85 protein-coding genes and 2 tRNA genes (2 of these 87 cut by a window edge) are annotated in these 115,343 nt (G+C 34.1%); 35 read left to right on the top strand and 52 right to left on the bottom strand.

Features of this window, described 5'->3' with window-relative positions:
• Nucleotides 1-657, bottom strand: partial view of an AAA family ATPase gene (locus ABZP37_RS07930; protein WP_366187098.1) — the 5' portion only. Its footprint begins 111 nt before the window's first position; 657 of the gene's 768 nt are visible here — the first part of the coding sequence; the start codon lies at nt 655-657; the stop codon falls past the left edge of the window.
• Nucleotides 658-955: 298 nt separating this feature from the next.
• Here ABZP37_RS07930 and ABZP37_RS07935 point away from each other — a divergent pair, with 298 nt between their 5' ends.
• The 4 genes from ABZP37_RS07935 to ABZP37_RS07950 all read left to right on the top strand — a co-directional run bounded on the left by ABZP37_RS07935 (nt 956) and on the right by ABZP37_RS07950 (nt 5,039).
• Nucleotides 956-1,717, top strand: coding sequence for a LuxR C-terminal-related transcriptional regulator (locus ABZP37_RS07935; protein ID WP_366187100.1), 762 nt, complete (start codon nt 956-958; stop codon nt 1,715-1,717).
• Nucleotides 1,718-1,816: 99 nt separating this feature from the next.
• A tRNA-Pro gene (locus ABZP37_RS07940) sits at nt 1,817-1,891 on the top strand.
• A 203-nt stretch (nt 1,892-2,094) separates the two neighbouring features.
• Nucleotides 2,095-3,336 (top strand): hypothetical protein, encoded by a 1,242-nt coding sequence (locus ABZP37_RS07945; RefSeq protein WP_366187101.1) that lies wholly within the window; start codon nt 2,095-2,097, stop codon nt 3,334-3,336.
• Nucleotides 3,337-3,554: 218 nt separating this feature from the next.
• On the top strand, nt 3,555-5,039 hold the full coding sequence (locus ABZP37_RS07950; protein WP_366187103.1) for a leucine-rich repeat domain-containing protein: 1,485 nt from the start codon (nt 3,555-3,557) through the stop codon (nt 5,037-5,039).
• Nucleotides 5,040-5,225: 186 nt separating this feature from the next.
• Here ABZP37_RS07950 and ABZP37_RS07955 read toward each other — a convergent pair whose 3' ends face one another.
• The 8 genes from ABZP37_RS07955 to ABZP37_RS07990 form a co-directional block, all read right to left on the bottom strand.
• Nucleotides 5,226-6,377, bottom strand: a complete 1,152-nt coding sequence (locus ABZP37_RS07955) for a T9SS type A sorting domain-containing protein (protein WP_366187104.1) — start codon at nt 6,375-6,377, stop codon at nt 5,226-5,228.
• Between the two features lie 265 nt (nt 6,378-6,642).
• Nucleotides 6,643-6,930 carry a hypothetical protein gene (locus tag ABZP37_RS07960; protein ID WP_366187105.1) on the bottom strand — a complete coding sequence of 96 codons (288 nt, stop codon included), beginning with the start codon at nt 6,928-6,930 and terminating at the stop codon, nt 6,643-6,645.
• Nucleotides 6,931-7,192: 262 nt separating this feature from the next.
• On the bottom strand, nt 7,193-8,725 hold the full coding sequence (locus ABZP37_RS07965) for a leucine-rich repeat domain-containing protein (RefSeq protein ID WP_366187106.1): 1,533 nt from the start codon (nt 8,723-8,725) through the stop codon (nt 7,193-7,195).
• Nucleotides 8,726-8,741: 16 nt separating this feature from the next.
• Nucleotides 8,742-10,037, bottom strand: coding sequence for a hypothetical protein (locus tag ABZP37_RS07970; RefSeq protein WP_366187108.1), 1,296 nt, complete (start codon nt 10,035-10,037; stop codon nt 8,742-8,744).
• A 108-nt stretch (nt 10,038-10,145) separates the two neighbouring features.
• The gene (locus ABZP37_RS07975; RefSeq protein ID WP_366187110.1) at nt 10,146-10,919 is read right to left on the bottom strand and encodes a LuxR C-terminal-related transcriptional regulator; all 774 of its coding nucleotides are present in this window, start codon (nt 10,917-10,919) and stop codon (nt 10,146-10,148) included.
• A 445-nt stretch (nt 10,920-11,364) separates the two neighbouring features.
• Nucleotides 11,365-12,987 (bottom strand): 7TM diverse intracellular signaling domain-containing protein, encoded by a 1,623-nt coding sequence (locus tag ABZP37_RS07980; RefSeq protein ID WP_366187111.1) that lies wholly within the window; start codon nt 12,985-12,987, stop codon nt 11,365-11,367.
• A 301-nt stretch (nt 12,988-13,288) separates the two neighbouring features.
• Nucleotides 13,289-13,855, bottom strand: coding sequence for an AraC family transcriptional regulator (locus ABZP37_RS07985; protein ID WP_366187113.1), 567 nt, complete (start codon nt 13,853-13,855; stop codon nt 13,289-13,291).
• A 75-nt stretch (nt 13,856-13,930) separates the two neighbouring features.
• Nucleotides 13,931-14,149, bottom strand: coding sequence for a hypothetical protein (locus ABZP37_RS07990; protein ID WP_366187114.1), 219 nt, complete (start codon nt 14,147-14,149; stop codon nt 13,931-13,933).
• A gap of 233 nt (nt 14,150-14,382) precedes the next feature.
• Here ABZP37_RS07990 and ABZP37_RS07995 point away from each other — a divergent pair, with 233 nt between their 5' ends.
• From ABZP37_RS07995 to trxB, 3 genes are all read left to right on the top strand, one after another.
• Entirely contained in the window at nt 14,383-14,973 is a 591-nt protein-coding gene (locus ABZP37_RS07995) for a hypothetical protein (RefSeq protein ID WP_366187116.1), read from the top strand.
• A gap of 64 nt (nt 14,974-15,037) precedes the next feature.
• The gene (locus ABZP37_RS08000; protein ID WP_366187118.1) at nt 15,038-15,346 is read left to right on the top strand and encodes a hypothetical protein; all 309 of its coding nucleotides are present in this window, start codon (nt 15,038-15,040) and stop codon (nt 15,344-15,346) included.
• Nucleotides 15,347-15,515: 169 nt separating this feature from the next.
• On the top strand, nt 15,516-16,463 hold the full coding sequence (gene trxB / locus ABZP37_RS08005; protein ID WP_366187120.1) for a thioredoxin-disulfide reductase: 948 nt from the start codon (nt 15,516-15,518) through the stop codon (nt 16,461-16,463).
• A gap of 85 nt (nt 16,464-16,548) precedes the next feature.
• Here trxB and ABZP37_RS08010 read toward each other — a convergent pair whose 3' ends face one another.
• The 4 genes from ABZP37_RS08010 to ABZP37_RS08025 all read right to left on the bottom strand — a co-directional run bounded on the left by ABZP37_RS08010 (nt 16,549) and on the right by ABZP37_RS08025 (nt 20,588).
• The gene (locus ABZP37_RS08010) at nt 16,549-17,382 is read right to left on the bottom strand and encodes a DUF2807 domain-containing protein (RefSeq protein ID WP_366187122.1); all 834 of its coding nucleotides are present in this window, start codon (nt 17,380-17,382) and stop codon (nt 16,549-16,551) included.
• Nucleotides 17,383-17,749: 367 nt separating this feature from the next.
• A complete protein-coding gene (locus ABZP37_RS08015; protein ID WP_366187124.1) occupies nt 17,750-19,468 on the bottom strand; it encodes a PspC domain-containing protein in 1,719 nt (572 codons plus the stop codon).
• On the bottom strand, nt 19,465-19,803 hold the full coding sequence (locus ABZP37_RS08020; protein WP_366187125.1) for a PadR family transcriptional regulator: 339 nt from the start codon (nt 19,801-19,803) through the stop codon (nt 19,465-19,467). The genes ABZP37_RS08015 and ABZP37_RS08020 overlap by 4 nt, the downstream gene beginning before the upstream one ends.
• Nucleotides 19,804-20,132: 329 nt before the next feature.
• A complete protein-coding gene (locus tag ABZP37_RS08025; RefSeq protein WP_366187127.1) occupies nt 20,133-20,588 on the bottom strand; it encodes a DUF4870 domain-containing protein in 456 nt (151 codons plus the stop codon).
• A gap of 174 nt (nt 20,589-20,762) precedes the next feature.
• Between ABZP37_RS08025 and ABZP37_RS08030 the strand changes: the two genes are divergently transcribed.
• Nucleotides 20,763-21,221 (top strand): DUF4442 domain-containing protein, encoded by a 459-nt coding sequence (locus ABZP37_RS08030; protein WP_366187129.1) that lies wholly within the window; start codon nt 20,763-20,765, stop codon nt 21,219-21,221.
• Nucleotides 21,222-21,506: 285 nt separating this feature from the next.
• On the opposite strand, the gene ABZP37_RS08035 is transcribed toward ABZP37_RS08030, so the two are convergent.
• The 3 genes from ABZP37_RS08035 to ABZP37_RS08045 form a co-directional block, all read right to left on the bottom strand.
• Nucleotides 21,507-36,401 carry an HYR domain-containing protein gene (locus tag ABZP37_RS08035; RefSeq protein ID WP_366187130.1) on the bottom strand — a complete coding sequence of 4,965 codons (14,895 nt, stop codon included), beginning with the start codon at nt 36,399-36,401 and terminating at the stop codon, nt 21,507-21,509.
• A 783-nt stretch (nt 36,402-37,184) separates the two neighbouring features.
• Nucleotides 37,185-48,764 carry an HYR domain-containing protein gene (locus ABZP37_RS08040; protein ID WP_366187132.1) on the bottom strand — a complete coding sequence of 3,860 codons (11,580 nt, stop codon included), beginning with the start codon at nt 48,762-48,764 and terminating at the stop codon, nt 37,185-37,187.
• 445 nt (nt 48,765-49,209) lie between these two features.
• Nucleotides 49,210-50,208, bottom strand: a complete 999-nt coding sequence (locus tag ABZP37_RS08045) for a GntR family transcriptional regulator (protein ID WP_366187134.1) — start codon at nt 50,206-50,208, stop codon at nt 49,210-49,212.
• Nucleotides 50,209-50,308: 100 nt separating this feature from the next.
• On the opposite strand from ABZP37_RS08045, the gene ABZP37_RS08050 reads away from it, so the two are divergent.
• From ABZP37_RS08050 to xylE, 9 genes are all read left to right on the top strand, one after another.
• Entirely contained in the window at nt 50,309-51,361 is a 1,053-nt protein-coding gene (locus tag ABZP37_RS08050) for an aldose epimerase family protein (RefSeq protein WP_366187136.1), read from the top strand.
• Nucleotides 51,362-51,419: 58 nt separating this feature from the next.
• Entirely contained in the window at nt 51,420-52,583 is a 1,164-nt protein-coding gene (galK, locus tag ABZP37_RS08055; RefSeq protein WP_366187137.1) for a galactokinase, read from the top strand.
• Nucleotides 52,584-52,590: 7 nt separating this feature from the next.
• A complete protein-coding gene (locus ABZP37_RS08060; RefSeq protein WP_366187139.1) occupies nt 52,591-53,640 on the top strand; it encodes a UDP-glucose--hexose-1-phosphate uridylyltransferase in 1,050 nt (349 codons plus the stop codon).
• A gap of 89 nt (nt 53,641-53,729) precedes the next feature.
• Nucleotides 53,730-54,749 carry a UDP-glucose 4-epimerase GalE gene (gene galE, locus ABZP37_RS08065; RefSeq protein ID WP_366187141.1) on the top strand — a complete coding sequence of 340 codons (1,020 nt, stop codon included), beginning with the start codon at nt 53,730-53,732 and terminating at the stop codon, nt 54,747-54,749.
• Between the two features lie 260 nt (nt 54,750-55,009).
• Nucleotides 55,010-56,662 carry a sodium/sugar symporter gene (locus ABZP37_RS08070; RefSeq protein ID WP_366187143.1) on the top strand — a complete coding sequence of 551 codons (1,653 nt, stop codon included), beginning with the start codon at nt 55,010-55,012 and terminating at the stop codon, nt 56,660-56,662.
• 187 nt (nt 56,663-56,849) lie between these two features.
• On the top strand, nt 56,850-57,842 hold the full coding sequence (locus ABZP37_RS08075) for a GntR family transcriptional regulator (RefSeq protein ID WP_366187145.1): 993 nt from the start codon (nt 56,850-56,852) through the stop codon (nt 57,840-57,842).
• 2 nt (nt 57,843-57,844) lie between these two features.
• The gene (locus ABZP37_RS08080; RefSeq protein WP_366187146.1) at nt 57,845-59,332 is read left to right on the top strand and encodes an FGGY family carbohydrate kinase; all 1,488 of its coding nucleotides are present in this window, start codon (nt 57,845-57,847) and stop codon (nt 59,330-59,332) included.
• Between the two features lie 106 nt (nt 59,333-59,438).
• Entirely contained in the window at nt 59,439-60,764 is a 1,326-nt protein-coding gene (gene xylA / locus ABZP37_RS08085) for a xylose isomerase (protein ID WP_366187148.1), read from the top strand.
• A gap of 168 nt (nt 60,765-60,932) precedes the next feature.
• Complete coding sequence (gene xylE, locus ABZP37_RS08090) at nt 60,933-62,363, top strand: D-xylose transporter XylE (RefSeq protein WP_366187149.1); 1,431 nt, start codon at nt 60,933-60,935, stop codon at nt 62,361-62,363.
• 161 nt (nt 62,364-62,524) lie between these two features.
• On the opposite strand, the gene ABZP37_RS08095 is transcribed toward xylE, so the two are convergent.
• The 6 genes from ABZP37_RS08095 to ABZP37_RS08120 form a co-directional block, all read right to left on the bottom strand.
• Complete coding sequence (locus ABZP37_RS08095; protein WP_366187150.1) at nt 62,525-63,682, bottom strand: glycoside hydrolase family 88 protein; 1,158 nt, start codon at nt 63,680-63,682, stop codon at nt 62,525-62,527.
• A gap of 203 nt (nt 63,683-63,885) precedes the next feature.
• Nucleotides 63,886-65,331, bottom strand: coding sequence for an MFS transporter (locus ABZP37_RS08100; protein WP_366187152.1), 1,446 nt, complete (start codon nt 65,329-65,331; stop codon nt 63,886-63,888).
• A 49-nt stretch (nt 65,332-65,380) separates the two neighbouring features.
• Nucleotides 65,381-66,784 carry a glucuronate isomerase gene (gene uxaC / locus ABZP37_RS08105; protein ID WP_366187154.1) on the bottom strand — a complete coding sequence of 468 codons (1,404 nt, stop codon included), beginning with the start codon at nt 66,782-66,784 and terminating at the stop codon, nt 65,381-65,383.
• An 8-nt stretch (nt 66,785-66,792) separates the two neighbouring features.
• Nucleotides 66,793-67,950 carry a mannonate dehydratase gene (gene uxuA, locus ABZP37_RS08110; RefSeq protein WP_366187156.1) on the bottom strand — a complete coding sequence of 386 codons (1,158 nt, stop codon included), beginning with the start codon at nt 67,948-67,950 and terminating at the stop codon, nt 66,793-66,795.
• Nucleotides 67,951-68,032: 82 nt separating this feature from the next.
• Entirely contained in the window at nt 68,033-68,845 is an 813-nt protein-coding gene (locus ABZP37_RS08115) for an SDR family oxidoreductase (protein WP_366187158.1), read from the bottom strand.
• 7 nt (nt 68,846-68,852) lie between these two features.
• The gene (locus ABZP37_RS08120) at nt 68,853-69,302 is read right to left on the bottom strand and encodes a YhcH/YjgK/YiaL family protein (RefSeq protein ID WP_366187159.1); all 450 of its coding nucleotides are present in this window, start codon (nt 69,300-69,302) and stop codon (nt 68,853-68,855) included.
• A gap of 221 nt (nt 69,303-69,523) precedes the next feature.
• Between ABZP37_RS08120 and ABZP37_RS08125 the strand changes: the two genes are divergently transcribed.
• On the top strand, nt 69,524-70,522 hold the full coding sequence (locus ABZP37_RS08125) for a substrate-binding domain-containing protein (protein WP_366187494.1): 999 nt from the start codon (nt 69,524-69,526) through the stop codon (nt 70,520-70,522).
• A gap of 64 nt (nt 70,523-70,586) precedes the next feature.
• Here ABZP37_RS08125 and ABZP37_RS08130 read toward each other — a convergent pair.
• A tRNA-Met gene (locus ABZP37_RS08130) sits at nt 70,587-70,660 on the bottom strand.
• 151 nt (nt 70,661-70,811) lie between these two features.
• On the opposite strand from ABZP37_RS08130, the gene ABZP37_RS08135 reads away from it, so the two are divergent.
• Nucleotides 70,812-71,204 (top strand): START-like domain-containing protein, encoded by a 393-nt coding sequence (locus ABZP37_RS08135; RefSeq protein ID WP_366187161.1) that lies wholly within the window; start codon nt 70,812-70,814, stop codon nt 71,202-71,204.
• 55 nt (nt 71,205-71,259) lie between these two features.
• On the top strand, nt 71,260-72,096 hold the full coding sequence (locus tag ABZP37_RS08140) for an aminotransferase class IV (RefSeq protein ID WP_366187163.1): 837 nt from the start codon (nt 71,260-71,262) through the stop codon (nt 72,094-72,096).
• A gap of 98 nt (nt 72,097-72,194) precedes the next feature.
• On the opposite strand, the gene ABZP37_RS08145 is transcribed toward ABZP37_RS08140, so the two are convergent.
• The 5 genes from ABZP37_RS08145 to ABZP37_RS08165 all read right to left on the bottom strand — a co-directional run bounded on the left by ABZP37_RS08145 (nt 72,195) and on the right by ABZP37_RS08165 (nt 76,746).
• A complete protein-coding gene (locus ABZP37_RS08145; protein WP_366187164.1) occupies nt 72,195-72,755 on the bottom strand; it encodes a YqgE/AlgH family protein in 561 nt (186 codons plus the stop codon).
• Nucleotides 72,756-72,879: 124 nt separating this feature from the next.
• A complete protein-coding gene (locus ABZP37_RS08150) occupies nt 72,880-73,152 on the bottom strand; it encodes an HU family DNA-binding protein (protein WP_366187166.1) in 273 nt (90 codons plus the stop codon).
• A 175-nt stretch (nt 73,153-73,327) separates the two neighbouring features.
• A complete protein-coding gene (fmt, locus tag ABZP37_RS08155; RefSeq protein WP_366187168.1) occupies nt 73,328-74,275 on the bottom strand; it encodes a methionyl-tRNA formyltransferase in 948 nt (315 codons plus the stop codon).
• On the bottom strand, nt 74,275-76,170 hold the full coding sequence (locus ABZP37_RS08160) for an ATP-dependent DNA helicase RecQ (RefSeq protein WP_366187170.1): 1,896 nt from the start codon (nt 76,168-76,170) through the stop codon (nt 74,275-74,277). The genes fmt and ABZP37_RS08160 overlap by 1 nt, the downstream gene beginning before the upstream one ends.
• Nucleotides 76,171-76,200: 30 nt before the next feature.
• Nucleotides 76,201-76,746 carry an ATP-binding protein gene (locus ABZP37_RS08165; protein WP_366187496.1) on the bottom strand — a complete coding sequence of 182 codons (546 nt, stop codon included), beginning with the start codon at nt 76,744-76,746 and terminating at the stop codon, nt 76,201-76,203.
• 139 nt (nt 76,747-76,885) lie between these two features.
• Between ABZP37_RS08165 and ABZP37_RS08170 the strand changes: the two genes are divergently transcribed.
• The 4 genes from ABZP37_RS08170 (at nt 76,886) to ABZP37_RS08185 (ending at nt 80,308) form a co-directional block, all read left to right on the top strand.
• Nucleotides 76,886-77,170: a DUF493 family protein gene (locus ABZP37_RS08170; RefSeq protein ID WP_366187172.1), complete on the top strand. Its 285-nt coding sequence runs from the start codon at nt 76,886-76,888 to the stop codon at nt 77,168-77,170.
• A gap of 84 nt (nt 77,171-77,254) precedes the next feature.
• Nucleotides 77,255-77,968, top strand: a complete 714-nt coding sequence (locus ABZP37_RS08175) for a DUF4290 domain-containing protein (protein ID WP_366187173.1) — start codon at nt 77,255-77,257, stop codon at nt 77,966-77,968.
• A gap of 77 nt (nt 77,969-78,045) precedes the next feature.
• A complete protein-coding gene (murA, locus tag ABZP37_RS08180; protein ID WP_366187175.1) occupies nt 78,046-79,359 on the top strand; it encodes a UDP-N-acetylglucosamine 1-carboxyvinyltransferase in 1,314 nt (437 codons plus the stop codon).
• A gap of 82 nt (nt 79,360-79,441) precedes the next feature.
• Nucleotides 79,442-80,308 (top strand): cation diffusion facilitator family transporter, encoded by an 867-nt coding sequence (locus tag ABZP37_RS08185; protein ID WP_366187176.1) that lies wholly within the window; start codon nt 79,442-79,444, stop codon nt 80,306-80,308.
• Between the two features lie 343 nt (nt 80,309-80,651).
• Here ABZP37_RS08185 and ABZP37_RS08190 read toward each other — a convergent pair whose 3' ends face one another.
• From ABZP37_RS08190 to ABZP37_RS08200, 3 genes are all read right to left on the bottom strand, one after another.
• Nucleotides 80,652-82,226 (bottom strand): S41 family peptidase, encoded by a 1,575-nt coding sequence (locus tag ABZP37_RS08190; RefSeq protein WP_366187178.1) that lies wholly within the window; start codon nt 82,224-82,226, stop codon nt 80,652-80,654.
• A 488-nt stretch (nt 82,227-82,714) separates the two neighbouring features.
• Nucleotides 82,715-83,128, bottom strand: coding sequence for a type II 3-dehydroquinate dehydratase (locus tag ABZP37_RS08195; RefSeq protein ID WP_366187180.1), 414 nt, complete (start codon nt 83,126-83,128; stop codon nt 82,715-82,717).
• Between the two features lie 74 nt (nt 83,129-83,202).
• On the bottom strand, nt 83,203-83,769 hold the full coding sequence (locus ABZP37_RS08200; RefSeq protein WP_366187182.1) for a porin family protein: 567 nt from the start codon (nt 83,767-83,769) through the stop codon (nt 83,203-83,205).
• A gap of 451 nt (nt 83,770-84,220) precedes the next feature.
• Between ABZP37_RS08200 and ABZP37_RS08205 the strand changes: the two genes are divergently transcribed.
• The 3 genes from ABZP37_RS08205 to xerD all read left to right on the top strand — a co-directional run bounded on the left by ABZP37_RS08205 (nt 84,221) and on the right by xerD (nt 86,354).
• A complete protein-coding gene (locus ABZP37_RS08205; RefSeq protein WP_366187184.1) occupies nt 84,221-84,718 on the top strand; it encodes a hypothetical protein in 498 nt (165 codons plus the stop codon).
• A gap of 129 nt (nt 84,719-84,847) precedes the next feature.
• Complete coding sequence (locus tag ABZP37_RS08210) at nt 84,848-85,441, top strand: porin family protein (protein ID WP_366187185.1); 594 nt, start codon at nt 84,848-84,850, stop codon at nt 85,439-85,441.
• A gap of 16 nt (nt 85,442-85,457) precedes the next feature.
• On the top strand, nt 85,458-86,354 hold the full coding sequence (gene xerD / locus ABZP37_RS08215) for a site-specific tyrosine recombinase XerD (RefSeq protein ID WP_366187187.1): 897 nt from the start codon (nt 85,458-85,460) through the stop codon (nt 86,352-86,354).
• Nucleotides 86,355-86,574: 220 nt separating this feature from the next.
• Here xerD and rny read toward each other — a convergent pair whose 3' ends face one another.
• The 3 genes from rny to ABZP37_RS08230 form a co-directional block, all read right to left on the bottom strand.
• Nucleotides 86,575-88,137 (bottom strand): ribonuclease Y, encoded by a 1,563-nt coding sequence (gene rny / locus ABZP37_RS08220; protein WP_366187188.1) that lies wholly within the window; start codon nt 88,135-88,137, stop codon nt 86,575-86,577.
• A 211-nt stretch (nt 88,138-88,348) separates the two neighbouring features.
• Nucleotides 88,349-88,642 carry a cell division protein ZapA gene (locus tag ABZP37_RS08225; protein WP_366187190.1) on the bottom strand — a complete coding sequence of 98 codons (294 nt, stop codon included), beginning with the start codon at nt 88,640-88,642 and terminating at the stop codon, nt 88,349-88,351.
• A gap of 8 nt (nt 88,643-88,650) precedes the next feature.
• The gene (locus ABZP37_RS08230) at nt 88,651-88,941 is read right to left on the bottom strand and encodes a hypothetical protein (RefSeq protein ID WP_366187191.1); all 291 of its coding nucleotides are present in this window, start codon (nt 88,939-88,941) and stop codon (nt 88,651-88,653) included.
• 178 nt (nt 88,942-89,119) lie between these two features.
• On the opposite strand from ABZP37_RS08230, the gene ABZP37_RS08235 reads away from it, so the two are divergent.
• From ABZP37_RS08235 to ABZP37_RS08245, 3 genes are all read left to right on the top strand, one after another.
• Nucleotides 89,120-90,817 (top strand): M23 family metallopeptidase, encoded by a 1,698-nt coding sequence (locus ABZP37_RS08235; protein ID WP_366187193.1) that lies wholly within the window; start codon nt 89,120-89,122, stop codon nt 90,815-90,817.
• 12 nt (nt 90,818-90,829) lie between these two features.
• The gene (locus ABZP37_RS08240) at nt 90,830-93,298 is read left to right on the top strand and encodes a carboxypeptidase-like regulatory domain-containing protein (RefSeq protein ID WP_366187195.1); all 2,469 of its coding nucleotides are present in this window, start codon (nt 90,830-90,832) and stop codon (nt 93,296-93,298) included.
• A 99-nt stretch (nt 93,299-93,397) separates the two neighbouring features.
• Complete coding sequence (locus ABZP37_RS08245) at nt 93,398-94,120, top strand: hypothetical protein (protein WP_366187196.1); 723 nt, start codon at nt 93,398-93,400, stop codon at nt 94,118-94,120.
• Here ABZP37_RS08245 and ABZP37_RS08250 read toward each other — a convergent pair.
• The 5 genes from ABZP37_RS08250 to ABZP37_RS08270 all read right to left on the bottom strand — a co-directional run bounded on the left by ABZP37_RS08250 (nt 94,117) and on the right by ABZP37_RS08270 (nt 100,255).
• Nucleotides 94,117-94,818 (bottom strand): hypothetical protein, encoded by a 702-nt coding sequence (locus ABZP37_RS08250; RefSeq protein WP_366187198.1) that lies wholly within the window; start codon nt 94,816-94,818, stop codon nt 94,117-94,119. The genes ABZP37_RS08245 and ABZP37_RS08250 overlap by 4 nt on opposite strands.
• Before the next feature lie 136 nt (nt 94,819-94,954).
• Complete coding sequence (locus tag ABZP37_RS08255; RefSeq protein ID WP_366187200.1) at nt 94,955-96,784, bottom strand: ABC transporter ATP-binding protein; 1,830 nt, start codon at nt 96,782-96,784, stop codon at nt 94,955-94,957.
• Between the two features lie 127 nt (nt 96,785-96,911).
• Entirely contained in the window at nt 96,912-98,639 is a 1,728-nt protein-coding gene (locus tag ABZP37_RS08260; RefSeq protein WP_366187202.1) for a phospho-sugar mutase, read from the bottom strand.
• Between the two features lie 123 nt (nt 98,640-98,762).
• A complete protein-coding gene (locus ABZP37_RS08265; protein WP_366187203.1) occupies nt 98,763-99,719 on the bottom strand; it encodes a glycosyltransferase family 2 protein in 957 nt (318 codons plus the stop codon).
• On the bottom strand, nt 99,719-100,255 hold the full coding sequence (locus ABZP37_RS08270; RefSeq protein WP_366187204.1) for a DUF4199 domain-containing protein: 537 nt from the start codon (nt 100,253-100,255) through the stop codon (nt 99,719-99,721). The genes ABZP37_RS08265 and ABZP37_RS08270 overlap by 1 nt, the downstream gene beginning before the upstream one ends.
• 242 nt (nt 100,256-100,497) lie before the next feature.
• Here ABZP37_RS08270 and ABZP37_RS08275 point away from each other — a divergent pair, with 242 nt between their 5' ends.
• From ABZP37_RS08275 to ABZP37_RS08290, 4 genes are all read left to right on the top strand, one after another.
• Entirely contained in the window at nt 100,498-100,749 is a 252-nt protein-coding gene (locus ABZP37_RS08275) for a type B 50S ribosomal protein L31 (protein WP_366187206.1), read from the top strand.
• A 256-nt stretch (nt 100,750-101,005) separates the two neighbouring features.
• Entirely contained in the window at nt 101,006-102,181 is a 1,176-nt protein-coding gene (locus ABZP37_RS08280; protein ID WP_366187207.1) for a GlmU family protein, read from the top strand.
• A 240-nt stretch (nt 102,182-102,421) separates the two neighbouring features.
• On the top strand, nt 102,422-103,876 hold the full coding sequence (locus ABZP37_RS08285) for an alanine/glycine:cation symporter family protein (RefSeq protein WP_366187209.1): 1,455 nt from the start codon (nt 102,422-102,424) through the stop codon (nt 103,874-103,876).
• Nucleotides 103,877-104,073: 197 nt separating this feature from the next.
• Complete coding sequence (locus ABZP37_RS08290) at nt 104,074-105,708, top strand: ABC-F family ATP-binding cassette domain-containing protein (RefSeq protein WP_366187211.1); 1,635 nt, start codon at nt 104,074-104,076, stop codon at nt 105,706-105,708.
• 292 nt (nt 105,709-106,000) lie between these two features.
• On the opposite strand, the gene ABZP37_RS08295 is transcribed toward ABZP37_RS08290, so the two are convergent.
• Entirely contained in the window at nt 106,001-106,303 is a 303-nt protein-coding gene (locus tag ABZP37_RS08295) for an N-acetyltransferase (protein ID WP_366187213.1), read from the bottom strand.
• Nucleotides 106,304-106,721: 418 nt separating this feature from the next.
• Between ABZP37_RS08295 and ABZP37_RS08300 the strand changes: the two genes are divergently transcribed.
• Complete coding sequence (locus tag ABZP37_RS08300) at nt 106,722-107,381, top strand: alpha/beta hydrolase (protein WP_366187215.1); 660 nt, start codon at nt 106,722-106,724, stop codon at nt 107,379-107,381.
• 21 nt (nt 107,382-107,402) lie between these two features.
• Here ABZP37_RS08300 and ABZP37_RS08305 read toward each other — a convergent pair whose 3' ends face one another.
• The 12 genes from ABZP37_RS08305 to ABZP37_RS08360 form a co-directional block, all read right to left on the bottom strand.
• The gene (locus ABZP37_RS08305) at nt 107,403-108,131 is read right to left on the bottom strand and encodes a hypothetical protein (RefSeq protein WP_366187217.1); all 729 of its coding nucleotides are present in this window, start codon (nt 108,129-108,131) and stop codon (nt 107,403-107,405) included.
• 32 nt (nt 108,132-108,163) lie between these two features.
• Entirely contained in the window at nt 108,164-108,625 is a 462-nt protein-coding gene (locus ABZP37_RS08310; RefSeq protein ID WP_366187219.1) for a hypothetical protein, read from the bottom strand.
• Nucleotides 108,626-108,686: 61 nt separating this feature from the next.
• A complete protein-coding gene (locus ABZP37_RS08315; RefSeq protein WP_366187221.1) occupies nt 108,687-109,262 on the bottom strand; it encodes a hypothetical protein in 576 nt (191 codons plus the stop codon).
• 107 nt (nt 109,263-109,369) lie between these two features.
• Nucleotides 109,370-110,515, bottom strand: coding sequence for a PD-(D/E)XK nuclease family protein (locus ABZP37_RS08320; protein ID WP_366187223.1), 1,146 nt, complete (start codon nt 110,513-110,515; stop codon nt 109,370-109,372).
• Nucleotides 110,516-110,926: 411 nt separating this feature from the next.
• Nucleotides 110,927-111,136, bottom strand: coding sequence for a hypothetical protein (locus ABZP37_RS08325; protein ID WP_366187224.1), 210 nt, complete (start codon nt 111,134-111,136; stop codon nt 110,927-110,929).
• A 1-nt stretch (nt 111,137) separates the two neighbouring features.
• Nucleotides 111,138-111,725, bottom strand: a complete 588-nt coding sequence (locus ABZP37_RS08330) for a hypothetical protein (protein WP_366187226.1) — start codon at nt 111,723-111,725, stop codon at nt 111,138-111,140.
• Nucleotides 111,726-111,800: 75 nt separating this feature from the next.
• Nucleotides 111,801-112,076, bottom strand: a complete 276-nt coding sequence (locus ABZP37_RS08335; RefSeq protein ID WP_366187227.1) for a hypothetical protein — start codon at nt 112,074-112,076, stop codon at nt 111,801-111,803.
• A 111-nt stretch (nt 112,077-112,187) separates the two neighbouring features.
• Complete coding sequence (locus tag ABZP37_RS08340; RefSeq protein WP_366187228.1) at nt 112,188-113,480, bottom strand: PD-(D/E)XK nuclease family protein; 1,293 nt, start codon at nt 113,478-113,480, stop codon at nt 112,188-112,190.
• A 45-nt stretch (nt 113,481-113,525) separates the two neighbouring features.
• Nucleotides 113,526-113,828: a hypothetical protein gene (locus tag ABZP37_RS08345; protein ID WP_366187229.1), complete on the bottom strand. Its 303-nt coding sequence runs from the start codon at nt 113,826-113,828 to the stop codon at nt 113,526-113,528.
• 32 nt (nt 113,829-113,860) lie between these two features.
• The gene (locus ABZP37_RS08350) at nt 113,861-114,259 is read right to left on the bottom strand and encodes a hypothetical protein (protein WP_366187230.1); all 399 of its coding nucleotides are present in this window, start codon (nt 114,257-114,259) and stop codon (nt 113,861-113,863) included.
• Nucleotides 114,260-114,305: 46 nt separating this feature from the next.
• The gene (locus ABZP37_RS08355) at nt 114,306-115,205 is read right to left on the bottom strand and encodes a WYL domain-containing protein (RefSeq protein WP_366187231.1); all 900 of its coding nucleotides are present in this window, start codon (nt 115,203-115,205) and stop codon (nt 114,306-114,308) included.
• A 78-nt stretch (nt 115,206-115,283) separates the two neighbouring features.
• On the bottom strand, nt 115,284-115,343 hold the final stretch of the coding sequence (locus tag ABZP37_RS08360; RefSeq protein WP_366187232.1) for a thioredoxin family protein. The gene runs 498 nt beyond the window's last position; only the last 60 of its 558 coding nucleotides appear in the window; the start codon falls outside the window, past its right edge — the gene reads right to left on this strand; the stop codon is at nt 115,284-115,286.

A 115,343-nucleotide genomic window follows, 5' to 3' on the forward strand; every position in this document is an offset into this window, starting at 1 on the left:
CAACTTTACGTTTCTTTGTATAATGGTATTGAAAACCATATCGTTGAAGTGTTTTTGAACCTCTTCAACCACTTGGTTAGACAAGCGTAATCTTGAGTCGTACATAGTCAATAATAAACCTTCGATGTCTAAATCTGGATTGTGGATTTTTTGAATGCTCTTTATAGTATTTAAAAGTTTTCCTAAACCTTCCAAGGCAAAATATTCACATTGAATAGGAATAATTACCGAGTCAGCCGCAGTAAGAGCGTTCAACGTAAGTAATCCCAAAGAAGGTGCACAGTCAATAATGATATAGTCATAATTGTCTTTCACACTTTCTAATGCTTTTTTAAGCATGTATTCCCTATTTTCCTTATCTACCAATTCGATTTCGATGGCAACAAGGTCAATATGTGCAGGAATTACATCCACGTTAGGGGCTGTACATTTTATAATAGCTTCTGATGGTGTATTACTATGTTCTAAAATTTGGTAAGTTCCAATTTCTACATTTTCCACATCTATGCCAACTCCTGAGCTCGCATTGGCTTGAGGGTCAGCGTCAATAAGTAAAACTTTTTTCTCTAAAACACCTAAGGAAGCTGCCAGATTGATTGACGTTGTTGTTTTTCCAACTCCTCCTTTTTGATTAGCAATCGCAATGATTTTGCCCATTTATTTTGTCTAAATTTTGAACGGTAAAAATACAATTTATTATGGTTTCTAAAAATCTAATTTGTTAACATTTGTTAATGGTTGATTTGTGGTTGTTTGGGGAATGTGAATTCCAAGATAATTATTCGTTTTTTGAGTGAAATAAATAAATTTAAGTTGCATCAAAATATTAATTTTACGATGATGTTTATGTGTTTTTTTTTGGGTGTATAAAAGTTAAAGGCTAGCTTTTTAATCTGAAATTTACTATATTGGTTTATTGATTTTTTTGATTTTGGATTAAGTAAATTTTTTTATCATGGAAAACGAGGATAATAAACTTAAAAAAGTTTGGAAAGAAGGTAATAAGACAGCACGTCAACTTACATCTATACCTGAAATTAATTTTAATGAGCTGATTAGTTCATTGGTAAGTCTAGGTCCATTTTATTTCTATGTAATTGACTTTTTTGATATGTCAATATCACATGTAAGCCCTTCAATAAAAGACATTCATGGTTTTGACCCTGAAACAGTAACTTTTGACGATATTATACAAACTATTCATCCAGAGGATATGGATTTTGTAGCCAATGCTGAAAATGCCAATTTAAAATTTCTTTATAATATTGTTGGAGTTGATAATATTGTCAATTATAAAGCTAGTTATTCTTTTAGAAGTAGACTAAAGAATGGAGAATATGGTATGCTAAATCATCAAGCTATTGTTTTGACTACTGATGAGAATGGTGGGTTTGGTAAAGCATTAAATATTCATACAAATATAGATCATCTGACAAAGAAAAATAGCTATACATTCTCATTAATCGGTTTAAAAGATAATCCTTCCTATACGGATATTAATGTTTCTTTTGAATCTAATGAATTCACTTGTTTTTCCAAACGCGAAATGGAAATTATCAAATTAATTTCAGAAGGACTTACCACTATTCAGATTTCTGAAATCTTTAATATTAGTGAACACACCGTAAAAACACACCGTAAAAACATCAACAAAAAATCGGATTGTAAAAACGCTTCTGAATTGATTAATAAGTGTATTTCTCTGGGGTTGATTTAGGTTTTATGGATTATATTTAAAATAGTTGTTTACCTTATTTTTTTTCTTTTTAAATTTCTTGTATAAGCAAAAAATAATTGTATCTTTGCACCCGCGTTACGGGGTGTAGCGTAGCTCGGTTATCGCGCCTGCTTTGGGAGCAGGAGGCCGCAGGTTCGAATCCTGCCACCCCGACTAAAACCTTCTTGTGAACCAAGGAGGTTTTTTTATTTCTACAAATGAACAAGCGATTGTTTTTTTAATACTTAGATTCATTAATAAAAGTATTTATTGTGTAAGAGACTTTCTATTTTGAGCTGTGTTGTACTTAAAACTACTACATTAGCAAATAAGACCATCAGTTATTAGAATAGTAGTAAAAAGAATTCTTTTAAAAAATGATAAATTTCTCAAAAAAAACAATCTGTCTGATTTTTGTATCTGTGGTAATAATGCTTGCCTCTTGTGAAAATGATAATGAAACTAGGGAACCCTTACATGAAATATTTGAAGTAGGGAACCCATCAGCAAATGCTAAAAAAGTGTTGATGCATTATTTAGCTTGGTTTGGTGAAGGTAAAGAGGGAAGACATTGGAGCTATGGTACGCCTAGAAAACCATTGATTGGTTATTATAGCTCGCAATCTTGGGCGACGCATTTATACCATGTCTTACTTTCTTCTGCTGTTGGAATTGATGGGGCAATAATTAATGTAAGAACAGATTATGATCAGAAATCCTTTGATATGTTTGTTGAATCTATCAAGCGAATTGACGAAATTTATCCAGATTTTGAATACAGTATAAGTATTAGCTATGATGATCAAGATGCAACAGAATCGGCTGCTTTAAGTAACTTCAGTCATTTAAAAAATGATATAATTCCAAATACTAGACACTATTTGACTAAAAATGGAAAACCTGTGATTTATATTTGGAATTACGATGGTTTTTTAACTTCACAAGAATATAGGGACATTGCAAATACCATTTTTACAAGTAATGCACCAATCCTGCTTAAGAATGATTTAGATTTAGATGCAGTGCCAGGAAAGTATGTTATGAACTCCATTTATCCTTGGGTTCAAGGTTGGACAAATGAAGGCTCTAACTGGGGAGAAGGATATATCAATTGGTTTTATAATACTCAAATTGATTTTAAATTGAATAATAAAGTAGAATTTGTAACGGGTGCAGTTTGGCCTGGATTTGATGATAGAAATGTTAGTTGGGGGCAAAACCGTTGGATTGATCGTAAAAATGGGGAAACCTATGGTAAGTTGTGGAACCTCATCAATAAAACATATGAAAATAAAGTAGATTGGGTAGTGCTTGAAACTTGGAATGATTTTAACGAAGGTTCTGAAATAGAAACTGCTGAAGGTGAAGTTGATTATCAATATCTGGATTTGACCGCTGGTCACATTGGTACTTACAAAGGAAAACCAAGTTTGATTGATTCTGAAAAATGGATGTTACGAGCAGCGGTGAAAATTTACCAAGCAGCAAAATTGATTGAAGATGGTAATAGAAACTATGCTATTTACTATCCTAAATTGCAAAAATCAATTGAACAATATCTAAAAACAAATGGACAGAAGTCATTTGAATTAGCTGATGAAATCATAACTAGACTTTAATTGTATTTTAAAAAATCATAAACCTTCAATTTTATTAAAATAAAGGGGATAATTGCAAATTACTAGATTGTTTATTTTGTAAGAATAAATGTCATAAATATTTATTTACTAGTGTTTAGTCTTGATTAATCGTTTTTAATCGGTATTTAATTTATATTTGTACAGTGTTTCCTAGTCGAAATAAGATGTATTCGACTCACAATAAAAAACGTACAATTATGAAAAAAAAATATTTTTTATGTGCATTATGCACAATGGCTTTTGGCCTAATGCAAGCACAAACTTATTTTGCCGATGGAGGTATTACATATGAAGTAATAAGTAGTGTCGGTTTAACTGCAAAAGTAGCGGTTAATCAATCATTAACTGGAAGTGTGACAATTCCGTCCCCAGTTTCAGACGGAACTTCTAGCTATACTGTGACTTCGGTAAAAGCATATGCGTTTTCTGGTTCTTCTATTACTAGTATTGTCCTTCCAAGCTCTGTTACTTCAATTGAGAGCGATGCCTTTGCAAATTGTATGTCATTAACTTCGGCTGCTTTAGGGGCTGGTGTTACAAGTATTGGAAATGCAGCATTTTTTAAAACTGGTTTAACGAGTATCTTGATTCCAAATTCGGTAACTAGTATTGGTAGTCAGGCATTCTTTGAGAATGAAAACCTAACAACTGTTACCATGGGAAATTCAGTTATATCTATTGGTACTAATGCATTTGCTCAGGCAGAAGGGGCGACTTCTTCTATTTCGAGTATAATTCTTCCAAATACTTTACTTGTAATTCCGAACGACGCCTTTGCAAATAATACACTTTTAAACTCAGTTACAATAGGAAGTGCAGTAACAAGTATTGGAAGTTCTGCATTTTTTAAGACAGGTTTAACGAGTGTGTCGATTCCAAATTCAGTAACGAGTATTGGTAGTCAAGCATTTTTTGAAAATTTAAATTTAACTTCAGTAACCCTAGGGAATTCTGTATCTTCGATTGGGATAAAAGCGTTTGCTCAACCTATTGATGCAACTTCATCTATTTCTAGTATCAGTTTTCCAAACAGTTTGCTTACAATTGCAGATGATGCTTTTGCAAGTAATTCTTTGTTAGCTACAATTAGTTTTGGAAACTCTATTACAACTATTGGAAATTCGGCATTTTACAAAACCAATTTAGCAAATATTACACTTCCAAATTCAGTAACTAGCATTGGTAACCTGACATTCTTTGCAAATGTAAACCTAACAACTGTTACCATGGGGAATTCAGTTTCGTCAATTGGTAGTCAGGCTTTTGCTTATTGCAATCCTTTGAATAGTTTTTCCATTACTACTACAACTCCGCCAAGTGTAACTGCAAATACTTTTGAAGGTTTAACTTTATCAAATATTACCCTATCAGCGCCTAGTGGAACTGGGTATTCAACAACAGCAGTATGGAAGGATTTTCATATATCTGGTACTTTGAATGTTATTGACAGAGAATTAAATAATGTGGTTAGAGTTTATCCAAACCCTGTAAGTGACTATTTGAATATAGTTTTACCAAGTCAATATCAATTAAATTCAGCTAGTATTTTTAATATAAAAGGGGAGCATGTGATTGATACTATAAATGATACTATAAATATTGAAAGTTTATCTTCTGGGATTTATTATATTTTAATATCAACAAATAAAGGTGAGATATCTAAAAAATTTGTAAAGAAATAAATGTTTTTAAATGCTTTCATAAACAGTAAAATATATGATTTCATTAATGTCCGATAAAAAATAGAATCCTACGGTTTTATTTTTTATCGGACATTAATGATTGTTTTTTTGTTTTTAAATTAGGAGTCAATTTAAGTGAAAATTATTGAGAAGTAATCATTTCGTTATCGTTAAATATTCAGTTTATTAATTTTTGATTATTTTTTGAATAAACTGATTGTCAATTTTGAGTATATATATTCCAGTACTTAGACTGTTAATGTCTATTGTATTGTTAGTTGGAGATATAGATTTTGATACTATTTTCTGTCCAGAAATAGTATAAATTTCAATATTATGATTTTGATTATTTAAGCCATTAATATATAATTCATTCTTTTTATTGTAAACGAATACATTTGAAAGTTGATTATTAAAATCATTTGTGGATAAAGTCATGTCAATAGCCTGTACAACTCTACCTTGGTTCTGTAAGGTTGCATATATTTTATTGCCAACCAAAATAACATCTCTAAAATTCGCAAAGAATAAGCTCCCATTATTAGTGTCTTGATATGTACTATTTACTGCAATATCAGTTGAACCTACTGTAGGGTTTGTTAAATCAATTTTAGTTATTAAACTACCATTAGACATATATAAGTCATTACCAGACTTAAATAGACCTCTAGAAAACCTAGAACTTACTAATGTGTTTACTGAGGGATTGTTTTGAGATACATCAATTGTTAAAATTTTCTGATCATCTATTGATGATAAATAAATAATATTGTTGTCAATAATATTACCTTTCACAACACTAGTATTAGTTACGTTATTAACTATTACTTGCGCTGTTGGATTAGGAATGCTGGCATCAATTTTATCTAAATGCGTTATAAATGGTTCAAAGCTTGGTGGATTTAATAATGTTTCTGCTGTTATGTAAATAGTAGAGCCATTATTTGTAATAGAACTTATATACTCCCCAGTTGTATAGATGTCTTGCGCTGGGCTAGATAAGTTATTTAAATCTAGTGATATTATTTTCCCTCCAAGAAAAGTATCTGTAGATTGGATATAGTTTTCAAGTGCTATATAAAATAAATTGCCGTTGAGTGTGAAATTAACCAAATAAAAGTCGTTTGGAACTGTATAAATAGTCGTTGGTGTAGGGTTATTTATTGTTGTATCAATTCTATAAATATTTTCAGAACCTAATACATACATATCGGTTCCATTCATTGTCAAAAAAGTTGCACCCAAAACTCCAGAGACATAATCTGTAGTGTTTGTTTGGGATTGAGCAGCATTTGAAATTAATAAAAAAAGCAAGAATGTAAGTAATTTTGTTTTCATAATTTGTAATTTTAAATTAATTGTAATTAGATTGATGAATATTTGTTTTTATTATTTCCTAAGCGGAAAAGCTTGTAATTTTACCCGATATTAATTGGGTACTATTTATTTCAAATTCAGAGTCTTAAAAATAATATGATCATTATTTAGAAGTTTTATTTTACAAAGGTAATTATTCGTAAAAGTTTAAAAAATACTCAATTTGAGTATATTCTAGTAGAGTTGATGTGTTTTATTATTGGGGAGAAATTTTCCGAAATATTTTTCATTTTACTCTATTTATGTGTTTAACAGTATTATTTGTAACTCCCAGCCAAACAGTGCTATTTATAACAGCAAACATCTTAGATTGATTCAGATTAGAATCAATAATTCGATTTGCTTTTTTTATTTGTTTAGAATACCATTTTTTCTCTTTTAAATAATGCTGTTCAGATTCGTAATCATCTATTGTTCCTAATTCTTCTAAATTAATGTAGGTTTCGTTTAGTGCATATTGCCATTCTATAATTTCAAATTTAGGTTGTAGTTTTTCATAATTACAACTCTTCAAAGCTTTTTGAATCTCGGGCTTGTAAAATGGTTTTTAAAAAAATCTAGCAGAAGATTAGTGTTTTACCATTCCTCAATTGCTTTCCAAATGGCTTTATAACCTCTTAATTTTTTATAGCGCGATGCTTTATTTTTTAAGTGAATTATAGCAGTTCCTTTGTCGTTACTCCTTATTTATATCTCGATTAAGTAATAGGACTGTGATTTTTATTTTGATAATGTGGCTAGCTTTGTTAGTTCCAAAAACTAAGGGTTTTATTCTACTATTCTAAGATTTGTAACGTAATGTTTGAGTTGGTCTTTTTTAGATTAGATAGTGCTTTGTTTAATTTTTTCTGATCTTTAGATGTTTGTATATTTATGGGATTAGTTAAACGAACCATACTCATAGGTAAATCCGTTAAGTTCTCATTGTGAGAAAGATCTAAGTGAGTGCTAAGATTGTTAAGATTTCCTAAACTTGCAGGTAGACTTGTTAACTGATTGTAGTCAAGATCTAATCTAGTAAGGCTCGTAAGTTTGCAAATTTCTAGAGGTAGACTTGTTAATTTATTTTTGTGAAGACAAAGTATTTTAAGATTCTGGAGGTTTCCAATGCTCTCAGGTAAGCTTGTTAATTGATTTATATCGAGCCATAATTTGGTAAGGTTCTTAAGACTACCAATATTAATAGGTAAGTTTGTTAATTGATTCCTGCCTAAAGCTATTTCGTTAAGGCTTTGAAGTTTTTCAAAGCTTTTAGGTAGGCTAGTTAGTTGGTTTTGATAAAGATATAAAGAATTAAGATTTTGAAGTTTTCCAAAGCTTTCCGGTAAGCTAGTTAGTTGATTTTTTCCAATGATTAATCTATTAAGGTTATTAAGGTTTCCAATACTTTCTACTAAGCTAGTTAATTGATTATCATCAAGCCTTAAATCAATAAGCCTTGTAAGATTTCCAATACTTTCAGGTAGGCTAGTTAATTGGTTTTTATGCAGATATAATGTTTCAAGATTTTTAAGTTTTCCAATACTTTCTGGTAGGCTAATTAATTTATTGTCCTCAAGCGTTAATGACTTAAGGTTTTTGAGGTTTCCAATGCTTTCAGGAAGGCTAACTAATTGGTCATTTGAAAAATCTATTTCGGTAATTTTAGTGAGTTTGTCAATGTCTTTTGGTATATGGAATATTGCTTTAGTAGTAAAAGTAGCAGCTAGACGTGTGACGTTGAAATAATATTTCAAACTAGCAAAATCCTTTACACATAAGTAACTCATCACTTTATTATGATATCCATCAGGTAGTAATAGAAGTTTTGTGACCGTTTTATGAGAATTGTATTTTTCGGCTTCCCCTCTATAAATTTTGTTTTTTGAATTAAGTAGGTAGGTTTCAAAAGCCTCAGAAGTCATGGTTGCCATGGCAAGTTCCCAATTTTTATGATCTTGTTGTTCTTCAATTTGTTTTTCCTTTTCTTCCTTGGCTTTGTTGTTGGTCACTGTAAGTAATGAAATCATTTTCATGTAATCGCTATGGTCTTCGGAAGCAATTTTAAAATAAGTGGTCATGTGCTCTTTGGTTTTTGTATAATTTTTTTTGTTATAATAGACATAGGTATACAATGCCTCAATCTTAGAGTTGGTTTTTCCTAAGGAACTAACACAAGTATTCAAATTAGTTATTGCAGTGGCGTTATCTCCGTTTCCATAAGCATTTTGTGCTTTTATAAAGTGATATTTAGCTAACGCTTCAGAACTTTGAGCAAATGAGTTAAAGTAAAAGCCTAGAATTAATAGTAGTGCTATTTTTATTTTCATAATGTGATGGTTTAAGTTATTCCCAGATACTAGACTTGGTTGTTTCTGTTTTTTTTGTGGTGTTTGTTTTTTTTGTAGTTTTTTCTCCCCAAAAATCGGTGCTTTCAGAAGTAGTTGTGGAGGGGGTATTTGTGGCTTCCTTACCCCCAAAATCTTGATTTAAGGATGCTGCTTTGTTGAATTGATCCTCATAAGAGTATTTTATTAAACTATAGCTTGTATAGTTGTTTTTTGCATTTTTTTGAAAAGAGGAAATAGCTTTCTTTTGTTCGTCAAAAGTGTAATACGGACCTTGGACAAAAATGCTATTTCGTCCTGTTATTTTTTTGTAATCACTAACAATATCAATTTTATAAGGCAAGATGTTATCCGTATTAGCGATTAATGAAAAGGGTGAAATTTCAATTTTATCCTCATTGTTCATTTTTGTGATTATAATAAAAAAAACTTCTTTTTTATTTACAACTACAGGCATATCCATGTCTTGAATACCATTCATAAAATTAGACCGAGCATTTTCTATTCTTTCTTTTTGAGCGCGTTCATCTCTTAATTTTTGAAGCCTTAGTTGTTCAAGTCTTTCTTCCTCTTTTCTTTCTTCCATTTCTCTTTCATACCTTGCTTGTTCTAATTCACGATTTTTATCTGCTTGTTGCTGTCGAGCATTAAAAAAGTTGTTTAATGTATTTTGTGCATTTGCTCTAGCTTTGTCAAAACGATTGATATTTTGCTGGGTTTGTTGAATGACATCCGTGTAGTTTTTCTGTAGTTTTGGTGAAGTAGTTTTTTGAGTATAGTTGGTTTCTTGCTGTGATTTAGATCTTGAAGAATTGTTATTAGACCCAATAGTTATTGTTTTTTTTCGTTTTTGGCTTTCTAGATACTCTAAGTCAGTTTTTACACTAGAAACGTGGAAAGTACTATTTCGGATTTTATCTAACTGTTGTGCAACAGACATTATCGAATTTAGAATACTTATTTGTTCATTAATTCTTTCTTCTGGTAAGTTTCTTGATTTTGTAAGCGCTATTTGATACTCATCATTTAATTTATTGTATAGATCATTAGCATCTTTTCGTACTTTGTCATCTGCTTGTATTTTGGTTAATCTACTTTTTTCTATAGCTCTCCCATTTTCACAACGACATTCAGCACTTGCAGAAGGTTTACCTACTTTTTTTAAATTTTCGGCATATAAACACCATCCCTCAGATGGCATCGCCGTAGCTTTTCCGTATCTTGCATCGCATGGGTTTTGTTGAGAAAAAGAGACTGTAGAGATTAGTATAAAAGGAAGTAATAGTTTTTTCATATTTCGTTTTTTAGGATAGTCGTTATTTATACATTTCCAAATCCCGATTAATAATTTGCTAAATTAATTCTTATTAAAAATCTCTGAAATACTCAAATTGAGTATATTTTAGTAGAGTTGATGTGTTTTTACGTAACCTGTTAATTCCCCAGTAGAATTGATGTTTAATTTCTTTAAAATATTTCTACGGTGTGTATCTACGGTATGCGAACTTATGCCTAGGATACCAGCGATTTCTTTACTGCTTTTCTTTAAGGCCAGGTATCTAATGATGTCATTTTCGCGATTAGTAAGACCATCAGTAAGTAATTTTTGAGAATAATTCTTATTCAATAGGGTTTCGTATTCGTTGTTTTCGTTTAAAAATTTTACGGTTGCTTTTAGCGGCATTGGTTCGCCTTCGCCTATCATTGTCAAATGTCCGATACCAATAACTGGTTTGTAGTTTTCGTCTACTAAAACAGGAACTTGGTGCTCAAACAGATTTACGTAATTCCCATCGGCTTTTTTAATCCTAAAATTCCACGTGTAGGATAATCTAAGTCGTTTTTTGGGTGCAACTTCGGTCATTGTATAGATCATTAAATCTTGTAGTATATGGACCCATAACTCTAATTCTTCTGGGTGAAAATGACTCATCCAATAGGGGACTCCCATCGTTTTCATTAATTCAGAATCCAAACCTAAATTATATTCAAAATTTTTACTCACAAACGGAAAACTGTTTTGAGCCGTATTTGTAACTATAAAAAAAGATAAACTAGGTGGTAGAAATTCGTCTAATTCTTTAATCTTGCTAATGTGTTTTTCTACAATAGTGTTCGAAAAATCAGTGTTACTGGTAAAAACTTCATCGTATATGTTAAGGATTTTAGTATTCATTTTTTTAAGTGTGTGAAATTTGACCAGAGTTGTTTATGAGAATTATTTTTTGTTAAATAGTAATACCGTTTAATCCTTGAATTTGCTGTTTTAATTTTGTTAAATCGAGGTGTAATTTTTTAACCAAAAAAGCAATATAAAATGACGTTACTTTTATCAGGCTGAGCTTGTCGAAGCCCTTTTTAATAAAAAACGTCATAGGTAGCGAAGTCGAGATTATATTCTACTCCATAGAGCGACAGTCGAACTGCTCAACCAGACAATCATCAACCATCACATAATAGTAAATTCAAAACCAAAATGGTATAAGAGTAATTTCTGATTGCTTTTGTTAAAATTAATTAGTAGGTTTTATTGTGTCAAAATACAAAAACAAGGGGGTTTGATAACAAAAATGTCATGAATGACGATTTATATATCACGAATGACACACTAAAAGAGTGGATTATGAGTTAACAATGAGTTCTTTAACCTGTGTCTTGAAGCTTCTCGAAATTGGAATAGATTTCCCGTTTTTAAGAATAAGCTCAGATGCCTTAATAATTTTTAAAAAATCAATATTGACAATATGACTTCTGTGAACCTGAATGAAATTAGTTTCTGGAAGTTGGTTCAGGATATTTTTAAAAGTATTTCGATCTATTTCGGGATTGTCTTTAGTGGTAAGATAAAATTCGAGGTAATGGCTATCTGATGAAATGTGGGTAATATCTTGTAATTGTAAAACCGCTTTACTTTTTAAAACTATATTTTTGGGGTTATCAAGAATATTTTCTTTTGATCGTAAACTAGTGTTCTTAAATTCTTCGGTTTCTTTTTTAAGTTCTATATTCTGAGCTTTTAAAGATTTTGAGTTTTTTTCTAGAATTTGATTTTGAAGCTCTAAAGTTGTTTTTGTGTTTAGAATTTGTATTAATTGGTAAATCATTAAAAAGGATAGAATGACTATTTCAAAACCAGTACCTAATAAAATAGGATTTAAAGAAAATATATCCTCACTAATTACACCATATTCGACTGCTAAATACGCCATGACTCCTATAATCATAGTGCTAAATGCAGTAAAAAAAACAATTACATTCGTCTTTTTTGTTTTGTATGCCTTATAAGCAGCATAATGAGTGCAAATAAAAATCGAAATAAATATAATATTAGATAAATTGAGTAACCATATCGTGTAGGTTTTATATAAACCAGCAAAACAGATCCATGATAATGTAAGTACAATAAGTAGAATATTTACCACTTTGAAATAGCGCGATATTTTAGGTGCTATTTTATCAATATTTAAAAAACATCTTAAAAATAAGGTTGTAAATAGTACAATAATTACACTTAAAATAACCCGACTATAATTGTTGAAGTTTTCGGAATTTGGATATAAAAATTGGAATGAAAAACCCAATGCTGTAAAAAGGTATAAGCTCATCGATAAGATATAACTAGCATAGTAAAAAAAAACTTTTTTTCTAATTACTACAGCAGTAAAGAGAGATGTTATTCCAAAAAAGAAAATAATTCCGAAATAAACACTAAAGAAAATATTCTGTTTACTCTCAGTACTTTCAAAGTCAGATTTTTTCCAGAGCCATATAGGAAAACTAACGGATGCATTCCGCTTATCAACCATTAAAAAATAAGTTGTTTGAGTGTTTGTATTTATCAAGGGAAAAATAAAACGCCTGTTTATGTAGCTTCTGTCTTTAAAGGTTTGGTCTCTATCACCACCATGTCCTATTTTAGTGAATTTATCTTCGGTCTTTTGATAAAGTGCTACATGATCAATATGCGGATTGTCAAGTTCTAAGAGATAGGGGATTGTTTTGTTTGTCCAATCAATATTAAACTGTATCCAATAATATTTTTGAGAAAACCCTTGTGAGGCTTGTTGCTTTGCAAATACTAATTTGTTATGTGTTATTAAACTATCAATCGTAATTATATCAAGATCGTCAGTTGATTCGTAAATTGTAGAAAAAGGTAATAAATTATCTTTTTCGGTAGTTAAACTATCAATTGGGATTAGGCAGGAATTTGCAGCACTCAATTGATATGTGAAAAACAACAAAGTTGAAATACATATTTTAAAAAAACGGTATGTTTTGTGTAATCTCGGCAAGATGTACAAACGGTTAGTGTTGTAATTAGACGTAGTTAATCAAAGATAATAGTGAATAAAAGGAATTATCTTGTTATTCTTTTGTTTAGGAACAAATATAATTTATTTGAACTGAAAAAAGTTGTGCTGTTATACGAATTATCAAAAAGCAATAACAACCTATGTCGATTATTTAGTACGAGATAATTGAAATGTATTATTTTTAATTCTACTAACTTATTATTCTAACATTTAATAAGGAGTATGTATTCTATTTTGAAACTTCTCGATCATAATTTAATTTAAACTCCTTTGGGGAAATATTGTGTTTTTTCTTGAAAGCTCTGTTGAAGTTCGAAAGTGAATTAAAGCCTGCCTTATATGATATTTCGTTTATAGACATATCAGTTTCCGTTAATAATTTGGTTACGACTCCCAATCTATAGTCTTGAAGATAACTTGTAAAACTATGGCTTGTTCTTTTTTTAAAGTAATGACTAAATGCTGATTCAGACATATTTACCATTTCAGCTATTTTTGACAGTTTTATTTCGCTGTCATAATTATTTTTAATGTAATTGGTAATAAGTGAAATTCTTCTACTTTCTCTATTTTGGTTGTAATTGGCACTCGGCGGACTGCTCAAAACCTTGATATCTTTGGAAGTTGATAAAATATGAAGTATTTCAAGAAAAGTCAAAAATGATTTAAAATCTGTATTTCCTTTGATGGTAGCAATCTTCTCAATAATTAAATATTTAGTAGGGCTTAAAAAGGATATACCACATTTTGAAAGTTCCAAAAGTTTTTTAATATCTTTTGATACTGCGTAACTCATTATTTTTGAATGTAAAAAATGCTCTTGAAACTGTATAGTAACTACCTGAGCATTGCTTATAATACTTTCTGATTTTCATATATGTTTTAATTCAGGGCCTAAAAGCGTTAAATCTGTTTCTTCACATTTCTCAAAAGAATCACCTACTGTTCTAGAGCCTTTAAAATTTGAAATTAAATTCAATTCATATTCATTATGAAAATGTAATGGATAATCAAATAAAGCATTTTCGTGTTTTAAGATTACAAACGGATCATCAGATTTGATAGGGGTAACTTCTTTGATTGATTTCATAGGAAAATAGGTCTTAATCGCTATTTGAATATATGCTTGAAAATGGCGCTCAAATTTAACAATTAAAAATTAATAATACGATTATTTATCATAATGATAATAAAAGTTAGTAAATATTGTCAATAATTAATTCTATAATTCAAATAATGCATAGTATTAAGCATCATTATGTTATTTTGAAGTTCAGTTTTACTTTAATTTTGACATTATAATCTTTTAAAAAACTAAACCAAATGAATGAAGTAAATAAAACATGGTTGTTTTCAGTCATTTTGACCGTTTTGTGCTTAACCAGCATGAATGGGCAAATAAGTATTGGAGGGGTGATCACGGATAATTTAGGCATGCCTCTGCCTGGAGCATCAATATTAGAAAAAGGATCTGTAAATGGAACAAGTACAAATAATTTAAGTTGGATACTAAGGCAAACAAATGGTCCATTAGGTACTACTAGTGAAACTAAATGTTTGGCGCCACTAAATTTAGCAGTCAAAAACTATGTATTTATGCAAATTGTAGCTACTGGAGCTCCATTGCCAGCGGGCTTAGTTGTTGAAGCTAAGGTTAGTAATCCTGGGGTACAATTTCCCGCACCATTATTGGAGGGCGCACTAGGTACTGGTAGTCTGGTAGGAGGTGATGATTATGTCGCAATTTCCAAGCTTTCAGATGGAGGTCAACCAACAGAAATGTTTTATTTTACAGGATGCCGAGAAGAAATAGGTATTCAATTTAGAATTAAGCCAACAGTTTTTGGTGTTGATGCATCAACGAATATTTCATTCGATATTACCTATACAGTGGTTCCAGATATGTCATTGTAAGAATTAATTTTCTAATTCTAAAAAAATAATCAGATGTTTATTTTACCTATAAATATTAATTTTAATGAAAATTGCCTTAATCATAACAAAGCCAATAGAAAAGTTAACCAAAAACTTTTTGGTCGATTTTATTAAAAATAATAAAAAGGATCATTTATGTATAGTAAGAGATTTAAAATGCTTTAATGAACTGTATGACTATCTTGATAAAAGTGCAAAGTCATCGGATATAAATATTAGTGTTGTTAATATAATGTATAAAAAAGCATCACCTATAAATGCCGCAAAACGCTACTTACAGTCCAGAAATGATATAGAAGATATTCGAATTATCAATAAAAATAATATGGCAATAATAGAGAATCTATTGTAAGTATATTTGAATTGTATGCCGAAATTTATTTTTTACAAGGTCCTAATATCAATATACTCGGTACATTGGTTCATCTATAAAGGAATAATAAAAACTGATTATTCTAATTTAGTTTTCCAATAATAAAAACTTACTTTTGTGCTGTTTTTAAAATTAAATACCAATTATTATGTCTGATACAATCGAAAAAATAAAATGTCTTATTATAGGTTCTGGACCTGCGGGCTATACCGCAGCAATTTATGCGGCTAGAGCCAACATGAATCCAATATTATATCAAGGAATGCAACCTGGTGGTCAATTGACAACTACAAATGAAGTTGAGAATTTTCCAGGATATGTTGATGGAGTTACGGGACCAGAAATGATGGTTCAGTTGCAGAAACAAGCTGAACGTTTTGGGTCAGATATCCGTGACGGATGGGCGACTAAAGTAGATTTCTCAGGTGATATTCACAAAGTATGGATTAACGATACGATCGAATTACACTGTGAAACGGTAATTATTTCTACTGGTGCAACAGCCAAATATTTAGGGTTGCCATCAGAACAACATTACTTGAAAATGGGTGGTGGTGTTTCTGCTTGTGCAGTTTGTGACGGATTCTTTTATAGAAATCAAGAAGTGGTAATCGTAGGAGCAGGAGATTCAGCTTGTGAGGAAGCTCATTATTTGTCTAAACTTTGTAAAAAAGTAACTATGTTAGTAAGAAGTGACCAATTTAGAGCTTCAAAAATAATGGAAGAACGTGTTCGTAAAACAGAGAACATTACTATTTTAATGAATCACGATACAGTTGAAGTTTTAGGTGACGAGCAAGTAGTTACTGGTGTTAAAGCTAAAAACAAAACTACAGGTGAAGTTTTTGATATTGAAGCAACTGGTTTCTTTGTTGCTATTGGTCACAAACCAAATACAGATATCTTCAAAGATTTTATTACACTTGATGAAACAGGATACATTGTAAATACTCCGGGTTCTTCAAAAACGAATGTTCCAGGTGTTTTTGTATCTGGTGATGCTGCAGATCATGTGTACCGTCAAGCAATTACTGCGGCTGGTACTGGTTGTATGGCTGCGTTAGATGCTGAAAGATATTTAGCGGCAAAAGATTAATTCAATTTTAATACAAACAAAAAGAGTCCCAATTCATTGTGAATTGGGACTCTTTTTGTTTGTAAAAGAAGATAGAATAACGGTGTTATTTAACTTTCTTCAGTAATTTGGCCTCGTCTGAAAAATTAATTATTTCAATTTTGGAATTTCCTAAAAGCTGAATCTCAGATTTTCCGTTTGCGCTAATTGAGATGGTAGTTTCTGCATTCACGCTACAGTTGGAATAGCTTTCTGCAATTAAATTGATGTTTTTGCAACTGAATTTTTTCCCTGTAAAAATTCCGTTATTGTCCAATCTTATTTTTGCATTGGTAGTATTTCCTTCAATTTCAGCTTGTGATTTTTGGTATAGATCACAAGTGAAATTCTCTGTTTTTACCAACGATTTTAGAGTCGCATTTTGACTCAAAATAATTTTCCCTTTTACGGACTTTAAGTTTAATTCTGTTTTTGTTTTATCATTGGCTTCCAGAGAAAAGTTTTTGGTGTTGACGTTTAGGAAAAGTTTGGCGTCATTAGATGCTTTTATTTTTAGAGTATCCAACTGTAATTCTTGAATCGCATTGATCATTGATTGATCTTTGGCGGTAATCAATCCTAAAGCATTGGTATACGTAACATGTATAATCAATTTTTTGAAGCGATAAGCTTCCTTAGTGGTATTCAAATACAGCACGCTATCTATTATTTTTGACGAAATAATACCATGTAGGTTATCGTCGGCTTCAATTTTTAAAGTTGGACTTTCCCCTTTTTCAAGGTAAATTTCAAGATTGTCGCCCACTTCCACGCTTTTGAATGCGGATAAATTATCTAATTTGGTAATGACTGATTTTGAGCCTTTTATTCTTTCTTTGTTTTGTGCGAATGTGACAGTGGCGCAGAAGAGCAATAGGAGTATAGTGGATATTCTTTTCATTTGTGTTTAAAATATGGGTTTATACAAATATAAAAAAATCATCCGCTTTGAACGGACGATTTGCTGAAATTATTGGTGTGATTATTATTGATTTTTGAAGAGAATATATTGTGTAAGTTATTAAATAATATAAAATGCAGATTCAAAAGATATTAGTAGATAGTGGTCTTGTAAAGCTGTGAAAGCTTCTTGAAAATTAAAGTACAAATATTCTATGTTAACGGAATTTTGCGTGAGGGATAGTAGTGGAAATCCCGCAAACAAGTGTAGCGATAGCGAAACTTGTTGAGGAATTGTAACGTCCCGAATTGTCGGGAGCCCGGCATGCGTTTTTTAGCGGGGCACGCCATAAATAGTAGCATACGGTTTATTTTGTTTTGATAATGATACCATTTTGGTCAATTTTAAGTCCTTTAAATTCTCTTTTTGTTTTGGTGGTGCTATCATTGGTTATCATGATGCCATCTTTATTGATGGTTATGGAGCTGTTTTGATACTCATCTTCATCGTAGTTATTTTCGTCTTCTGGACAATCCATACATTTTACTTTTGAATCAGTCATTTGATAATGATAATTGTCTGAACTGAAGTGTAGATTAAAAAAAATATTGTTGGAACGGTCATAGTTTTGAACGCTCGAATCGGTTTTGAATATCGTACCAACTGGGAGATATAGGGTGATTTCAATTTCTTGATCTCTGAATTTATTTTTGATGTCGGTCACAAAATAATTATCCAAAACAAGTTGGTTGCCGATGATGCTAAAGCTATAACGAATAGCTTCGGCTCTTTGATGGGCTTCGGGTTGTGAGGTTCCTTTGGCTTCGCGCACCACTTGTACATAAGCAGTTTTTTCATTGGTTTGTTTGATTTCAAACCGAATAGCATTCGAGTAAATTACTTTGGAATTGGCGCTATCCTGCGTAATTCTAAAGTCGGTGCTTTCATCAATATTTTTGGCGAAATAACTGTTGTGTTTGAATTTTATTAAAAGGGTATCTGTTGGTTGTAAATTTAGTTTTTCATTCTGAATTACTCTTCCTTCGTTTGAAAATGCCGATGCTTGTTTAACGCCAATAGAAATTGCTAAGGCTAAGGCAATAATCCAAATGGCAATCAAAGTATATTTGGCAATAGCTCCAATCGATTTCATGTTGGGTGCTAGCAATTTGAAGCCTAATAATGTCAAGAATAAAAACGGAATTCCAACTGCAAAGAATACCAATAATCCAAAGGCCCAAATAGGATAATCACTAAAGTTTCCCGATTCAACAAAACTAGTCCAAGGAAAATCGATAAATACATTCGTTCCTAGTGTAAAAACTCCGACGAGTAAAGCAAACAAAGTGCTGAGCCCAATAATGATTAAAAAGATTCCCAAAAATTTCGCAAAAATAGTAAAGATAGCCATGACTATAGAACCCAAACGATTCCCGATTTTCTCAGAACCGTTTTTGATTTGGTTTCCAAATTTATCATAATCAGCATTTTTTATTTTGTGGGATACAGAATCAAATTCCTCTCTTACTTTTTTTTCGATGTTCGAGAGATTAACTGGTTCGCCTTTCATCTCTAATTTTTCGGATGTAGTTCGCGCTTCTGGAGTTACAATCCAAAGAACTAAATAAGCAATAATCCCGGTACCAAAGCCACCAAAAACTAGTACTACAAGAATTATGCGAATCCAAACAGCATCAATGCCAAAATAGTATCCCAAACCTGATGATACACCAGCAATCATACCACCGTCCTTATCACGGTACAGTTTTCGGTTATTAGTGTAGGAGGTAGCGTTGTAATTGGAAGCCAGTTGGCTGTCATCTTCAATAATATAATCTTCCGGTTGCCCCATAACAGTGATCATGTCATCGACTTCTTTCAAGCCAATTACTTGTTTATTGCTAGTTTGCTTCTCCGTAAATAGCTCTGCAACACGCATTTCAATATCCTTTATGATCTCGTCTTGACCAGAACTATTGTTTAAGGAACGCTTGATGGCATCAAAATAACGTGTCAATTTCAAGTAGGCATCTTCATCAATGTGAAAGATCATTCCGCCTAGGTTTATGTTTACAGTTTTGTTCATGACGCTGTGTTTTTATTGGTAATTAGATTTACGGCATCAGACAATTCGGTCCAAGTGCCATTCAATTCATTCAAAAAGGTTTGGCCCTCAGTGGTCAAGCCATAGTATTTCCTAGGTGGTCCTGAGGTCGATTCTTCCCAGCGATAACTGAGTAGTCCGTCGTTTTTCAAGCGGGTAAGCAAAGGGTAAATAGTGCCTTCTACTACCAGTAATTTGGCGTTTTTTAGGGTATCTAGAATTTCAGAAGTATAAGCATCTTTCTCTTTTAAAACCGATAGAATGCAAAATTCGAGAACACCTTTCCGCATCTGTGCTTTTGTGTTTTCAATGTTCATGATTTATTTTTGTTTTACTGTACATGATTATTATTTTGGGCTCCCGTTAGCTATTGGGACGCCAAAAAAAAGCGGATCAGGCTATCCGGTCCAATCTTTTTTGGGGCAGAAAAAGCCCCAAAAAATGATTTCTCCCGACGCTTCGGGACTATCCTTAACTCAAAACCAAGTAAGACGATTATTAAGATAACTTAGTTGTTTATTAACGATCTAAGATTAACGATTTTTGACTGGAGGTGAATCGATATTGCAAGATCAAAAAACTATTCACAATTTCATTTATTCAAAAACTCTGAAAAAATCAAAAATATCAAATATATAGAGTGCTGCTATTTCAAAAAAGGAATCGTAAAAGGATAACGAAATGGTTCTCCATTCGAAGCTTTTATGGTTCCATAAATGATATAAATGAATTCTATTATTTTTAACGAAGCCAACAATATAATAGCAAGCAATCCAACCGTGATGATACTAATATTGTTGCCAATATCTAGATTTTTTATAATCCATTCGTGGTCATTTAGTACTGCGTTGATACTCATTCCACTAAAAAAGGTAAATAGAAAAATGGGGATAGTAATCAAAAGTAGTATAACAGTATACAACAAAACGCTGAATTGAAAATTCAACACTTGCTTTCCGTTAAAATCGATCACCGTAGATTCGCCTTTTTTTGAATTCCAAATTAATAACGGAAGGATATAATTCCCAAAGGGAAATAGGTACTGTCCCAATGCGCTCAAATGGGTGATGGCAGCTATATTATTTTCTTTTTTCGTTTCCATAATAGTCTTTAAGTATTTAATGAATATCTAAGTCTGGTATTTTCGTATACAAATATATGGCTTAAGAAAGGTATCTTGTATTACATAGTACTATAAGTTAACACAATATTAACGTGTTTAAAATAGTATGTACGCATAATATTTTTTTGTATTTTAGCATAAAAACCACAAATAATGAATCTTACATCCTCAAAGCTCAATACTTTTTTGTTTTTCAAATTACCTTCTGCCTATATAAGTGGAGTACGGGCCAAGGAAATTGATTTATTACATTGTGTAGTTACGGTAAAGCATCGTTGGATCAATCAAAACCCATTTAAGTCCATGTATTTTGCTGTCCAAGCAATGGCTGCGGAGTTAACTACAGGAGCTTTGGTAATGAATCACATTCATAAAAGTGGAAAGAAAATTTCGATGTTAGTATCACAAAACAAAGCGGTTTTTACCAAGAAAGCAACAGGTCGAATTACGTTTGTATGTCAAGATGGATATAAAATAGAGGAAGCATTGAAACAAGCAGTCAGTACAGGAGAGGGGCAGAGCTTCTGGATGAAATCGATCGGAACTAATGAATATGGAGACCAAGTTTCAGAAATGGAATTTGAATGGAGTATCAAACTGAAATTAAAATAATCTAAATAAAAAAACGTCCCGAATCTCGGGACGTTTTTGGTATTATTAAGTTTTGCGTTTTTAGTACAACATGGTTTTGCTTCTTTTTTTATTTTTGCAGTCGCGTCACAAGTTTTTCCTTCTACCTTACATTTTACTTTACAAGTGTCATTTTTTGCATAACATTTATTGTGAATAATTATAGAGTGACTAAAGTAAGTTTTTTTTCATTTTAATATTGTTAAATAATTTCATTTTCAAATTATATTAATTAAAAATTAAGTTTATGTTTAGTTCTTTCACTACTTATTTGATGATAATTGTTGTCCCAAAAGTTCCTTTATTAGTTTTAGTTTTGACAAGATATACTCCGGAACTTACCTTTTTTAGTGGTAATTGAATATTTATTTGATTTGTATCATCAATTTTCCAATTATTTATGTTTTGTCCTAATGCATTATAAAGGGACACTTTTTCTACTAGCGTATCTAGCATTTCATTCTTTATGATTAAGTTGTACATATCTTGTACAAAATGTACATTAATACCATCTTTTAAAATATTTTCATCCACACTTAGTGTCGTTTCTTTTGTAAAACGTAAAGAGAATCTATCGGTATATTTTCCTTTCGGAAGTGTTATAGCAAAATTACTTATTCTTAAATCGTGATATACATTGGTTACTTTATCATGTAAGTAGATTTCAGAATTATTTGAAATGTTTTCTAAATTATCAATTTTAATCGTAGACAAGCCTGCTTTAGTAATCACCATTCCTAAAGGGATTATCTGACTACTATCAAAGTTTGGTAATGCTTGAATTACAAATGGACTGTTATTAATTGTCCAATACAAATCATCATCGCTTAAGTCAAACATAGGGGCGTCATAACCTAAGTCAAATTGAGTCGTTGTATTTATATCACTACCCACTAATAGTTGACGGTTTTTACCTGTAGATGAAATATATCCAAGTCTAATTTTTGGTCTCTTATCAATTTCTACTTCATTTGAAACTTTCATTTTTCCAGTTGAAGAAGATTTCATAAATACAGAGTTAGTAGTACCTTCTCTAACAAATTGTCTTTGACTATTTTTGAACACCAATGGTCCTCCTTGTACCGTTGAAGTCATTCCAGTTATAGAAGGATCTCTAACTGCGTCAACAAAGAATCCTTGAGCAACTGGAATGTAACGTCCCGGAGCTTTGATTCCTGAATTTCCACTTTGGGAGTTTAAATCACCGTTTACCGTTGCAATAGTACCTCCCATAAGAGTGTAAGTAGCATAGCCCCCTTCATATTCGGCTAAAGTATGATTGCCTGTTATTCCTAAATGGTCCCAGAAATAAAGAGTACCATTAAAGGCATTTGTTGTTCCTCTGCAAGTGCCACAGTCTTTAATATTGTCTTTTATAAATTCATCAGCATCTAGTGCTGAAGGATATGGATTTCCTACTAAATATGTTTGCTCTAGAGGCAGGCCTAAGGTGATTGTACCAGAATTAGGTTTCCCTGTAAATACATAATTTTGGGTACTTGTGATAGGAGCTATTCCACCAGTTCCTTTCATCGTAAATCCTTCACCTGCATTTAAAGATCCATAATTATAAATGTGATTCCATAAAAAGTAATTTTTTAATTCAGAATTAGTTGCTAATGTTTTTGAATTATAGGACCAAACCCAACGTGTACTTATTTTTATAGGACTTTCTAATGGGCCATCTGCATAATAGGCATTTCCATTAAATTGTATAGTCTTAGGATTTGAAGAATCTGTTCCGTCTCTCAAAACACCATTTAAAGTATAAGGAGAATTATTAGCAGCACCTCTTATAGTTACTGGAGAACTCCAATAATTATAATTAAAACTGTTCTTTTTACCTTGTTGGTCACGTTCTAAATTTCCCGTACTGGCATTATCAAATATACTTTCGCTAATTTGTTCTGGTGATGGATAATATCTTTTTTGAATTAGTTGAGATTCTCCAACCAAATCAATATTTCCGTTTAATAATAAATAATGGGAAATAAATAAACCATGACCATTATTATTTTCATTTAAAGCTTGATTTGGATTAGCAATAGTAAATAATGTATTGGGTGTCGTTAATTTCAAACCAAGTACGTTGATGTCTTTATCTCCTGAAGATAAATCATGATTTGAAACCACAATATTCCAATCTATTGGGCTACCATCTATACCATTTCCATTAGGCATATCCCATACTGAGTTACCCCATTTCCATGGTGTTGAAGGAGAAGTGTCTGTCCAAACGCCACTATTTTTAGTAAAATAAGGTAGTGGTGCTGTTTCTTGTTGCCAAGTATCTATATTTCTTAGTTTTCCTTGAATAATTCCAGCATTTGGAATTAAATAACCATTAGCAATATCTGGTGTACCTTGATTCATTTGAAAATAAGCAGTAAGATTATTCCAGCTTAAACCATCAATGTTTAAACCCAGAACTTTACCTTTTACTAAGTTTCCGTTATTTTCAAGTTCTTGATTCATCATTTGATGAATTTGGTCTTTGTTTAAAGCTACGTTCCAAACTCTTAATTCATCTACCCACCCTTTGTAATAATTAATAGGTCTAAATGGAGGTGTTAAATTTTGATCCATTCCTCCAATAATACATTCTGCAGTATTTGCAGTTGGTAAAACGCCTGCTTGTGTTTTAATTAAAATACCATCAATGTATAATTTGTATTCAGAACCGTCAAACGAAACTGAAACATGATACCATCTGTTGGTGTTTATATTATAACTAGCTACAATGGAACCCGTATTATTCCAATTGAAAGAAATTTTATTATTTACAAGTCTTAAGTCATAACCACTAGTCAAATTATTTGCAAATCTTTTTGATAAGATGGTTTGAGTATTGCCATTAACGGCACTTGGTTTTATCCAAATTTCTATACTAAATTTCCCGGAGGTTATTCCAATGTTATTTTTAAATGTGATATTGTCATCAATTCCATCAAAGTCTAAGGTACTACAAGTACTAAAAGTTATACTAACATCACTTGATTTGCTAGGGCATGAGCTTCCATCAGAAATGGTCCATCTTAGAACGTATGTTCCTGGATTTGGACTATAGAAGGTTGAAGTCGAACTTGCATTGTTTGAAAATAGTTCATTGCCACCGCTTGGGCCTGAAACTATAGACCAATTTCCTGTTCCGTAAGACGGATTGTTGGCTGCCAATGTAACTATTTCCAATCCACAGGATGGGGATTGGTTAGTTCCTGCATTAGAATTAGGGATTTCTAATGGTTGCGTTATGGTTACAGATTTAGTACTAGAGCAAAAATTAGCATCAGTAACTGTAACCTGATAGGTTCCGGCTATTAACGCTGTTACGTTATTTGTTTTTTGACCATTTGACCATGTAATGTCATAAGGACTAGTTCCTCCTGAAATGGACACATTTGCAGTACCAGTGCCACCAAAACAAACAACGTTTACTCCAGTTGCTGTAACATTTAATACTGTTGGTTGACTAATTGTGGTTGAAGCAGTAGTTTGACACCCTTTACTATCGGTAATAGTTGCAGTATAGGTTCCCGCTGCTAATCCTGAAATGTTTGAAGTGGTTTTTACGGGTGTTGTATTCCATGAATAAGTATAACCGGGCGTACCACCATTGGCAACGGCACTAGCTGTTCCATCAAAACTCCCGTTACATGTTGCATTTGTAGATGAGGCTGTTGCCGTTATTTGAGGCGCATCAGAAATAAGTACTTGAGCAGCTTGCGAACATCCTTTAAAGTCAGTTACAGTTACAGTATATGGGCCACCTGCAGCTAAATTAACGGCGGTTTTAGTTGTTTGTCCATTGAACCACAAATAAGTGTAAGGTGCTGTTCCACCAGTAGGGTTGGCAGTAGCAGATCCAGTAGCAGTTCCAAAACAGCTTGTATTCGTTCTCGTAGTCGGTACATCTAGTCTTGTTGGCTGTGACAATGTTACATTGGTAACAGAAGTACAATTATTACTGTCTGTTACTGTCACAGAATAACTGTTGTTTGCTATCATATTAGTTGCAGTCGCAGTTGTTTGGCCATTTGACCAAAGATAAGTAAATGGACCAGTTCCGCCACTTGTTACAGAAATTGTTGCAGAACCATTATTGTATCCAAAACAACTAGGATTTACAGGTGATACTGATAAAACCATTGGATTTGGTCCTACAAGTGTTGCAGTTTTGGTAGTTTGACAACCATTAGCATCTCTTACTGTGGCTGTATAAGTACCAATACCTAAACTAGTAGCCGTAGCTGTAGTTTGTGCGGGACTTGTATTCCAAGAATAAGTATAAGGAGCTGTACCTCCAGTAGCTGTTACTGTTGCTGTACCATCAGTGCTTTCAAAGCATGAAACATTTACTCCGTTTTTGTTTGAAACAGTTGTAGTGGCTGTAGGTAGATTGGATGGTTGTCCTATTGTTACTGATATAGGGGCAAGTGTTATTGAATTGGAATCTTTAACAGTTACTGTATATGTACCTGCGGCAAGCCCAGAGATTGTACCTGAAGTTCCTATAGTTGTATTACTAGCGTTTTTCCAAATATAGGTATAAGGAGCCGTTCCTCCGTAAGCAGTAACAGTAGCTATACCTGTGCTTCCACCAAAGCATAATACGTCAGTTTTATTAACTGCAGCGGTAAGCGGAGCGTCTACAATATAATTAACTCCAGAGCAATAACATTTAGGTTTTGCTGGTCCACAATCTGTCTTCCAGTTTTCTTTCCACGCAAAGAATAATCCTGTGATTTTTATTTGTGTTCCACAAATGTAATTGTTATCTATTAAAAGTTTTCCTTTTCCTGATCCTACAGGAATGGTGTTGTCTTTTATTCCGTTTGAAGGGTAAAGACAGTCTTCAACGTATTTGGTAGTGGTGATTCCAGTAAAAGGGTTGGTTACCTCGTATCCACCAATAACGTATAAGTTATATTTTGGTGAAGCACTACTAGTAATATTAAAATAAATATAAACAGGTAGTACAGTACCAGAGTTACATTGAGCTACAGGCGTTCCAGATGCGTCTCCAATGTAGAAACCATCAAAGATATAATCTTGAGACACGCATCGATCACAATCGACAGTATATTCGAAACAAACTTGTAAGTTATGTGATTTTGTAATGGTCATTGTTTGTCCAGAACTATCAGAAACTGTTAATGTTATTATTTTGGTTCCACCAGTTAAGTATTTTACCGTTTTAGTTCCGCCAGTATTAGTTGTAGGTGTATTAGCATCATTACCATAATTCCAAGTATAAGTGAAAGGACCCGCTCCACCTTGTATAGTAGGTACTATAGTCAATGTTTGAATATCTTCCTCTCCTACACAGGCACTCGAGGTTGTTAATATTAGTACTAAAGGGTCTGCAACCTTTATACTTGTTGTAGCGGTACACCCACTATTGTCTGTAATTGTAACGGTATAAGTTCCAGCAATTAATCCAGTGGCTGTTTTGGTAGTTTGACCATTGTTCCATAAATAAGTGTATGGTAAATCTCCACCAGTTGGATTGGCAGTTGCAGAACCATTTGAAGCTCCTGCTCCAGTAGTGTTCACTCTTGTAGCTGTGACCAATAGTTGAGTTGGAGCGGCATTCGTAACACTTTTTGTTGTTGTACATCCTTTTGCGTCAGTAATTACAACAGAATAAGTTCCAGCGGTTAATCCACTAATCGTTTGTGAAGTCACATTTGTATTCCAAAGATAGGTGTAAGGTGCAGTTCCTCCACTAGGTGTTGCTGTTGCGGATCCACTAGTTCCTCCAAAACATCCCAGTTTTCCTGAAATGGTTGCGGTTAATAAAGATGGTTCTGTCACCGTAATACTGACTACTTTAGAACAGCCACTGCTGTCCGTAATATCTACAGAATAAGTTCCAACTTTTAGATTGCTTACTGTGCTAACATTTGCTAAGCCTACCCCAGCATTAGTACTCCATAAATAAAAATAAGGTGAAGTACCACCAGAAACTGATACAGAGGTAGTACCGTTTGATCCTCCATTACAATTAGGTTGTGTAAAGGAACCAGTTGCAATTAGTTCAGTAGGATTACTAAAAGATGTGTTTACTCTAAAAACACAATTGTTTACATCTTTTATATCTACGTAATAATTACCTGGAGCCAAATTATTAATAGTTTGTGACGTTGCTCCGTTATTCCACAAATAGGTATAAGGGGTTTTACCTCCGGTAGGATTTATTGTGGCAGAGCCATCATTAGCATCTTTACAAGTAATATTAATTTTATTTATTGATCCACCTAATTGAGTTGGTTCGTTTATAGTAGTGTTATAAATCGCTGTACAACCGTTGGCATCTGTAGTCGTTAAACTATATGTCCCGATTTTTAATGCTGAAATATTTTTAGAATTACTAGTAAAGCCATTTGGACCAATCCAAGAATAAATATAGTTTAATTTTCCTCCAGAAATAGATACATTAATAGAACCCGTTGAACCACCATTACATAGTACATCTGATTTTGATGTTAATGAAATTAATACGGGGTCTATAGTTATTAGTTGATTGATAGTAATACTATTTCCGTTTCCGTCATCAAAAGTCCAAGGCACATTTGTAGTACTGGTAATAGGGAAAGAAACTGTTGTTGTTCCCGTAATTGTACCCGAACAATTATCAGTTGTAGTTGGTGTTGCAGGAGTATAGTTGCACCCCCATGTTATACTAGCTAAAGTTGGAGTTACAGGGTTTGTTGAGTCTTTGATAATTACCGTTTGAGGGACAACAATACTATTTCCATTTCCGTCATCAAAATTCCAGTTTATAGTATATGTTCCTTGAGTACTATATGTCAAAGGGTTTCCTGTTGTTCCAGAAATTACTCCTGCACAATTATCTGTTGTTGTTGGTATAGTTGCAGTAACACTGCATTGGCCAGTTACTACAGGAAGACTTGGTGTTATTGGGTTTTCGTTATCAACAATGGTAACCGTAAAAGTACATTGGGAACTATTGCCAGCTGTGTCAGTCAAAGAATAGGTTACGTTTGTAATTCCTTTGTTGAAAGTTTTAGTTCCGACATAATTGATTCCTGTAGCAGCGGAACTTGCGGTTGTTACTCCAGAATAAGCCCAAGTTAATTTAGAAATAGTACAGTTGTCTGAAATTATAGGGTTAGTTGTAGTTACGCTACTAGTACAACTGCCTGCATCATTAGAAACTAATATGTTCGAAGGGCATGAGATATTTGGAGGTGTTACATCTTTAACAGTCAGTGTTACTGTTTTTACATCTGTTAACCCAGCTAGATCAGTTGCTGTAACAGTTACAGATATTGTTCCGTTGTGTACAGCCGCTTGCGTACTTCCAACTGCAGGGTTTTGTGTAATCACTGTTCCAGTACAATTATCAGTAGCTGTTCCTTTTAGATCAGGAATGGTAACTGCACAAGAAGCATTTAAGGTTACATTTTGATTTACTGCAGGAGTTAATGTAGGCGGAGTCACATCTTTCAATGTGATAGTAAAAGAAGTTGTCTCTGAATTACCATTAGCATCATTAGCAGTTATGGTGATAATTTGAGCAGTATTGTGTCCGTTAATAATGGTTCCCGCAACAGGAGATTGTGTTTTGGTGATACTTCCCACAGCCGTACAATTATCAGCAGCAGTAGTTAAACCAGTATAATTAGGAATGATGAAGCTACAAGAAGCGCCTATGTTTTCGTTTCTATTTGCGATTGCAGAAAGTGTTGGTTTGGTAGTATCAGTAACGGTAATGGTTTGTATATAAGATTGCACATTTGAATTCGCATCAGTAGCTGTCCATGTTCTCGTAATTGTTTTGTTGTTTCCTGATACACCAGAGATAACATCAGAATAAGCGATTACAGGAGTAGCACAATTATCAGTTGCAGTAGCAGGACCGTTAGTAGCAGCAGGAGCTGAACTAGCCGAACATTCGATAGTTAAGTTTGCTGGTGATAAAGTGAATACCGGTTTGGTTGTATCTGTAACGGTAATGGTTTGTATATAGGATTGCACATTTGAATTCGCATCTGTAGCTGTCCAAGTTCTCGTAATTGTTTTGTTGTTTCCTGATACACCAGAGATAACATCAGAAAAAGCGATAACAGGAGTAGCGCAATTATCAGTTGCTGTTGCAGGACCGTTAGTTGCAGCAGGAGTTAAACTAGCCGAACATTCGATAGTTAAGTTTGCTGGTGATAAAGTGAATACTGGTTTGGTTGTATCAGTAACGGTAATCGTTTGTACGTAAGATTCTACATTGGAATTAGCGTCTGTAGCTGTCCAAGTTCTCGTGATAACGTTATTATTTCCTGATACTCCAGAGATAACATCAGCATAAGCAATTGTTGGAGTAGCACAATTATCGGTTGCAGTAGCAGGACCGTTAGTAGCTGCAGGGGCAGCACTTGCGGAACATTCGATAGTTACATTCGCGGGTGATAAAGTGAATACTGGTTTGGTTGTATCAGTAACGGTAATCGTTTGTACATAAGATTCTACATTGGAATTAGCGTCTGTAGCTGTCCAAGTTCTCGTAATTGTTTTATTGTTCCCCGTTCCATTAACCACCACATCAGAAAAAGCGATAACAGGAGTAGCGCAATTATCGGTTGCTGTTGCAGGACCGTTAGTTGCAGCAGGAGCTGAACTAGCCGAACATTCGATAGTTAAGTTTGCTGGTGATAAAGTGAATACTGGTTTGGTTGTATCAGTAACAGTAATAGTTTGTACATAAGATTCTACATTCGAATTAGCATCTGTAGCTGTCCAAGTTCTAGTGATTGTTTTATTGTTTCCTGTTCCATTTACCACCACATCAGAAAAAGCGATAACAGGAGTAGCGCAATTATCAGTTGCTGTTGCTGGTCCATTAGTTGCAGCAGGAGTTGAACTAGCCGAACATTCGATAGTTAAGTTTGCTGGTGATAAAGTGAATACTGGTTTGGTTGTATCAGTAACGGTAATCGTTTGTACATAAGATTCTACATTGGAATTAGCGTCTGTAGCAGTCCAAGTTCTCGTAATTGTTTTATTGTTCCCTGTTCCATTTACCACCACATCAGAAAAAGCGATTGTAGGAATATCGCAATTATCGGTTGCTGTTGCAGGACCGTTAGTTGCAGCAGGAGCTGAACTAGCCGAACATTCGATAGTTAAATTCGCAGGTGATAAAGTGAATACCGGTTTGGTTGTATCTGTAACGGTAATCGTTTGTACATAAGATTCTACATTGGAATTAGCGTCTGTAGCTGTCCAAGTTCTCGTAATTGTTTTATTGTTTCCTGTTCCATTAACCACCACATCAGAAAAAGCGATAACAGGAGTAGCACAATTATCAGTTGCAGTAGCAGGACCGTTAGTTGCAGCAGGAGCAGTACTAGCCGAACATTCGATAGTTAAGTTTGCTGGTGATAAAGTGAATACTGGTTTGGTTGTATCAGTAACGGTAATGGTTTGTATATAAGATTGCACATTTGAATTCGCATCAGTAGCAGTCCAAGTTCTCGTGATTGTTTTATTGTTTCCTGTTCCATTTACCACTACATCAGAAAAAGCGATTGTAGGAGTAGCGCAATTATCGGTTGCTGTTGCAGGACCGTTAGTTGCAGCAGGAGCTGAACTAGCCGAACATTCGATAGTTAAATTCGCAGGCGATAAAGTGAATACTGGTTTGGTAGTATCAGTAACGGTAATCGTTTGTACATAAGACTCTACATTGGAATTAGCGTCTGTAGCTGTCCAAGTTCTCGTAATTGTTTTATTGTTTCCTGTTCCATTTACCACCACATCAGAAAAAGCGATAACAGGAGTAGCGCAATTATCAGTTGCTGTTGCAGGACCGTTAGTTGCAGCAGGAGTTGAACTAGCCGAACATTCGATAGTTAAGTTTGCTGGTGATAAAGTGAATACTGGTTTGGTTGTATCAGTAACGGTAATGGTTTGTATATAAGATTGCACATTTGAATTCGCATCAGTAGCTGTCCAAGTTCTCGTGATTGTTTTATTGTTCCCCGTTCCATTAACCACCACATCAGAAAAAGCGATTGTAGGAATATCGCAATTATCGGTTGCTGTTGCAGGACCGTTAGTTGCAGCAGGAGCAGTACTAGCCGAACATTCGATAGTTACATTCGCAGGTGATAAAGTGAATACCGGTTTGGTTGTATCAGTAATAGTAATCGTTTGTACATAAGATTCTACATTGGAATTAGCGTCTGTAGCTGTCCAAGTTCTCGTAATTGTTTTATTGTTTCCTGTTCCATTTACCACCACATCAGAAAAAGCGATAACAGGAGTAGCGCAATTATCAGTTGCTGTTGCAGGACCGTTAGTTGCAGCAGGAGTTGAACTAGCCGAACATTCGATAGTTAAGTTTGCTGGTGATAAAGTGAATACTGGTTTGGTTGTATCAGTAACGGTAATGGTTTGTATATAAGATTGCACATTTGAATTCGCATCAGTAGCTGTCCAAGTTCTCGTGATTGTTTTATTGTTCCCCGTTCCATTAACCACCACATCAGAAAAAGCGATTGTAGGAATATCGCAATTATCGGTTGCTGTTGCAGGACCGTTAGTTGCAGCAGGAGCAGTACTAGCCGAACATTCGATAGTTACATTCGCAGGTGATAAAGTGAATACCGGTTTGGTTGTATCAGTAATAGTAATCGTTTGTACATAAGATTCTACATTGGAATTAGCGTCTGTAGCTGTCCAAGTTCTCGTAATTGTTTTATTGTTTCCTGTTCCATTTATCACCACATCAGAAAAAGCGATAACAGGAGTAGCGCAATTATCGGTTGCTGTTGCAGGACCGTTAGTTGCAGCAGGAGCTGAACTAGCCGAACATCCGATAGTTAAGTTTGCTGGTGATAAAGTGAATACCGGTTTGGTTGTATCTGTAACGGTAATCGTTTGTACATAAGATTCTATATTGGAATTCGCATCAGTAGCAGTCCAAGTTCTCGTAATTGTTTTATTGTTTCCTGTTCCATTAACCACCACATCAGAAAAAGCGATAACAGGAGTAGCGCAATTATCAGTTGCAGTTGCTGGTCCGTTAGTTGCAGCAGGAGTTGAACTAGCCGAACATTCGATAGTTAAGTTTGCTGGTGATAAAGTGAATACCGGTTTGGTTGTATCTGTAACGGTAATCGTTTGTACATAAGATTCTACATTCGAATTAGCGTCTGTAGCTGTCCAAGTTCTCGTAATTGTTTTATTGTTTCCTGTTCCATTAACCACCACATCAGAAAAAGCGATAACAGGAGTAGCACAATTATCAGTTGCAGTAGCAGGACCGTTAGTTGCAGCAGGAGCAGTACTAGCCGAACATTCGATAGTTAAGTTTGCTGGTGATAAAGTGAATACCGGTTTGGTTGTATCTGTAACGGTAATCGTTTGTACATAAGATTCTACATTGGAATTAGCATCCGTAGCGGTCCAAGTTCTCGTGATTGTTTTATTGTTCCCCGTTCCATTAACCACCACATCAGAAAAAGCGATAACAGGAGTAGCGCAATTATCAGTTGCAGTTGCTGGTCCGTTAGTTGCAGCAGGAGTTGAACTAGCCGAACATTCGATAGTTAAATTCGCAGGCGATAAAGTGAATACTGGTTTGGTAGTATCAGTAATGGTAATCGTTTGTACATAAGATTCTACATTGGAATTAGCGTCTGTAGCTGTCCAAGTTCTCGTAATTGTTTTGTTGTTTCCTGATACACCAGAGATAACATCAGAATAAGCGATTACAGGAGTAGCACAATTATCGGTTGCTGTTGCAGGACCGTTAGTTGCAGCAGGAGCAGTACTAGCCGAACATTCGATAGTTAAGTTTGCTGGTGATAAAGTGAATACCGGTTTGGTTGTATCTGTAACGGTAATCGTTTGTACATAAGATTCTACATTGGAATTAGCGTCTGTAGCTGTCCAAGTTCTCGTAATTGTTTTATTGTTCCCCGTTCCATTAACCACCACATCAGAAAAAGCGATAACAGGAGTAGCACAATTATCAGTTGCAGTAGCAGGACCGTTAGTTGCAGCAGGAGCAGCACTAGCCGAACATTCGATAGTTACATTCGCAGGTGATAAAGTGAATACTGGTTTTGTTGTATCAGTAACTGTAATCGTTTGTACATAAGATTCTACATTCGAATTAGCATCTGTAGCTGTCCAAGTTCTAGTGATTGTTTTATTGTTCCCTGATACTCCAGAGATAGCATCAGAAAAAGCGATTGTAGGAGTAGCGCAATTATCGGTTGCTGTTGCTGGTCCGTTAGTTGCAGCAGGAGCTGAACTAGCCGAACATCCGATAGTTAAATTCGCAGGCGATAAAGTGAATACTGGTTTGGTTGTATCAGTAACGGTAATCGTTTGTACATAAGATTCTACATTGGAATTAGCATCCGTAGCGGTCCAAGTTCTCGTGATTGTTTTATTGTTCCCCGTTCCATTAACCACCACATCAGAAAAAGCGATAACAGGAGTAGCGCAATTATCAGTTGCAGTTGCTGGTCCGTTAGTTGCAGCAGGAGTTGAACTAGCCGAACATTCGATAGTTAAATTCGCAGGCGATAAAGTGAATACCGGTTTGGTTGTATCTGTAACGGTAATCGTTTGTACATAAGATTCTACATTGGAATTAGCGTCTGTAGCTGTCCAAGTTCTCGTAATTGTTTTATTGTTCCCTGTTCCATTTACCACCACATCAGAAAAAGCGATTGTAGGAGTAGCACAATTATCGGTTGCAGTAGCAGGACCGTTAGTAGCTGCAGGGGCAGCACTTGCGGAACATTCGATAGTTAAGTTTGCTGGTGATAAAGTGAATACTGGTTTGGTTGTATCAGTAACGGTAATCGTTTGTACATAAGATTCTACATTGGAATTAGCGTCTGTAGCAGTCCAAGTTCTCGTAATTGTTTTATTGTTTCCTGTTCCATTTACCACCACATCAGAAAAAGCGATAACAGGAGTAGCGCAATTATCAGTTGCTGTTGCAGGACCGTTAGTTGCAGCAGGAGTTGAACTAGCCGAACATTCGATAGTTAAATTCGCAGGCGATAAAGTGAATACTGGTTTGGTAGTATCAGTAATGGTAATCGTTTGTACATAAGATTCTACATTGGAATTAGCGTCTGTAGCTGTCCAAGTTCTCGTAATTGTTTTATTGTTACCAGTTCCATTAACCACCACATCAGAGAAAGCGATAACAGGAGTAGCGCAATTATCGGTTGCTGTTGCAGGACCGTTAGTTGCAGCAGGAGCTGAACTAGCCGAACATTCGATAGTTAAGTTTGCTGGTGATAAAGTGAATACCGGTTTGGTTGTATCTGTAACGGTAATGGTTTGTATATAGGATTGCACATTGGAATTAGCGTCTGTAGCTGTCCAAGTTCTCGTAATTGTTTTATTGTTCCCTGTTCCATTTACCACCACATCAGAAAAAGCGATTGTAGGAATATCGCAATTATCGGTTGCTGTTGCAGGACCGTTAGTTGCAGCAGGAGCAGTACTAGCCGAACATTCGATAGTTAAGTTTGCTGGTGATAAAGTGAATACCGGTTTGGTTGTATCTGTAACGGTAATCGTTTGTACATAAGATTCTACATTCGAATTAGCATCTGTAGCTGTCCAAGTTCTCGTAATTGTTTTGTTGTTCCCTGTTCCATTTACCACCACATCAGAAAAAGCGATTGTAGGAGTAGCGCAATTATCAGTTGCAGTAGCAGGACCGTTAGTTGCAGCAGGAGCAGTACTAGCCGAACATTCGATAGTTAAGTTTGCTGGTGATAAAGTGAATACCGGTTTGGTTGTATCTGTAACGGTAATCGTTTGTACATAAGATTCTACATTGGAATTAGCGTCTGTAGCTGTCCAAGTTCTCGTAATTGTTTTATTGTTCCCCGTTCCATTAACCACCACATCAGAAAAAGCGATAACAGGAGTAGCACAATTATCAGTTGCAGTAGCAGGACCGTTAGTTGCAGCAGTAGCAGCACTAGCCGAACATTCGATAGTTACATTCGCAGGTGATAAAGTGAATACTGGTTTTGTTGTATCAGTAACGGTAATAGTAAAAACACATTGAACACTGTTGTTAGCAGCATCTAATGCTGTATAAGTTATAGTTGATGTACCTATGTTGAAATCAGTTGCGTCAATAGCGTTAACGCCTGACCCTGTAGTAACTCCAGTCATTATCCAACTAACAGCGGTGATACCACAGTTATCTGAAAAAACAGGTTCTGAAGGGTTTGTATTATAAAAACATTTGTCAGTGTCTGTAGTGAAGTTTCCGTAGGTTGGACAGGAGGTTACAGTAGGAGATTCTGTGTCAGCACTGACGTTAATAGTCACTGTTTCAATATTTGTTGCTGATGAAGTTGTTGTGACTTCAAGCGAGATTAAATATTGACCAGAAGTAGTCGGTGTAAATGAAGTTGAAGTAGTTTCAGTATTATGCGCAAGACTACCGTTAGTAATTTCGGATGATGTTCCGTCTGGATTTCTTACAATCCATTTGTAAGTAACATTTATCTCGGTACCTGTGTAGCCTCCTTTTAGATTTGTTATTATACATTCGGATACTGATGTAGGGTCTGATGATGGAATAGTAATTTCTGCATTTACATTTCCTCCGGATAGTGCTACTTCACCAAATGTATATACAGTTGACCCTCCACCAACACATGCAGCATATCGTTTAGTTCCAATGAATATTTCATCATTATTAGTACATTTACCATCAAATTTACCGCCATTTTCGAGGGTTATCACAGCATTAGAAGGGAGGTTTAGTTTAACTTTATTTAAGTTAAAGTTTAAAGTTCCACCGTTGATGTCTAAGGTTGAAGTTGCTAATGAAATAGTGTTTGGAGATGAACTAGGGCTTAAATTTAGAACACCACCTGTATTAACAACAATTGCACCAGTAGAAGCTGTCGAGAGATTTGTTGAGATGGTAATTGTATGCGTTGATAGAACTGTTATCTGGTAAGATCCAGATATTTCACCTGGAAAATTTGTAGTTGGTACCCAAGATGAACCATTCCATGTTTTCCAAGAAGTGGCAGTACTCCAATCCCCATTTGCGGAAGATTGATAATCCCCTATATTCTGTGAGTAAACAGAAAAAGAGATTAAGATTAAGAGTATAAAATATAAGTATTTTTGCTTCATAATTATCACTTTTGTTTAAAAGTTTAGGAATGAACTTTTAGTAAATGGTTGATTTTGTAATAATCTAAAAATGTTTTTGAAAACGGTATTTTTATTTATTTGCTAAAACTTTATACTAAATCAGAATGATAGTTATTTTATAATTAGAATGTTTTGTCATAAAATTAACAATATTTAACTTCTATTGATTAATTGGTTTAAGTTTTTTTGTAAAAATAAAATATTTAATCAATAAAGCCGATTAAATGACTTAAAAAACCGATAAAGTGCATTTTTTACACATTTTGTAATATATGACTTACCCGTAAAAACCCCTAAGGTTTTAAATATATATTTATTGTAAGGTATTGTGTTTTGTTTATAAAGATTTGATTTTGTGGAATATGCTATTCATTACTTTTTTGAAGGTCTTATTTAAAATCATATTAGGGAGTTGATAAAAGGAAAAGGTACCAGAAGTTTTGTTAAGAATTATTTATGACATAAGATATTGATTGACTATTCCTAAATAATCGGAATTCATTGTTTAACATTAGTAAATTAGAGAATAGGATAAATAAAAAACCGTCTCAATTTTTATATGAGACGGCTACCTAATGAAATATTTTTGTTTAATAACCTGTATCTATTATTTTGTACTAGTCACAAATAATAAGATATTCTGATACTAGGGTTTAGGAGTAATAAGTGTTATTTATTCAGGGGCTAATTTTCTTTTTTTTGTAATTCATCCTTGCAGACTTTAAGTCTGCCAACCAAATCTATGGACTTTAAGTCCATGGTTTAGTTGATGATTATCTTAGTGTCAAAACTACCTTGGTTAGTTTTTGTTTTCACAATATAAACACCAGAGCTTACTTTTTTAATAGGCAATTGAATGGTTTCTTGATTTGATTTGTCAATTTCCCAGGTTTTTATGATTTGGCCCAATGAATTAAATAATGTTACTTTTTTGACGATATCGTTTTCAATGTAATTATTAATATTTATGCTGTACGATTCTTTTGAAAAATAAATTTTGACACCTTCTTTTAGTGAGTTTTCTTCTGTACTTGGTAGGATATCTTTTTCAAATCGTAAACTAAATCGATTGGTATATTTTCCAGTTGGAAGCATAATTGAAAAACCACTAGTTCTTAAATCATGATATTGATCAGTCTCTTTGTCATAGATAAAAATGTTCAAGTCATTAGAGATGTTTTCTAAATTATCAATTTTAATTGTAGATAATCCCGCTTTTGAGATTGATATGCCTAAAGGAATTATTTGGTCATCTTCAAAATTAGGTACACCTTGAATAACAAATGGGCTATTTTTAATTATCCAATATAAATCATCATCATTCATATCAAACATGGGAGCATCATAACCTAAATCAAATTGCTGAGTAGTGTTTTTATCACTACCTACCAATAATTGTCGGTATTTGCCTGTAGCTGAATTATATCCAAGTCTTATTTTAGGTCTTAGATCAATTTTTATCTCATTTGATTCTTTTGTTTTTCCAGAAACACCAGGTTTCATAAATGTTGAATTATTATTTCCTTCTCTATAAAATGCACGTTGGTTATTTTTAAAAACTAATGGACCTCCTTGAACAGAAGTAGTACTTCCTATTATCGAAGTTTCCAAAGCTGCATCAACAAAGAATCCTTGAGCAACTGGAATATAACGCCCAGGAGCTTTGGTTCCTTGATTTCCACTTTGTGAGTTTAAATCACCATTCACTCTTGCAATTGTGCCCCCCATAAGAGTGTAGGTAGCGTAGCCTCCCTCATATTCCGCTAGAATATGATTCGCTGTTATTCCTAAATGATCCCAAAAATAAAGAGCGCCATTAAAGGTATTTGCTGTTCCTCTGCAAGTAGCACAATCTTTGAGGTTATCTTTTATAAACTCATCTGCATCTAGTGCTGAAGGATATGGGTTTCCTACTAAATAAGTTTGTTCCAGAGGTAAACCTAAGGTAATTGTTCCAGAGTTAGGTTTACCTGTAAATACATAATTTTGTGTAACGGTAAGAGGAGCAGTTCCTCCTGTTCCTTTCATAGTAAATCCTTCACCTGTATTTAAAGAACCATAATTATAGATGTGATTCCATAAGTAGTAATTTTGCAATTCAGAATTTGAAGCCAACGTTTTAGAATTGTAAGACCAGATCCAACGAGTACTAATTTTTATAGGACTTTCTACGGGGCCATCAGCAGCAAAAGCAGTTGTAACAAAACTTATATTTTTTGGACTTGAAGAAACTGTTCCGTCTTTTAAAACACCATTCAAAGTATAAGGCGAGTTATTTGCTGCACCTCTAATGCTTACAGGTGAAGTCCAATAGTTATAATTGAAACTATTTTTTTTGCCTTGTTGATCTCGTTCAATATACCCAGTACTAGTTTCTTCAAAAATGCTTTCACTATATTGAGTTGGATAGCTATAGTATCTTTTTTGAATCAATTGTGATTCCCCTATCAAGTCTATGAAGCCATTTAATTTTAAATAGTGTGTAATCCATAGCATATGTCCTGAATTTGTTTCATCTTGGATTCCTGGGGCGGTCACTATAAGTTCAGTGCCAGTATTCATGATAAAACCTAATAAGCTAATATCTTTATCATCATTATTTAAATTATTTGAATTAACAACAATATTCCAATCAATTGGGTCACCATTAACTCCCGTGCTGTTAGGGTAATCCCAAACACTACTTCCATATAACCATGGCGTTGTGGACGCCCCTCTGTCTTTCCAGTTTCCATTTCTAATAGTTGTATAAGGTAATGGTGCTGTTTCCTGCTGCGAGGTATTGATGTTAAATAATCTTCCGTCAACACCTTTGCCTGCAAAAGGTCTTAGATAACCACAATTAAGATCATCCATTCTATAGTAGCCTATTAAATTTGCCCACGTTAATCCGTTGACGTCTATTGGTATAATGGTACCACGCACCATTGCTCCATTAGAGTTTACTTCTTGATTCATCATTTGATGAAGTTGATCTTTATTTATGGCTGTATTCCATATGCGTATTTCATCAATCCAACCTTTATAATAATTTATGGGTTGATTTGGATTGCCGTTACGATCCATAGCTCCTAATAAACAGTTGTTGTTATTTGTTATAGGTGCACTACCTGTGGTTGAATTAACTTCGATTCCGTCTAAGTATAATTTATAAGTAGTACCGTCAAAAGTAACGGCTACATGATACCATCTAGAAGTGTTAATAGGATAAGGGGAAGATATATTACCTCCGTTATTCCAATTAAACGAAATGTAATTATTGCTATCTAATCTTAAATCGTAACCATTTGGACTACTTAAGTTATCACCATTTCGTTTGGTTAAAATTGATTTTATATTGTTAGGGGGTGTAGATTGTGGTTCTGGTTTAACCCAAACTCCGATAGAAAATGAACTAGATAAATTATAATTGTTTCTGAAATTTACAAAGTCATCTTGACCGTCGAAATCGATAACATTACAATTCGCTAAAGTTACTTGAACAAGGGCTTCACAAGTAGCTACTTTCCATTTAAGAGTGTAGGTTCCAGCGGCTCCAGTAAAAGTTGCTTTAGGATCATTTACATTAGGAGAAAAGTTTCCAATTCCACAAGCATTTCCGGGCCCGTTTACTATAGACCATGTTCCTCCTGCTTGTGTACCAGGATCGTCACTGAAATTGTCAAGATCGCGAGGATAGGATCCATTTGCTTTATTTTGTACAGCGGTTAAGCGGTTATCATAAGCATTCAATGAAGCGCTATTTCCTCCACAATTCCCAGGTATAGGAGTGATGTTAGTTCCAGCATAGGAGTAGTTCACTTTTACATCCGCAATGGCTGTTCCGTCAGGATCATAAGCTCTACAGCCATTAATAAGACTTGTTGCGCCATATTGATGAACGCCAGGTGAAGAGGGTACAAAGGTATAAGCAACATCAATTGTTCCTGAAGCCAATGGTGGTTCTCCTGGATCGCCTAATCCATCGGTCCATTCTAATTGGTCGCTATAGGGTCTTACAGGTATCGAAATATTATCAATGGCCCACGCACTTTCGTCAGTTGTACCAAAGAATGTCCATCTTACTCTCACACTATCATTCCCTATATAATTTGAAATGTCAAATGATGAATTGTCATTTTGAAAATTAAATTTAGTTACAGGTTTTCCATTATTTCCAGGAGCAACATAAGGATAAGGTACAGGGGCTCCATGTGTATCTCCCCAAGAAAGAGCATGCGGACTCGTTCCAATTAAGTCTTGTAGTGTAATAGTATAAGTTGTTCCACCGTCTAATGATAATTCTAGTTTAGCAATGTCACCAGCATGTAGATTAAAGGCTTGGTCAAAATCAACAGAAGCAGTTTGTAGACCTACTAAGCTGAAAATTGGAGTTTCTAATCTTGTTGGGTTTCCTGGGGGAAAGGCAGCCTTGTATCCAGCACTATTGTAATTACCATGTGCAATACCAAATTTAAAATCATTTGAATCATATTCAATTCTGTAATTGGTCCCTACCGGATGATTATTGGTTCCGGACCAATTGTTGAATTTAGTATTGTTACCTGAAGCAGTCCATTGAGCACCGGCAGTTTGTCCGTCTATTTTCCATTGGGTTGGATCCCATTTGTTAGGGAACTGGCCATTATTGAAATCTCCACCATCATCTACGTTTGAAGCGGAGTTATAGCCATTGTGAGCTATTAGAGTAACGGGGTCATTTAGACAAATAGTAAAATCATTTTGTTCCAAAATTGGAGGTACGTCAGGTGGTATGGCGTGTACGTTGACCATATTCGAATATCGTGTACAACTTCCAACTTGAACTAAAACACGGAATAAGGTTGATTTTGTATTTGTATAATTAAAGGTGATATTGTAGGAGTTCGTTGTGTTTGGAATTACTTCCCAACTTGTGTTCCCTGCTTCAAATTTTTCCCATTGAACAATAGTTCCAGTTTCTCCTGTAAGATCAATTTTAATTGGATTTGTATCATCTGGACAAGAGGTAATAGCAATGTTATCTGTAGCATCTGCAGTTGTGTATATGTCACTTAAGTATCCTTTTAGAGTACCACCTGAAATAGGAGGAGAGGTTAAAGTTAAATTTTGATTCTGAGTTTTAATATTCCCTTTTGCATCGGTATAAGTCCAAGTAATAACAGTTGTACCTTGTTTAGTGAACGGAAAACTAATATTAGGAACTCCGTTTAGAGTGCCAGAACAATTATCAGTTGCTGTTGGTGGGGTTAAACTATCTATTTGACAACCTGAAATATTGTTGTTTGGTAAGTTTGTCACATTAGGTACAGGTGCAGTGGTATCGTTTATTACTACTGATTGAGTTGCAATAGTCTCATTATTGCTACTGTCTTTAAATGACCAAACAATAGAGAAAGTTCCTTGATTTGTGAAAACGGTATTGTCACTGGTGGTTGCTGTTATAGTTCCGTCACAATTATCTGGTGTTGTCGGAGGAGGTACGGTTATGGAACATTGAGCATTTATACTGGTTAATGTTGGAACGTTAGGTTTTTGATTATCAATAACAGTAATTGTTTTTGTTCCAGTAGTAATATTTCCAGAATTATCAATTACCGTATAAGTAATAAGAGTAATACCTTTGTTAAAAGTATAGGTTCCAACTTGATTTGAAGTGGTTGACTTAGTAGTTGCTCCACCTAATGAATAAGTGAACGAAGTAACAGTGCAATTATCACTGTATATAGCATTTGTTACATTTACAGAAGCTGTACAAAGTCCTGTGGCTGTATTTGCAGATTGGTCTAATCCTGGTGCTAAACTTGGATTGATATTGTCTGTTACAGTTACAGTATACGAACAAGTTGCGAAATTGCCAGCCGCATCTTCAGCTCTGTACGTTACAGTAGTAGTTCCTAAATTAAAGGTTCTAGTACCAATATTGTTAATCCCTGTTGTAGCAGAAGCTCCTGTTGTAACTCCTGTTAAAGACCAAGTCAATTTGGTTACAGCACAATTATCTCCAGTAGTTGGATTTGGAGTGATCACACTAGCGGTACAGCTAGCAGCTCCTACATTTTGAGTAATGTTAGCAGGACAACTAATAGTTGGGTTTATATTATCAGTCACGGTTACAGTATAAGAACAAGTTGCAAAATTGCCAGCCGCATCTTCAGCTCTGTACGTTACAGTAGTAGTCCCTAAATTAAAGGTTCTAGTACCAATATTGTTAATCCCTGTTGCAACAGAAGATCCTGTTGTAACCCCTGTTAAAGACCAAGTTAATTTAGTTATAGCACAATTGTCAGCAGTAGTTGGGCTTGGAGTGATCACGCTAGCGGCACAATTACCAGCATCTACATTTTTAGATAGGTTCGCCGAGCAACTAATAGTTGGGTTTATGTTATCGGTTACTGTAACTGTGTAAAATGAAGTAGCAGTATTTCCAGCTGCATCAAAAACGTTGTAGGTAACTGTAGTAGTTCCTAGATTAAAAGAATATGTTCCAATGTTATTGATTCCTGTTGCAAGTGAATTAGCAGTAGTAGCACCGGTCATTGTCCAAGTTAGTTTGGTTACTGCACAATTATCACTAACAGTAGGACTGATTGTGGCAACTGATTTTGTACATGTACCTGCGGCTACTGTTGTTGTGATATTACTAGGGGGATTGATTGTAGGATTGATATTGTCTGTTACAGTTACAGTATACGAACAAGTTGCGAAATTGCCAGCCGCATCTTCAGCTCTGTACGTTACAGTAGTAGTTCCTAAATTAAAGGTTCTAGTACCAATATTGTTAATCCCTGTTGTAGCAGAAGCTCCTGTTGTAACTCCTGTTAAAGACCAAGTCAATTTGGTTACAGCACAATTATCTCCAGTAGTTGGATTTGGAGTGATCACGCTAGCGGTACAGCTAGCAGCTCCTACATTTTGAGTAATGTTAGCAGGACAACTAATAGTTGGGTTTATATTATCAGTCACGGTTACAGTATAAGAACAAGTTGCAAAATTGCCAGCCGCATCTTCAGCTCTGTACGTTACAGTAGTAGTTCCTAAATTAAAGGTTCTAGTACCAATATTGTTAATCCCTGTTGCAACAGAAGATCCTGTTGTAACCCCTGTTAAAGACCAAGTTAATTTAGTTACAGCACAATTGTCAGCAGTAGTTGGGCTTGGAGTGATCACGCTAGCGGCACAATTACCAGCATCTACATTTTGAGATAGGTTCGCCGAGCAACTAATAGTTGGGTTTATGTTATCGGTTACTGTAACTGTGTAAAATGAAGTAGCAGTATTTCCAGCTGCATCAAAAACGTTGTAGGTAACGGTAGTAGTTCCTAGATTAAAAGAATATGTTCCAATGTTATTGATTCCTGTTGCAAGTGAATTAGCAGTAGTAGCACCGGTCATTGTCCAAGTTAGTTTGGTTACTGCACAATTATCACTGACAGTAGGACTGATTGTGGCAACTGATTTTGTACATGTACCTGCGGCTACTGTTGTTGTGATATTACTAGGGGGATTGATTGTAGGATTGATATTGTCTGTTACAGTTACAGTATACGAACAAGTTGCAAAATTGCCAGCCGCATCTTCATCTCTGTACGTTACAGTAGTAGTTCCTAAATTAAAGGTTCTAGTACCAATATTGTTAATTCCTGTTGCTACAGAAGCTCCTGATGTAACCCCTGTTAAAGTCCAAGTCAATTTGGTTACAGTACAATTATCTCCAGTAGTTGGATTTGGAGTGATCACGCTAGCGGTACAGCTAGCAGCTCCTACATTTTGAGTAATGTTAGCAGGACAACTAATAGTTGGGTTTATATTATCAGTCACGGTTACAGTATAAGAACAAGTTGCAAAATTGCTAGCCGCATCTTCAGCTCTGTACGTTACAGTAGTAGTTCCTAAATTAAAGGTTCTAGTTCCAATATTATTAATTCCTGTTGTAGCAGAAGCTCCTGTTGTAACCCCTGTTAAAGTCCAAGTCAATTTGGTTACAGTACAATTATCTCCAGTAGTTGGATTTGGAGTGATCACGCTAGCGGTACAGCTAGCAGCTCCTACATTTTGAGTAATATTAGCAGGACAACTAATAGTTGGGTTTATATTGTCAGCCACGGTTACAGTATACGAACAAGTTGCAAAATTGCCAGCCGCATCTTCAGCTCTGTACGTTACAGTAGTAGTTCCTAAATTAAAGGTTCTAGTACCAATATTGTTAATCCCTGTTGCAACAGAAGATCCTGTTGTAACCCCTGTTAAAGACCAAGTCAATTTGGTTACAGCACAATTGTCAGCGCTAGTTGGATTTGGAGTGATTACACTAGCGGTACAGCTAGCAGCTCCTACATTTTGAGTAATGTTAGCAGGACAACTAATAGTTGGGTTTATATTATCAGTCACGGTTACAGTATAAGAACAAGTTGCAAAATTCCCAGCCGCATCTTCAGCTCTGTATGTTACAGTGGTTGCGCCTAAATTAAAAGTTTGAGTTCCAATATTATTAATTCCTGTTGTAGCAGAAGCTCCTGTTGTAACCCCTGTTAAAGTCCAAGTTAATTTGGTTACAGTACAATTATCTCCAGTAGTTGGATTTGGAGTGATTACACTAGCGGTACAGCTAGCAGCTCCTACATTTTGAGTAATGTTAGCAGGACAACTAATAGTTGGGTTTATATTGTCAGCCACGGTTACAGTATACGAACAAGTTGCAAAATTGCCAGCCGCATCTTCAGCTCTGTATGTTACAGTGGTTGCGCCTAAATTAAAAATTTGAGTCCCAATGTTATTAATTCCTGTTGCAGCAGAAGCCCCTGTTGTAACTCCTGTTAAAGACCAAGTCAATTTGGTTACAGCACAATTATCTCCAGTAGTTGGATTTGGAGTGATCACACTAGCGGTACAGCTAGCAGCTCCTACATTTTGAGTAATGTTAGCAGGACAACTAATAGTTGGGTTTATATTATCAGTCACGGTTACAGTATAAGAACAAGTTGCAAAATTCCCAGCCGCATCTTCAGCTCGGTACGTTACAGTGGTTGCGCCTAAATTAAAAGTTTGAGTTCCAATATTGTTAATTCCTGTTGTAGCAGAAGATCCTGTTGTAGCTCCCGTTAAAGTCCAAGTCAATTTGGTTACAGCACAATTATCTCCAGTAGTTGGATTTGGAGTGATCACACTAGCGGTACAGCTAGCAGCTCCTACATTTTGAGTAATGTTAGCAGGACAACTAATAGTTGGGTTTATATTATCAGTCACGGTTACAGTATAAGAACAAGTTGCAAAATTCCCAGCCGCATCTTCAGCTCGGTACGTTACAGTGGTTGCGCCTAAATTAAAAGTTTGAGTTCCAATATTGTTAATTCCTGTTGTAGCAGAAGATCCTGTTGTAGCTCCCGTTAAAGTCCAAGTCAATTTGGTTACAGCACAATTATCTCCAGTAGTTGGATTTGGAGTGATCACGCTAGCGGTACAGCTAGCAGCTCCTACATTTTGAGTAATGTTAGCAGGACAACTAATAGTTGGGTTTATATTATCAGTCACGGTTACAGTATACGAACAAGTTGCAAAATTGCCAGCCGCATCTTCAGCTCTGTATGTTACAGTGGTTGCGCCTAAATTAAAAATTTGAGTCCCAATGTTATTAATTCCTGTTGCAGCAGAAGCCCCTGTTGTAACTCCTGTTAAAGACCAAGTCAATTTGGTTACAGCACAATTGTCAGCGCTAGTTGGATTTGGAGTGATTACACTAGCGGTACAGCTAGCAGCTCCTACATTTTGAGTAATGTTAGCAGGACAACTAATAGTTGGGTTTATATTATCAGTCACGGTTACAGTATAAGAACAAGTTGCAAAATTCCCAGCCGCATCTTCAGCTCTGTATGTTACAGTGGTTGCGCCTAAATTAAAAGTTTGAGTTCCAATATTATTAATTCCTGTTGTAGCAGAAGCTCCTGTTGTAACCCCTGTTAAAGACCAAGTCAATTTGGTTACAGCACAATTATCTCCAGTAGTTGGATTTGGAGTGATCACGCTAGCGGTACAGCTAGCAGCTCCTACATTTTGAGTAATGTTAGCAGGACAACTAATAGTTGGGTTTATATTATCAGCCACGGTTACAGTATACGAACAAGTTGCAAAATTGCCAGCCGCATCTTCAGCTCTGTATGTTACAGTGGTTGCGCCTAAATTAAAAATTTGAGTCCCAATGTTATTAATTCCTGTTACAGCAGAAGCCCCTGTTGTAACTCCTGTTAAAGACCAAGTCAATTTGGTTACAGCACAATTATCTCCAGTAGTTGGATTTGGAGTGATCACGCTAGCGGTACAGCTAGCAGCTCCTACATTTTGAGTAATGTTAGCAGGACAACTAATAGTTGGGTTTATATTATCAGTCACGGTTACAGTATAAGAACAAGTTGCAAAATTGCCAGCCGCATCTTCATCTCTGTACGTTACAGTAGTAGTTCCTAAATTAAAGGTTCTAGTACCAATATTGTTAATTCCTGTTGCTACAGAAGCTCCTGATGTAACCCCTGTTAAAGTCCAAGTCAATTTGGTTACAGTACAATTATCTCCAGTAGTTGGATTTGGAGTGATCACGCTAGCGGTACAGCTAGCAGCTCCTACATTTTGAGTAATGTTAGCAGGACAACTAATAGTTGGGTTTATATTATCAGTCACGGTTACAGTATAAGAACAAGTTGCAAAATTGCTAGCCGCATCTTCAGCTCTGTACGTTACAGTAGTAGTTCCTAAATTAAAGGTTCTAGTTCCAATGTTATTAATTCCTGTTGCAGCAGAAGCCCCTGTTGTAACTCCTGTTAAAGACCAAGTCAATTTGGTTACAGCACAATTATCTCCAGTAGTTGGATTTGGAGTGATTACACTAGCGGTACAGCTAGCAGCTCCTACATTTTGAGTAATGTTAGCAGGACAACTAATAGTTGGGTTTATATTGTCAGCCACGGTTACAGTATACGAACAAGTTGCAAAATTGCCAGCCGCATCTTCAGCTCTGTATGTTACAGTGGTTGCGCCTAAATTAAAAATTTGAGTCCCAATGTTATTAATTCCTGTTGCAGCAGAAGCCCCTGTTGTAACTCCTGTTAAAGACCAAGTCAATTTGGTTACAGCACAATTATCTCCAGTAGTTGGATTTGGAGTGATCACACTAGCGGTACAGCTAGCAGCTCCTACATTTTGAGTAATGTTAGCAGGACAACTAATAGTTGGGTTTATATTGTCAGCCACGGTTACAGTATACGAACAAGTTGCAAAATTGCCAGCCGCATCTTCAGCTCTGTAAGTAATGGTGGTTATTCCTAAGTTAAAGGTTGTAGTACCAATATTGTTAATCCCTGTTGTAGCAGAAGCTCCTGTTGTAACCCCTGTTAAAGTCCAAGTTAATTTGGTTACAGTACAATTATCTCCAGTAGTTGGATTTGGAGTGATTACACTAGCGGTACAGCTAGCAGCTCCTACATTTTGAGTAATGTTAGTAGGACAACTAATAGTTGGGGTTTCAATATCTACCCCCACATTAATAGTTCTTGTTTCAATATTTGTCGCTAACGAAGCAGTTGTAACTTCCAATGAAACTAGATATTGCCCTATTATTAAAGGGCTAAATGAAGTTGCAGTTGTTTGAGAGCTATTAGTAAGGGTTCCTGAAGTTATTGTTGTAGTTGTACCATTCGGGTCTCTAAGGTTCCATTTATAGGTAACATTGGTTTCTGTTCCAGTATAGCCTCCCGTTAAATTAACAGTGGTACATGCGGAAGATGCAACGGGATCAGCTGCTGGATTTGTTATTTGCGCATTTACATTCCCTCCAGATGCAGCAACTTCACCGAATGTATAAACACTAGAGCCTCCACCTACACAAGCTGCATAACGTGTAGTTCCTATGTAAATCTCGTCGTTGTTATTGCATTGTCCCGTGAAATTACCTCCGTTTTCTAGAGTGATTACAGCTGAGGTGGGTAAATTTAATCTAACTTTAGTTAAATTAAAATTCAAAGCACCTCCGTTTATGTCTAAAGTTGTGGTTGATAATGTTATGGTATTAGGTGAGCCTGCAGGGCTGAGATTTAAAGTTCCATATACAATTACCTGGCCCATTGTGGTAGTGGTAAGATTGGTTGCAATAGTAATAATATCTCCAGTCAAAATAGTAACGGTATAAGAACCTGCATTCTGTCCAGGATAGACCGTAGCATTTACCCATGCAGAACCATTATAGGTTTCCCAAGATGCTATTGCAGTCCAATTGGTATTAGTCGGTGATTTTGAACGAAAATCACCAGTGACTTGACTATAGCTTATTAGAAAACTAAGAAAAAGAATAATTATTAAAAAGTATTTTTGTTTCATAATAGGCACTTATTAAAATATTCAATATTTACAGTAAATCTTTGAAGAATTGTAATGTTTACTGTACTAAGATGTTTTATATAATAGTGGTATTATTATTATTCTAAAATCAATAATTTTATTGAAGTTGAAATATTGACTCTTTTGGGGGTAAAGAGTTTGAAATTAGTAGGTTGTGTTATTTCAAATTTAACAAATTTAAATTTACTTTAACGCGTTAACTCTTTTTTTTCGATTAAAGACTTTTAACACCCGATTAAAGGGTTAATAGTTGTTATATTACTTAGTCTTTTAGACCTTTTATCTAGAAAAGGAGATTAAAGGTAAGGAAAATTATTTAAGTTTAATCAACAAAAAGTAATAAGAATCCGTTAAATGTTATAGTTTTTTTAATCCGTAAAAAGTTGATTACTAGTTTGTAAAATAAAAAAAGGTTTGTTCTGTGCTAAAGTGAGTTTCTTATTATTAATGAAGAACTATTTACAATTTGCTCCTTTTTACCATTTAAAATCATTTGGGCTAGAATTTTCCCCATTGCCTCAAAATTGGTAGAAATAGTAGTAATCCCATTTTCGACAATTTTTTTCAGAGGAGTCTCATTATAGGATACTACTCCAAAGTCTTTACCTATTAAAAAGCCCTGTGTTTTGGATTTTTCAATAACACTTACTAGGTCACGGTCATTTGGGATAACATAAACTTCACCTTTCACGATGTCTCTTTTTTTGAATTCTGTTATTACTTCGTAATCGAACTGGTAATCAGTACAAAATTTTTCAAATCCAATTTTCATTCCGACTGGTTCTCTAAAACCAGGAAAGATCATTACGAGTTTGTTGTACTTCTTTAATTTGTTTTTACCTTTTGACAGTCCGTCATAGATGTTTTTGGTGAAATTTTGATAGACGGCGGGGTAGGATTTCAGTTCTTCGTTAGTTTGATCTAAAATATAGACATCGTTAACTGGTAGGGTTTTTATAAAGGTGTGAACGTTTGGTAAACTGGTAGGCATAATGATATATTTAGTATAATTTCCATTAGCATCATTAATTAGTTTTTCAAAAACTTGGATATTAAAATGATGAAAAAAGATGTCCACTTGAACGTTTTTTCCGATATTCACCAAAATAGAATTGTATAAATCTTCCTTGAAAATATTTAATTCATCAAATAATAAAAAAATTTTTTGTTGGATGGTAACTTGGGTACTCTTTACATAGTAGCCTTTTCCTAGTATAGCGTAGATGATACCTCGTTTTTTTAGTTCGTCATAAGCCTGTAAAACGGTGTCTCTAGATAATGAAAATTCAAGGCATACTTTGTTGATAGAAGGGAGTTTATCGTCCTTTTTTAGGTTTCCGTTTTCAATTGTTTTTTCGATAGAAATAATAATCTGCTTATATTTAGGGATACCGGAATTATTTTCGATTGCTATTAGTTTCATATCAATACTTTTTTGCAATATAAAAAAAAACTGGTAGGTACTGGTGTGTAAGATTGAATTATTATCTTAAATTTGTTTTTCAGTATTTAATAAAAATAAAATGGAAATAAAACACATATCGCAATTTACGTCCAATTTCGTAATCAAATCATTTGGTTTAACTCCACAAGGACAAGTGGTTGATTCTTGTGAATTAACCAATAAAAAGGGAACTAAAATACAAGTAATAGCACTTGGAGCCACTTTAACTTCTTTACAAGTACCATTAAAAAACGGAAAAGTAGTAGATGTTGTTTTAGGTTTTGACAACTTGGAATCCTATATTAAATCCTTTGAAATAGATGGTGCTCCTTATTTTGGTGCTACCGTAGGACGTTATGCGGGTAGGATTAAAGATAGTGTTTTTGAACTAAATGGTAAAAAAATCCAATTGAGCACTAATAATTCAACGCATTCCTTACACGGCGGAATTGATAATTTTAGTAGAAAAGTTTGGACGATTAAAAATGTGAAAGCTGGTGAAAATCCATCTATTACTTTGACTTATTTAAGTCCATCTGGTGAAGAGAATTATCCAGGTGATTTGAACGTGGAACTTACTTATACTTTGACCGAAGAAAACGAATTAGTATTGGATTACACCGCTACTACAACTGAAGATACCGTAATCAATTTGACACATCATACTTATTTTAACCTTGACGGTCATGACGGTTCGGTTCTAAATCAAGAATTGCAATTGCCTTCTAATAAAACGGTGGAAATTACCAACGAAGGTGTGCCAACTGGAAAAATTATCGATGTTGCAAATACTGATTTTGATTTCACTACCACTAAATTTTGTCCTGCAAGTATTGACAATAGTTTCGTTATCGAAAATAATGAGGCCGTTGCAGCAACTTTGAAGAGCAGTAAAAATAACCTGAAAATGGAGGTAATTACTAATCAGCCTAGTGTACATATATATGTTGGTGGAAAAACAGCTACTGAATTAAAAAACAAATCAGGATTAGATTACCATTCTCAAAGTGGAATTTGTTTTGAAACTCAAAATTTCCCTGATGCACCCAATCAACCGCGGTTTCCTAATGCAGTTTTAAAGCCATTAGAAACGTACAAACAAAAAACCATTTATAAATTTCAAGAACTTTAGTTTTTGTAGTTTTATCAAATAGATTTTAAATTTTTAACTAACTTCAAATAGTACGATAATGAATGAGATTTTAATTAAAGACACTAAAGCGTTTTATCAAAAAACATTTAATGCACCCGCAGGAACGATAATTCTTTCTCCTGGAAGAATTAATATTATTGGGGAGCATATTGATTATAATGATGGATATGTTTTGCCTGCAGCGATTGATAAAATAATCTGTTTTGCTTTCGAAAAAAACAATACAAAAATTGCAAAAATTCACGCTATTGACTTAGATGAAAGTTTTGAAATTGACGTGACTTCAAAACAAGAACTTACAGATAGCGTTTGGACAAACTACCTTCGTGGTGTTTTGAATCAATTGCATCTAAAAGGGTATGCGCTTGAAGGTTTCAATTGTACTTTCAGCAGTAACATTCCATCAGGTTCTGGTTTATCTTCTTCTGCAGCTTTAGAATGTGGATTTTTATATGGAATCAATGAGTTATTTAATTTAGGTATCAAGCCAATCGATATTGCATTGATGGGACAAAGTGCTGAGCATTGGGTAGGGATCAATTGCGGTATTATGGACCAGTTTTCTAGCGTAATGGGATTAGAAGACAAGGTGATAAAAATTGACTGTAAAACTTTAGAGTACACGTATCACGATGCTAATTTTGTAGATTATTCTTTGATTTTATTTGATAGTAATGTAAAGCACTCTTTGTTTACATCTGAATACAATACGCGTCGTATAGAATGTGGTGAAGGTCTAGATATTATTAAAGCTAATTATCCAGAAATCACCAGTTTTAGAGATTGCGATGTGAATCATGTAACAAGCTTACAGTCTAAAATGACTGATAATGTGTACAGAAGAAGTTTGTATGTAGTTAAAGAAATTAAAAGAGTAATTCAAGCTTGTGTAGCACTAGATGGTGGAGATATTTTGACATTAGGGAAACTAATGTTCGAAACTCATGATGGATTATCTGTTAATTACGAAGTAAGTTGTGATGAGTTAGATTATTTAGTGGAGCTGGCAAAAGCAGAAGATACGGTAATTGGCTCAAGATTAATGGGTGGTGGTTTTGGAGGTTGCACCATTACATTGGTTAAAAAAGGAAGCGAAGAAGCTGTAAAAGCGAAATTCTCTAAGCTATACTTAGACAAATTTGGAATTGAATTAAAAATACATGACGTAAAAGTATCAAACGGTACATCACTTTATAAATAATAAAAAAATGAAAAATTTCGATATCAACGAAGATCCGCATAGAAGATATAATCCTTTAATTAACGAATGGGTACTGGTTTCTCCGCACAGAGCCAAAAGACCTTGGCAAGGACAAAAAGAATCAATTGCTAATGATGATAGACCTGAATACGATCCAGAATGTTATTTATGTCCAGGAAATGTAAGAGCTAACGGTGTTTCAAATGACAAATACGATAGTGCTTTTGTTTTTGAAAATGATTTTGCAGCTTTAAAACAAGAAGAAATTCTTTTTGAAGATAACGGAAGTGATACTTTCTTTAAAGCACGACCAGAAAGAGGAATTTCTAAAGTAGTTTGTTTTTCACCAAAACACAATTTGACATTGCCAGAAATGGATTTGGCTACTATTGAAGATGTAATCAAAACTTGGCAAAAAGAATATACAGAACTTGGAGCGGTTGAATATATCAACCACGTTCAAATTTTTGAAAACAAAGGAAGCGTGATGGGATGTAGTAATCCACACCCTCATGGCCAAATTTGGGCGCAATCATCATTGCCAACTCAAGTGGAGAAAACACAAAATAACCTAAAAGCATATTACGAAAAATTCGGAACTAATCTTTTGGTTGATTATTTAGAAAAAGAACTTTTGTTAGAAGAGCGCATCGTTGTTCAGAATGACCATTTTGTAGCGTTGGTTCCTTTTTGGGCAGTTTGGCCTTTTGAGACGATGATTATCAGTAAACGTCACGTGACTAAAATTACCGATTTTACAACAGATGAAGTAGCAGCTTATGCAGTAATTTTGAAAAAATTAACAGCAAAGTACGATAATCTTTTTGAAACATCTTTTCCGTATTCATCAGGTATTCACCAAGCGCCAACTGACGGTAAAGAACATCCAGAATGGCAATTTCACATGCATTTTTATCCACCATTGTTGCGTTCCGCTTCAGTGAAAAAATTCATGGTAGGATATGAGATGATGGGAGAGTCACAAAGAGATATTACAGCAGAGAAAAGTGCTCAAATGTTAAGAGACTTATCTGAGGTTCATTATAAATTAAAATAATTATGTAATCGCTTATCATCATTGGCAAGAAAATCCATTGATGATAGGCTTATTATGTATGACTGTTAAAAAACAATAAAAATAAAAATATGAAAATATTAGTAACAGGAGGTTTAGGGTTTATTGGTTCGCATACTGTAGTAGAATTGCAAAATGAAGGGTATGAGGTGGTTATTATTGATAATCTATCTAATTCAACTGAAGATGTTATTAAAGGAATCGTTGCTATTACTGGAAAAACACCCATTTTTGAAAAATTAGATTTAAGAGAAAAGGCTTCTGTTCAAAGTTTTTTTGAAAAATACACGGATATCAGTGGTGTAATTCACTTTGCTGCTTCAAAAGCAGTTGGAGAAAGTGTAACTAACCCATTGTTGTATTATGAAAACAACATTGCATCACTAGTATATTTGTTGCAAGAATTACAGAAAAAAGAGGAAGCTAATTTTATTTTCAGTTCTTCTTGTACTGTTTATGGTCAAGCAGATGTAATGCCTATTGATGAAAATGCAGCGATTAAACCAGCGATGTCTCCTTATGGAAATACCAAACAAATTGGTGAAGAGGTAATTACAGATGTTTCTAAAGTAAGTGGGATTAGTGCTATTTTGTTGCGTTATTTTAACCCAATTGGGGCGCATCCTTCTGGGGAAATTGGAGAATTGCCAATTGGAGTTCCTCAAAATTTAGTGCCATTTATTACTCAAACCGGAATAGGTTTGCGTAAAGAATTAATGGTGTATGGTGATGATTACCCTACTCCTGATGGAACTTGTATTCGTGATTATATTCATGTTGTTGATTTGGCCAAAGCTCATGTGGTGGCCTTGCAACGTTTGTTGAATAAGAAAAATGCAGAAAAAATAGAAATATTTAACTTAGGATCTGGAGTAGGAAGTTCTGTGCTTGAGGTGATTAAGAGTTTTGAAAAAACAAGTAAAAAACCATTTCCTTACAAAATTGTTGACAGACGTGAAGGTGATGTTACCATGGCTTATGCAAGTACAGATAAAGCAAACAATGTTTTAGGCTGGAAAACGAAATCAACACTTGACGAAGCTATAGATAGTGCTTGGAAATGGGAAACTAAAATTAGAAGTATTAAATAGTTTTCATTCAATTATAGTTTGAAATCTTCATTAAAATAAATTAAATTTCTTAATAATACAGAAAGTTTTTTTGTATTATTGCACGTTATATCATTGTTTTTTTTTGATTAATGTGTTTTTATTTTAAAAAAGATACATAATTAATAAATATGTTGAAATAAAATTGTGATTGTTACAGGGAAATAGGGTAAAGAAGAATCTTAATTAAAGAACTAAAATTGAACTAAATATATATTAAACTAAAAAACTAAAAAAAAATTATGGAGACAGGATTCGGATTTATTGATTATGCAGTCTTTACAGCTTATGCTGTATTGATCTTAGGCGTTGGACTATGGGTTTCCCGAGACAAAGAGGGAGAACAAAAAAATGCAGAAGATTATTTCTTGGCGAGTAAATCGTTACCATGGTGGGCTATTGGTTCGTCATTGATAGCTGCAAATATTTCTGCAGAACAATTTATCGGAATGTCTGGTTCTGGTTTTGCATTAGGATTAGCAATCGCTTCTTATGAGTGGATGGCTGCTTTTACCTTAATCATTGTAGGTAAGTATTTCTTGCCTATTTTCATCGAAAAAGGAATCTATACTATTCCAGAATTTGTTGAAAAACGTTTTTCGACTAATCTTAAAACAATCCTTGCTGTTTTCTGGATTGCATTATATGTATTTGTTAACCTTACTACCGTTTTGTACTTAGGAGGTTTAGCTATCGAGACTATTTTGGGTGTTGATATGATGTACGCTATTATCGGTTTAGCACTTTTCTCTGCGGCTTACTCTTTATACGGAGGTTTATCAGCAGTAGCTTGGACAGATGTTATTCAAGTAATTTTCCTTGTATTAGGAGGATTAGTGACTACTTATTTAGCTTTAGATACAGTTTCTGATGGTGCAGGTATGTGGGAAGGAATGAAAACTGTTTATAACGCTGCTCCAGATCGTTTTGTTATGATTTTGGATGAATCAAATCCTGAATACATGAACTTACCTGGTATTGGTGTTTTAGTAGGAGGACTTTGGGTAGCGAATATTTACTATTGGGGTTTCAACCAATATATTATTCAAAGAACTTTGGCTGCTAAATCATTACGTGAGGCTCAAAAAGGAATTATATTAGCTGCATTCTTAAAATTATTAATTCCTTTTATCGTTGTAATTCCTGGAATTGCTGCTTATGTAATGGTAAATGATCCTGAAATCATGGCTAGATTAGGAGCTTCAGCTATGGAAAACTTACCAGGTGTAGGTACTGCAGATAGAGCGTATCCATGGTTGTTACATTTCTTACCAGCTGGATTAAAAGGATTGGCTTTTGCTGCTCTTGCTGCTGCAATTGTATCTTCTTTGGCTTCTATGTTGAATTCAACTTCAACAATCTTTACAATGGATATTTACAAACAATATATTAATCCAACTGCTAGTGATAAAACTACTGTAAACGTAGGTCGTATTTCTGGTGCTGTTGCCTTGGTTATTGCTGCAATAACAGCTCCGCTTTTAGGAGGTATTGATCAAGCATTCCAATTTATTCAAGAGTATACTGGAATTGTAAGTCCAGGTATTTTAGGGGTATTTTTACTAGGTTTGTTTTGGAAAAAAACAACTAATAAGGCCGCAATTTGGGGAGCTTTAGTTTCTATTCCAATTGCTTTATTCTTTAAAATTGGACCAAAAGGATGGATTGAAGGGGATATGTTTCCAACTTTACCATGGATGGATCAAATGGGATACACTACATTGTTAACTATGGTAGTGATTGCTATTATAAGTTTGACACAAAATAAAGGTGAAAATGATTCCAAAGGAATTCCTTTGAGTAAAGAGTTTTTCAAAACAGGTCCATTATTCAATATCGGTTCGTTTATTATTTTGATATTAATAGCGGCAGCTTATGCGTTTTTCTGGAAATAAGAAAAATAATTTTTCATAATAAAAGGTCTTCTTGGATGTATTTCTAAGGAGACCTTTTTTTTTATGTCATTGTTTTGGTAAGCTATAAATAATTGTATTGTTTTATATTGATGTATTTAGATTTTTTATATATTTGTGCAGTACGGTACAGTACGGTATGGTTTGTAATATAGTATTTAAGGTGTAAATGAAGATAAATTTTAATATAGAGCAGAATAGTGATATCCCCAAATACCAACAGTTGGTGGATGCTATTAAGAATGCGATTGCTCAAAAGGAATTAATTATCGGTGCCGAATTGCCATCCGTAACTGCGGTGAGTAAGTCGTGTCAGCTTTCTAGAGACACTGTTTTTAAAGCTTATCTAATTCTTAAAGACCAAGGAGTAATTGATTCGGTACCCAGTAAAGGGTATTATGTTACGGGAGAAACTAGGAAAGTGCTGTTGGTTCTAGATACTTTCAAATCGTATAAAGAAGTGTTGTATCATTCGTTCATTAATAATTTACCAGATAATTTTATTACAGATGTTCAATTTCATCATTATAACATAGATAATTTCAAAACCATTATTCAAAATAGTGTTGGGAAATATTTTAAGTATGTGGTGATGCCGTTTGATGATGTAGAAGTTCCTGAAGTTTTGGGAGGTCTTCCGTCGGATAAATTGTTGTGGATAGACTGGAATATTCATTCGAAAACTGATGATAATTATGTCTTTCAGGATTTTGGTCAGTCTTTTTATAATGCTTTAGTAGAAGCCAAAGAGCAATTACAAAAATACGAATCCGTTCATTTTGTTTTTCCTAGTTATACGAATCATCCCAAAGAAACTGAAACGTTTTTTAGAAAATTTGTTAGTGATTTTAATATGGATTTTCAGGTGGTGACAGAAACAAAGAATTGGAAAATCAATAAAAACACCGCTTATATAAGTGTAAGTGATCGTTTTTTGGGTCAGTTTTTAGAGCAATGTCAAGAGCTCAATTATGAGCCGGGCAAAGACGTTGGCTTTCTGTCGTATAACGAAACACCAATGAAGAAATTTATATACAAAGGAATCTCTGTGATTTCCACAGATTTCAAAGCTTTGGGGACATTAGGAGCTCAATTTGTAATGAGCAATGAATCCATGCAGCAATACGTACCAACAAAATTAACCATTAGAGAATCACTATAATTATGTATTACATCGGATTTGATATCGGGAGTTCCTCCATCAAAGTAGCTTTGGTTGAAATAGCTACAGGCAAAAGTATTGGAGTGGTTCAAGAGCCCGAAACAGAAATGAGCATGCTTGCCATAAAAAACGGATGGGCAGAACAAAAACCAGAAGACTGGTGGAAGCACTCTTGTAATGCTATCGCCAAATTAAAGAAAAACTATGGTATTGCTAGTGAGCAAATCAAAGGAATTGGTATATCCTACCAAATGCACGGTTTGGTTTTGGTTGATAAAAACGGACAGTCGTTGCGTCCTTCCATTATTTGGTGCGACAGTAGAGCAGTTGCTATCGGACAACAAGCTTTTGAAACGTTGGGCGAAGAAAAGTGCAACGAACATTTGCTGAATTCACCAAGTAATTTTACGGCTTCCAAATTAAAATGGGTCAAAGAAAACGAACCTGAAATATACAGTCAAGTTCATAAGTTCATGCTTCCTGGGGATTATTTGGCATTTCGTTTTTCGAATACTATAAATACAACGATTTCAGGTTTGTCTGAAGGAATTTTTTGGGATTTCAAGAAAGATGACATCGCTGATATACTATTAACGCATTATGGAATTGATTTTAATCTTATTCCAGACATCGTTCCAACCTTTGGATTACAATCTCAAGTAGATGCCAAAGGAGCACAAGAAAGTGGTCTGGCAGAAGGAACACCTATTTTTTATAGAGCAGGAGATCAGCCTAATAATGCGCTTTCGCTAAATGTTTTCAATCCAGGAGAAGTAGCGGCTACAGGTGGAACTTCGGGTGTGGTTTATGCAGTTACCGACAGTTTATCGGTAAAAGAAAGTGCTAGAGTAAACAATTTTGCACATGTTAATTATACCAAAGGTGCTGATCCTCGAATAGGAAAATTATTGTGTATCAACGGAGCAGGTATTCAATACCGCTGGTTGTTGAACAATTTAGCCGTTTCTTCTTATGACGAAATGAATACGCTTGCCGAAGGCGTTGAAGTAGGTTCTGATGGTGTTGCTATTATTCCGTTTGGGAATGGAGCAGAACGCATGTTGAACAATCAAGATTTGGGTACACGACTAGTCAATGTCAATTTGAATAATCATACCAAAGCTCATTTGTGTCGTGCAGCACTTGAAGGAATTGCGTTCTCTTTTATCTACGGAATGGAAATCATGAAAGCAGACGGCATCGAAATTAAAGTGATGCGAGCAGGAAACGATAACTTATTTCGTTCCCCGATTTTTGCAAATACCATAGCAATTGTTATGAATTGCGAAATCCAAATTTACAATACCACAGGAGCAATTGGAGCTGCGAGAGCAGCAGGATTACACGAAGGAGATTTTGAGAAATTTGGTAAAAATATCACCGAAAACGATTATGTAATGAGCTACAAGCCACTACCAAATCAGAAATCATATCAAGAGGCTTATCAAAATTGGAAAAAAGAATTAGAGTTGATATTGAATAGAGATTAGAGTCCTTAGTGATGAGGAAAGAAAATAAAGTCCTTAGTCAAGAGTACAGAAATAACACCAAGGACCAAGGACTAAAAAAAAATAATAATCAATAAATAACATAAAAATGGCAATAATTGGCAATAAAGAGTACTTCAAAGGAATTGGAGATATCAAATTTGAAGGTAAAGAATCAGACAATCCGTTAGCATTCAAATATTATAATCCAGACCAAGTAGTAGCTGGAAAAACGATGCGTGAGCACTTCAAGTTCTCTATTGCATACTGGCATACATTCTGTGGTCAAGGTTCAGATCCTTTTGGTCCAGGAACACAAAGTTTTCCTTGGGATCAACCTTCAGACGCTCTTGCTGCTGCGAAAGAAAAAGCAGATGCAGCTTTTGAATTTACTACCAAAATGGGATTTGGATACTACTGTTTCCATGATTACGATTTGATTCAAGAGGGAGCTACTTTTGGAGAATCAGAAAGTAGATTGGCGGCTATCACAGAATATTTGAAAGAAAAGCAAGCGGTTTCAGGTGTAAAATTACTTTGGGGTACTGCAAATGCTTTTTCAAACCCTCGCTATATGAATGGGGCTTCTACTAATCCTGATTTTAATGTTTTGGCTAGAGCTGGTGGACAAGTAAAATTAGCTTTGGATGCAACGATTGCTTTAGGTGGCGAGAATTACGTATTCTGGGGTGGACGTGAAGGATATATGTCTTTACTAAATACAGATATGGGTAGGGAATTGGACCATATGGGACAATTTTTAAGAACGGCTCGTGATTATGCTCGTGCACAAGGTTTTAAAGGGAATTTCTTAATTGAGCCAAAACCAATGGAGCCAATGAAACACCAATACGATTTTGATTGCGCTACTGCTATCGGATTTTTGCGTGCTCAAGGGTTGGATAAAGATTTCAAAATGAATATCGAAGTAAATCACGCAACATTGGCTCAACATACTTTTCAACACGAAATTGATGTTGCTGCTCAAGCAGGAATGTTAGGAAGTTTAGATGCTAACCGTGGTGATTATCAAAATGGATGGGATACTGACCAGTTTCCAAACAATATTCAAGAAACTACAGAAGCGATGTTGGTTTTCTTAAAAGCAGGTGGTTTACAAGGTGGTGGAGTTAATTTTGATGCAAAAATTAGAAGAAACTCAACGGATATGGATGATATTTTTCATGCTCATATTGGTGGTGCTGATACTTTTGCAAGAGGATTGTTAACGGCTGATAAAATCATTACTTCTTCTGCTTATGATAGATTAAGAACAGAAAGATACAGCTCTTTTGACTCAGGTAAAGGAAAAGAGTTCGAAAATGGAAAACTTAATTTACAAGACTTGTACAAAATTGCACAAGAAAACGGAGAATTGGAATTGAAAAGTGGAAAACAAGAATTATTCGAAAACATTATCAATCAATTTATCTAATATAGAAATAGAGAGTTAAAACTTGTTTTTTAGTTATTTATTTAAAAAGAGCGCTATCGGGAATGTTTTGTTTTATGGTGAAATGACATCTCGAGGCGTTTTTTGTAGATAAGAAAATAACCAGTCTTCTCTCAAAAAAAAATTAACAAACCAACTTAATTTATAAATATGAATACAACAATAAACAACTCCAGCTATTTGTGGAAGTTGACTTTAGTCGCCACTTTGGGTGGACTTTTATTTGGTTATGATACCGCAGTAATTTCAGGAACGGTGAGTTCATTAGATAAGTTTTTTGTGCTTCCATTTGGATTAGACGAAATGTCGGCCAATGCTCGTTTGGGCTTTTTGGTTTCAAGTGCTTTAATTGGATGTATTATCGGGGGTGTTTTTGGTGGACTTATCAGTAAAAAGTTTGGTCGTAAAAACGGTTTAATTATGGCCGCAGTTTTATTTTTAATATCTGCTTTAGGATCTGCTATGCCCGAAATGTTAATTAAACCAATCGGACAAGGCGATCATACCTTTATTTACATTTTTGTAGTGTATAGAATTATTGGTGGAGTTGGAGTTGGATTAGCTTCGATGCTATCGCCTTTATACATTGCCGAAATCGCACCAGCAAAAAGTAGGGGGAAATTGGTTTCTATGAATCAGTTTGCTATTATTTTTGGTATGCTGATCGTATATTTTGTCAATTATTATATTGCTAAACAAGGGGATTCTACTTGGTTGGATACAATTGGATGGAGATGGATGTTTGCTTCAGAAGTGATTCCTGCCTCTCTTTTTCTTTTCTTTTTGTTTTTTGTTCCCGATACGCCAAGATCTTTGATGTTGCAGTCTCAACCTGAGAAAGCGTTAGAGGTATTGATCAAAGTAAACGGAAGGGAAGAAGCAAATAGAATTGTAGAAGAAATTAAAAATACAGTTACAGAACGTTCTGGAAAATTATTTTCTTATGGAATGGCAGTGGTTGTAATTGGAGTTTTGATCTCTGTTTTTCAGCAATTTGTGGGGATCAATGTTGTGTTGTATTATGCGCCTGAAATCTTCAAAAGTATGGGTTCTGGAACAGATACTGCTTTGTTGCAAACTATTATTGTAGGTGGGGTTAATTTATTATTTACAATTTTGGCTATACAAACGGTTGATAAAGTAGGTCGTAAACCGTTGATGATTATTGGGGCAGTAGGTATGGCTGTTGCCATGTTTGCCATCGGAACTGCATTTTTTGTAGGTTCACTAGGTATGTTTGCTTTAATCTGTATGTTGGTTTATGTAGCTGCTTTTGCAATGAGTTGGGGACCTGTGGCTTGGGTTTTATTGTCTGAAATTTTTCCAAATGACGTAAGAGGAAAAGCTTTGGCAGTAGCCGTTGCAGCACAATGGATTTCTAATTATTTGGTGTCATGGACTTTTCCTATGATGGACAAAAATAGTTATTTGGTAGCGCAATTCAATCATGGATTTGCCTATTGGATCTATGGTGTTATGGGAGTTTTAGCGGCTTGGTTTGTTTGGAAATACATTCCAGAAACCAAAGGTAAAAGCTTGGAAGAAATGAATAATTTATGGAATAAAGATGAAGTGAAATAAACCAATTGAAGAACGGTTTCTTTTACTTAATTATAAAAAAAAAAGTCTTTAGAGTAAAATGGAATTTACTCTAAAGACAATAGCATTTTTAGTTATTGTTATTTTACCCAAAAAACGGTAAGGACTTGTAGTTCTTGCCGTTTTTCTTTTTACTTCAATATTTAAAGTGCTTTTAAACGTAATAATGCTTCTAGGAAATAATAATCCCCATAAACAATTGGTTCGTCGATTTCGTCATTTTTAGGCCAGTTTCCTGTGCTGTGTTCTAAAATGAAAGGTCCTTTTACAGTAGCAGGAATAACGTAGTTGGTGCTGCTAAGTGTCGAAATTACTTTTTTTGCATAATCCAAATACGTTTTATTTTTGGTATAGCCATACAACTCAATCAAACCAGAAGCCGTACAAGTTGCCGCTGAAACATCTCTAGGCGCATTAGGAATAGAAGGATCTTTGAAATCCCAATACGGAATGCCATCGGCTGGCATATTTTGGTTGTTGATGAAGTAATTTGCCGTTGCTTCCGCTTGTTGTAGGAAGGCTTTGTCTTTGGTATAGCGGTATGCCATAGTATAGCCGTAAATCGCCCAAGATTGCCCTCTTGCCCATGAAGAATCATCATTGTAACCTTGGTGTGTCATTTTGGTTTTTGGTTGCCCAGTTTGTGGATCATAATCAACTACATGGTAACAGCTGTTATCTGCTCTAAAATGATTTTTCAGGGTCGTATTGGCGTGTTGAATGGCAATGTCACGGTATTTTGGATCATTGGTAATCTTTGAAGCTTCGAATAATAATTCCAGGTTGAGCATGTTGTCAATAATTACTGGGTAGGTCCAAACTTCTTTATTGAAATCCCAGGAACGAATTGCCTGTACTTTTGGGCTAAATCGGGTGATGAGAGTATTGGCACTTTCGACAATTACTTTTTCATAGGCCGCTTTTTTCTCTGGGACTAATGCGAGTCCTTTGCCATAACTACAATACACTTTGAAACCCATATCGTGGGTGTTGCCATTGTGTTTTTCTTTTTCGATAAAGGGATTCCATTGAATGGCTTTTTCTTTATAGGCTTTGTTTCCTGTCAAGTCATACAGTTGCCAAAGATTACCCACAAAAAATCCGCTGGTCCAGTCTTTTGATGGTACTTTATGTATGATTCCTGTTTTTACAGACATGCTGCGAGGGAAAGCCAATGAATCTACAGGATATTCTAACAGTGAAGAATATCTTGATTCATATAAATTTGCTGATTGTGGAATTTGACTTTTGCAAGAGCAAAGCAGTAGTCCTAGTCCAAAGTAATAATAGAGGTTTTTCATACTATTTAATTTTAATCAAATTTGTAATTGATTATAGTTGGAACAAAATGTATAATTATAAACTGGTGTCGCATGAGGGATTGCAGCTGGCTACCGAAGTAGCGCGGAAAGCCCGACAGCAGATGAAAAAGGGGCTTATAAGCGGTTGCTATATAAGCCCCTTTTTTGATCTGGTGGCATGCCCAAATAATTTATAAATTTAACTACAAATCAGTAATAGGAGCATATTTTGGAACTAAGATTTTCATCACAGACCAACCGATTAAATAGCAAACGGCACAAGCAGAGAAAATGATGAAATATCCTGCTTCGATTCCGTGAAATCCCATGAAATCCATTTCGGTTACGGTTGCATAGTCAAATAAAAGTCCAGAACTTTTGTTGATTACAGTAGAACCAACTCCTCCGGCCAATCCACCAATTCCGGTGATGGTTGCAATTGCTTTTTTGGGAAACATGTCTCCAACGGTTGTAAATATATTGGCTGACCATGCTTGGTGAGCCGCTCCTGCGATACCGATGATGATAACGGGTATCCAGTAGGTAATATGTCCTAAGGGCTGTGCAATTAATGCTAATAATGGGAAAAAGGCAAAAATTAACATCGATCGCATTCTACCTGCGTACGGATCCATTCCTTTTTTTTCTACAAAATAGGTAGGTAGCCATCCTCCGATAATCGAAAGTAAGGTTATCATATACAATACGAATAATGGGAAAGCAGCATCAGTTGAATTCATTCCATAAACAGAACTTAAATAGGCAGGTGTCCAGAATAAAAAGAACCACCAAACCCCATCGGTCATGAATTTACCAAAGGCGAATGCCCAGGTTTGTCTGTATTTTAAGCACTGTTTCAAGGATACTTTTGCAGTTGTCTCAGGTATGTATCCTTCTAGTTTGCTAGCTGCAATATCGTCTTGTTGAATGTATTCTAATTCGGCAGCACTTACTTTTGGATGTTTTTCGGGTTTGTCATACATGAAAATCCAAAATCCCATCCATACAAAACCTAAGGCTCCAATGATGATAAAAGCCATTTCCCAACCAAAAGCTTTGGCGATAAACGGAATCGTAATTGGTGCTGCCAAAGCTCCTACTGTTGCTCCAGCGTTGAAAATACTGGTAGAGAAGGCTCTGTCTTTTTTAGGAAAATATTCGGCTGTAGTTTTGATGGCAGCAGGAAAATTTCCGGCTTCACCTAAGGCTAACACAAAACGGGCAAAGATAAATAAGGTAACACTCACGTTGATGACCATTCCGGTATCGTTGATGTTTTCTATGATTTCTTTGGCACCTCCAAAACTCACAAACCAATTACCAGTGATAATTCCAGCAGTTGCAATTCCGCAAAAAGCGTGTAAACAAGCACCAATAGACCAAATTCCAATTGCCCAAAGAAATCCTTTTTTGGTGTCTAACCAATCGACAAATCTACCAGCAAATAATAAGGATACAGCATAAAATATAGAAAACAAGGCTGTTATGTTTCCGTAATCATTATTAGTCCAGTGAAATTCGGGAGCAATAAAATCGCTCCATGTCAAGGACAGTACTTGTCGGTCTAGATAATTGATGGTAGTTGCAAAAAACAGTAATCCGCAAATGGACCAGCGGTACTTGCCAACTTTTTGGTTTTGGTTAATCATAATTTTTTTTGATTTAATAGTTTACAATTTTTAAAAGAAATTAATCTTTTTAAAAATTAAAATACTGCACTGCATTTTGACTGCAGATGTTGGTTACGAGATTGCCAATGAGTTTCATATCATTTGGAAGTTCTCCTTTTTCGACTTCTTCACCCAAAACATTACACAGAATACGTCGGAAATATTCGTGACGTGGAAACGATAGAAAGCTTCTAGAATCAGTCAACATTCCGACAAAACGACCTAGTAACCCAAAGTTAGAAAGGACGTCCAATTGTTTTTCCATACCATCTTTTTGGTCCAAAAACCACCAAGCGGCACCGTATTGCATTTTTCCAGCGACAGAACCATCGTTAAAGTTGGCTACCATTGATGCAATCATTTCGTTGTCACGAGGGTTGAGGTTGTAGACAATCGTTTTGGCTAAGGCATTTTCGATGCTTAATCGACCAAAAAATCGACTCATGTTTTCGGCCATAATTTGGTCTCCGATCGAATCAAATCCTTGGTCAGCTCCCATAAGTTCCATCATTTTGGCATTGTTGTTTCGAATAGCACCTACGTGAAATTGCTGCACCCATGATTTACTGTGGTTCATAGTAGCAATTTTGTTCAATACAGCCGATTTGTATTTTTCTATTTCCAAAGAAGTAAGCGGTTGTAATTGCAAACCTTTTTTGAAAATAGCATCAACTTCTTCGACAGTAAAATCTGCTCCATAGTAATTGTTGTGTCCGTGATCGGATATGCGACAACCCACTTCATGAAAATAATCATGACGTTCTGCAATTGCTTTTATTAGGGTTGCATAATCTGAAATAGCATAGCCAACAACTGTTTCTAATTTATATATCCAATCTACAAAAGCTTGTCCTTTCTCGATTTCAGTAGCTTTGTCAGGTCTGAATGTTGGTAAAACAGCGATTTCAAAACCTTCTTCTTTCAACTTTTTGTGGTAGGCTAAATCATCCGTAGGATCATCGGTAGTTCCTACCATTTTGACATTCATTTTTAGCAATAAATTTCGAACACTATATTCAGGTGTTTTCAATAACTCGTTGCAAGTATGAAAAATTCTTTCAGCAGAATCGGCATTTAGTAATTCGGTAAATCCAAAATAATTTTTCAGTTCTAGATGCGTCCAATGATACAATGGGTTCCTTAAAGTGTAGGGAAGCGTTTCGGCATACTTTTTGAATTTTTCCAAATCGCTTGCGTCGCCGGTAATGTACCTTTCGTTGATCCCATTGGCACGCATAGCACGCCATTTGTAGTGATCGCCTTCGATCCACAATTGGGTAATGTTTTCAAACTGACGATCTTCGGCTATGTCCTTTGGAGACAAATGATTGTGATAATCATAGATGGGTTGCGATTTGGCATACTCATGGTACAACTTTTTGGCAACTTCATTGTGTAATAAAAAATCTTCGGTGATGAATGTTTGTGACATAATGATGTTTATAAACTTCTTTTAATACCTACTTCAAGACCACGTAATTCAGCAAGACCACGTAAGCGACCAATTCCTGAATACCCTGGGTTTGTTTTTTTGTTCAAATCATCCAACATTTGATGACCGTGATCGGGACGCATTGGAATAATTCGACCCGTTTCTAGTTCTTTTTTAATAATAGATTTAACTACTCCATACATATCTACATCGCCTTCTAGATGATTGGCTTCATAGAAATTTCCTTCAGCATCGCGTTGTGTACTTCTCAAATGGATAAAGTTCATTTTAGCACCATGACGATCTACAATTCCTGGTAAATCATTCTCAGCGATTACGCCGTAAGAACCAGTGCACATACAAAATCCGTTCGAAGGAGAGTCAATAGCTTCTAGTAATTGTTTCAAATCCGCTTCGGTACTTACCACTCTTGGTAAGCCTAAAATAGGGTAGGGAGGATCATCAGGGTGAATGGCCATTTTTACGCCAGCACTCTCAGCAACAGGGATGATTTCTCGTAAAAAATAATATAAATTTTCTTTTAATTTAGCAGCATCAATACCGTTATACCCTTGTAACACTTTCAAGAAATCTTCTACAGAATAGGATTCTTCTGCACCAGGTAAACCTGCGATAATATTTTGTTGTAATTTAAGTTTTTCAGGATCTGTCAGTTTTTCGAAAGTAGCTTTAGCTTTTACTTTTTGAGCTTCGGTATACGTTTCTTCTGCTCCTGGTCTTTTTAGAATAAACAATTCAAAAGCAGCAAATTCATTTACATCAAAACGCAATGCTTTGGAACCATCTTCTACTTCATATGACAAGTCTGTTCTTGACCAGTCCAACACAGGCATAAAGTTATAACAAACGATATCAATACCACAAGCTGCTAGGTTTTTGATACTTTCCTTGTAGTTTTCTATGTATTTCAAATAATCTCCAGATTGCTTTTTGATATCTTCATGAACGGGAATACTTTCTACAACTGACAAAGTCAATCCAGCAGCTTCGACTTCGTTTTTGCGTTTCATGATTTCATCCACTTCCCATACTTGTCCATTTTTGATATGATGTAAAGCGGTAACAATTCCGGTAGCACCTGCTTGTCTTGCATCCGATAATTTTACGGGGTCATTTGGTCCGTACCATCTCCATGTTTGTTCCATTTTGTCTTTTATTTTTAATGATAACCTGTAATATTAACTCCACTCCTAACCTCTAACTTCAAACCTCTAACCTATTTCTGGGTTATATGCTTTTTGCTCCAAATCCACCATCAACGTGCACGACCACTCCGGTAACAAATTTCGAAGCATCACTACATAACCATATCAGTGTACCGTTGAGGTCTTCTGGATTTCCAAAGCGTCCCATGGGTGTTTGTTTGATAATAGTTTCTCCGCGAGTAGTTAAGTTTCCTTCGGGCGTAAGTAATAATGTTCGATTTTGTTCTCCTATAAAAAAACCGGGAGCAATAGCATTTACGCGAATTCCTTCGCCATATTTAGTAGCCATTTCAACCGCCATCCATCGCGTGAAATTGTCTATTGCTGCCTTGGAGGCAGAATAGCCAACCACGCGAGTTAATGGGCGGTCTGCTGCAGCCGATGAGATATTTATGATTACGCCATTTTTTTGTTTGGCAAACAATTCTGAAAAAACTTTAGATGGTAAAAAGGTTCCCATTACATTCAAATCCAGCACTTTTTGTAAATCTTCTTGCTTTGCATTAAAAAAGTCTTGATCGGGCATAATTGTAGCGCCAGGCATATTGCCACCAGCAGCATTGATAAGAATGTCTAGTTTGCCATAAGTAGTAACTATATGCTGTTTTGCTTTTTCTAAATCACTTTCGTTCAAAACATCGGTAACTATGGCAAATGCTTGGCCTCCGTTGGCTTGGATGGTAGCGACCATTTGATCGAGTTTTTCGGGAGTTCTTCCTATAACGCCTACGATTGCTCCATTTTGTGCCAAAGCTTGTGCCATATTACCGCCCAAAGTTCCACCGCCGCCAGTGACCAATGCAATTTTTCCGTTGAGATCGAATGTTTTATTCATAATTATTTTAGATTTTTACTTTAAAAATTAATTTTTTGATTTCACCTTCTCCCATCATAGAGGCGTGACAATCTTCGGGATATAAAATTGCAAATTGATTGTTGGTCAATTGGAAAAAAGTATCTGGCTTGTCATTCCAAAAACGAACATCTTTCTCAGTATTGTAATCGCCATTAGGTTGATTGGCTTTTTCTCTAGGTTTCCAAGCAAATGTTTCCAATCCTCTTACGCATACTTGGATATCAATGTGCAGGTCATGACACTCAAAAAACGCTAGCGCATCTTTGGCATTATTTCCTTGTCCAGTATTCACGATTACACGTAAATTGTCTGATATCGTGGTCACGCCATCAGGTAAATCGGCAATACTGTTTTGAGCAATAAAGTCAAAAGCAGCTTTGAAATTTGGGTTTAGCGCAAAATATTTTGCTGCGTTTTTTAATGTGTCTATGATCATAATTGTTTTTTTATTCGCTTTGTGCGATGTTTGTTAGTTCTTTGCTAATATAGTTTTGTATTGATTATAAAAAAAAATATATTTTTCACCGTGTTCGCGCACGGAGCTTTACAAATATAGGTTAAAAGTCAATTTGAATTACTAAATTTGAAGAAATATTTATTTTTAAAGGGTAATTAACAATAACTTAAATAGCTAAGATTATTATAACAATTAAAGAAATAGCAAAACTTGCCAATGTTTCTACGGGAACAGTAGATCGAATTATTCATAATCGAGGGCAAGTAGCGCAAGAGAATGTTGATAAGGTAAACGCTATAATCAAAGAATACGGTTTTAAACGAAATGTATTTGCGAGTAATTTGGCTTTTAATAAGAAGTTTGTTTTTGCTGTTTTATTGCCAAAAGATGATAATGTTGAATATTGGCACAATCATGTGCTGGGAATTCAGAAAGCGGCAAAAGAGTATGAAAGTTATGGAGTAGTTTTGGAATTCTTTTTTTATGATTTTGACGCTAAATCGTTTTCTATAAAAGCCAAAGAGGTTTTGAAATCGACCTTTCAAGGATTATTGTTTGCTCCAGTATTTCATGACGAATCTATTATTTTTCTGAAAAAATGGAAAGAGAAAAATACAGCTGTAGTAATGGTTGATTCAAATCTAAAGTTAGGAAGTCCGCACGCTTATTTTGGACAAGACGCTTTTAAAAGTGGTTTTTTGGCGGGAAAATTAATTAGTTTATCAAAGTATCAAACGCATCAAATATTGGTAGTAAAAATTACACGCGAGATAGAAACAACCTCCGTTTATTTGCAGCGTATGGAAGGTTTTACTTCATTTTTCACGAATAATCCAGAGCAAAAAGAGGTGAGTTTTACAGAAGTAACAATAAAAGACACCGAAACCAATCAGTTAACTTTAGCTGTTTTTAAGGATATTGACAGTATTTTTGTTCCCAATTCTAGAGCATATCTAATTGCAGAGTTTTTAGAAAAAAATAAAATTAAAGGTATTCGGATTGTAGGTTATGATTTATTGGAACAAAATAAAGCATATTTAAAAAAAGGAATGATTGATTTTTTAATCAATCAAAAACCTGAAATCCAAAGCTATATGGCTATTGAGTGTTTGTATAAGCAATTGGTACTTCAGGAATCAGTTTTAGAAACACAGTATATGCCACTTGAAATTATTGTAAAAGAGAATTTGGAAGAGTAAAAGGTAGGGATTTCTAAATAATACAAAACCCTTAAACAATTGATGTTTAAGGGTTTGTTTTGAGTAGCGAGGACGGGAGTTGAACCCGTGACCTCAGGGTTATGAATCCTGCGCTCTAACCGACTGAGCTACCTCGCCAAATGCAGTGGAAAACTGTTCCTGATTGCGGGTGCAAATATAAAACTTTTATTAAAGCAAACAAGTAAAATATAAAGAAAAAAAAATATTTTTAAAAACACTTTTTTATCGGGTTAATATTCTATATATTCGAAAAAAATTAATTTACTCCATGGATCAAAAAGTACGTTACGAAATCGAGTTCCCTATTTCATCTTCTCCTCAGTTGTTGTATCAATATATTTCGACTCCTTCAGGTTTGTCAGAATGGTTTGCAGATAATGTAAATTCTCGTGGGGAGTTTTTCACCTTCATTTGGAATGATTCAGAAGAGAAAGCTAGGTTGGCTTCAAAGAAATCAGGCGAAAAGGTAAAATTCAAATGGGTAGATGATAATAATAAAGATACTGATCTGTTCTTTGAACTACATATTCTTGTGGATGAATTGACGAAGGATGTTTCTTTAATGGTGGTTGATTTTGCAGATGCGGATGAAGTAGATGAAGCAAGATTATTGTGGGTAAATCAAATTTCAGATTTGAAACATCTCCTAGGTTCGGTCTAGTATAATAGTATTTTAAAACATATATTTGCCCTGAACAAAATTCAGGGCTTTTTTTATGATTAATTTTAATGGAACAATCGTGGCTGAAGAGGCCAATATATTGACACAAAACCGTGGTTTTCTATACGGTGATGCTGTTTTTGAAACGGTAAAGATTAGTAATGGTGTTATTCTTTTTCTGGAAGATCATTATTTTAGATTGATGGCATCCATGCGCGTCGTTCGAATGGAGATTCCTATGAATTTTACCATGGAATATTTTGAAGAACAACTTCTTTTAGTTGCGCAAGCTAATAATCTAGTTGAATCGGCTAGAGTGAGAATAACCGTTTGTAGAAATGATGGAGGATATTATTTGCCTACAACTAATGAAGTTTCTTTTTTAATTCATGCAAGTGTTTTGGAGGAACTACAATATAGTATAGCGTCTAAGGAGTATGAGGTGGATTTGTTTAAGGATTTTTATATAACCAAGCAATTGCTGTCCTCTATAAAGACGACGAATAGAATGCTGAATATTACAGCTAGTGTTTTTGCTTCTGAAAATGGTTTGGATAACTGTTTGTTATTGAATGATAGTAAAAATGTGGTGGAGGCAATTGAAGGTAATATTTTTATGGTTTTAGGGAATAAACTGATTACTCCTCCAGTTGCGGAAGGTTGTTTGAATGGCGTAATGCGAAAACAAATTTTGGTTTTGGCCAAAAAAATAGAAAATTTAGAAGTAGTTGAAGAGGTGATTTCTCCTTTTGACCTTCAAAAAGCAGATGAGTTATTTATTACCAATGTGATTAAAGGAGTTCAACCGATTACAAAGTATAGAAAGAAGAGTTTTAAGACAGAAATTGCTTGTAAGCTAGTGGAGAAACTAAATGAGCAAATTGCTTTTTAAAGAAGCTCTAAGTTTCATACATAGAATGAAAAAAGGTTAAACAACAATAGTTTTTACTACTGTGTTTAACCTTTTTTGTATTTAGTGCTATCTGAATTTTAATTCAAGTAAGGGTTTTCAGGTGCATTTGACCAAATAAGGTAATCACCTCCTAGTTCTTTGATTTGATCTTTCCAAAAATGAGCAGGAGACTTTCCTATGATTTTGTTTTTGTAATTGTTATTTGTTACAATCCAAGAATTAGCATTCATTTCATTTTCTAATTGGTTTTCGTGCCAACCAGAGTAGCCTAAGAAAAACCGAATATTGTCTTTAGTGATGGTGCCACTATTAATGAGGTCTTTGGTAGATTCAAAATCACCACCCCAGTAAATTCCATTTGAAATTTCCACACTGTTAGGAATCAATTCAGGTACATTGTGTATAAAATAAAGGTTGTCTTGTTCAACAGGTCCTCCATTGTATATTTTGAATTTGGATTCAATTTCTGGAATTAGGTCGCTGATAGTGTACTTTAGTGGTTTATTGATGATAAAACCTACAGAACCTTCTTTGTCATGATCTGCTAATAAAACCACAGATCTATTAAATGATAAATCTCCAATTATAGAAGGCTCAGATATAAGTAGTTGTCCTTTTATTAATTTTTCTGAAATCATGATACAGTGATTTTTTTATTAAATTTAAGAAAAAAAATAAAAAAAAACCAAATTTTATCGATGAAATGCAAAAAAAAACCCTCCATAAGGAAGGTTTTGTTTCTGTAAGGGGAGAAAACGATGATTAGTTTACTGCTCCTTCTAATTCTGCACCAGCTTTGAATTTTACAACATTTTTAGCAGCAATTTGAATAGTTTTTCCTGTTTGAGGGTTTCTTCCATCTCTTGCAGCTCTTGCTGATACTGACCATGATCCAAAACCTACTAGAGATACTTTACCTCCTGCTTTTAAAGTACCACTTACGTTTCCTAAAAATGATTCTAAAGCTAATTTAGCAGCAGCTTTAGTAATTCCTGCGTCTGCAGCGATAGCATCGATTAATTCTGATTTGTTCATAATAATATGTTATTTATTGTTGGTTAATGAATTCTTATATACAAATTTAGCAGGAAATCCCTAGCATGCAAGTGTTTTGGTTAATTTAGAACCGTTTTGTTGATAACTTATTTGTTTTGTTAATAAATAAGGTTGTTTTTATTGGGAATCATGTTGTGTCCAATGTTTTTGCGGGTTAAAGAGCTATTGCTTCTTCAGAAAACCTAACGCCGTTTAATAGTTCGGATGTGGTCATTCGTTTTTTTCCGGGGAATTGTAAGCTCATTATTTGTATAAAACCCTTTTCAACGGCAATTTTCATTTCTTTTTTGGTGCAAATAATAGTTCCAATGTTTAGTTGATGTTCTTCGTCTAGTATTTTGGATTCATATATTTTTACGTTCCATTCTTCATTTTTATCCGAAATTAGGGTCCAAGCTGCTGGATAAGGGCTCAGTCCTCTGATGTGGTCGTGAATAGATTGAGTGGATCTAGTCCAGTCAATTTTGCAGTTTTCTTTGTTGAGTTTGTATGCAGTCTTTATGTTGTCCGCATCGGTTTGAATAGTAGTGGTTGCATTTCCATTTTCAATCAATGCTAAAGTTTCAATAACGGTTGTACTTCCAATACTCATTAAACGATCATGAAGTTGCCCCGCATTTTCATTAGCATCAATGGCGGTTTCAGCGCTTAAAATCATGGCTCCAGTATCTATTTTGTCATCAATAAAAAAAGTGGTTACTCCCGTTTTTTCTTCGCCATTGATTATAGCCCAGTTGATAGGCGCCGCTCCACGGTAATTAGGAAGTAGTGAAGCATGGAGGTTAAAGGTTCCTAAGCTAGGCATTTCCCATACTACTTTTGGTAGCATTCTAAATGCGACTACTATATGTAAATTAGCGTTTAATGCTTTTAATTCCGCTAGGAAATCCTCGTCTTTTAGATTGGTTGGTTGTAATAAATGTAAGTTATTGACTAAAGCATATTCTTTTACGGCGGAATATTTTATTTTTTGTCCACGACCAGCAGGTTTGTCAGCAGCGGTGATAACCCCCACCACGGTATAGTTATTTTGGATAATAGTGTCAAGAATCCCTACTGCAAATTCAGGAGTTCCCATAAAAACAATTCGTAATTTTTCCATTATGATTTTAAAGTATAGGTATTGTTGGATTTAACTATTATAATTTCTTTTTCTAATAGTGCTTGTAATGCAAAGATAATAGTGTCTTTGCTAGTTTGAGTTCTGTTTTGTAATTCTCTTGAATTCAAATCTTCATTTTGTAGTAGCTCAATAATTTTTTTAGAAAGGGCATCAGGGTCTTTCGGACTTCTTTTTTTGGTGATGCAATAGGAACAAATACCACATTCATCGGCGTCTTTTTCTCCAAAATAGGCTAAGATCAATTTGCTTTTGCAAATGCTGTCTTCCTTCACATAATCTAAAACCGATTTTAATTGCTCTTTCTTGAGCTGATTTTGTTTTTCTAAATATTTAGAAACACGATTAATGGTGCGTTCGTCTTCCCTAATTTCGTTAAAAGTTAAAGATGCGTCATTATTTTTAGAGCGGTATTCAATGATTTGTTTTTCTTTTAATTTTTCCAGAATTGCTAGAACTTCTTTCTCTGGATGATTTGATTTTTTAGCAATCAAAGCACTGTTGAAAACGGTATCCATTTCATAAACTCCGGGATAAGTCCTCAATATGGCAAGGATGATTTCCTCGCCATTTGGATTCAAACTGATGTATCGAACTACTTCTTTGGAAGGGATAATAAATTGAAGACTGATTTTTTCTGAAAATTCTTGTGACAAGCTAATGATGCTTTGTCTGTCAAGAAATTGCAAAGCTTTATAGGTTTTAAGAACCGGAAAATTATACTTACTACAAAAATGATTCAAATTAAATGTAAAAGTTTCGTTAATACCTTCTCCGTAAGCGATTTGAAAATAGTTATTGAGTTTGTTATAGGTTAGATTTAGGAATTTTTTATCAACAAGGGTATTGATGAATTGACTTTCGGCTTGAAAGCGGTCTGAAGGACTCGTTAGTAATACTGCAAAAGCTTTATCCCTATTTCTTCCTGATCGTCCTGCTTCTTGGTAATAATTTTCAATATTTTCAGGTAATTGGGTGTGAATGACTGTTTTGACATTCGCTTTGTCAATCCCCATCCCAAAGGCATTGGTAGCTACAATTACTTGTGCTTTTTCTTCCATCCACAGACTCATGTTTTTGTCCTTTTCTCTCGATGGAAGTCCGCCGTGATAATAAGTCGCTTTGAAACCTAATGTTTGCAATTGCGATGAAATATCTAGACAGGATTTTCTATTTCGAACATAAATAATAGAAGGTTGTGGGTTTTTCTTTAAAATTTGTTCAATTTTAAAAAGTTTGTCTTCGGCTTCAAAAACCATATAAGCAATGTTTTTTCGAGCAAAAGATTCTTGATAAAGTACTGGTTTTTCTAATCCTAATTCTTTTATAATATCTTCCTTCACACGAGCAGTTGCTGAAGCTGTTAAAGCTAAAAATGGAACATTAGGGAAATGTGTTTTTAAATTTGATATTTTCAAATAAGCAGGGCGAAAGTCGTGTCCCCATTGCGAAACACAATGTGCTTCATCAATCGCAATTAAGTTGATGTCGAGATTTTTTATTCGTTCTAAAATCCACTCAGACTGCAAACGCTCTGGAGATAAATACAAAAATTTGTAATTTCCAAATTGGCAATTATCCAAAAGGTCAATCATTTCGTCTGATTTGATACCGCCAGTAAGTGCAATTGCTTTGATGTCTCTGCTTTGTAAATTAGCAACTTGATCCTTCATTAAAGCGACTAGTGGCGAAACGACCAAACAAATTCCCTTTTGCATCATGGCAGGAACCTGAAAACAAATCGATTTGCCACCACCCGTTGGTAACAAGGCAAAAGCATCCTTTCCACTCAAAACGGTATCAATGATTTCGTTTTGTAGTGGTCTAAATTCGTTATGTTTCCAATATTTTTTTAGGATTTCTAAAGCTTCAGACATAGGTGTGAGTTTCGGAATTTAAGATTTGGGTTAGATGGCTTCTAATATAAACTGAATACGGTTTTCCACTGTGTCTTTAGGTACTTCAATAGGATTGTAGTCAAAGTCACTGTACGTTTTTATAATATGTTGATGAATAGCGATGGCTTGTTCGTAGGTCTCATAACGGGCTTGGTCGCTAACATAAATTTCTTTCCAAGGCGGCAAAATGAATACAGATGAATATCTGTTTTCTCTGCAAGCCGTCGCAAATGAAGTTGGGTATTCTTGGTTGACATAATGCAAATATCCAAGCACATCAGGTAATCCACGGTCAATAAAAACTATTTCGTTAGGCTCTTGAATAGCATCTTCATACTGTTTTTTTCGACCTTCTAGTAATAATTCACTAAAGAGCAATGGTTCTTCAAGAAAAAGTTGGTCTATTCCTTTCTTTTGTGCATCAAGGATGATTTCTCGAGATATTTCAGGATAACAACAAAAACCCTTGGTAATCAAACCGTTAATTAAGGTTGTTTTTCCAGTTCCTGGGCCACCTATGATTGCTATGATTTTTTTTTGCACTTTTTTTGAGATAATAGTCAAACTTACTTAAACTTATTGGGATTTTAAAAAAAATGACTCAGATTAATATATTGTTTTTGTCAAAAAATCATATTCTATAGTTCTTATTTTATATTGGAAAACGTATATTTGCTATTATTTTAAAACGAAGATGGATAAGAAGACAGAAGAATTTTATGATAGGTTAAAGGAGGAGTTGGAAAAAAGTAATTCTTGGCCCGCTTTGTATTTATTCAAATTTATAGTTCCTACTGATACTGACAAGATTGAGAAAATTGAAAAAGCTTTTGATTGTTTAGGAGCAGTTATTAAAACCACCCAATCTAAAACGGGAAAATATACAAGTATTTCAGTTGATGTTCAAATGAAGAGTTCTCAAGATATAATAGATAAATACATAGAGTTGTCTGTTATAGAAGGAATTGTTTCTCTGTAATACAATAGATTTTTTTTGGCTGTAGCCAATGAATGTCAGTTATGTCAATAAAAACTGCGCTTAGATTCAATAAATAATTCACTTATGAATTCAAAATACCAAAAAGAGAACGCGAATGATGTTGTACACCACTTGGAGTACAATGCAGAAAGAGAACATTTGATTATTCCAGAATATGGACGTCATTTGCAAAAATTAATTGATCAAGCAACAGCAATTGAAAATGTTGAAGAACGCAATAAAGCGGCAAAATATATTATTCAAGTAATGGGGACATTAAATCCTCATTTGCGTGATGTACTTGACTTTCAGCATAAATTGTGGGATCAGCTTTTTATCATGTCTGATTTTAAATTGGATGTAGAATCGCCTTATCCAATTCCCTCTAGAGAAGTTCTGCAATTAAGACCAGATGTATTACAATACCCTCAAAATTATCCTAAATACAGATATTACGGAAACAACATCAAATACATGATTGATGTGGCTAATAAATGGGAAGATGGAGACATGAAAAGTGCCTTGGTGAAAGTGATTGCTAATCATATGAAAAAATCTTATCTAAGCTGGAATAAAGACACCGTTAAGGATGATGTAATCTTTGAACATTTATATGAATTGTCAGATGGTAAATTGAATTTAACTCAAAGTGATGAAGAGTTGATAAACACGTCTGATTTATTGCGAACCAATAAAAGAATATCAAATAAAATTACGACAAGTGGACCGCCAAAGATTCAAAAGAATGTAAAGAGCAAAAAACCATTTGTGAAAAATAATAACAACCAGAATAAGTAACTTGATTTTTCAATCGTTTCTGGGACCAAATTGAACTAAAAACTAAAAAAAAAATAAACATTTAACTTGTAACTAATATGGGAATATTTAAAATAGAAGGGGGAACTCGTCTTAAAGGAGAAATTACTCCACAAGGAGCAAAAAATGAAGCGTTACAAATTTTGTGCGCAGTACTTTTAACTCCCGAAAAAGTAACTATAAATAATATTCCAGACATTATTGATGTCAATAAATTAATTAAACTTTTAGGTAATCTAGGAGTCAAAATTAATAAAATAGGATCTGGATCTTACGATTTTCAGGCAGACGAAGTAAATGTAGGTTATCTTGAAACCGAAGCTTTCAAAAAAGAAGGTGGAGCGTTGAGAGGTTCTATTATGATTGTTGGACCACTATTAGCTCGTTTTGGAAAAGGATATATTCCTAAACCAGGTGGTGATAAAATTGGGAGAAGACGTTTGGATACGCACTTTGAAGGATTTATCAATCTAGGTGCTAAGTTTCGTTACAACCGTGAAGATCATTTTTACGGAGTGGAAGCAACTGAGGGACTAGTTGGAGCAGATATGTTATTAGACGAAGCTTCAGTAACTGGAACTGCTAATATCGTTATGGCGGCAGTTTTAGCCAAAGGAAGAACAACGGTTTATAACGCAGCTTGTGAGCCATACCTTCAACAACTTTGCAAGATGTTGAACTCTATGGGAGCCAAAATTACCGGTGTTGGATCTAATTTATTAACGATTGAAGGGGTAACAAGTTTGGGTGGTTGTACGCACAGAATTTTACCCGATATGATTGAAATAGGTTCTTGGATTGGTCTTGCTGCTATGACAAGAAGCGAAATCACTATCAAAAATGTGAGCTGGGATAATTTAGGTTTAATCCCAAATACATTTAGAAAATTAGGGATTACTTTAGAACGTAGAGGTGATGATATTTATATTCCTTCACATGAAAATGGATATGAAGTGAAAACCGATATTGACGGTTCTATCCTAACTATTTCTGATGCGCCTTGGCCAGGATTTACACCAGACTTATTGAGTATCATATTAGTGGTGGCTACTCAAGCAAAAGGAGATGTATTGATTCATCAAAAAATGTTTGAAAGCCGTTTGTTCTTTGTCGATAAGTTAATTGACATGGGAGCTAAAATTATGTTATGTGACCCACACAGAGCAGTGGTTATGGGGCATGATTTTAAATCAACGTTAAAAGCAACTACGATGTCCTCACCAGATATTCGCGCAGGAATCTCTCTTTTAATTGCAGCACTTTCGGCTAAAGGAACGAGTATAATCCAAAACATAGAGCAAATTGACCGTGGATATGAAAATATTGACGAAAGATTGAGAGCTATTGGAGCTAAGATCGTTAGAGAAGAATAAAAAACAAACTTATTTCTATATCGTTTAAATAATCTTTCGAGTTCGCTTAAAGGTTATTTAAACGATTTTTTATTTACAAAATATGTCAAACCAAGAGAAAGCGATACAAACGACTTACTTTAGTATAATAGGAAATACTGCTTTAGCAATTATTAAAGGTTTTGCTGGAGTTTTTGGGAATTCTTATGCCTTGATTGCAGATGCAATTGAATCAACCACGGACATTTTTGCTTCGCTGTTAGTCTTGTTTGGAATTAAATATTCGAGTAGACCGGCAGATAAAAACCATCCTTATGGTCATGGTAGGGCAGAACCCTTGATAACCTTTTTAGTAGTTGTTTTTTTAATAACCTCGGCAACGGTGATTGCTTATAAAAGTATCAACAATATTAGTACTCCACATGATTTACCTGAATCGTGGACCTTAGTGGTTTTGGGAGTGATTATTGTCTGGAAAGAATACTCCTACCGTCTAGTTTTAGGAAGAAGTATGGAGGTTAATAGCTCCTCTTTGAAGGCTGATGCTTGGCACCATCGAGCTGATGCAATCACTTCGGTCACAGCATTTGTAGGAATTAGTACTGCATTGATTTTAGGCAAAGGCTATGAAGCGGCTGATGATTGGGCGGCTTTATTTGCTTCGGGTTTTATATTATACAATAGCTACTTAATTTTTAGACCAGCTTTAGGTGAAATTATGGACGAGCATTTATATGATGATGTTGTTGAAAACATAAGGTTAGTAGCAACTACCGTGGACGGAATCCTAGGGACTGAAAAATGTTTTATTCGAAAAGCCGGAATGGTCTATCATGTTGATTTACATGCCAGAGTAAACTCAGCAATTACAGTGAAAGAAGGGCATGACTTGGCTCACAAATTAAAAGACACCTTGAAACTTGAAATCCCTAAATTGGGACATATCTTGATTCATATCGAGCCAGATTAGTAGCGTTAGACGTATTATTAGGGCGTGACCCTCCGTAAAAACTGCGGGTCAGGCTGTTCGCTATATCTTTTATGAGGCAGAAAAAGCCCCATAAAAGGATATCGCTACCATCCTTCACGCACAAAGTCATTAAGTTAAGTGTATTTTGTGTCATTTCGACGAAGGAGAAATCACATATCGTGAGCAACTAGTGTGATTCCTCCTTCGTCGGAATGACAAAACAGGATGTTTTATCTTTAAATTAACCACATTGCTTTCACGCAAGCCTAGTGGAAACAATAAAAATCTAAAAATTAAGATTATTTTAAGCAGACATAGCCGAATTGGTAATAAATAAACAGGACTATTGTTTTTTAAGGTCTTCTAAAATCCATTTGAGTTCTGAGTCTTTGGGTGTAAGCACATCTTCAAGAGTTGGACTAATTTGTGTGTCAGGGAAAATGCCGTGTCCCTTAATTTCGGTCGAGTAATAGGGGCTCATGGCCATAATGCCAATCCTTATTTTCAAATTAGAATTTGGTAATGGCAGTACAGGCATAAAACCAGCCACGGTGCCATTATAATCGCCGCCCGTTTCTTCTCCTACAAAAGTCGCTCGTTTTGATCCTTTTAAGTTTGACGAAATAATACTGGAAGCTGAAAAACTACCGCCATTGATAAGCACATATATTTTTCCTTTAAAAGCATTTTTATTTACTTTGTGCTTTCTTGTTTCGGTAGCATAATAGTTTTTACCGTTTTCAGCTTTCTGGACAGTGAGTAACAAATAGGAATAGATAAAGGGAGAAAAAAGTACTTTCAAAGCTTTTACAGGTAATGAACCCCCATGAAAATATGCTCCTTTAAATAAGCTAGCTCGAGAAACCACTTCCGATTTTTGTAGAAATACAAATGTAGAATCCGATAAATAGGAATATAAATTAGCAATTTCAGTAAGGCGGCCGCCACCATTGTCTCTTAAATCGAGTATTAAGGTTTGAGTTTGGTGTTTTTTGAGTGTTTCAAAACTTTGTTTGTAAAAGGTCTTATAATTACCATTTTTAAAAGCCCTAATTTTCATTAGAACAACACTACTGTCTTTTTTTATAAAATCTAAATTTCGATTATAATTTTTAGAGTCCTTATTATAACCATTTATTTTTTTCTTGCTTTTTAAGCCTTTAAGTGCTTCCTTTTCGGCTGATGTAAGTTTTGGTTTTGCTTTTAATAGTTTGTTTTTTGCAACTTCATTTTCTGTAGTATCTGTTTTTAGTCTTCTTATCGTGATTTTTTTTATACTGTCCTTGTATTTAAACTGGTATTCCAAGCTATCACGAATACCATTTTCTACAGTAAAGAAAGCAGAAAATTTCTTGCCAGATTGTGATTTTTTTAAAGTAGTATTGTAACCATCTGAGGTATAGAATGTGTTGTATTCTGCAATTAAGTCTTTTGGTTTTAGGTGGTTTATGGCAATAACTTCCGTTCCTGGTTGTATTGTTTTATTAGCTGATTTGTTTTTAATAACAAACAGTTTGTCATGGCTAAAATTAAAGTCAAATTGTGAAAGAGGACCTATGCCTTTTTTTAGTAATGTTTTGGTTTCTCTTTTGGTAAAAACGGTAGTCGGTGCATATAGATGTGTATGTCCTTGTCTAATGGCTGCAACTACTGGGCTCAGTTTTTTGTAAAAATCAAGCGGTTTCAATGGTTGAGTAATTGTTTGTTTTAGGCTGTCAAACTTGGAGTCTAAAACGGATTGACTAATGTATCCGTATAAATTAGGGTGTAGCTGTTGTAGTTTTTTATAGGTGAAATCAACATCTAATTTTAGTTTTTCTGTAGAAATGAATTTGTCCAAATGTGCATTCTGTTTTTTTACAGAAGTACACTGAGTGAAAAATAAAATTACAAAAGCGAATAAAATTATTTTTTTCATAGATGGGTTTTCATAGTTTTTCATGGAGTTTTTGCAAAATGTTTTGCAGATCATTTTTTATGTTAGTTCGAAGAGACTCTTTTATTGAAAATGATTTTAATCGGATATCAATGTGACTATTTTGAATAAAATCATCCTGCGATCCTATTCTGCCCCTGATGGAAGTGGTAGCCCCAACTGAAAAAGGCTATTTTTCACAGGAAGTACAGAGCGACCGTAGGAAGCTCCTGTACTGACTTAGTGAAAAAAGCGTTTTGAAAGAGGGCTATAGCGGACAGCAGGACTAGGCCCAAAAAAAATGAGCTAGAATAGTGTTTCTAACTCGTTTTTTTAAGGGATTTATATTGAGTTTTCTCTTTTGAATTTTGTTAAATCTAGCGCAGTCGTGATTTATTATTAGCCTGAATTAGGTTTCGCCTTCATTCAACCCGACAAGATTAAATAATTCTTTCACAGTAAATTTAAAATACTAATGGTATTATTTTCTGTTAAAGGAAAGACTGTATAGCTAAATCGTAACTTTTTAGTCCAAAACCTAGAATAACTCCTTTAGCATTTCCTGAAATATAGGATTGATGTCTGAAGCTTTCTCGTGAAAACGTGTTAGATATATGTACTTCAATTACGGGCGTTGTGATGGCTTTGATTGCGTCACCAATACCAATAGAAGTATGGGTGTAGGCGCCTGCATTGAGGATGATTCCATTATAGTTGAAGCCGAATTCTTGAATTTTATCAATTAATTCCCCTTCAATATTACTCTGATAGTAGACAAAATCAATTGTTGGGTACTTTATTTGTAAGCCAGTAAAATATTCTTCAAAAGTGAGAGTTCCGTAAACTTCTGGTTCTCTTTTGCCTAGTAGGTTGAGGTTAGGTCCGTTAATGATGCAGATTTTCATATAGTATGTTTTGGTAAAAATAAAAAAACCGTTCCAATTAAAGAACGGTTTGTGGTAAATTTGTTTCGTGGTTTTTAGAAAAGAATTCCAGCCGAAATTTGAAAAGTTGAATTCTTAGTTTGAGCATCTTTACTAGCTTCAGTAAGTCCTACTCCATATCGAGCTTGTAAAAATAGATTTTTAGTTATGTTTAATCCTAATCCTGCTACAGCTGCAAATTCAAAAGTTTGTGACTCTTTGTAGTCAAATTTGTTTCTCTCACTTAACAAGAAAGATGCTTGAGGTCCTGCTTCTAAACTTAGACTCTTGCTTAAATATATTTTAGCAACAACAGGGATCGAGATGTATCCTAATTCGTTTTTAAATTCTTCCGTTGCATTTTTATAGGTAGCACCTTGAGTGGAGTATAAAAGTTCTGGCTGAATGGCTATGTTCTCTAATAATTTAATTTCAGCAACTAGACCTGCATGATAGCTGGTGATGGCGTCTGAATTATTGTAGTTAGTCAAGTTTAGGGTGATTTCTGTTCCATTTTGATTAGCGTAATTAATTCCTCCTTTAACACCTAAGCGTATGGATTGTGCTTGAGAAATTGTTGTTATTCCTAGTAATAAAGAGGCGATTAAAATTGTCTTTTTCATGATTGTATATTTGAAGTTTTATATCTCGCAATTTATAACTCTTTATCCTGAAAATTGTTGTGTTTTATTTTATTTATTTTACATAATACCCACTTATAGGCAGAAATGTCTTAATCTTATTTCGTTATTTTATGTTCCAGAGTTTCTAAAAGAATTCTATACTTATAGATATCTTTTATACGGTTTAATGTGCTCTTGTAAAGTTATATTTTAGTGTTTATGTTCCGTTAATTTAGGATTCTGTTTTGTGAACGTACAGCGTCCTTCTAAGTATTTTAATTGATTTTCTGGAATTTTAAAATAGAGGTCTCTGCAAGTGAAATAGAATTGAATTGAGGAATAAGTCTGGTGAATTGTTAATAAAAGTGTTTAAAAATAATTATTTAACATATTATTGTGTAAATGATAATTTCTGTATCTTTATAATGTATTAATCTTAAAATTATTTAACATGAAAAAAGTTATTTTAACAACAGCAATGGTGTTTGCATTTAGTTTTATGAATGCACAAAGTGGATTTTTTAAGTTGGGTGCTCATGTAGGATTACCTACAGGTGATATTCAAGATTCTAGTTCTTTGAACTTAGGTGCTGATTTGTCTTATATTTGGCATTTTTCAGACAAATTTCATGCAGGTGTAGTTACTGGTTACACGACTTATTTAGGAAAATCTTATGATTTACCAGGAGGTGGAAGTTTTAAACCAGATGCTGTAAGTTTCATTCCAGTTGCTGGTAATGTTCAATTTGGTATAGCTACAGATTGGTATTTAGGGGCTGATGTAGGATATGCTATTGGAGTTAGTGATGGTAATGATGGTGGTTTTTTATACCAACCTAAATTAGGATATCTTGGAGATACTTTTGATGTGTATTTGGGTTACAAAGGAATAGCTGTAGATGGTGGAACTTTTTCTTCAGTAAATGTAGGAGTGAATTTTAAATTATAAAAAAAATAATATGTTCAAGAACCTCTCAATTTGGGAGGTTTTTTTGTTTTAAAATAATGCTATAAATAGGTTAACTATTGGTTTTGAAAGAATAAGTATGTATGTTTATGGAAATTAAATTTCTCAATTATGAATAAAATTATTTTAGCTGTTTTAGTTGTTTTTATTGCTGTTCATGTTCAGGGACAAGAAGCTAAATTTGGCCTAAAAGGTGGCGCTAATGTTTCCTTGTTTGGTAGTAAAGTAGATACCAAAGTTGGTTTTCAAATTGGTCTTTTTTCTAAAATTAAATTAGCAGATAAATGGTATGTACAACCAGAAGCTTTGTATCTGGAACAATCTGTAAAACGAGATAATTTTTCTGTTGGTTCGGTTGTAGTTGATAATGGAACTATTAAATTATCTTTTATTTATGTTCCAGTTGTAGTTAAATATTATTTAGTAAATCAATTGTACTTGGAGTCTGGGCCTCAAGTTGGTTTTTTGATAGATACAAAAGCAACTGTGGATTATCAGGGAAGTACAGTAGAGCCTGATGTGAGTGATGAGTTTAAAAAGGTTGATTTTGGTTTCAATTTTGGAACGGGATATGATTTTAGTGAACAATTTTCTTTGGGTATTCGTTATTATGTTGGAATTACAAAAATGGCAAATTCGGATTATGTAAAAGATTATTATAACCGCAATAGCATTTTGTCGCTATCTGCGGCTTATACGTTTTAATTTTTCTATCCTAAATATGAGTTGGACTACATTTATTAAAAACTATCAATCGTATCTCAAAATTGAACGGGGCTTGTCTAAAAATACCGTCGAGAATTACACTTTTGATATTGAGCGATTGCGTCAATTTTTGGACGCCAATCAAATAGTAGTTTCTCCGCTAAAAATTGCTGAGGAAACCCTCCAGCAATTTATTTATTCGATAGCTACTCAGGTAAATGCCCGTTCACAAGCTAGAATTATTTCTGGACTTAAAAGTTTTTTTAGTTATTTAATCTTTGAGGATTATCGAGTTGATAATCCATTAGAATTAATTGAAAGTCCTAAAATTGGTCGGAAATTACCAGATACTTTGGCGGTAGAAGAAATTGACTCATTGATTAAAGCTATCGATTTGTCCACTAATGAAGGAGAACGCAATCGTGCCATGCTGGAAATGTTGTATGGTTGTGGTTTACGGGTATCGGAACTTGTAACCTTGAAGATTTCTGATTTGTTTTTTGAAGAAGGATTTATTAAGGTTACCGGAAAAGGAAATAAACAACGGTTTGTACCTGTTAGCGCATTGTCTCAAAAGTACATTCAGATTTATAGAGATACTGTTCGTTCTCATGTGACGATAAAAAAAGGCAGTGAGGATACTTTGTTTTTGAATCGAAGAGGAAATCAATTGACAAGGGCAATGATTTTTACGATAATTAAAAACCTAGCTGTTGAAATAGGATTGCATAAAAAAATAAGTCCTCATACTTTTAGGCATTCATTTGCGACTCATTTATTAGAAAATGGTGCTGATCTTCGTTCTATTCAATTAATGCTTGGACATGAGTCTATAACCACTACAGAGGTATATTTACATCTAGATCGAAAATTCTTGGCCGAGGTGATGAATACATACCATCCAAGGAAGTAATTCTCGGTCTCAGTATTCAGTATTCAGTATTCAGTCTCAGTACTCAATCTGAGTGGTCAGTTTCTGGTTAGTGAGTTCGGGTATTACTTGTCATATATATGAAAAAAAAAGTTACGATATGATTTACGTAGTAAATCATATCGTAACTCTAAACTCTAAACTCTAAACTCTAAACTCTAAACTCTAAACTCTAAACTCTAAACTCTAAACTCTAAACTTATTATTTTGCGATATTTACCGCTCTAGTTTCTCTAATTACAGTTACTTTAACTTGACCTGGATAAGTCATTTCAGTTTGAATTTTTTGAGAAATTTCAAATGATAAGGTAGCAGCGTTATCGTCAGATACTTTTTCACTTTCAACAATTACTCGAAGTTCTCTACCCGCTTGAATTGCGTAAGCATTTTTCACACCGTTGAATCCGTAAGCTACTTCTTCAAGGTCTTTCAAACGTTGAATATAAGAATCTAATACTTGTCTTCTTGCTCCTGGTCTAGCACCTGAAATGGCATCACATACTTGAATGATTGGAGACAACAAAGATTTCATTTCGATCTCGTCGTGGTGAGCTCCAATTGCATTACAAACTTCTTCTTTTTCTCCAAATTTCTCAGCCCATTGCATTCCTAATAAAGCGTGAGGTAAATCACTTTCAGCATCTGGCACTTTTCCAATATCGTGAAGTAAACCTGCTCTTTTAGCTAGCTTGACGTTTAAGCCTAATTCGGCAGCCATTATTCCACAAAGCTTAGAAACTTCTCTTGAGTGTTGTAATAAGTTTTGTCCGTAAGAAGAGCGGTATTTCATACGACCAACTACTTTAATTAATTCTGGGTGTAAACCGTGAATTCCTAAATCAATAACGGTACGTTTACCTACTTCAATAATTTCGTCATCAATTTGTTTCGCTGTTTTAGCAACCACTTCTTCAATACGAGCTGGATGAATACGACCGTCAGTTACTAATTTATGTAAAGCCAAACGAGCGATTTCTCTACGTACGGGGTCAAAACAAGAAAGAATAATTGCTTCAGGTGTATCGTCAACAATGATTTCTACTCCTGTAGCAGCTTCTAGAGCTCTAATGTTACGACCTTCACGACCAATGATTCTTCCTTTTACATCATCAGATTCAATGTTGAAAACAGATACGCAGTTTTCTACCGCTTCCTCTGTACCAACTCTTTGGATGGTATTGATAATGATTTTTTTAGCTTCTTGTTGAGCGGTAAGTTTAGCTTCTTCAATCGTGTCTTGTATATGAGACATCGCTTGGGATTTAGCTTCTGTTTTTAATCCTTCAATCAATTGGTTTTTAGCGTCCTCAGTTGATAATCCAGAAATTACTTCCAGTTGCTGTAATTGGCTCTTATGAAGTTTTTCAACCTCCGTTTGTTTTTTCTCTAAAATTTCGACTTTAGAGCTTAACTCAGTTGTTTTACTTTCAAAATCATCGTTGATTTTCTTAGCTTTAGATAGTTCGTTAGAGATTTGAGATTCTTTGTCTCTAGTTCTTTTCTCAACTTCGGCAACTTTTTTGTCTCTAGCTAAAATCACTTGTTCGTGTTCTGATTTTAGTTCGATAAATTTTTCTTTGGCTTGAAGAATTTTATCCTTTTTTATGTTTTCTGCTTCAAGATTAGCGTCTTTTAATATAGACGAAGCCTCTTTTTTTGCGTTTTTAATTAAATTAGAAATATTGCTTTTTTCTATGATTTTTGCGATGCTAAAACCTCCTGCAATACCTATAATCCCTGAGATGACGATTGTTACTATGTCCATGTTTGATTAAAATTTATATATAAAAAAAAGCCTACATTAATTGCTTGAATAAACTCGAATATGACAAGTTTTGAGCTAACTCACTGTTCAAGTTTTCCCAATGAATTGGGACGTAACTCTAGTAGCGATGACTTGCTCATTCTAATTTGTTAGTGTTGAGTTTACCAAATGTGAACTAATGTAGGCAGTATCTTAGTTATGTAAAGAACGTTTATTTATCGAGATAATGGTCTAGTAACGCATTGATTTTATTTAATCTATTCATGGTTTCGTCTCCATTAATAGCATTGTCAATTTGTTTCTGTTCCACTTGTGAGGCAAATTGTAAGGCGCACATAGCCAAAACATCTTGCTTGTCACGAACAGCGTAATTTTCTTCAAACTGCTTAATCATAGTATCAATTTTTTTAGAAGCACTTCTAAGTCCTTCTTCCTGAGATGGATCCACCGTTAACGGATAGACTCTGTCTGCAACTGATATTTTAATTTTAAGCTTTTCGTCCATTTTTATTATTAGTCTGATAGCTGTGCTATACAATAATCAATTTCGCGAATTAATGAATTTATTTTAAGCTTTGTATCTCTCTTATTTTCGTCACTGCCAAGTAATGAGTTGGCTATTTTAAGTGTTTCATATTGCGATTTAAACGCTTCAATCTCAGTGTTTTGAGTTTGTATGATTTTTGCAGATTTTGCTAATTCGATATGTAATTCTTGAGTGTTTTTTTCTAAATTTTGTATTTTTAGAATCAGTTTTCCAACTTTATTTTCAAGAGTATCAATTATTTCTGCAATTACACTCATCCTATTTCCTAATTCATTACTTAATATTACAAATTTAGTATTAGTTTTTATTATTACAATATTTTATTTGTTTTTTTATTATAAAAATGGCAAATTGTTGTAATGTAATTGGTTACGATTTCTGTTTTTTTTGTAAACCAATACGAATTACTTTTTTATCTTAGCAAAAATGTAAAGAATGAAATTTTATAGTTTATTATTGTTGTTTTCAACTGTTCTATTGGCTCAAAATAATTACCCAAAAGATTATTTTGGAGTACCATTAGACATTCCAATGCAGGTTTCTGGTAATTTTGCAGAATTGAGACCCAATCATTTTCACGCTGGTTTTGACCTCAGAACTAACGGAAGAGAAGGTGCTGCGGTTCATGCAGTTGCTGATGGATTTGTTTCAAGAATAAAAATTTCACCTTATGGAAACGGAAGTGCCGTATATATCGATCATCCGAATGGTTTTACCTCTGTTTATTGTCATTTGCAAAAAACGGAAGGGCCAATAGCTGACTTTATTCATAAGGCTCAATACAACCAAAAATCATTTGAAGTTGAAATGTTTCCAAAAGCAAATGAATTGGTAGTTAAGAAAGGAGAGATTATCGCTTTAACGGGAAATACAGGCTCTTCAGAAGGACCACATTTGCATTTCGAATTCCGTGATACTAAAACAGAGAAGATTATTAATCCGCTTCATTTTGGGTATGACAAATTTTTAAATGATACTAGAAAACCAACCGTTGCGGCCTTATATGTCTATCCTGTAGATGATAAAACTAGCGTTAATCAGTCTAAAAGACCTATTATGCTCAATCTAAGCTTGCAAAAAGACGGAACTTACCTTGCTAGTAAAGTGTCAGCCAATGGGAAAATTGGTTTTGGAATTACTGCGGATGATTATGATGCAGTTTCTAAAAGTAAGAACGGTATTTATAAAATACAATCTTATTTGAATGGGAAACCTAGTTTTGGTTTTCAAATGGATACTTATTCTTTTGATGAAATGAGATATATCAACGCGTTAATTGATTATCCAAAATATAGAAAAACAGGTCAACGCGTTCAAAAATTATTTATGAGTACTCCCTATCCATTAAGTATCATTAAAACAGATAATACTAATGGAGTAGTTACGGTCAGGCCTAATTTGACTTCTGTTTATCGCATTGACGTAGCCGATTTTCACGGGAATACAACGACGATCAATGTGCCTATTAGTTTTGATACGATGAGTACTGTTATTGATAAAGAACCTGTAGTCTCAAACTATTTTGTTAAAGTGAACCGCGAAAATATTTTTACTAAGAATAATTGGTCAGTATTTTTTCCAGCGGGTACTTTTTACGATAATTTTGATATGAATTTTGATGTTCGTGGGGATAGTTTGTATTTACATGATGAAATGACCCCCGTTCATTCTAGTTTTACAATTACGGTAGAAGATTCTAAATATCCCGAAGGCCAAAGTGATAAAGTGTTTATTGCCGATATCGATTCTAGAGGTAGAACTGGTTATAATGGTACTTCTCGAAAAGGGAATGTGTTTACAGCCAAAGTAAAATCATTAGGAAAGTATACTTTAGCTACTGACACTACGAAACCATCAATTTCTATTGGGAATTCTATAGAAGGAAAATGGTTAAGTTCTCAAAAATCATTACAATTGTCTATCAGCGATAGTGGTTCAGGAATTAAATCCTATAACGGTTATTTGAATGGAGTTTGGGCGTTGTTTGAATATGATTATAAGACGAGAAAAATTATTCATGATTTCAGTGACGGCATTGTTGCTGAAGGTGCTAATGATTTGAAAGTTATTGTTACAGATAACGTAGGGAATTCAACTACCTTTGAAACACGTTTTTATAGAAGTCAAAAATAAAATATAGACAGTTTGAATATCACGAAAATAATTTTTGTTTTTATCACTTTCGGAATTGGTTTGGCTACTTATGCACAATCAGCTTTGTTGAAAGGTGTAGTTCTTGATAAAAATAGCCTGCCAGTCGCGAGTGTAAATATTTCTTGTGCCAACAATAGAACCTATTCTAATATGGAAGGTGTTTATTCCATTAAGGTACCAGCCAATCAAAAAGTAGTTGTTGTATTTACTCATATTTCACTAAAAAGAACGACGGTTTTATTGATATTGAAGGAGGGAGAGAACTACGAGTTTAACGTGGTTATGGATGACCAGCAGGAACAAATGGGGGAGGTTATTGTAACGACAACAAATAGAAAGCAGGTTCAAGGAATCACCACAATTGAGCCAGAACTCATTAGGAAAATGGCAGGTGCCAATGCAGGTATTGAAAATATATTAAAGACCTTACCTGGTGTGAATTCTAATAATGAATTAAGTACTCAATATGCCGTTCGAGGCGGAAATTACGATGAAAATTTAGTGTATGTAAACGAAATAGAAGTGTATCGTCCTTTTTTGATTCGTTCAGGACAACAAGAAGGATTAAGTTTTACCAATACAGATTTAGTGCAAAATGTTGAATTTTCAGCAGGTGGTTTTCAGGCTAAGTTTGGAGATAAGTTATCGTCAGTTTTGGATATTACCTATAGAACACCTACCAAACTAAGTGTTGCTTTTGAAGCTAGCTTCCTGGGTGGAAGTATTTCTCTTGATGCCATTTCTAAAAATAAAAAATGGACTGCAGTAACGGGCCTACGTTATAGAAATAATAGTTTGTTGGTAAACAGTCAAGATACGGAAACAAATTATAAACCTTCTTTTGTTGATGTACAAACTAATGTGAATTTTAATGCGTCAGATAAATGGAATTTTAATTTTTTAGGGAATATTTCGCAAAATAATTATAATTATCAGCCTTTGTCTCGTCAGACAAAATTTGGGACCATAGACAAGCCTATGGCACTTACGGTTTATTATGAAGGACAAGAAAAGGATAAATACGAAACCTATTTTGGCGCCCTTAAAACAACTTATAAGGCTAATGAGAATTTTACTATAAAATATATAGGTTCTATTTTTCATACTACGGAGCAAGAACATTTTGATATTTTGGCGCAATATCGCTTGGGAGAAGTAGATACAGCCATCGGTTCAGATACTTACGGTAATGTGAGTTTTACAAGAGGAATTGGTTCTCAATTGAATCACGCTCGAAATGATTTGGATGCTTTGATTATTAATACAGAAATCAAAGGATTCCATGATTGGAAAAAGAATATTGTTGAATGGGGAGCTAAATTCACTCGCGAATCAATTAGAGACCGAATGATTGAATGGGAAGTAATTGATTCCGCAGGTTTTTCGATTAATCCACCGGATAAGTTTTTACCTAAAAACGAACAGCCTTATGTTTCTTATACGGGGCCTTTGGTGCCATTTAGATCTGTTCGAGCCGTTAATTTTAATACCATCAACCGTTTTTCAGGTTATTTGCAATGGAGCAGAAAAGATAGAATAGGTAGTACAGATGTTTGGTATAATGCTGGAATGCGTATGCACAACTGGGCAGTCTTAGGTACGAATGCTAATGGAGACTCTCAAACGGTTTTTAGTCCAAGAGCGCAGTTTGCTATTAAACCGAATTGGGATAGAGACATGGTTTTTAGAGTTTCGGGAGGAGTTTATCATCAACCACCATTTTATCGAGAATTAAGAGAGGCAAGCGGAGCCGTACAACCCGATGTTAAAGCTCAAAAATCCGTTCATTTAGTACTGAGTAATGATTATAGTTTTAAGATGTGGGAGCGTCCATTTAAACTGGTTTCAGAATTGTATTATAAGTCTTTGACTGATGTAAACACCTATACGGTCGATAATGTCCGAATTCGCTATGCAGCTACTAATGATGCGATTGCTTATGCACAAGGATTGGATGTACGGTTGAATGGGGAATTCGTACCAGGAACAGAATCTTGGGTGAGTTTTGGTTATTTGAAAACTGAAGAAAATAGCGCAGATAAAGGCTATATCGCTAGACCCACAGATCAAAGATTGAAATTTGCATTGTTATTTCAAGATTATATGCCTAATATTCCATCGGTTAAATTGTATCTGAATTTGGTTTATAATACAGGATTACCAGGAGGTTCACCTGCTTATGCAGACCCTTATTTGTACCAAAATAGATTGAATGATTATAGAAGAGCTGATGTTGGTTTTTTTAAGGTGTTTATTGATCAAACAATGGCCAAGCCACAAAGTAAGTTGTTTATGAATTTTAAAGAATTAGCATTAGGTTTTGAGATTTTTAATCTTTTTAACAATCAAAATGCTATTACCAATACATGGGTGCGTGATGTATATACCAAATCAGAGTACGGAATTCCAAATTACATGACGACTCGGGTTTTTAATATTAAGCTGACAGCGAAGTTATAAGACTTTTTTCTTTTTTAGATTATAAAAAAAGGTAAAGAGAAATAGATTTCCATTTTTTAAATTGTTTACATTTGATTTTATTTTAATATTTAAAATGTTATGAAAAATATAAAGATAGCATTGTTGCTTGTTTTTGTTTTGATTTTGGCAAGTTGTAAAGAAGAGGTCGAAAAGCCAAAAGTAATTTACGATAACTCTAATAAGGATAAGCCGTTTACAAAAATGGATTCCACTCAAGTTGCCATTGCTGACTTACCTATTCAGATGGAAGGGACGGATTATTTAATTCATCCCGTGGCAGATTTACGTGTGTATGAAAGAGGAACTAAGTCGAGATATGGTTCTTCTAGTGTGATTGATTTGAGTTTTACAATTTCTAATTATGGCGAAAATGAGATCACGGGTTATTTACAAAATCTTAAATTTCAAAAAATAAATTCAGATTCAATTAGAGCTTTAAGTGATAAACCGGTTTTGATTCAAACAGCTACCTATTTAAGTGGAATTGCGGAAAGAACCAAAAATAAAATCATGGTGTACACGCTATTTGACTTGGATTCAAACAGGGACGGAAAATTAGATTCTAGTGATATTAAAAGTTTGTATTTAAGTGAAATAAGCGGTAAGAAATTCACTAAAATATCAGTTAATTTCCAAGAGTTAATCGATTGGAATTTAATCGAATCTCAAAATCGTTTGTATTTTAGAACGGTTGAGGACACCAATAAGAATGGACAATTTGATAAAAATGATGTAGTACATTATAATTATATTGACTTGTCACGTAACGATTGGGAAGTGAAAAGCTACGATCCTATCTAAATCAATATATCACTTTCTAAATCTGATTTTTCAATCGTGAAATCAAATCCTAATTCCTTTACCAGTTGAATTACAAGGTTTTTGTACCAGTTCTCAGATTTAGGGTGAATGTAGATTTTTTCAATCAACTGGTTGATATCTACATTGATTTTTAAACCGTCATTTAGTTTTAGATTGTTTTCTGTTACATCTGTTAGGATGCGAACTTCTCTTTCGTATTGAAAACTTTTTCTCTTGAACAAAAACGGGAAAAACATATCGTCAAAAGGGATATATTCTTTTTTGTAGTCAATGTAGTTAACCTCTCCAATATGTTGCGTGAAGTTTTTTTCAGGAATCAAACTTTCTTGCAATCTGCCAATTGTGGACTGTATCGCCAGTCCTTCACTATTTTGAGTGAAAATTTGCCACATAGCAAATGATTCGTATTCGTTAATATGCCAACTACTTATAGCTACTTTTTCACGATGTGTTTTATAGTATTTTAGGAAATCTGGATTATCAATCGATAATCTTTTTATCTCTTCAAACGTAGGTTCACTAAATGTACCTTCGTACTGATCTTCAAATTTATCAGACCGCGACATGAATAATTTTTTAGAAAGTAATAATTCTAAGAATTTAGATAAGTCCAAGTATTTCCATACAATGGTATCATTGTCAGAAGGTAGTTTTATGCTGGGGTTGTGGATGTACATTTTTTTTAGCTAAACGGTTTTGAAAAGTTTGATGCTATCATAAGCTTTTCGCACCTAGTTACGAATTGTAAATAAAACTTAGTGTCTTTGTCTTTCGTGGCAAATCCTATTCTACAATCAAATGTAGTCAACTTGGTTACGATTCGAAAGATTGCATGGTTACTAATTTGTTATATGTTCCACCAAGGGTAATAAGCTCTTCATGGCTTCCTTGTTCTACGATCTTGCCTTTTTGCATCACTATAATCACATCTGCTTTTTGAATAGTAGAAAGTCGATGTGCAATCACAATCGAAGTCCTGTTTTGCATCATATTTTCAAGAGCCACTTGAACAAATTTTTCGCTCTCAGTGTCCAAAGCCGAAGTTGCTTCGTCCAATATCATAATAGGAGGGTTTTTCAAGACCGCACGAGCAATAGAAAGACGTTGTTTCTGTCCACCAGAAAGTTTGTTTCCGCTGTCTCCAACATTGGTGTGAATTCCTAATGGTAATTCATTAACAAACTCAAAAGCGTTTGCAATTTTCAAAGCTTCGATAATTTCGTCATTCGTAGCGTCCAGTTTCCCCAAAGCAATATTGGCCTTGATAGTATCGTTAAATAAAATGCTATCCTGAGTTACCAATCCCATCATAGAACGCAAGGACTGAATGTTCATGTCTTTGATATTGGTGCCATCAATTTGGATTGTCCCTTCGTTTACATCGTAAAAACGAGTCAATAAATTAGCAATCGTACTTTTTCCACTTCCAGATTGTCCTACTAGAGCAACGGTTTGTCCTTTTTTGATTTCTAATGAAAAGTCTTTTAAAACGGTCTCCTCTTCGTATTTGAAATTGATGTTTTTAATGCTAATATTCGAATCAAAAGATGTTTTTATAACTGCATTTTCTTTGGAGGTAATCGCGTTTTCTTGATCCAGAATTTCTAATACACGCTCTGCGGCCGCATTTCCTTTTTTCACACTATAAGATGCTTTAGAAATAGATTTTGCAGGAGTTAGGATGTTATAAGCTAGTCCCATATAGGCAATGAAAGAAGCGCCATTTAATGTTTTTTCAATCAAAACCATTTGTCCTCCGTACCACAATAAGATTGTTATAACCATAATACCCATAAATTCACTGGCAGGAGAAGCGAGGTTTTGTCTGTTTCCAATACTATTGGATAAAGTAAAAAAACGTTGCGTAGATTCTTGAAATATTCGATTAAAATAATTCTCAGCGTTATAGCCTTTTACCACTTTAAGCCCGCCCAAAGTTTCTTCGATACTAGAAAGAAAAATACCTTGTTCTTCTTGTGCTTTGGTGGATTTCTTCTTTAATTGCTTCCCAATTAGCGAAATTACATAACCAGAAACAGGTATGAAAATAAAAACAAATAAGGTTAACTGAACACTTATAGAAAGCATTGCAATAATGGTAAATACAATCGTCAAAGGTTCTTTTACAATCAATTCAAGGATAGATAGGAAAGAAGTTTGTACCTCATTTACATCGGCAGAAATACGAGCTATGACATCTCCTTTTCTCTTTTCGGAGAAAAACGCCAAGGGCAATTCAAGCGTTTTTTTGTACATCGCATTACGCATGTCTCTCAAAATTCCGTTTCGTAAAAAAGTAATGAAAAACATCGCTAAATAATCGGCTAGGTTCTTCAATAAAAATATCGAAATGATTACCGCAACCATTATTGATAAAGTGTGGCCTACGCCATAAGTTTCAGTAGTATTGGTAATAAAATAACTCAAATAATCTTCGGCATAGGTTTTAAATTCCCAAATTCCTGTGTAAGTAGGGGCGATGGTGTTTTTTTTGGTTTGGTCAAACAAAACCTGCATCATCGGAATCAATGACATAAAAGAAAGGGTGCTGAAAAGCGCATACAAAACATTAAAAAAGATGTTCAAGTAAGCGTATTTTTTATAAGGAATTATAAAAGAGAATATTTTTTTAAAATTGTCCATTCAGGTAGAGGTGTTGTTTAATGGCTTACAACCAAAATTTAATATGTAGCGGTCATATTAAGACCCGACTGCAAATTTAATAAATTGACAGTCGGGTCTAGGGGTTTTAGTAAAAACTTATTAAATGCTAGTTCAACTGCATTCCAGTAATAATACTTTTTATTTTTTCGTTCAAAATTGCTTCTGTTTCAGTGTATTTTTCAACAGATTCCAATTCTGTATTCACACTGATGTAGAATTTAATTTTTGGCTCTGTTCCAGAAGGTCTAGCGCAAATTTTAGAACCGTCTTCTGTATAATAAATTAAAACATCTGCTTTTGGCATTGTAAGCGCTTCCACTTCACCAGTCAATAAGTTTTTGGCAGTAGATGCTTTGTAATCTTCAACCATTACTACACGTTGACCACTAATTTCTTTAATTGGGTTTTCGCGTAAATTCACCATCATTTGGTTGATTTCAGCTAGTCCGTCTAATCCTTTTTTCGTTAACGAAATCAAATGCTCTTTGTAGAAACCAAAGTCAACATAATGTTGCAATAATTCTTTGTAAGCAGAACTTCCTTTTGCTTTAGCTTGAGCCGCAACTTCGCAAATCAACAAAGTAGCAGCAACTGCATCCTTATCACGTACGGCATCACCAACCATGTAACCAAAACTTTCTTCCCCACCACCAATAAATTTAGATTCTGGAAAATCTTTCACCATTTTGGCAATCCATTTAAAGCCTGTCAAACCACTTTTGTATTCTACACCATAAGCTGTAGCCAATTCCATCACCATCGGAGTCGATACAATCGTAGAAGCAACAAATTGTTTTCCATCCAATTTACCTGCTTTTTTCCATTTTTCCAATAAGAAAGCAGTCATCAAAATCATCGATTGATTTCCGTTCAACAACGTCATTTTACCTTCATTGTTACGAACAGCAACACCCAAACGGTCACAGTCAGGATCAGTACCAATTACGATATCTGCATTGATTTTGTCAGCCAATTCAGTAGCCATTTTCAAAGCTTCTGGCTCTTCAGGATTTGGAGATACTACCGTTGGGAAATCACCATTTGGTACTGCTTGCTCTTCAACAATATTCACATTTTTGTACCCAGCTTGCGCCAAAGTTTGTGGCGTAACCGTAATCGAAGTTCCGTGCAAAGAAGTGAAAACAATTTTCAAATCATCTTTGGCAGCAGCAGGAGTGTTAAAACTAGCATTTTCGACAGTAGAGTCAATAAACGCTTGGTCAACATCCTTATCTATATAATGAATCAAGCTTTCGTTTGCGTCAAACTTGATTTGGTTGTAATTTAAATTCTCAATTACATTGATAATCGCACCATCTTCTGGAGGAACAATTTGTCCACCATCTTGCCAATATACTTTGTAACCATTGTATTCTGGAGGGTTATGTGAAGCCGTCAATACAATTCCGCATTGGCAACCCAAATGTTTTACTGCAAATGACAATTCAGGAGTAGGACGTAAGGAAGAGAATAAATACACTTCAACACCATTTGCTGAAAATACATCAGCCACCACTTTTGCCAACGTATCGCTATTATGACGACAGTCATAAGCAATCACGGCTTTCAAAGGTTGGTTAGGAAATGCAATATGCAAATAATCTGCTAGACCTTGTGTGCTTTTCCCAAGGGTATATTTATTGATACGGTTATCGCCAGCGCCCATGATTCCACGCATTCCACCCGTTCCAAATTCCAAGCTTTTGTAAAAACTCTCTTCTAGTTCTTTTGGAGAATTGGCGATTAAGGCTTTTACTTCTTCTTGTGTTTTTACGTCAAAAACTGGATTCAACCATTGGTTGGCAGCATCCAAAATGTTTTGTTTGATTTCCATTTGTAGTATGTTTTTTGTTGTTAGTTTCTTTTTTTAGGAGCTTAATCCTGCTATCCGCTTTATCTTTTTCTGGCAAAAAAAGTCAGAAAAAGGATGCCGCTGCTATCAGGGCTAGGACATTCGTTATAAATTAACCATTGTCGACACTTTATAACGTTCTTCATTGTTTTTAGTTCTCAAAATAATTTCACCTAAGAAACCAGCCAAGAACAATTGTGTACCCAATACCATTGTGGTTAAGGCAATATAAAACCAAGGATTGTTGGTAACCAAGCTATATCTCATATCATTATACATATGATATAGTTTTGAAACTCCAATAAAACCTGCAGATAAAAAACCAATTAGGAACATGATAGAACCTATAGCTCCAAATAAATGCATTGGTCGTTTGCCAAATTTAGATAAAAACCAAATGGTAATCAAGTCCAAAAAGCCATTTACGAAGCGTTCCATACCAAATTTTGTTTCTCCGTATTTTCGGGCTTGGTGAATCACGACTTTTTCACCTATTTTTCCAAAACCAGCATTCTTAGCTAGAACAGGGATATATCGGTGCATTTCGCCTGAAACTTCTACGTTTTTGACTACAATGTTTTTATACGCTTTCAATCCACAGTTAAAATCATTCAATTGCACTCCAGACGTTTTTCGAGCCGCCCAATTGAATAATTTCGATGGAATGTTTTTGGCTACCACAGAGTCGTAACGCTTCTTTTTCCATCCCGAAACCAAATCAAAATTTTGCTTTGTAATCATTTCGTATAAACCTGGAATTTCATCTGGACTGTCTTGCAAGTCGGCGTCCATCGTGATAATTACATCTCCTTTAGCCTGTGCAAAACCAGCATGTAAAGCTTGAGATTTACCATAGTTTCTGATAAATCGAATCCCTTTAATATTTGGGTTTACTTGTGAAAAACCTTCAATAATATCCCAAGAACTATCAGTGCTACCATCGTCCAGGAAAATAACTTCGTACGTATATTGGTTGGCATGCATCACCTTGATGATCCAGTGGTATAGCTCTTTCAATGATTCTTCCTCATTCAAAAGAGGGATTAGGATAGATAAATTCATTAGTTATCTTGTGAAGTTGTTTTTGATTTAAAAAAAGCAGCCATTATTAATCCTAATATTGCACAAAAGAATAAATTGACTACAGCTCCTTTAAGTTGCTCTGGTATCGAAAAAGGATCTGTTTTTTTAAGGTTGTCAATCATTTCATTTAATGATATTTCAGGAACACCAAATTTTCCAGACGTACTTTTGATATAGTTTATTGTTAATTCCAACAAAGAATCTTTGATGGAAGGATCAATGATGTTGAACAAAATCATTTTAAAGCCTACCGAAATTAATAAGGCGACTAAAGCACAAATAAAATAAGTAGTAAAAGCATCTTTGAAAATAAGTATTCCGTTTAAGTCTGTTTTTGTTTTAATTAGTAAAATAGCCGGTACGATTATAAAAATAGAAAAACTTAATAGTGTAGTCCACCAAGCAATGAATAATTCTAGATTGACAGCGTACATGATTGCAGTAATTAAGGATAAAATGGCTCCTGTAATAATACCATAGTTAACACCGTTTCTTTTGATGATTTCATTAATCATTTGAGTCTTTTTTTTATTAGTTTGCAAATATAGCAATTCCCCATTTATGAAGGAGTAAAAATCCATTTTTACGATTTAATAAAAAATTCCCCATCAATAATTTGTTTATTGAAAAATAATTGTACTTTTGCAAACTCAAATTAATACAATAAAATAAAAAGTTATAAGGCGTTTATACCTTTTCTGTAAAAAAGAGAAGCCGCAAAGCAAATTATAACCAAAACAAATAAAAGATTTACAAGATGAAAAAAGGTGTACACCCAGAGAATTACAGATTAGTTGCTTTTAAAGACATGTCAAACGAAGACGTTTTTATCACAAAATCAACTGCAGATACTAAAGAAACAATCATTCACGAAGGTGTTGAATATCCAGTAGTAAAATTGGAGATTTCTAGAAGCTCTCACCCTTTTTACACAGGTAAAAACAAACTTATCGATACTGCTGGACGTATTGATAAATTTAAAACTAAATACGCTAAACATATTAAATAATTTTAATTTGTTTTCAATATATAAGAAGCCTCGCAATTGCGAGGCTTTTTTATTGGTGTAAAATTATTGTTATGATAAAATGCAGAATGTTTTCCTTCGAATTATTTAGCCATTAAGATTCATTAGGTATTAAAGTGCTTGATTTCTTAATGGTTTGAGTGAAAAAAACTTTAAAGTTTTAAAAGCCTTTACCTTGGTAGATAATCCAGCCAAAAACTTTGTAACTTTGGGACTTTGTAACTATGAAACATATAAAATGAACTATATACTTTTTGACGGTCCGTCTCGTAATGCATTGTTGCCATTTACTTTTACACGTCCAGTGGCTGATATCTTAATCGGAATTGTAACTATTCGCCAAAAATGGGAAATGTATTTGGGTTCTACCACTACTACATTGACTGAAGAATATTTGTCGGACAAATATCCGATGGTAGAATTGGAAGAAAATGTAATGATTAATGCTTCTTTTTTACCTAATGAAGAATTGGTAGAATTAATTAGAGATTTGGCTGTAAACCAAGCCATCTTTAAAGGAGAAGAAGTTGTTGCTTTTTATTCGGGTGAGAATCAAGAAGAAATTGATTTTGATGATTATGAAATTATTGAGTTCGAATATGATGTATTAACGGTAAACCATCCATGGGATATTTTTTCGAAAAACGGAGAAGCCATTCGTGCCGACTTTGATTTCTTAACCGAAGACCGCCAATCGCAACTAATCCCAAAGAGTGTAAATGTAATTGCACCCAAAAATATTTTTATCGAAGAAGGTGCAAAGTTAGAATTTGTAACACTAAACGCTTCGACTGGTCCTATTTATATCGGTAAAGATGCCGAAATCATGGAGGGTTCTGTGATCCGTGGCCCTTTTGCCTTGTGCGAAGGTGCAACGGTAAAACTAGCGTCCAAAATATACGGACCAACTACAGTTGGAAGTAATTCTAAAGTAGGAGGAGAAGTAAATAATTCGGTGATTTTTCAAAATGCAAACAAAGGACACGATGGTTTCTTAGGAAACTCTGTTCTTGGAGAATGGTGTAATATTGGAGCGGATAGTAATAATTCGAACCTGAAAAACAACTACGAAGAGGTGAAATTATGGAATTATGAAACCGAAGGTTTTACCAAAACAGGTTTACAGTTTTGTGGTTTGATGATGGGCGACCACAGCAAATGCGGAATCAATACGATGTTCAACACAGGAACTGTCGTTGGAGTAAGTGCAAACGTATTTGGAACGGGCTTCCCTCGTAATTTTGTTCCTAGTTTTTCTTGGGGTGGAGCTTCAGGATTTAGTACTTATATCACCAAAAAAGCATTCCAAACCGCAAAACTGGTTATGGAACGCAGAGGGGTAGAATTTGATGAGCAAGAAGCAGCTATTCTAGAACACGTTTTTGAAGAAACTAAAAAGTGGAGAAAGGAATAGTTTTTCCAACTTGTAAATAAATTAAAGCCACAGATTAAAAGAATTTTACTTTTAGTTTGTGGCTTTTTTGTTGTTGCTTTAGGGAGTAAAGATGTTTTTCAATGAATTTTGGAATTATTTTATTTTTAACAGTGTAGTTGATTATAGTATTTAAATAATCTTTTATGATAATTACTTTAAAATATTGTTTGAAAAATCAATGTTTTGTTGTTTTTTTGATGACAAATTAATAAAAGCAATATGGAAGAAATAGTAGGTTGGTTAAATGATATTATCTGGAGTAATGCCTTAATTGTTTTGTGTTTGGGGACAGGACTTTATTTTTCTGTTCGTACTCGGTTTTTGCAAGTACGTCATATTAAGGAAATGATTCGATTGTTATTTGATGGAAAAAGTACTGAGTCTGGAGTATCTTCTTTTCAAGCTTTGGCGATGTCCTTGGCAGGTAGAGTAGGAACTGGAAATATTGCGGGAGTGGCTACCGCCATTGCTTTTGGTGGGCCTGGAGCATTATTCTGGATGTGGATGGTAGCTTTTTTGGGAGCTAGTACTGCATTTATCGAAGCGACTTTAGCACAAATATATAAAGAGAAACATTTGGGTGAATTTCGTGGAGGACCTGCTTTTTATATCGAAAGAGGACTGGGCGTAAAATGGTTTGCTGTTCTTTTTGCTGTAGTTTCAGTGGTTTCAGCAGGTTTGTTTTTACCTGGAGTTCAAGCAAATTCGGTGTCAGAGGGTATTAAGAATTCCTTTCAACTAGATTCTTGGATGACTGGTTTGGCTGTTGTTGCTTTGTTTGCTACCATAGTTTTTGGTGGTGTGAAACGTATTGCCAAGTTTACCGAATACGTAGTGCCATTTATGGCTATTGGCTATATACTTCTGGCGTTAATTATCATCATTGTAGATATTCATCAAGTGCCTGAATTGATTTCTTTGATTTTTAAAAGTGCTTTTAATATGGAAGCTGGTTTTGGAGCTGTTTTTGGTATGGCGATTCAGTGGGGAGTAAAACGAGGAATTTATTCTAACGAAGCAGGGCAGGGTACAGCACCTCATATTGCTGCCGCTGCTGCGATTTCGCATCCAACAAAACAAGGGTTGGTACAAGCTTTTTCAGTTTATATCGATACTTTGTTTGTGTGTACTGCGACTGGATTTATGTTGTTGATTACAGGGATGTACAATGTTCAAAATCCTAATTTTGGCAGTTCGGGAGCTTCGGAATTTTTGTATGAAGGTTTGCCAAATGTTGCCGTAGGTCCCGCTTTTACACAAAGTGCTATGGATACCGTTTTCCCTGGTTTTGGTGGGTATTTTGTGGCAATAGCGCTGTTCTTTTTTGCTTTCACTACCATTATTGCGTATTACTATATAGCCGAAACCAATGTGTCTTATTTAACTAGAAAATTTGAATCTCCTGTTTATTATTATATTCTAAAAGTGGTTATGATGGGCGTGATTTTTTATGGTTCTGTGAGTCAGGCTTCTTTGGCGTGGGGAATTGGTGACATTGGCGTTGGATTAATGGCTTGGTTTAATATTATCGCAATTATCTTACTGCAAAAACCAGCTTTGGATGCCTTAAGAGATTATGAAAAACAACAAAAAGAAGGCAAAGACCCTGTTTTTGACCCTGATGATATTGGAGTCTCAAATGCACATATTTGGCATACGATAAATAAAAAATAGCAACTATTTAATTGGTGATAATTGGTGAAATTTGTGGTTTAACTTTTATTACGCAATTTGAAGTATAACAAAGTTCAAAGCTTCTAGTAATCAGAATTTTTCTGATTATTAGAAGCTTTTGATTTTGTTGGATTTCGAAGATTAAATCCGCTATCTTTGCCGCTTCAAAAAATGATACAACTCTTTATAATTATAGCATGATTACAATTAACGATATTTCGGTACAATTTGGAGGAACAACGCTTTTTAGCGATGTTTCTTTTGCCATAAATGAAAATGATAAGATTGCCCTTATGGGTAAAAATGGTGCTGGAAAATCGACACTATTGAAAATTATTGCGGGTCAAAGCAAACCTTCTACGGGTAATGTTTCTGCTCCAAAAGAGGCTGTAGTAGCTTATTTGCCGCAACATTTATTGACTACCGATGGTGCTACTGTAATGGAAGAAACCTCTAAAGCTTTTGGTGAAATTTTGGGTATGAAAGCCGAAATTGACGAAATCAATGAGCAATTGACGATTCGTACTGATTATGAGAGTGACGCGTATATGAAATTGATCGAAAGAGTTTCGGACTTAAGCGAGAAATATTATGCCATCGAAGAAGTAAATTACGAAGCAGAAGTAGAGAAAATCTTAACCGGTTTAGGTTTCGAAAGAGAAGATTTTAAACGTCAAACTTCTGAGTTTTCTGGAGGATGGAGAATGCGTATCGAATTAGCCAAAATCCTATTGCAAAAACCAGATTTGATTTTGCTAGATGAGCCAACCAACCACATGGATATCGAAAGTATCCAATGGCTTGAAGAATTTTTGATTAATGAGGCGAAAGCAGTTGTAGTGATTTCCCACGATAGAGCCTTTGTTGATAATATTACCAACCGTACCATTGAAGTTACTATGGGGCGTATTTATGATTATAAAGCTAAATATTCTCATTATTTAGAATTGCGTAAAGACCGTCGTATTCACCAACAAAAAGCGTACGACGAGCAACAAAGAATGATTGCTGATAACAGAACTTTTATTGACCGTTTCAAGGGAACTTTCTCAAAAACAGATGCCGTGCAATCTCGTGTGAAAATGCTAGAAAAATTGGTAATTGTACAGGTTGATGAGGTAGATAATTCTGCTTTGAAATTGAAATTCCCACCGGCGGCACGTTCTGGACAATATCCAGTAATTATAAAAGAATTGGATAAAGCGTATGGAGACCATGTTGTTTTCAAAGATGCGAATATTGTAATCGAAAGAGGAGAGAAAGTAGCTTTTGTAGGGAAAAATGGAGAAGGAAAATCGACTATGATTAAAGCAATTATGAAAGAATTGCAAATCGATGGTGGAACTTTAGAAATTGGTCACAATGCTCAAATTGGGTATTTTGCTCAAAATCAAGCTTCTTTATTGAATGAAAACGCGACAATTTTTGAAACTATAGATGATATCGCTGTTGGAGATGTTCGAACTCAAATCAAGAATATTCTAGGTGCTTTTATGTTCCAAGGGGATGATATTACCAAAAAAGTAAAAGTGCTTTCAGGTGGAGAGAAAACGCGTTTGGCAATGATTAAATTGTTGCTGGAACCTGTAAATTTATTGATTCTAGATGAGCCTTCGAATCACTTAGACATGAAGACCAAAGACATTATCAAAGACGCACTACGTGATTTTGATGGAACGCTAATTTTAGTTTCGCACGACAGGGATTTCTTGGACGGACTGGCTACAAAAGTATTCGAATTCAAAAACAAAAGAGTAATCGAACATTTTGAAGATATTACCGGTTTCTTGGCCAACAAGAAAATGGAAAGTATGAGCGAAATCGAAAAATAATTCTTTAGAAGATAGAATTGTAGCGCCAAATTAAAAGTGTTTACTTTTAACTTTCTAAAAAATAATAGACACGAATTGCACGAATTGTCACGAATTTCAATGTCTAAAAAAAATTACACCAACTTTATCAAGCTTTTTTAGCTTCGTGCAATTATTAGTTTAACTAAGTTTTGTGTAAATTCGTGCAATTCGTGTCAAAAAACATTTTACAATAAAATTTGTACAATAATTTTTTTAAAAGCGAATGCTATGCCCCAAATTGAACATAACGTTTAATTTGGGGCTAATTTTTTTATAACCGAATACCAGGAGGTAGTAATTCTTTGTATTCTGGGTTTTTCTTGAAGAAAACGACGATTTCGGGTAAAATTGGAACTACTTTTAATTTTCGTTCAATGGCGATTGCCATAATATCGGTTAGAAATTGATAGATGAATGCTTTGTTTTCAAAATCATCCGGAGTATTGATTTTAGTTAAAAATATTTTTCGTTCTTGAAACGAATACTCTACGGTCACTAAACCTTCTTCTACCGTTGTTTCAAATTGTCTAGCAAAAGTATTGTCTTTAATTTCTAAGGTACTTAAATGTTCCATTGATGCATGAATATTATAGTTAGTATTTTAAAATGCTTTTGTAGCAGGTTTGAGTATGAATTTTGGCATTGTACAAATAAAGCGGAATTCAATTTAAATCAACCAAAGTGGTCTTTAGTACTAAAAAAAACTCTTGTAGAAAGAGTGAAATTGAATTTAGATTCCGATAGAAACAAAGTTAGTAAATTGATTCTCAATGAGCAACGTTTTTAATATATTTAACAGAGCAGTGTCTTTTAATATTTTTGAAAAATCATACTACTTTAAACGAATTTTCTCTAACAGGATTTACCTGATACTTATTGTGATTTAGATTGAAACAAAAAGTATTCATAAAATAAGAGGAAACGGTTTCATGGTACTTTTAAAAAAGGTATTTTTATAGATCGAAAGATGTTTTATAATAGCCATCAGTTTTATGAGTAAAGTTCCCGTTTATTTTATGCCCGGTTTAGCGGCAAGTGCTTTGATTTTTGAACGGATTGCACTTTCCGAAGAAATTTTTGAAGTGATACTTTTAGAATGGGAAATTCCATTGGAGAAAGAATCTTTGTCCGATTACGCTTTTCGAATAACTCAAAAAATAAAACATCCTAATCCTGTTTTAATAGGGGTTTCCTTCGGTGGAATCTTAGTGCAAGAAATGGCCTTGCATATTAAGGTTCGAAAAATTATTATTATTTCGAGTGTCAAAAGCAACCAAGAGTTTCCTTCCCGATTTAAGTTGGCCAAAACAACTAAGGCTTACAAACTGATTCCGATGAATTTAATTTTGAATCTCGAAAACTTAGCTCGTTTTTCTTTTGGCGAAAAAATAAATCAACGTTTGAAGTTGTATGAAAAATTTCTTTCTGTTCGAGATATTCGCTATTTGGAATGGGCGGTAGAGCAAGTAATATTATGGAACAGAACCAAACCTGTCGACGGAATTATTCACATTCACGGCGATGCAGACGATGTTTTTCCGATTAGGAACATCAAAGACTGCATTACCCTAAAAGGAGCAACACACATCTTGATTTTAAGTAAGTACAAATGGTTGAATGAGAATTTGCCGAGATTGATAATGAAAGATTAAGAACTTTTTAATGTCTTTTTTTTATAGTAAAGTATTGTGAATACCTATGAATACTGAAATTCTATTAGTATTGCCCAAAGATAAATCTTCAATAGAACTATGACTTATACTCATCCCTCTTGTAATTTGATTAAGAGAATATTTTATAATGTCGTTTACCTCATATTTTGTGTAGGTACGGATTCCACTAGAAATACATAGCAATGAGGTCCCGAGATTCGAAGGGTCATTTTTTATAAAATCAGGTAAATTAAATACTGGAATAATGGCTTCCATCGCGCTATCTTGACCTGATGTAATAGTTGTTTTCATAAAGGCAGTACGGCAATTTTTGAACAGTTCTCTAAAACTTTCGAAATCAAAACTACTATTTCGATAATGCGTAATTGTAGCATCGCCAGAGGGTATTTCTTTAAAGCCAAAATCACCAAAATTGGAATCTTCACTTATTAGAAGCAAAGTTTTGTACTGGTTGCGAACAGCTTCCATTTCTGCTATAAATTGTTCTCGCTTATTTGTATTGTCAAACTGATTGGGTACAACCAAACAACCAATTGTTAGACTTTCTTGACTATTAAAGATTCTCATAGAAATAATTTTATTGGCAGTTTTTTCAACAAAAAGGTCTGCACAGTCGGCATCAAAAGGAAGTGAATTGATATCGATTAATTTACCTTTCTCCCATTTTTCTTGAGCTTTATTAAATGCTTCAAATCTTGCCTTAGCTTGAGCTGTTTGAGTGTTTTTCATAATTTGTTGTTGATTGTTGTAACTATTTTTTTTTATCGAAATTTCAAATTCTTTGATGTTACTATTGAAATTGCAAGTGCATTACCAAGATTTTCGTCTTCGCTTACCATCATTGTAATATTGGCATCGTAACCCGATTTTTCTTGAATATAGTCGTTGATAATTCCAACTTCATCAATGCTTAATTCGGTGGAATAGCAAGATATATGCAAAAAGATATTTTTATGGAGATTCACTAAAAGTGGTAAAAGTGCCAATTCAATCGCCTTTGAAGCTCTTGCATTTCCTGAGGCAATGGCAAAGCCAATTAAAGCTTGTTCTGGGTTTTCTATTGCCGTTTTTGTTTTAGCTAAGAGTTTGCTGTTATTGAGTAGTTCTTTTATAAATGAATGATGTATGTCTATAAGATATTCTTCGTAATTGCTTTTCAAATCAATTTCCAAAATCATTGAAGCGGACAATTCACTTTTAGTTTGCTGGTTGCTTTTGTTCATCTTGTTTTTTTAAAAGACAAAGAAAGCAAGGTAGTATGCCAAAGTGCGGCGGTTTAAAATTTTATTTTATCTCAAAAGCATTTTGATATGTAATTATGGTGTCATTTTTAATAAAATTTAAATTTTGGTTTTGATATTTTATATGGGCTACCAATTGATGGTTATTGAATTCAGACATATTAAAGGTAAAATCGTCTATACTCAATTGCTGAGAAGTGATTTCGAGTTGATTTGAACTTATTAATCCAATCGTTTTTTGAACTACATAAATTCCATTTTCTAATGTATTGGTTAAAAAATTATGATTCTTCTCCACTTTAAATAAAGGAAACAACAACATTTCATTAAACAATTCCTGAGATTGAATTTTCAATACTTTTCGGCGATTAAACCATATTTCGATAAGACTTTTTGGAGTGTTGACCATTCCGCTGACTACATTAGCATTGATATCCGATAGTTCTTTATATCTTCTATCTTTTAAACCATAATAAAAAAATGGATCTAAAAGTAAATCAGTAAGAAGGATGTTTTTTCTAGTCGCAATGGAGTTCCAATGATGATAAGTTTCTGATTCCAATTGCAGTTGCCGAATTTCTATTCCTTCACCGAAAGTATTTATTTTTATTTTAGGCATACTTTTATTTTATTGAAATCAAAAAGCACGAGGTTAGTTTTGAAATAACACTAAAACGGCACACTTTTGAGGTGTGCCGTTTGTAAAATTAATGAGAGAAAATAACTTTAACTTTTCTCTGTTTTAATTTCTTTTACAACTTCTATAAGCTGGTTAATTTTAATCACAATTTCATTAACATTGTTTTCTTCTAATACCTCTTCCCACTTAAGATTATTGAAGTTTTTGTCAAATTCCGCATCCCTTTTAACCCAATTTGTTTGACTATCATTTATTTCTCTTATGCTTTGTCTTATCTCACCATCATCAGAATTAACATCTATTCCCAATTCTAAATTAAAATTATTATTAAAAAAAAGTAAAACTCCAATCTTGAAATCAGTATTTTTAGAAAACCACATTCCTGACTCATATTTACCATATGGCACTGTATCATCATAATTTTCGCTTGTTAAATCTTTTCCTATTTTGTCTTTTATTTTACTAATAAGTCTTTTGCAAATTTCCAATTTAATTTTTTCAGTCCCAATCCCAGTAATTGTCAAAGCACTTTCTAAATTTTGGGGATTATTTAAAATTTTATCTAAAATCTCATTTTCCATGTTTTGGTGTGTTGTTTGATTTGTTAATTTTTTTATTAGATAAATATATTGTTTTATTGCTTCCCTAAGCATTGGATGATTTACAGCTTCTTTTAAACAAAATTCAAGCCAATCAACAATTTGTTCTTTATACGAAATAGATATATAATCTTTTTGATTATTGTCTACTTCTGATGCTGTATTTGAATCATATCCAGTCAAAGTTAAAAATAAAATCTTTGCTTGTGGATAAGCATTTCTATACCTAATTAGTTGATTTTCTTGTTCATAAGCATCAATTTTATTTTCTATTAGTATTACGTTTCCTTTAGCGTCTTTTATCACTATGTCAACTCTTCCTCCTTTAGTTTTGTCTTCATTAATTACAGAAATATATTCTTCGGTAATAGCATTTGCAGAAGCTGTTTCAAACTCATTTAAATTATCTCCACAAACTTCTTTTATAAAAAGTTTTAAAAACAAATCTTTCAAACCGTGACTTCCTTTAGGATTTAATAATTCGCCCAAAAATGCAGAATGGGTTTTTACTTCTCTTCTTTCCATTGAAAGAATTGAAAAAATATTAAAATTTTCTCCTGTAATCATAGCGATTTCATCATACTTCTTTTGAATGATTGAAACCTGTTGTAATAAATTAGTTATTTCTGTCATAATTATTATTTATCTAAAAACATTTTAAAAAGCTCCCCACAAGCCCTAGCATCGCTCAAGGCCTCGTGATGATTTAATTCTATCTCAAATTTTTCGCACAAGTCATCAAATTTAACTTATAAATCTTATAAAAATTAATCTATTTTTGTTTTTTATAACCATTCCATATTGCATCAATCAATTGCTATAAAAGAAGAAATGCAAAGTCAAATTTTTAAATTATTTAATATTTTATAAATTGATAAACGACTTTTATTTCAAACCAAATTAATTCAAGTAAACTCAAGTTCTACCTAGTAAATTCAGTATGTACCTAAAGTTGATGAAATCATTAATAATGTTTGAAAATCCCTATGGATTGAGATTCAATATTCTCTTCAAAACATTTTAACAGGAGTGTAGAGTCAGAATTTATTTAATTTCCCAATTTACTTCACCTAAATCAACAACTCCATTCATTTCAATTTCTACCCAAGAAGAAAGGTTTCCTTCAACACATTTTAAACGAAATTCAAAACCCGAAAAAGTTTCATTATTAATATTCAAAGTTGTCCCCTTTTGTAAATGACTTGTCATTATATCATGCTGTTCATCTGAAAGTTCAATTATTATTTGTTTCATATTACTGTTTATTAAAACTTAATTTATATAATTCTTCAATCGCTCTAATTCCATTTTGTTTTATTTTTCGGGCACCAATACCAGCAAAATCCCTTTTTGTTATTTTCGGAGCAGTTTTTAAGGTATAGAATTTTGCTTTAGTATACGACCATTTAAACCAAGTGTTTTGCTCCTGGTCAAATACAAAAACCTCCTTTTTTGTATCAATTGCCATTTGAATTGCCCAACCTGTACCGCCTGAAACACATTCTACTCCAGATTTAAAAATGATTTTACTTACTGCGAAAATCTGTTTGGCATTTTTGATTTGTTGCCAATTTCTTGACAGTAAATTCAAGTGTTTATGAAATGTTTTTCGCTTTAATGTTTTTTGGGCAATTTCGACTTTTTGAACACCTTTAAGGAAATCTAATTCACTAATTTCAACTTTGTTTTTACTCTTGTGATAGGGTGTTTTATAGGAATAAGCCATTGTTTTTACACCATATAATTCTCCAATTGCTTCAAAAAAAGTATCAGCTCCAATTGCTCCGCCAGAATGACAAATAATTTGTTTTTGCTGTTTGTTTTTATTGTCCATTAAACTCATAATATTAAACTCATTTAAGCTACAAATATATTTTTAGAGAGTGCCATTCTATGACGTTTTAAAAAATAATTACAATTAATCTGTACATTCAAAATTGAAATTTATAAATACATATTTCTCTGTCTTTCTGCTTAAAGTCATATTTGGAAATTTATTTTTGGGATCTACCATTTTTTTTAAATCTACATCTGATAAATGTGTTACATCATCTTTGTAAAATATGACACTTTGCGCTGAAATATGATTCCAAATCCAGGACTCATATACAACTTCATAATTATCTAAAAAACCGGGTATTGAAAAGACTGTTTTTGTCTCCGAATCTGTTGGAATGTCTTTAAATTTTGTCATAACTACTTTTATGGTTTATATTATAACACAAAATTAAAAACCAATAACGCCATTTTGTGACGCTATCGGGTCTTTTTTATAAAATTAAAATTCTTTAATCTTAGATTTTATTTAGTTATTTGCTGAGTGTTTTTCAAATTTTTGCTTGAATTCATCACTATTTAAGTAGTCAGAAATTTTTTTAAAAAGATGTTCGTTATTAAATACATACTCAAGAATTTTTTCTGAATATTCATTAATCAATTTTTTCTTTTCCTCTACTGATAACATTTTTAAAATTTCACCATCATTGTTGAAATTTGCATACGACATACTTGAATATATTACTGAATTTTTAGCTGATTTTAAATTGTCTAATCCTAGAATTTCATTAATTTCCTTTCCAGTAAACTCTTTTATATTATCTAAGTTAATCTCTCGATTAATAATAATTCCACAAAGAGTTTCAAAAGTATTTATATTATATCTGAAATAGAAATAACATTTATCTGTTGCTGCTTTAGAATAAATTAACAAATAGCGAAATTGATTTTGAAACGAAAATGTATCTGTTTTTACTTCCCATCCTTCGTTTTTAATTTTACCGTCATTTTTTAATTCTCTTTCGAGATCATTCCAAAAACTTTCTAAAACTTCCTGTTTTACCTTATTGAAGTTATTATGGATTTCTTTTGCTGCTAAATAATTTGCTTTAATAATTTCTTTTATTTCTGCTGCCATTTGATTGTTAGTTGTTTGATGGGTTAATTTTTTTAATAAATAAATATATTGCTGAATTACTTCTCTGAGCATCGGGAATTTTACAGCTTCTTTTAGACATTTTTCAAGCCATTCAATAATATCTTTTTTATATGAAATCAAAAAATAGGTTTCATTTAGCGTCATTTTTTCTCCAACAGATGATGGAGGATTTCCATTCAGTGTTAAAAATAAAATTGGAGCATCTGGATATTTATTGTTATATCTTAGTAATTGATTTTCTTGCTCGCCAGCGTAGATTTTATTTTCAATTAAAATTGCTTTGTTTGCTTTATCTTTTATTACAATATCTATTCTCCCGCCTTCCGTTTTATCTTCATTTATAATACCCGCGTGTTCCTCAACTATTGAATGTGAATTTTTAGTATCTAAACTAAATTTAGAATTAAGATCAATTGGGTTTTCGACATTATTCAATCCAGATGTAATTTGTTCAATAAACAATTTCAATGGAACTTCATCTAAACCGTGACTTCCTTTAGGATTTAGCAATTCTCCAATTATGGCTGAATGTGTTTTTACTTCATTGCTTTCCATTCCCATAACAGAAAAAATATTGAAATTTTCTCCAGTTATTTTCGCTAATTTTTCATAATTATTTAACAAAGAATTAGTTTGTGAAAGCAGTATTTTTAAATTATTCATATTTTAATCTTGATTTTTGTTTGGTTAAATATTAATAGCTATTACTTAAATAGTTCTAATCAAAGAACCACTTTCTTTTCTCACTTCTGTTTTACCTTTATCGGTAGTCACTAAAATTTCGCTACCACTAAATTTTGCTCTCAAGGCGTGACTACTTGTTATAGTTCTAATTAATGATCCTGATTCTTTGCGTAGTTCTACTTTTCCTTTATCTGTAGTTACTAAAATCAAAGAACCATCATTGTTGATGTCCGCATCAACGGCGCCACTACTTACAATTGTTCTAATAAGAGACCCCGTATTTTTGCGAAGTTCTACTTTACTGCCATTTAATTTTACAATATTCATATATCTATTATTTAAGGTTACTTGTTTGGATTTTAAAATTCTTCGTCATAAAGATTATTTTTAATGTTACAATTTATATTTTGTAGAATGTCGTCTTTTGTAGAAATAAAATCGGGCCAAAAAGTATTAGAATAAAAAAACTTTATTTCCAAAACATCTTCTTTTTCCAAACACAAATAATCAGTATACATTTCATATCGTTCCCAAGTAAAATAATCTTCATCATATTCGGGTTTTGTTTTACCTAGTTCTCTTTTTTCAAAAGGAAATCCTTGTACTTGATAGTCTTTAGACTCACAATAGTTTGAGATTAGTTCTTGAATATACACTTCATGTATTCCAGCTACTTTTTCACCATCGAATGATGAATCAGTTGCTTTCCAAAGAGGATATGTACTACGTATTTCTCGTTTAATTTCTTCAATTGTCATAATTGGTTTTGTTATATATTGAATTAAAAATGTAAAAACATTCCATTTATTGATACAATTTCCCCATCTCGGCAATCCTATTTTTTACTTCATTTTGCAAAAAAATTGGTTCAATAACTTTTACTTCTGCACCCAATTTTAGAATCTCCATGATAATGTCATGGGTAGGATGGATAAAAATGGCTAATAAAACCCGTTCTTCATTTTCTTCTAAAATATGTTGGGAATCGTGCAAGGGAAAACTTTTGGCGTAATTGCCTTGTACTTTTGTAAATTCCAAAACTATTTTTGTGGCAGGTTCATACGTTTCAACTCCAAAAGCGTCTTTGAATTCTTTTTCGACATTGTAAGGAATGGGTTTGAACTTGGTATCCGTAACAATCAAATTTGAAATTCGGTCCATTCCAAAAGTTTTAATTACTTCATCTTTTTTATCAAGAGCTACTAAGTACCATCGTTGTTGTGATTCTTTGATGGCAATTGGCTTTACGATACGTTGGGTTGTGAAATCTTCCCAGTGTTTTTGATGGGTGAATTTTAAAATGAAATTGTTTTGGATTGCATGTATAATGCCGTGAATATGCTCTGTTCCTAACGATTTTCGTTTTTCTAGGAATACGCTTGGAGATAATTTGTTACCTTCCTGCAAAGCATGATGAATAGAAAACGCATCAATCATGCGGGTTACCGATTGGTCTTCGATTTCGTCTTCGTCAATAAAATAGGTTTTGTCTTTGCGATCGTATTGAATTACAATTCCGAAAAGTGCATCTATGTCGCTTTTATCCCGCTCAAATGTTCTGATGGCGTACTCAAAATCAGTGTCAACTTCGTCTTTTTGAAGTTTGTCAATCACATATTTTTGTAAACTTGCAAAATTTGAAGGTAGACTTCTTAAACGGTCCACCACATACAAATACCTTTTGAAATAGATTAATTTTGACATCTTAATTGGATTAATTTTGTCAAAGATAAATCTTTAGTCTGCCAATATATGACGGTCTAATAAAAATTAAGTACTATTTTACTTCCACTTAATTCCACACCCAATACTAGGTTTTTGGTTGGGATTCATAACACGGTT

Source organism: Flavobacterium ovatum (assembly GCF_040703125.1).
In the GTDB taxonomy this organism is placed as follows: Bacteria; Bacteroidota; Bacteroidia; order Flavobacteriales; family Flavobacteriaceae; genus Flavobacterium; species Flavobacterium ovatum.

Coding starts and splice junctions, on each gene's coding strand:
- ABZP37_RS07935 (WP_366187100.1), top strand. CDS start 956: ATGGAAAACGAGGATAATAAACTTAAAAAAGTTTGGAAAGAAGGTAAT.
- ABZP37_RS07945 (WP_366187101.1), top strand. CDS start 2,095: ATGATAAATTTCTCAAAAAAAACAATCTGTCTGATTTTTGTATCTGTG.
- ABZP37_RS07950 (WP_366187103.1), top strand. CDS start 3,555: ATGAAAAAAAAATATTTTTTATGTGCATTATGCACAATGGCTTTTGGC.
- ABZP37_RS07955 (WP_366187104.1), bottom strand. CDS start 6,377: ATGAAAACAAAATTACTTACATTCTTGCTTTTTTTATTAATTTCAAAT.
- ABZP37_RS07965 (WP_366187106.1), bottom strand. CDS start 8,725: ATGAAAATAAAAATAGCACTACTATTAATTCTAGGCTTTTACTTTAAC.
- ABZP37_RS07970 (WP_366187108.1), bottom strand. CDS start 10,037: ATGAAAAAACTATTACTTCCTTTTATACTAATCTCTACAGTCTCTTTT.
- ABZP37_RS07975 (WP_366187110.1), bottom strand. CDS start 10,919: ATGAATACTAAAATCCTTAACATATACGATGAAGTTTTTACCAGTAAC.
- ABZP37_RS07985 (WP_366187113.1), bottom strand. CDS start 13,855: ATGAGTTACGCAGTATCAAAAGATATTAAAAAACTTTTGGAACTTTCA.
- ABZP37_RS07990 (WP_366187114.1), bottom strand. CDS start 14,149: ATGAAATCAATCAAAGAAGTTACCCCTATCAAATCTGATGATCCGTTT.
- ABZP37_RS07995 (WP_366187116.1), top strand. CDS start 14,383: ATGAATGAAGTAAATAAAACATGGTTGTTTTCAGTCATTTTGACCGTT.
- ABZP37_RS08000 (WP_366187118.1), top strand. CDS start 15,038: ATGAAAATTGCCTTAATCATAACAAAGCCAATAGAAAAGTTAACCAAA.
- trxB (WP_366187120.1), top strand. CDS start 15,516: ATGTCTGATACAATCGAAAAAATAAAATGTCTTATTATAGGTTCTGGA.
- ABZP37_RS08010 (WP_366187122.1), bottom strand. CDS start 17,382: ATGAAAAGAATATCCACTATACTCCTATTGCTCTTCTGCGCCACTGTC.
- ABZP37_RS08015 (WP_366187124.1), bottom strand. CDS start 19,468: ATGAACAAAACTGTAAACATAAACCTAGGCGGAATGATCTTTCACATT.
- ABZP37_RS08020 (WP_366187125.1), bottom strand. CDS start 19,803: ATGAACATTGAAAACACAAAAGCACAGATGCGGAAAGGTGTTCTCGAA.
- ABZP37_RS08025 (WP_366187127.1), bottom strand. CDS start 20,588: ATGGAAACGAAAAAAGAAAATAATATAGCTGCCATCACCCATTTGAGC.
- ABZP37_RS08030 (WP_366187129.1), top strand. CDS start 20,763: ATGAATCTTACATCCTCAAAGCTCAATACTTTTTTGTTTTTCAAATTA.
- ABZP37_RS08035 (WP_366187130.1), bottom strand. CDS start 36,401: ATGAAGCAAAAATACTTATATTTTATACTCTTAATCTTAATCTCTTTT.
- ABZP37_RS08040 (WP_366187132.1), bottom strand. CDS start 48,764: ATGAAACAAAAATACTTTTTAATAATTATTCTTTTTCTTAGTTTTCTA.
- ABZP37_RS08045 (WP_366187134.1), bottom strand. CDS start 50,208: ATGAAACTAATAGCAATCGAAAATAATTCCGGTATCCCTAAATATAAG.
- ABZP37_RS08050 (WP_366187136.1), top strand. CDS start 50,309: ATGGAAATAAAACACATATCGCAATTTACGTCCAATTTCGTAATCAAA.
- galK (WP_366187137.1), top strand. CDS start 51,420: ATGAATGAGATTTTAATTAAAGACACTAAAGCGTTTTATCAAAAAACA.
- ABZP37_RS08060 (WP_366187139.1), top strand. CDS start 52,591: ATGAAAAATTTCGATATCAACGAAGATCCGCATAGAAGATATAATCCT.
- galE (WP_366187141.1), top strand. CDS start 53,730: ATGAAAATATTAGTAACAGGAGGTTTAGGGTTTATTGGTTCGCATACT.
- ABZP37_RS08070 (WP_366187143.1), top strand. CDS start 55,010: ATGGAGACAGGATTCGGATTTATTGATTATGCAGTCTTTACAGCTTAT.
- ABZP37_RS08075 (WP_366187145.1), top strand. CDS start 56,850: ATGAAGATAAATTTTAATATAGAGCAGAATAGTGATATCCCCAAATAC.
- ABZP37_RS08080 (WP_366187146.1), top strand. CDS start 57,845: ATGTATTACATCGGATTTGATATCGGGAGTTCCTCCATCAAAGTAGCT.
- xylA (WP_366187148.1), top strand. CDS start 59,439: ATGGCAATAATTGGCAATAAAGAGTACTTCAAAGGAATTGGAGATATC.
- xylE (WP_366187149.1), top strand. CDS start 60,933: ATGAATACAACAATAAACAACTCCAGCTATTTGTGGAAGTTGACTTTA.
- ABZP37_RS08095 (WP_366187150.1), bottom strand. CDS start 63,682: ATGAAAAACCTCTATTATTACTTTGGACTAGGACTACTGCTTTGCTCT.
- ABZP37_RS08100 (WP_366187152.1), bottom strand. CDS start 65,331: ATGATTAACCAAAACCAAAAAGTTGGCAAGTACCGCTGGTCCATTTGC.
- uxaC (WP_366187154.1), bottom strand. CDS start 66,784: ATGTCACAAACATTCATCACCGAAGATTTTTTATTACACAATGAAGTT.
- uxuA (WP_366187156.1), bottom strand. CDS start 67,950: ATGGAACAAACATGGAGATGGTACGGACCAAATGACCCCGTAAAATTA.
- ABZP37_RS08115 (WP_366187158.1), bottom strand. CDS start 68,845: ATGAATAAAACATTCGATCTCAACGGAAAAATTGCATTGGTCACTGGC.
- ABZP37_RS08120 (WP_366187159.1), bottom strand. CDS start 69,302: ATGATCATAGACACATTAAAAAACGCAGCAAAATATTTTGCGCTAAAC.
- ABZP37_RS08135 (WP_366187161.1), top strand. CDS start 70,812: ATGGATCAAAAAGTACGTTACGAAATCGAGTTCCCTATTTCATCTTCT.
- ABZP37_RS08140 (WP_366187163.1), top strand. CDS start 71,260: ATGATTAATTTTAATGGAACAATCGTGGCTGAAGAGGCCAATATATTG.
- ABZP37_RS08145 (WP_366187164.1), bottom strand. CDS start 72,755: ATGATTTCAGAAAAATTAATAAAAGGACAACTACTTATATCTGAGCCT.
- ABZP37_RS08150 (WP_366187166.1), bottom strand. CDS start 73,152: ATGAACAAATCAGAATTAATCGATGCTATCGCTGCAGACGCAGGAATT.
- fmt (WP_366187168.1), bottom strand. CDS start 74,275: ATGGAAAAATTACGAATTGTTTTTATGGGAACTCCTGAATTTGCAGTA.
- ABZP37_RS08160 (WP_366187170.1), bottom strand. CDS start 76,170: ATGTCTGAAGCTTTAGAAATCCTAAAAAAATATTGGAAACATAACGAA.
- ABZP37_RS08170 (WP_366187172.1), top strand. CDS start 76,886: ATGGATAAGAAGACAGAAGAATTTTATGATAGGTTAAAGGAGGAGTTG.
- ABZP37_RS08175 (WP_366187173.1), top strand. CDS start 77,255: ATGAATTCAAAATACCAAAAAGAGAACGCGAATGATGTTGTACACCAC.
- murA (WP_366187175.1), top strand. CDS start 78,046: ATGGGAATATTTAAAATAGAAGGGGGAACTCGTCTTAAAGGAGAAATT.
- ABZP37_RS08185 (WP_366187176.1), top strand. CDS start 79,442: ATGTCAAACCAAGAGAAAGCGATACAAACGACTTACTTTAGTATAATA.
- ABZP37_RS08190 (WP_366187178.1), bottom strand. CDS start 82,226: ATGAAAAAAATAATTTTATTCGCTTTTGTAATTTTATTTTTCACTCAG.
- ABZP37_RS08195 (WP_366187180.1), bottom strand. CDS start 83,128: ATGAAAATCTGCATCATTAACGGACCTAACCTCAACCTACTAGGCAAA.
- ABZP37_RS08200 (WP_366187182.1), bottom strand. CDS start 83,769: ATGAAAAAGACAATTTTAATCGCCTCTTTATTACTAGGAATAACAACA.
- ABZP37_RS08205 (WP_366187184.1), top strand. CDS start 84,221: ATGAAAAAAGTTATTTTAACAACAGCAATGGTGTTTGCATTTAGTTTT.
- ABZP37_RS08210 (WP_366187185.1), top strand. CDS start 84,848: ATGAATAAAATTATTTTAGCTGTTTTAGTTGTTTTTATTGCTGTTCAT.
- xerD (WP_366187187.1), top strand. CDS start 85,458: ATGAGTTGGACTACATTTATTAAAAACTATCAATCGTATCTCAAAATT.
- rny (WP_366187188.1), bottom strand. CDS start 88,137: ATGGACATAGTAACAATCGTCATCTCAGGGATTATAGGTATTGCAGGA.
- ABZP37_RS08225 (WP_366187190.1), bottom strand. CDS start 88,642: ATGGACGAAAAGCTTAAAATTAAAATATCAGTTGCAGACAGAGTCTAT.
- ABZP37_RS08230 (WP_366187191.1), bottom strand. CDS start 88,941: ATGAGTGTAATTGCAGAAATAATTGATACTCTTGAAAATAAAGTTGGA.
- ABZP37_RS08235 (WP_366187193.1), top strand. CDS start 89,120: ATGAAATTTTATAGTTTATTATTGTTGTTTTCAACTGTTCTATTGGCT.
- ABZP37_RS08245 (WP_366187196.1), top strand. CDS start 93,398: ATGAAAAATATAAAGATAGCATTGTTGCTTGTTTTTGTTTTGATTTTG.
- ABZP37_RS08250 (WP_366187198.1), bottom strand. CDS start 94,818: ATGTACATCCACAACCCCAGCATAAAACTACCTTCTGACAATGATACC.
- ABZP37_RS08255 (WP_366187200.1), bottom strand. CDS start 96,784: ATGGACAATTTTAAAAAAATATTCTCTTTTATAATTCCTTATAAAAAA.
- ABZP37_RS08260 (WP_366187202.1), bottom strand. CDS start 98,639: ATGGAAATCAAACAAAACATTTTGGATGCTGCCAACCAATGGTTGAAT.
- ABZP37_RS08265 (WP_366187203.1), bottom strand. CDS start 99,719: ATGAATTTATCTATCCTAATCCCTCTTTTGAATGAGGAAGAATCATTG.
- ABZP37_RS08270 (WP_366187204.1), bottom strand. CDS start 100,255: ATGATTAATGAAATCATCAAAAGAAACGGTGTTAACTATGGTATTATT.
- ABZP37_RS08275 (WP_366187206.1), top strand. CDS start 100,498: ATGAAAAAAGGTGTACACCCAGAGAATTACAGATTAGTTGCTTTTAAA.
- ABZP37_RS08280 (WP_366187207.1), top strand. CDS start 101,006: ATGAACTATATACTTTTTGACGGTCCGTCTCGTAATGCATTGTTGCCA.
- ABZP37_RS08285 (WP_366187209.1), top strand. CDS start 102,422: ATGGAAGAAATAGTAGGTTGGTTAAATGATATTATCTGGAGTAATGCC.
- ABZP37_RS08290 (WP_366187211.1), top strand. CDS start 104,074: ATGATTACAATTAACGATATTTCGGTACAATTTGGAGGAACAACGCTT.
- ABZP37_RS08295 (WP_366187213.1), bottom strand. CDS start 106,303: ATGGAACATTTAAGTACCTTAGAAATTAAAGACAATACTTTTGCTAGA.
- ABZP37_RS08300 (WP_366187215.1), top strand. CDS start 106,722: ATGAGTAAAGTTCCCGTTTATTTTATGCCCGGTTTAGCGGCAAGTGCT.
- ABZP37_RS08305 (WP_366187217.1), bottom strand. CDS start 108,131: ATGAAAAACACTCAAACAGCTCAAGCTAAGGCAAGATTTGAAGCATTT.
- ABZP37_RS08310 (WP_366187219.1), bottom strand. CDS start 108,625: ATGAACAAAAGCAACCAGCAAACTAAAAGTGAATTGTCCGCTTCAATG.
- ABZP37_RS08315 (WP_366187221.1), bottom strand. CDS start 109,262: ATGCCTAAAATAAAAATAAATACTTTCGGTGAAGGAATAGAAATTCGG.
- ABZP37_RS08320 (WP_366187223.1), bottom strand. CDS start 110,515: ATGACAGAAATAACTAATTTATTACAACAGGTTTCAATCATTCAAAAG.
- ABZP37_RS08325 (WP_366187224.1), bottom strand. CDS start 111,136: ATGAAACAAATAATAATTGAACTTTCAGATGAACAGCATGATATAATG.
- ABZP37_RS08330 (WP_366187226.1), bottom strand. CDS start 111,725: ATGAGTTTAATGGACAATAAAAACAAACAGCAAAAACAAATTATTTGT.
- ABZP37_RS08335 (WP_366187227.1), bottom strand. CDS start 112,076: ATGACAAAATTTAAAGACATTCCAACAGATTCGGAGACAAAAACAGTC.
- ABZP37_RS08340 (WP_366187228.1), bottom strand. CDS start 113,480: ATGAATAATTTAAAAATACTGCTTTCACAAACTAATTCTTTGTTAAAT.
- ABZP37_RS08345 (WP_366187229.1), bottom strand. CDS start 113,828: ATGAATATTGTAAAATTAAATGGCAGTAAAGTAGAACTTCGCAAAAAT.
- ABZP37_RS08350 (WP_366187230.1), bottom strand. CDS start 114,259: ATGACAATTGAAGAAATTAAACGAGAAATACGTAGTACATATCCTCTT.
- ABZP37_RS08355 (WP_366187231.1), bottom strand. CDS start 115,205: ATGTCAAAATTAATCTATTTCAAAAGGTATTTGTATGTGGTGGACCGT.